Source organism: Streptomyces curacoi, assembly GCF_001513975.1.
In the GTDB taxonomy this organism is placed as follows: domain Bacteria; phylum Actinomycetota; class Actinomycetes; order Streptomycetales; family Streptomycetaceae; genus Streptomyces; species Streptomyces curacoi.
Genome location: NZ_KQ947999.1, coordinates 1 through 115,343, shown reverse-complemented (window position 1 = coordinate 115,343; position 115,343 = coordinate 1). Strand labels below are relative to the sequence as shown.

Here is a 115,343-nt window from a genome sequence, read left to right as displayed (position 1 = left end):
CCGGTGCCGCACCCGCCGCATGATCACCGAACCGTGCGCGACGAGCCGTCCGGCGTCGTCGTGGACGAGGGCGTGCATGCCGCCGAGTCCGTGCTCCCAGTCCTCGTCGGAGAAGTCCCCGTCGAAGGCGTCGTCCAACAGGGCGCGGATCGCGCGCAGTTCGGCGGGCGTGAGGTCGGCGGTGTGCACGGTGCGCGGCGTGACGGCGGAGGCGGTGGTGGTCATCCGACCAGTATCGGCAGGGCCGACGGCCGGATCGCCCACTCGGCTGATCCTCTCCGCCGCACGGGACACGGGGTCAGGGCGAGGGGAACGGTGAGGTCATGAACGACATGTCGAAAGTGTTCCTGGAGGGCGGCCCGGACGACCTGCCGGAACGGATCGTCCCGCCTCCGTCCCCCGGTCCCGATGTGAAGATCCAGCTCCGCGGGGGGTACGAGCACTTCAGGCCGACATCCCGCCGGGCGGACACAGCGGAGGGCACGCTTCCGGTGTACGAGTGGTGGGAGCGGACGGAGATCGCCGAGTAGCTCACCCCAGCGCCGAGGCCACCGCCTCCCGGAAGCCCTTCGGGTCCTCGGCCCACGGCAGGTGGCCGGCCCCCGGCAGGATCACCCGGCGGACCCGGGGCAGCGCCCGCTCCAGGGAGTCGACCGCCGAGCGGGGCCGGATGTCCCCCGCCCCGTCGACGATCAGCACCGGCACCTCCAGGCTCCGGCAGGCGGCGTACAGCTCGGGGGCGCCCATGGTGCGGCTCAGTTCGAGGTTGAGGACCTTGTTGCACTCGTCGTTGATCCCGAACCACGGCTCGGCCATGCGCTCGGCCTGCTCCTGAGCGCTCTCCCGGTCCATGAACTCGGCCGACCACTGGAGCACGGCGCGCTCCCGGTCCTCCTCGTCGGTCCGCTGCGGCCGGCGCGTCAAGTCCCGCCACCGCGCGAGCCGTTCGGGCACCTCGCCGATGCGGGCCCGCAGGTTCCCCGCGTAGGCGGGGTGCCAGTCGGCGACCGGCCCGATGCCCGTTCCCGCCACGTACACCAGCGCACTCACCCGCTCGGGGTGGGCCAGCGCATGGGCGAGCGCCAGCTGCGCGCCCCAGGAGTGGCCGAGCAGCGCCGTCCGCTCCAGCCCGAAGTGCCCTCGTACGGCTTCCAGATCGGCCACGAACCGGTCGGTCGTCCAGGGCCCCGCGCACCGCTCCGAGCGTCCGCAGCCGCGCTGGTCCCAGCGGACCGTGGTGGCCAGGTCGCCGAGCAGCGCGGCCACGTCCTCGAACATGTCCCACAGCCCCGGCCCGCCGTGGCACAGCACCAACGGCTCGCCCCGGCCGGACGCGCTCGCCCACAGTCGTACGCCGTCATCGGTCTGCACGGTCATGACCGCATTGTGCCCGCACGAAGAGGCCGGGCCCGCTCAAGGCCCGGCCTCCTGGCATGAGTTGGTGTGTCAGCCCATGTGCGGGTAGGTGTAGTCGGTCGGCGCGACCAGCGTCTCCTTGATGGCGCGGGTCAGCGTCCAGCGCATCAGGTTCTGCGGGGCGCCGGCCTTGTCGTTGGTGCCGGAGGCCCGGCCGCCGCCGAAGGGCTGCTGGCCGACGACGGCGCCGGTCGACTTGTCGTTGATGTAGAAGTTGCCGGCCGCGTAGCGCAGCTTCTCCATCGTGTACGCCGCCGCCGCGCGGTCGCCCGCGATGACCGAGCCGGTGAGCGCGTAGGCGGACCCCGACTCCATCTGGTCGAGCATCTCCTCGTACTTGTCGTCCTCGTAGACGTGCACGGCGAGGATCGGGCCGAAGTACTCGGTGGTGAAGACCTCGTTCTCCGGGTCGGTGCACTCGATGACGGTCGGACGGACGAAGTAGCCGACCGAGTCGTCGTAGGAGCCGCCCGCGACGATCGTGCAGGACGGGTCGGACTTCGCGCGGTCGATCGCGGCCTTGCTCTTGGCGAAGGCACGCTCGTCGATGACGGCGCCGATGAAGTTGGACAGGTCGGTGACGTCACCCATGGTGATGTAGTCGACCTCGGCGGCGAACTCCTCCTTGAAGCCGGAGTTCCAGATCGACGCCGGGATGTACGCCCGGGAGGTCGCCGAGCACTTCTGGCCCTGGTACTCGAAGGCGCCACGGGTCAGCGCGGTCTTCAGCACCGCCGCGTCGGCGCTCGGGTGGGCGACGACGAAGTCCTTGCCGCCGGTCTCACCGACGATGCGCGGGTAGGAGCGGTACTTCTCGATGTTGTTGCCGACCGTCTTCCACAGGTACTGGAAGGTCTTGGTCGAGCCGGTGAAGTGGATGCCGGCGAGGTCACGGTGCTCAAGAGCCACCTTGGAGACCTCGATGCCGTCGCCGGTGACGAGGTTGATGACGCCCTTGGGCAGCCCGGCCTCCTCAAGGAGCTGCATGAGCAGCACGGCGGCGTGGGTCTGGGTCGGGGACGGCTTCCAGACGACGACGTTGCCCATGAGAGCGGGGGCCGTCGGCAGGTTGCCCGCGATCGCCGTGAAGTTGAACGGCGTGATCGCGTAGACGAAGCCCTCCAGCGGGCGGTGGTCGAGACGGTTCCACACACCCGGGGAGTTGGCCGGCGGCTGCTCGGCGAGCAGGTCACGGGCGTACTTGACGTTGAACCGCCAGAAGTCGACGAGCTCGCAGGGCGTGTCGATCTCGGCCTGCTGGGCAGTCTTCGACTGGCCGAGCATGGTGGAGGCGGCCAGCGTCTCGCGCCACGGACCGGCCAGCAGCTCGGCGGCGCGCAGGATGATCGCCGCGCGGTCGTCGAAGGACATCGCACGCCAGGCCGGCGCGGCGGCGAGAGCCGCGTCGATGGCGTCCTGGGCGTCCTGCTGGGTGGCGTGGCGGAAGGTGCCGAGGACGGCCTTGTGGTTGTGCGGCTGCACGACCTGGAACTCCGCACCACCGCCCATCCGCTTCTCGCCGCCGATGGTGCACGGCAGGTCGATCGGGTTCTCGGCCAGCTCCTTGAGCTTGGCCTCCAGCCGGGCGCGCTCGGGCGAGCCGGGGGCGTAGCCGTGCACCGGCTCGTTGACGGGGGTGGGGACCTGGGTCACAGCGTCCATGGGTTCCGTAACTCCTTGACTTGAGCGGGTGTTTCGGGCTCAGCCCTTGCTGACCATCGAGCGCAGGAAGAAGCGCAGGTTCGCCGGCTTCTCCGCGAGGCGCCTCATGAAGTAGCCGTACCAGTCGGTCCCGTAGGCGGTGTAGACGCGCATACGGTGGCCCTCGGCGGCGAGCCGCAGGTGCTCGTCGCTGCGGATGCCGTACAGCATCTGGAACTCGTACTCGTCGTGCTTGCGCCCGGCGCGCCGCGCGAGTTCCTGCGCGATGGCGATCAGGCGCGGGTCGTGGGACCCGATCATCGGGTACCCCTCGCCCTCCATCAGCACCTTGAGGATGCGGACGTAGGCCTTGTCGATCTCGTGTTTCTGCTGGTACGCGACCTCGGCGGGCTCCTTGTACGCGCCCTTGACCAGGCGCACCCGGCTGCCGTTCGCGGCGAGCCGGCGGGCGTCGGCCTCGGTGCGGAAGAGGTAGGACTGGATCACACAGCCGGTCTGCGGGAAGTCCTTCCGCAGCTCCTCGTGGATGGCGAACATCGAGTCGAGGGTGGTGTGGTCCTCCGCGTCGAGCGTGACCGTCGTGCCGATCGCGGCGGCGGCCTCGACGACCGGGCGGACGTTCTTCAGCGCCAGCTCGTGCCCGTCCTCCAGCGCCTGCCCGAACATGGACAGCTTGACCGACATCTCGACCCGGTCGCCGAGTTCCAGCTCCTTGATCCGGTCGATCAGCCGCAGATAGGCGTCCCGGGCGGCCTCGGCCTGCTCCGGGCGGGTGATGTCCTCGCCGACGACGTCCATCGTCAGCTCCAGCCCCTTGGCCGTCAGGTCCTGGATGATCGGCACGATCTCGTCGACCGTCTCGCCCGGGATGAAGCGGTCGACGACCTGCTTGGTCACCGGGGCCGCCGAGATCAGGCGTCGCATCCGGTCGCTGCGCGACGCGGCAAGAATCACGGGACCCAGCACGGGGCACCTCCACAAACCAGCAGATAGAACCACCGTGAAACCTAAGGATCCCTCCGATCGTCGGCCATCGACAGCTGTCACGCATCCGTGCCGCAGATCTCAGACAGATGTATGACGGCCCTGCGGTTATGCGGGAGAATGCCCGGGTGACTGCCGATTACAAAGGCGACTACCAGGAGCTGGTCGACGAGATCTCGGAGCTCCTCGGCGCCCCCGCGACCCTGGAGAACCGGGACTTCGAGCTGATCGCCTTCGGCGCGTACGACAGCGAGGGCGAGCTCGACGCGTCGGCGCTGGACCCTGTCCGCACCCGCTCGATCCTGACGCGCCGCTCGACGGCGGCCGTCCGGCGCTGGTTCGAGGGGTTCGGCATCACCCAGGCGACGGGCCCCGTGCGCATTCCGCCGACTCCGGAGGCGGGGGTGTACCGCGGCCGGATCTGCCTCCCCGTACGCCACCGGGGTGTCGTCCTCGGTTACGTCTGGCTCCTCGACGACGATCCGGGTCCCACGGACCAGCAGCTGACGGCGGCGATGCAGGTGACCGCCCGCATCGGCGCCCTGCTCGCGGACGAGGCGCAGCACGGGGCGGATCTGAGCCGGGAGCTGCGGGCGGTGCTGACCGCCGAGCGCGGCTGGCAGGGGGACATGGCGGTCGCCGAACTGCGCACGGCCCTGGGCTCACGTGCGGACGGCGTCCATACGGTGGTCTGCGTGGCCCCCTGGCCCACGGCCGACCCCGACGACGCCCCGTCCGTGCGGGCGGTGCCGCACGCCACCGCTCTGTGCACTCTCCCGTGGGGCGCGACAGGGCAGAGCCTCGCGGTGCTCGTACGGCTGCGCTCCCCGGAGGTGCGTACGGCGGCGCTGGCAGCGGCGTCCCGGCTGCTGAAGGAAGTCCCGGCCCAGGCGCCGTCCCGGCAGCCCGCCCGGGACGGCGCACCGGTGGCGGCCGGCCTCGGCGAACCGCGCACCGGCCTCGCCGATCTGGGCACCGTCTGGCGGGAGGCGTCGGCCGCGGCCCGCGCGGCGCTGGCGGAACCGCGGCTGGGGCCGGTGGCCGAGTGGTCGCGCATCGGGCCGTACCGCCTGCTGACCTCGCTCTCCCCTCAGACGGCCCGCGACCCCGCGGTGGCCCCGCTCCTCTCCCCCGTCCACCGCGAACTCGCCCGCACCGCCGAGGTCTACCTGGACTGCGCCGGCCAGGCCGGCCGCACGGCCGCCGAGCTGGGCATCCACCGCCAGACCCTGTACTACCGCCTCTCCCGCGTCGAACAGCTCACGGGTCTGGACCTGGACGACGGCGAGGACCGGCTGCTGCTGCACATGGCGTTGAAGGGCGCGCGGCTGTAGCCCCTGTAGAACCACCCGGCTCCGCCGCCTGCCGCTCGGGGCCACCCCAATGCAATTGTTGGAAATGATTGTCATCATGCTACGGTCGGTGCAACCGCTCTCTTGACTGCCTCTTTACCCGGAGGGTCCCGTGCGCCTGCCCGCCCGCCGCCTGCTCCCCGCCACCGCCCTCACCGCGGCCTCCGCACTGCTCACCGGCTGCTTCGCCGGCGCGGAGTCGTCCGCGGACGCGGGGGCGGACGGCAAGCGCATCCGTGTCGCGATGATGCAGCCCCCGCGCTCCGGGCTGTCCCCGCTCTCGGACGACGCGTTCAAGCTGTCCCGCTGGTCGGCCGCCGAGACCCTGGTGAAGCTCGACAAGGAAGGCGACGCCCAGCCCGCGCTCGCCACGAAGTGGCGGCAGTCCGGGCGCAGCTGGACCTTCGAGATACGCCCCGGCGTCACCTTCCACGACGGCACCGAGCTCACCGCCGAGACGGTCGTCAACTCGCTCACCAGGGCGGCCACCGCCTCCCCCAAGCCCCGCATCCTCGACGGCGTGGAGCTGACCGCGAAGGCCGACGGCGACAAGGTCACCGTCACCACCGCCACCGAGGACCCCCTGGTCCCGCAGCGCCTCAGCTCGCCTCAGCTGTCGATCCTCGCGGCGAAGGCGTACCGGGGGAAGACGGTCGACCCCGTCGGCGCGGGCACCGGCCCCTTCGAGCTGACGAAGGTCAACGGCACCGCCTCCGCGAGCCTGGACCGCTACGAGGACTACTGGGGCGAGAAGGCCAAGGCCCCCGGCATCGATGTGAAGTTCGTGCCGGACGGCACGGCCCGCGCCGCCGCCCTGCGCAGCGGCGAGGCCGACATCGTGGAGTCGATACCGGTCTCCCAGGCCGCGGTCCTCGACCAGGACCTGATCACCGAGGTGCCGATGCCGCGCACCAACACCCTGTACCTGAACACCGGCAAGGGCGCCTTCAAGGACGCCTCGCTGCGGGCGGCGGCCCGCGAGGCGATCGACGCCGAGGCGATCGTGAAGGGCGTGTACGAGGGGCGGGCGGACGTCGCCGAGGGGCTGCTGGGCCCGGCGCTGCCGTGGGCGGCCGAGCTGCGGGGGCCCGTCACACGGGCCGCCGAGGCCGGCAAGCCGAACGGCGAGGCGATCACCATCGGTACGTACACCGACCGGTCCGAGATGCCCGAGGTCGCGGCCACGCTGCAGCAGCAGCTCCAGAAGGCCGGGTTCAAGGTGAAGCTCGACGTGCGCGAGTACACCAACATCGAGTCCGACGCCCTGTCGGGCAGGTTCGACGCGTTCGTCCTCTCCCGGGCCACCGTCCTCGACTCCGGCGACCCGGCCGCCTATCTCTACAGCGACTTCGCCACCGACGGCACCTTCAACCTGTCGCAGTTCGCCGACAAGGGTGTCGACAAGGCCCTGAAGAAGGCCTCCGAGACCAAGGTCGGCGACGCCCGCCGCAAGGCGATCATCGAGGCCGAGGCCGCCGTGCTCACCCAGGACGCGGCGGTGCCGATGCTCCACGAGCGGGTGATCCAGGGCGACGCCGCCGGAGTCGTGGACGCGGCCCACGACCCGCGTGAGCGTGAGCTCGTCACGGTGGACACGTACGTCAAGTGAAGGCCACGGTAAGGAAGCTGGTCGGCCCCGCCGGGCTGACCCGCTTCGTCTGTCTGGTCGCCGTCCTGGCCACCGTCGGCCTGCTGCCCTGGCTCTCGCACCGGGACCCGGCGCTCACCGTGCTGCGCGCCCGGTCGGCCGAGCAGGAGGCGACCGACGAGGCCCTCTCCGCGATCCGCGAGGACCTCGGTCTCCACGACGGTCCCCTCTCCCTGCTGGGCGGTTGGGCCGCGGACCTGCTGCGCGGCGATTTCGGCACCTCCTGGGTGTCGGGGTACGACGTCCTGCCGTCCGTCCTCGCCGGGCTCCAGGTGTCCTTGGGCCTGATGGGGGCGGCCCTCGGGGTGGCGGTCGTGCTGGCCGCCGCGCTGGTGGCGCCGGTGCTGGTGCGAGGACGCGGGTCGGCCGGGGCGTTCGCCGCCATGCTGGCCGCCGTACCCGAGTTCCTGCTGGCCACCGTCGCGCTGCTGGTGTGCGGGGTGTGGCTGGGGTGGCTGCCGACGGCGGGCTGGGCCGGTCCCGAGTATCTGGTGCTGCCCGCGATCGCCCTGGGCGTTCCGGCGGGCGGTCTGCTCGGCCGGCTGGTCGCGGACGCGCTGCCCGCCGTGCTCGACGAGCGGTGGGTGGAGCTGTGGCGGGGCGCCGGGGTGAGCCGGGCGCGGATCGCGGGGGCGGCTCTGCGGCGCGTGCTGCCGCCGCTGGTACCGCAGTTCGGGATGGCGGCCGTCGGCCTGACCGGTGGCGCGGTCGCGGTGGAGATGGTGTTCGCGGTGCCCGGCATCGGCCGTACGGCGCTCGGCGCGGCCAAGTCGCAGGACCTGCCGTTGCTCCAGGGCTCGGTCCTGGCGTTGCTGCTGCTCGGTCTGGTCGCCGGCGCGCTCGCGGCGCTCACCCGGCGACGGCTGCTGGGCCCCGCCCTGCGTGACGCCGGTCTGACGCTGCCGCCGGCACGCCCGGTGCGTACACACCCGGCGATCCCGTTGACCCTGTTCACAGTCCTCGCCGTGACCATCGGCTGGGGCCTGCTGCGCGACCCGTACACCTTGAACACGGCCGCCCGCCTCGCCGCCCCCTCCTGGGCGCACCCGCTCGGCACCGACGCCCTCGGCCGCGATGTGCTCGCCCGGCTCGGCCACGGCGCCGCCTCGACGGTCGGCACGGCCGCCGCGATCTGTGCGCTGAGCCTGCTGGTCGCGCTCGCGCTGGGCTTCCTGCCCGGCATCGCGGCGGGCGCGGCGGACATAGCCAACGCGCTGCCGCCGGTGATCGTCGGCATCCTGGTCGCGGCGGCGGCCGGTCCCGGCACCGGCGGTGCGGCCCTCGCCGTCGCGCTGATCTCCTGGCCGGCGCTGTCCGCACACGCGGCCGCGCTGGTACAGGAGGTGCGGGCGTCGGCCTTCCTGACCGCTCAACGGGCCATGGGCGCGACCCCGTGGTGGATCCTCACCCGGCACGTCCTGCCGTCCGTCGCCGCCCCGGTCGCCCGCCACGCGCTGCTGCGCCTGCCGGGCATCGCCCTCGCCCTGGCCTCCCTGGGCTTCCTGGGCCTGGGCGCCCAGCCGCCCGCCCCCGAGTGGGGCCTGCTGCTCGACGAGTCCCGCGCCTACGTCGAACGCGCGCCCTGGGCGGCCCTCGCCCCGGCGGTGGCGCTGGCCCTGCTGGCGGGTCTGGCGGTGTCGGGCGCGGCGGCCGTACAGGGCAGGCGCCCGCGCAGGACCACCGCCGGACCGCGGGGCACGCTCGGCGCGCGTGCCGTACGAAAGGAGACCCCCGTTGGAGCCTGAGAAGCGCTCCGAGGCGCTGCTGTCGGTGCGCGAGCTGCGGATCGCCTTCGACGGGGTCGAGACCGTACGCGGTCTGTCCTTCGACGTCCGACCGCGCGAAGTCCTCGCGATCGTCGGCGAGTCGGGCGCGGGCAAGTCCCTCACGGCCCGCGCGCTGCTGGGGATGCTGCCCCGGGACGCGACGACGAGCGGAACGATCCGGCCGGACCTGGCGGCCCACCGCGGCCGCCGTATCTCGCTCGTTCCGCAGGACGCCCTGTCCGCGCTCTCCCCCGTGCACCCCGTCGGCGACCAACTCGCCGCCGCCGTACGGTCGGTGTCCGGCGTCTCCCGCAAGGAAGCCAGGGCCCGGGCGGTCGCCGCGCTCGACCGGGTCGGCATCCCGGACGCCGCCCGCAAGGCACGGGCGTATCCGCACGAGTACTCCGGCGGCATGCGCCAGCGCGCCGTCATCGCCATGGCCACGATCAACGAGCCCGACGTGGTCGTGGCCGACGAGCCCACCACCGCCCTGGACGAGGAGCGCCGCGACCAGGTGCTGCGGGTGCTCGCCGAGCAGCGGGAGGCGGTCGGGGCCGCGCTCGTCCTCGTCACGCACGACATGGACGCCGTACGTGAGCACGCGGACCGCGTGCTGGTCATGTACGCCGGACACCTCACCGAACTCGGCCCGGCGGACGAGGTGCTGGGCCGCCCCCGAGCCCCCTACACGGCGGGCCTGCTGGCCTCCCTCCCCCAGCACGCGCCCCCGGGCCGCCGCCTGCCCGCCCTGCGCGGCACCCCGCCCGCCCCGGGCGCCCTCCCGCCGGGCTGCGCCTTCGCCCCGCGCTGCCCGCTCGCGGCGGACGTCTGCCGTGCGGCGGAGCCGGAACCGCAGCAGGTGGAAGGACGTCTGGTGGCCTGCCACCGCTGGGCCGAACTCCCTCACCCGGCGACGGAGTTGTTCCAGGAACAGACAGCGGAAGAGGGAGAGGAGCGGCAACCCGCATGAGTGACGCCCTGCTTGAGGTCCGCGACCTCGTGGTCCGCTACGGCGAGGTCACCGCCGTCGACCGTGTCTCGTTCAGCCTGGCCGCCGGTGAGACCCTCGCCCTCGACGGCCCGTCCGGCTGCGGCAAGTCCTCCACCGCCCTGGCGGTCCTCCAGCTGCGCCGCCCGAGCTCCGGCGAAGTCGTCTTCGAGGGCCGGGAGTTGACGGCCCTGCCCGAGCGCGAGCTGCGCCCGCTCCGCCCGCGCATGCAGCCCGTCTTCCAGGACCCGTACGGCTCCCTCAGCCCCCGCCACCGCATCCGCGACGCGGTGGCCGAACCACTGAAGGTGCAGGGCCGCTGGAGCAGCACCGAGGGCCCCGCCCGCGTCGCCGAACTCCTCGACCGGGTCGGCCTGGACCCGTCGTACGGCGACCGCCACCCGCACGAACTCTCCGGCGGCCAGTGCCAACGCGCCGGAATCGCCCGCGCGTTGGCCTCCGAGCCCCGCCTGCTGGTCCTCGACGAACCGGTCTCGTCCCTCGACCCCTCCGTCCGGGCCGGCGTACTGAACCTGCTCGCCGACCTCCAGGACGACCTCGGTCTCGGCTACCTGTTCATCTGCCATGACCGGGCGGTCGTACGGCATTTCGCGGACCGGGTGGTCGAGATGCGCGACGGGCGCGTCATTTCCGGGTAGCGGCCTCGATCACCTGGCGGAGGCCTTCGGTGAGCGCCTCGGCGTCGGGCGCGTGTTCGGGGTCGAAGTTCCACTGCGCGATGAGACCCGTCATGAGGGTCGTGTAGAACTTGCCGAGGGTGTCCAGGGTCCGGTCCGAGACGTCCTCCTCCGGTACGCCCATGAACAGCGCGACGAGAGCGCGCTCGGCGTCCCGCTGCTGCCGCGCCAGGTGATCACGCACCGCGGGCAGTTGGTCGCCCATGGCCACGATCTCGATGCTGAGGCGCCACATCGAGCCCGGCCCCCGCATGGTGCCGATGATGTTCGACCACACCTGCCGGAACCGCTCGACCGAGCCGGGCTCGGCGTCGGCGTGGCCCTCCTCGCCGTCGAAGGCCTCGGAGAGCTCCCCGACCAACGCCAGGTACGCCTCCGCCAGCAGCGCGTCCTTCGAGCCGTAGTGGTAGCCGATCGACGCGAGGTTGGTCCCCGACTCCTTGACGATGTCGCGCGCGGTCGTACGCACGAACCCCTTCGCCAGCAGGCAGCGCTTGGCGCCTTCGAGCAGATCCTCACGGTGTCCCATGCGCAGCCACCTTACCGCCCGTCCATACAACCGTCCCATACAGACGTCCTATACGCGCGTCCCATACGGCCGATCTATACAGCCGGATCTATACAGCCGTATAAGACGTGCGTACATTTGACCCGCATGACAACGAACCCAGCGAGCACCCCCACGCCCTCACCCGCCCGCGCCGGCCGCCGCGAATGGACCGCCCTCGGCGTGCTGATGCTGCCGCTGCTGCTGGTCTCGATGGACGTCTCGGTCCTCTACTTCGCGATTCCGGCGATCAGCGCGGACCTGGAGCCGAGCGGCACCCAGCAGCTGTGGATCTTCGACATCTACGCCTTCGTGCTGGCCGGCCTGCTGATGACGATGGGCTCGCTCGGGGACCGCATCGGCCACCGCCGCCTCCTGCTCATCGGCGCCGCCGCCTTCGGCACCGCCTCGCTGGCGGCGGCGTACGCGGACAGCGCCGAGACCCTGATCGCGGCCCGCGCGGTCCTCGGCATCGGCGGCGCGACGCTGATGCCGTCGACGATGGCCCTGACCCGCACGATGTTCACCGACCCCGCGCAACGCGCGAAGGCGATCGGCCTGTGGTCCGGCGTGATGACGGCCGGGATCGCGCTCGGCTCGGTGATGAGCGGCATGCTGGTCGAGTACTTCTGGTGGGGCTCGGTCTTCCTGGTCAACCTGCCCGCGATGGCTCTGCTGCTGGTCCTCGGCTCGCTGCTGCTCCCCGAGTCGAAGAACCCCGAGCCCGGCCGCTTCGACTGGCTGAGCGTGCCGCTGTCCATGGCCGCGGTGCTCCCCGTGATCTACGGCCTGAAGGAGATCCCGTCCGAGGGCTGGAACGTCCGCTACGTCGTCTCCATCACCGTCGGCCTGCTCTTCGCGGCCCTCTTCGTCCACCGCCAGCGCACGGCGGCGGCACCGATGATCCCCCCGGCCCTGTTCCGCGGACGGGGCTTCGCCCCCTCGGTCGCCCTGAACCTCGTCTCGGCGTTCGGCGTGATGGGTTCGGCCTACTTCACCACGCAGTACCTGCAGTCGGTGCTCGACAAGAGCGCCCTGGAGGCGGCCCTGTGGGCGCTGCTGCCGTCGGTGCCGATCGGAGTGGCGGCACCGATCGCCGCCCAGCTGGTGCAGCGGGGCGTCAACCGTGCCTACGTCGTCACGGCGGGCTTCGCGACCGCCGCGTCCGGCTTCGGGCTGCTGGCCCTCGCCGACACGGACTCGATGGTGCTGGTGCTGGTCGCGTGCGCGGTCCTCGCCGTCGGGAGCGTCGTCGTGATGTCCCAGATCACGGACCTCGCCTTGAGCACCGCCCCGGTGGAGCGCGCGGGCACCGCGTCCTCCCTGATGGAGACCGGCTCGGAGTTCGGCGGAGCGCTGGGCATGGCGGTCCTCGGCTCGATCGGCACGGCGGTCTACCGGCACGAGATCCCGGCGTCAGCACCGGAGACGGCCCAGGAGACGCTGGGCGGCGCGCTGGCGGTCGCCGACCGGGTGCCGGGCCTGGCCACTGTCGCGCGGGAGGCGTTCACCAGCGGGATGCAGGGGGCGGCGCTCGCGGGGGCGGTGACGCTGGCGGGGGCGGCGGCGCTGGCTGCGGTGACGCTGCGGCGGGTGCACGTACCGCAGTCGGCCGACGCCCCGGAACCGGACAAGGTGCCGGCATGAAAGAGCGCCGGGCGGGCCGAGGATCCTCGGTCCGCCCGGCGCTCTTCGTGAAGCGTCAGACCAGGTTCACCGCACGGGCCGACGTCGCCCCGATCTCCGAGGCGACCTCGGCCAGCACACCGGAGGGCACCGCGTCGTCGACCGTCAGCACGGCGAGCGCCTCGCCACCTGCCACCGACCGCGACACCTGCATACCGGCGATGTTGATGCCCGCCTCGCCGAGGATCCGGCCGACCGTGCCGACGACACCCGGACGGTCCTCGTACTTCAGGACGGCCATGTGGTCGGCGAGCGCCAGGTCCACGTCGTAGTCGCCGACGGCGACGATCTTCTGCAGGTGCTTCGGACCGGCCAGCGTGCCGGACACCGACACCTCCTCGCCGTTGCCGAGCGTGCCGCGCACGGTGACGACGTTGCGGTGGTCGGTCGCCTCCGAGCTGGTCGTCAGCCGCACCTCGACACCGCGCTCCTGGGCGAACAGCGGGGCGTTGACGTAGGACACCGTCTCGTCGACGACGTCCTCGAAGACACCCTTGAGGGCGGACAGCTCCAGCACCTTCACATCGTGCTGGGTGATCTCGCCGTACACCTCGACGTCGAGGCGGACCGCGACCTCACCGGCGAGCGCCGTGAAGATACGGCCGAGGCGCTCGGCGAGCGGCAGACCCGGCTTGACGTCCTCGGCGATGACACCGCCCTGGACGTTCACCGCGTCCGGCACCAGCTCACCGGCTAGGGCGAGGCGCACCGACCTGGCGACGGCGATACCGGCCTTCTCCTGCGCCTCGTCGGTGGAGGCACCGAGGTGCGGGGTGGCGACGACCTGGTCGAACTCGAACAGCGGGGAGTCCGTGCAGGGCTCCTTCGCGTACACGTCGAGACCGGCACCGGCGACCCGGCCCTCCTTGAGGGCGGAGTACAGCGCCTCCTCGTCGACGATCCCGCCGCGCGCGGCGTTGACGATGCGCACGCTCGGCTTCACCTTGCGCAGCGCCTCGTCGCCGATGAGGCCGAGCGTCTCGGGGGTCTTGGGCAGGTGGACGGTGATGAAGTCGGAGACCTCCAGCAGCTCGTCCAGCGACAGCACCTTGACGCCCATCTGCGCGGCCCGCGCGGGCTGCACGTAGGGGTCGTAGGCGACGACCTTCATGCCGAAGGCGGACATGCGCTGCGCGACGAGCGCACCGATGCGGCCGAGGCCGACGACACCGAGGGTCTTCTCGGCCAGCTCCACACCCGTGTACTTGCTCCGCTTCCACTCGCCGTTCTTCAGCGCGGCGTTGGCCTGCGGGATGTTGCGGGCGGTGGCGAGGAGGAGACCGCAGGCGAGCTCGGCGGCGGTCACGATGTTCGAGGTGGGGGCGTTGACGACCATCACGCCGGCCTTGGTGGCGGCGGAGACGTCGACGTTGTCCAGGCCGACGCCGGCACGGGCGACGACCTTGAGCTTGTTCGCGGCGGCGATCGCCTCGGCGTCGACCTTGGTGGCGGAGCGGATCAAAATCGCGTCCACGTCGGCGATGGCCGGGAGCAGTTCGGCTCGGTCTGCGCCGTTGCAGTGGCGGATCTCGAAGTCGGGGCCAAGCGCGTCGACGGTGGCGGGCGACAGCTCTTCAGCGATGAGTACGACGGGTTTCGAGCTCACGTGAGTCCTCACATGTCCAATGCGGACGGCCGTCCCGACGGCCGCAGGCGGTGGAGGGGTGCTAGCCGCGTGGAAGACGCACGACGCTGTGGGCCTGACGCGTATGTATTGCAGCAGTGTAGTGGCGCGGCGGGGGTCGTCTTGCGCCTCTGCGGAAGGATCACCCGTCCGTGGCTGGACGGGCTGGACAACACCCATTGTCCAGGTGTTACCCGCGGTTTGCCGAAGGGGCCGGAGCGTCTCGCTCCGACCCCTTGGCGCGAGGCTTACGCCTCCTCGTCGTTGACCCAGCTCATGAGCTTGCGCAGCTCCTTGCCCGTGGTCTCCAGCAGGTGCTCGGAGTCCTGGGTCTTGTACTCGTTGTACTTCTTCAGACCGCCGTGGTACTCGTCCATCCAGGCCTGGGCGAAGGTGCCGTCCTGGATCTCGGCGAGGACCTTCTTCATCTCGGCCTTGGTGGCGTCGGTGATGATCCGCGGACCGGTGACGTAGTCGCCCCACTCGGCGGTCTCGGAGATCGACCAGCGCATCTTCTCCAGGCCGCCCTCGTACATGAGGTCCACGATCAGCTTCAGCTCGTGCAGGCACTCGAAGTACGCGATCTCCGGCTGGTAGCCGGCCTCGGTCAGCGTCTCGAAACCGGCCTTCACCAGGGCGGCGGTGCCACCGCAGAGGACGGCCTGCTCACCGAACAGGTCGGTCTCGGTCTCCTCGGTGAAGGTCGTCTTGATGACGCCGGCGCGGGCGCCGCCGATGCCCGCGGCGTACGACAGGGCCAGCGCGAAGGCGTTGCCGGAGGCGTCCTGCTCGACGGCGGCGATGCACGGAACGCCGCGGCCCTCCTCGTACTGACGGCGCACCAGGTGGCCCGGGCCCTTCGGGGCGACCATGCAGACGTCCACGCCGGCCGGGGGCTTGATGAAGCCGAAGCGGATGTTGAAGCCGTGGCCGAAGAACAGGGCGTCGCCGTCGTTCAGGTTCGGGGCGATGTGCTCCTCGTAGACCTGCGCCTGGATCGGGTCCGGCACCAGGATCATGATGACGTCGGCCTCGGCGGCGGCCTCCGACGGCGTCACCACGCGCAGGCCCTGCTCCTCGGCCTTCGCCTTGGACTTGGAGCCCTCGTGCAGACCGACACGCACGTCGACACCCGAGTCACGGAGCGACAGCGCGTGGGCGTGGCCCTGGCTGCCGTAACCGATGACCGCGACCTTGCGGCCCTGGATGATGGACAGGTCGGCGTCGGCGTCGTAGAACAGCTCGGCCACTTTGGGTTCTCTCCTTGAGTGCAGGTGTTGCGTCCCACCGTATGACGGCGGGGGGAAGGGAAGTCTGGGGGTCTCGCTATACGGGCGGAATCCGGGCGGCCGGTATCACCCGACCGCCCGAACGCGTCCCTAGGCCGACCGGTCGAGGGCGCGCAGCGACCGGTCCGTGATCGAACGCGCACCGCGCCCGATCGCGATCGTGCCGGACTGGACGAGCTCCTTGATGCCGAACGGCTCCAGCATCTTCAGCATGGCCTCCAGCTTGTCGCTGGAGCCGGTGGCCTCGATGGTGACGGCCTCCGGGGAGACGTCGACGGTCTTGGCGCGGAACAGCTGGACGATCTCGACGATCTGGGAGCGGGTCTCGTTGTCGGCGCGCACCTTCACCAGGACGAGTTCGCGCTGAACGGCCGAACCCGGCTCCAGCTCGACGATCTTGAGCACATTGACGAGCTTGTTGAGCTGCTTGGTCACCTGCTCCAGCGGCAGGTCCTCGACGTTCACCACGATGGTGATGCGGGAGATGTCGGGGTGCTCGGTGACACCGACCGCGAGCGAGTCGATGTTGAAGCCGCGGCGGGAGAACAGGGCGGCGATCCGGGCGAGGATGCCCGGCGTGTTCTCCACCAGGACGGAGAGCGTGTGCTTGGACATGGTCTTTTTGCGTCTCTCTCGCTCAGTCGTCTTCGTTGTCGCCGAAGTCGGGGCGGACGTCCCGGGCGGCCATGATCTCGTCGTTGGAGGTGCCGGCGGCGACCATCGGCCACACCATCGCGTCCTCGTGGACGATGAAGTCGATGACGACCGGGCGGTCGTTGATGGAGTTCGCCTCTTCGATGACCTTGTCCAGGTCGGCCGGGTCCTCGCAGCGGATCGCGTAGCAGCCCATGGCCTCCGACAGCTTCACGAAGTCGGGGACGCGGGTGCCGGCGCTGGGCTGCTTGCCGTCCGCCTCCGGACCGCTGTGCAGCACGGTGTTGGAGTAGCGCTGGTTGTAGAAGAGGGTCTGCCACTGGCGGACCATCCCGAGGGCGCCGTTGTTGATGATGGCGACCTTGATCGGGATGTTGTTCAGGGCGCAGGTGGTGAGCTCCTGGTTGGTCATCTGGAAGCAGCCGTCGCCGTCGATCGCCCAGACGGTCTTGTCCGGGGCTCCGGCCTTGGCACCCATCGCGGCCGGGACCGCGTAGCCCATCGTTCCGGCGCCGCCGGAGTTCAGCCAGGTGGCGGGCTTGTCGTACTGGATGAAGTGCGCGGCCCACATCTGGTGCTGGCCGACGCCGGCCGCGAAGACCGTGCCCTCCGGGGCGAGTTGGCCGATGCGCTCGATGACCTGCTGCGGGGACAGGGAGCCGTCCTCGGGCTGGTCGTAGCCGAGCGGGTAGGTCTCGCGCCAGCGGTTGAGGTCGTTCCACCAGGCGGTGTAGTCGCCCTTGTGGCCCTCGGCGTGCTCCTTCTGGACGGCCTGGACCAGGTCGGCGATGACCTCGCGGGCGTCCCCGACGATCGGCACGTCGGCGGCGCGGTTCTTGCCGATCTCGGCCGGGTCGATGTCGGCGTGGACGATCTTGGCGAACGGGGCGAAGCTGTCCAGCTTGCCGGTGACGCGGTCGTCGAAGCGGGCTCCGAGGGCGACGATCAGGTCGGCCTTCTGCAGCGCGGTGACGGCGGTGACCGCACCGTGCATGCCCGGCATTCCCACGTGCAGCGGGTGGCTGTCGGGGAATGCGCCGAGCGCCATCAGGGTGGTGGTGACGGGCGCTCCGGTGAGTTCCGCGAGGACCTTCAGCTCGGTGGTGGCACCGGCCTTGATGACACCGCCGCCGACGTAGAGCACGGGGCGCTTCGCGGAGGTGATGAGCTTGGCGGCCTCACGGATCTGCTTGGCGTGCGGCTTGGTGACGGGCCGGTAGCCGGGCAGGTCCATGGTGGGCGGCCAGGAGAAGGTGGTCTTCGCCTGGAGGGCGTCCTTGGCGATGTCGACCAGGACCGGGCCGGGGCGGCCGGTGGCGGCGATGTGGAACGCCTGCGCGATGATCCGCGGGATGTCCTCGGCCTTGGTGACCAGGAAGTTGTGCTTGGTGATCGGCATGGTGATGCCGACGATGTCCGCCTCCTGGAAGGCGTCCGTGCCGATCGCCTTGGACGCCACCTGGCCGGTGATCGCCACGAGCGGCACCGAGTCCATGTGGGCGTCGGCGATCGGGGTCACCAGGTTGGTCGCGCCGGGTCCGGAGGTCGCCATGCAGACGCCGACCTTGCCGGTGGCCTGCGCGTAGCCGGTGGCGGCGTGGCCGGCACCCTGCTCGTGCCGGACCAGGACGTGGCGCACCTTGGTGGAGTCCATCAGCGGGTCGTACGCCGGAAGGATCGCACCGCCCGGAATGCCGAATACCGTGTCGGCGCCGACCTCCTCGAGCGAACGGATGAGGGACTGCGCACCCGTGACGTGCTCGGGGGCGGACTGCTGTCCTCCGGATCGGGGCCGCGGCTGCGGGTGATGGGCCCCGGTGGCCTGCTCGGTCATCGGCATTCTCTTCTCGATGCTGAGGGTTTTTTGCGAGGTTTGGGCGGAGTTTCGATGCTGCACGACGGGTGCCTGTGCAACAAAAAACCCCTCGTGCCAAAAGGCAAGCGAGGGGAGCGCGCCGGGTGTGGTCGCTGGGAGTTCCGGGTCCGTCCGGACGTCACCAGCTTCAGCCGACGCGCTTTCCAAGTACGAGAATTCGGGTGCGCATGGCACTGACCCTCCCCCCGGCGCACACTCACTGTCAAGTGGGTGGGACGGGAGTCTCATTATGTGAGCGAAGGGCACTGCCGCCTCCGAGAACAGCGGGCACACCACTGGTGTACACCCCCGCGCCGCCTCCCGCGAACGCGGGCTCGGCCGGTCCGTGCGGCACCGGATAGTGGCCGGAACTGAGCGCTCTGCGCAGCCGGTACTCGTCCAGCGGCCCGGAGAAGGCCATGCCCTGCCCGTGCGTGCACCCCATCGCGCGCAGCGCCACGACCTGCTCCGGCAGGTCCACGCCGTCGGCCACGGACTGCAGCCCGAGGTCACCGGCGATCCGCAGCAGCCCACTGGTGATCTTGTGCAGCCGTGCGGACTCGACGACTCCCTCGACCAGACCGCGGTCGAGTTTGAGCACGTCGACGGGAAGCCGGCGCAGGGCCGTGATCGCCGCGTATCCGCTGCCGAAGCCGTCCAGGGCGACCCGGACGCCGACTCGGCGCAGGCCGCTCAGACGGCGCTCCAGCTCGTCCAGCGAGACCCGGGGGTCGAGGTCGGACAGCTCGATGATCAGCGACCCGGACGGCAGGCCGTGCCGGGTCAGCAGCGCCTCGATCGAGCCGAGCGGCATCGACCGGTCCAGCAGCCGACGCGCGCCCATCCGCACGGCGACGGGTACGGCGAGCCCGGTCGCGGTCCGCTCGGCGGCCTGCTCCACGGCCTCCTCCAGCATCCAGCGGCACAGCTCGGCGGTCTTGTCGCTGTCCTCGGCCACCCGCAGGAACTCGGCGGGCGTGAACAGCACCCCTTGCGAGGACCGCCAGCGCGCCTGCGCGGCGACCGATGTGATCCGGCCGTCCTCCAGACACACCACCGGCTGGTGCAGCAGAGCGAACTCGCCGTCGTGCAGCGCGGCCCGCAGGCGCGTGGCCAGCTCCGCCTTGCGTACGACGTCCTGCTGCATCTGCGGCTTGTAGAGCTCGACGCGGCCCTTGCCGCCCGCCTTGGCCCGGTACATGGCCAGGTCGGCGTTGCGCAGCAGCTCTCCCGCGCCGAGGCCCGGCTCGGCGAAGGCGACGCCGATGGAGGCGTTGACACGGACATCGTTGCCGTCGATGAGGTAGGGCTGCGACAGCGTCACCCTGAGGCGGTCGGCGAGCTCCAGGATGTGCCCTTCGCGGGCGGTGCGGTCACGGGTGTTGTCCCCGGCGATCAGGGCCGCGAACTCGTCGCCGCCGAGCCGGGACGCGGTGTCCCCGCCCCGGACCGCCTCCTGGAGTCTGCGGGCCGCCTGGACGAGCAGTTCGTCCCCGGCCTGGTGTCCGATCGTGTCGTTGACGCCCTTGAAGCCGTCGAGGTCGATGAAGAGGACGGCCGTGTTGCGCAGGGCGAGGCCCCGGTCGGTGGCGCGGCGGCCGGACAGCGCCTGCTGCACGCGCTTGGTGAACAGCGCGCGGTTGGGCAGGTCGGTGAGCGGGTCGTGCTCGGCGTTGTGCTGGAGCTGCGCCTGCAGGCGCACTCTTTCGGTCACGTCCCGGCTGTTGAAGATGAGGCCGCCGTGGTGCCGGTTGACGGTCGACTCGACGTTGAGCCAGCCGCCGTCGCCGGACCGGAAGCGGCATTCGATACGCGTGGTGGGTTCCTCCAGTGGGCTCGCGGCGAGGAAGCGGCGCACCTCGTGCACCACGCAGCCCAGGTCCTCCGGGTGGATGAGATTGGCCAGTTCCGTCCCCACCAGCTCCTCGGCGGAGCGGCCGTAGACCCCGGCGGCGGCCGGGGAGACGTACCGGAGGATGCCGTTGGGCGCGGCGATCATGATGACGTCGCTGGAGCCCTGGACCAGGGAGCGGAAGTGGTTCTCCTTCTGCGCCAGTTCCTGGGTGAGGGTGATGTTGTCGAGCAGCATGATGCCCTGGCGCACCACGAGGGCGAGCACGACGGTGCCGCCGGTGATGAGCACCACGCGGTCGACGCTGCGGCCGTTGAGCACGTTGTAGAGGATGCCCAGCGTGCAGACGGCGGCGGCGAGGTAGGGCGTGAGCGCGGCCAGGGAGCCGGCGATGGGCCGGTTGGCCGGATAGCGGCTGTGATCACCTCCCGGCGAGGGCGTGTGGTGGTGGGGGCCGGTGCGCTGTCCGGGTACGTGCTCGTGCACCACGCGCGTGTGCCCAGCCCCGTTGTGCCTCTCGGCCTCCTCCTGCCCGTGCCGGGGCGCGGCCCACGGGGCGTAGGCCAGGAGCAGCGAGCCGGCGAACCAGCCCGCGTCGAGCAACTGGCCGGAGCGGTAGCTGTTGTGCAGCAGCGGCGAGGTGAACAGCGCGTCGCACATCACGGTCAGGGCGAGCGCGCCGATCGCGGTGTTGACCGCGGTGCGGTTCGCCGAGGAGCGGCGGAAGTGCAGCGCGAGGACCATGCTCACCAACGCGATGTCGAGGAGCGGGTAGGCGAGCGAGAGCGCGGTGTGCGCCACGCTCGACCCTTCGGACTTGGCCGCCTGGGCGAGGGCGAGACTCCACGCCAGCGTCAGCAGCGAGCCGCCGATCAGCCAGGCGTCCAGCCCCAGGCAGACCCAGCCGGCCTTGGTCACCGGACGCTTGGCGAGCACCAGGAGTCCCACGATGGCGGGCGGCGCGAAGCACAGGAAGAACCCGTCGGCGTAGGAGGGGCTGGGCACGGGCCGCTCCAGGACGACCTCGTACCACCCCCAGACCAGGTTGCCGAGGGCCGCCATCGCCGAGGAGAGGGCGAACAGCAGCCAGGCGGGTCGAAACCGGATACGGCGGCTACGGGCGTAGCGGAAGCAGGACACGGCGGCGGCGCCGGCCGCGGCGGCCAGCCCGAAGTCACCCATGATCAGCGCCAGTTGGTTCGAGCCCCAGCCGAGCGCGGCACCGATGGCGTATCCCGCGCAGACCAGGACGAGAACGAGCTGGGGGACCATTCCGGATCCGCCGAAGGACGACGGACGGGGCAGCATCACCGCCGACGAACGCTGTGCCCGCAGCGCTCCGTCGAGGGTGGTCGTGGGGCGCGGTGGCGAGCTCACCGGGCCCTCCCGGTCCGCGCCGCTCGCGGGTCCCGAGGGTCCCGGTGCGCTGGACGCGCATGCCTCTTGCGGCTGCTGTGCCGGCGGTGGTGATGAGTGTGACGGCAGCCGTGGGTGCCGTGGCGGCCGCGTCTGCGCGCGGCTGTGTGCCAGGGTCGCCGCCGACGGCCCCGCCGCGTCGGATCGCTCGTCCATTGGCCGTGCATCGCCCGTCGCCCCCCTCACAAATCTGAAATGTCCATCCCCGGCGCCGAACGGTCAGCGGCGCAGCCCCTGTCGGGACGATACACCAGTCTCGTCACTCAGGGACATAGCTTCTCTACGCTCCGTGACGACCAGCGCATATGCAAGTACGGACCGCTTCCGTGAGGTTGCGGAGGGTACTCGAAGCGGATGACGAACCGGTTCCACCGCGAGCGTGCGGCACCCGCGCCACGCTCAGGTCGTGAGCGTCACACGTGCGTCGCCCCCGTCGTAAGGATCACGTTGCGCAGGGGCTCCCGGTTCACGAAACGACTCAACTGGTCCACCAGCAACCGCTTGGCCCGCGGCAGGAACGCGGACGTCGGGCCGCCCACGTGCGGGCTGACCAGCACGCCCGGCGCACGCCACAGGGGGTGTTCGCGAGGCAGCGGTTCGGGGTCGGTGACGTCCAGGGCGGCGGTGACGCGCCCCGTCTCCAGCTCGGCGAGCAGCGCCTTGGTGTCGACGACCGGTCCGCGGGCGACGTTGACCAGCAGCGCGCCGTCCTTCATCCGGGCGAGGAAGTCGGCATTGACCAGGTGGCGGGTGGTTTCGGTCAGGGGCGTGGACAGGATGACGACGTCCGCCTCCGGGAGCAGGGCGGGCAGTTCGGTGAGCGGATGCACGGGTCCGCGCGCCGTGGTGCGCTCGGAGCGCGCGACGCGCGCCACCCGCGCCAGTTCAAAGGGTTCGAGCCGGTCCTCGATGGCGGCCCCGATGGAGCCGTATCCCACGATGAGGACGCTCTTGTCGGCCAGCGCGGGCCGGAATCCGCCGAGCCACTCCCCCCTGTCCTGGGCGCGCACGAAGTCGGGGATGCCGCGCAGCGAGGCGAGGATGAGCGTGAGCGTGAGCTCGGCGGTGCTCGCCTCGTGCACCCCGCGCGCGTTGCACAGCCGCACGCCCGGCCGCAGGTGCGCAAGGCCCGGTTCCACGTGGTCGACGCCGGCGGAGAGCGTCTGCACGACCTCCACGGAGCTCATCCGCGGCAGGGGACGCTGCCCGAGCGCGGGCGGCTTCATGTAGGGGACGACGTAGAAGGCGCAGTCGGCCGGGTCGGCCGGAAAGTCCTCGGCGCCGTCCCAGAAGCGGTAGTCGGGGCCCTTGGGGAGGCCTTCGATCTCGTCGGGCGGGATGGGGAGCCACACGTCACCAGTCATGGTCAGGAGGCTATGTCAGGCGAACAGGAGTGCAGAGGTTAGGTTGGGGTGCCGGAAGAGGGAGGGTTACGGCCAGGTGGAGCGCAGGACGATCGGGGCGGCGGCGCTAGCGGTGGGAGCCGTCGGTCTGGGGTGCATGCCGATGAGCTGGGCCTACAGCTCGTCGCGGCAGCGGGGCGAGGAGTCGCTCAGGGCGGTGCACCGGGCCCTCGATCTGGGCACGACGCTGCTGGACACGGCCGACATGTACGGCCCCTTCACCAACGAGCTTTTGCTGGGGCGGGTGTTGAAGGAGCGCCGCCAGGACGCGTTCGTGTCCACCAAGGTCGGCCTGCTGGTGGGCGAACAGCACATCGTGGCCAACGGCCGCCCCGGCTATGTGAAGCGGGCCTGCGACGCCTCTCTGCGCCGCCTGCAGACGGACGTGATCGACCTCTACCAGCTGCACCGCGCGGATCCCGAAGTCCCCGTCGAGGAGACGTGGGGGGCGATGGCGGAACTCGTCCAGGCCGGAAAAGTACGGGCGTTGGGGCTGTGCGCGGTCGGCGCGCGGGGTGGCCGCCGCTTGGGCACGCGCCTGCACGACGCGACGATCCGTCAACTGCGGCGGGTACAGCAGGTCTTCCCGGTGAGCGCCGTGCAGGCGGAGCTGTCGGTGTGGTCGCCGGAGGCGCTGGAGGCGCTGCTGCCGTGGTGCGAGGCGCGCGGCGTCGGGTTCCTGGCGGCGATGCCGCTGGGCAACGGCTTCCTGACCGGCACGCTCACCCCCGGCGAGGGTTTCGAACCGGACGACGTCCGCGCCCGGCACCCGCGCTTCACCGCCGAGATGATGGCGGCGAACCAGCCGATAGTGGCCGGCCTGCGCCGGATCGCGGCCCGGCACGGGGACGGGGTCACACCCGCGCAGGTGGCGCTGGCGTGGGTGCTGGCGCAGGGGCGGCACGTGGTCGCGGTGCCCGGGACCAAGCAGGAGCGCTGGGTCAGTGAGAACGCCGGGGCGGGTGCGTTGCGGCTGACGGCGGAGGACCTGGCGGAGGTGGCGGAGCTGCCGGGGGCGCAGGGGTCCTGGGACTGACCGGCGACCCGGCGAGGCCCCTGGGCCTGATGTCCGCCGGGATCCCGCGGAAACCGGCCGGGGACCGGGTGTCGTTGATTCAAGGTTCATGGATCGGGAACCTGTGAGGCGCGAGCGGTGTAAGAAAAGTAGAACCCGCCGCGTCGAAGGGACCATGATCGTGCAACGTCGAGTTGTGACGGCCGTGCTGGCCGCGGCCGCACTCCTGCTGACCGCCGGCTGCTCCTCCGACGACGGGGGATCACCGAGCGATGGCGGAGCCGCGGCTCCGGGCAGTACGACGGCTTCCGGGGCCTCGCCCACCGGGCAGACGGCCGAGGAGACCCCGCCTGCGAAGGGCTCGGTCAAGGTGGTGCGCACGGTCGCCGAGGGCCTGAACACCCCGTGGGGCCTGGCCCCGCTGCCCGACGGCGACCTGCTCGTCTCCTCCCGGGACGAGGCCACGATCACGCGGATCGACGGGGAGACGGGCAAGAAGACCGAGCTGGGCGAGGTACCGGGGGTCTCTCCGGCGGGCGAGGGCGGCCTGATGGGCCTGGCACTGTCGCCGGACCACGCCTCGGACCACATGATCTACGCGTACTTCACCTCGGCCTCGGACAACCGCATCGTCCGCATGCTCTACGACGAGCAGAAGCCGTCCGGCCGGCAGCTGGGCGCACCCGACACCATCTTCAGGGGTATCCCGAAGGGCTTCATCCACAACGGCGGCCGGATCGCCTTCGGCCCGGACAAGATGCTCTACGCGGGCACCGGCGAGAGCGGCGACACGGGCCTGTCGCAGGACAAGGAGTCCACGGGCGGCAAGATCCTGCGCATGACGCCGGAAGGCGAACCGGCCCCCGGCAACCCCTTCCCCGACTCCCCCGTGTACTCCTACGGCCACCGGAACGTCCAGGGCCTGGCCTGGGACTCCAAACAGCGCCTGTTCGCCGCGGAGTTCGGCCAGGACACCTGGGACGAGCTGAACGCGATCAAGCCGGGCGACAACTACGGCTGGCCGGAGGCCGAGGGCAAGTCCGACAACGCCGAGTACCACAATCCGCTGGCCCAGTGGGGCACCGACGATGCCTCCCCCAGCGGCATCGCCTACGCCGAGGGTTCCATCTGGATGGCCGGTCTGAAGGGCGAGCGCCTGTGGCGCATCCCGCTGAACGGCACGGAGGCCTCTGCCGACCCACAGGCCTTCCTGGAGGGCGAGTACGGCCGCCTGCGCACGGTCGTCCCGGCGGGCGGCGACAAGCTCTGGGTGGCGACGAGCAACACGGACGGGCGCGGCAGCCCGGAGGACGGGGACGACCGGATTCTGGAGGTGCGGGTGACCTGAGCTGCCCCGGCCTCACTCCTCGGTATCGCCCTCCTCCCCCGATGGTTCGGGGGCCCGCACGATGACCTTGCCGGACGCGAGATCTATCGGCCCGCGCCCGGGGTCGTTGTCCCCGACGTCCTCGCGGGTCAGTTCCAGGCGGTTCTGCTCGTCGCGGGTGTGCTTGCGGCCCGGGGCGAACAGTTCCTCGAAGGCGTTGAACACGCGACCTCCCTAGGCCGGATCCCTTACAGCGTAAACCTCAGCTTCCTCTCCCGGATGTGAGCGTTTCGGCCGGAAACAACCCCATCCGGTGCGCCACCGCGGCCGCTTCCCCCCTCCCTGAGACGCCGAGCTTGCCCAGAATGTTCGACACATGGACGCTCGCTGTCTTCGGCGAGATGAAGAGTTCCTCGGCGATCTGGCGGTTGGTGCGGCCGGCCGAGACCAGGCGGAGGACGTCGCGTTCCCGGGTGGTGAGGCCGAGGGAGTCGGCCGGGTCGGCCGGGGACTGGGGCGGGGCCGCCGTGAGGCTGAGGCGGGCCCGCTGGGCCAGGTGGGTCGTGGCGTCGGCCAGGGGGCGGGCGCGCAGGTGGGTGGCGGTGGCCCGGGTCAGGCGGAGCAGTTCCGTGGCGCGGGCGCGCTCGTCGTCGCCGCCGGTCGCGAGCAGCGCCTCGGCCAGGCGGTGGCGGACCTGGGCGAGATCGTAGGGGCGTTGCAGCGCCTCGAAGGCGGTGACCACGTCCGACCAGGTGTCGGGGGTGGCCCGGTTCTCGGCGCGGTCGAGTTCGGCCCGGGTCCACTTCTCGTACGCCAGCCAGACAGGCGCGCCCGTGGTGAGCTTGCGGACGGCCTCGAAGAGCCGTTCCAGGAAGGCGGCGCGGCCCTCCTGTGCGGCCGGCAGCGCATGGGCGCGGGCGTCGGACTCGGCGACGGCGGCGGCCAGCAGCAGCGGCCAGGCGTAGCGCTGGGTGCCGGGCGGGAAACCGGCGCTCATGGCCCGGTCGGCTTCCGCGCGGGCGTCGAGGAGGCGGCCCTCGGCGGCGGCTGTGCCGAGGGCGAGGTAGGACATCGGCAGATTGTTCTGCGGCATGGGGTCGTGGGTGCCGTAGGAGGCACGGGCTGCGGCCAGCTGCCGGGCGGCCTCGGGGACGTCGCCGCGGGCGAGCGCCAGGTGGGCGAGCGAGTTGGAGCCACCGCCGCGCGGCTTCGCGGACTGCCCGGCGCGCTGGGCGCTCATCGCGGCTTCGGCGGCCTCGTCCCAGCGGCCCAGGGAGAGCAGTGACTCGGCGAGGTTGGCCCAGACCCAGGCCTCGGAGTCGCGCAGGCCCATCTTCTGGGTCAGCCGCAGGCCCTCGTGCAGGATGCCGACGGCTTCCTCGGAGCGGCCGATGCCCTCCAGTATGGACGGCAGGTTCACATGGCTGCGGCCCACCACCGCGGTGAGGCCACGGGCCAGTACCTCGTCCCTGACCTCGTACATCTGGGCCAGTCCGGTCTCGATGTGGCCGGCGTCGACCATGAGTCCGCCGAGCGTGAGGCGGGCGTTGAGTTCGATGTCCTCGGCGCCGACCATGCGCGCGTACTCGACGGCCCGCTCGGCGGCAGACATGGCTTCGGGGCCGGGGCGGCGCAGCATCGACCAGTTGGCCGCGGTGGCCAGCACCTCGGCGTGCACCTCGGACGGGGGCAGGCCGCGCACCAGCTCCTGGGCGATGCCCAGCTCCTTCCAGCCGTCACCGCGGGCCTGGGCCTGGACCAGCCGGGAGCGCTGGACCCAGAACCAGGCGGCCCGCAACGGGTCGCCCTCCTCCTCCAGCAGGTGCAGCGCTCGCTTGGTGATCTTCAGGGCGCGTTCGCGCTCCCCGCACAGCCGCCCGGCGACCGCGGCCTCGGCCATCAGGTCGAGATAGCGCAGGGGTGTGCTCTCGGGGTCGCAGCCGCAGGGCGGATAGACCTCGGTGTAGTCGACGGGGCGCAGCGTGGCCCGGACCTCCTCGGGGGCGGTGTCCCACAGCTCCATGGCGCGTTCCAGCAGCCGCAGTTGCTCGGAGTGGGCGTGCCGGCGGCGGGCGGTGACGGAGGCGTCCAGGACGGCGGGCAGGGCCTTGGCGGGGTCGTGGGCGTGGTACCAGTAGCTGGCGAGCCGCATGACGCGCTCGTCGGCCGGGACGAGCGTCGGGTCGGCCTCCAGGGCTTCGGCGTAGCGGCGGTTGAGGCGGGAGCGCTCGCCGGGCAGCAGGTCGTCGCCGACGGCCTCGCGGACCAGGGAGTGGCGGAAGCGGTAGCCGTCGCCGCCGGGCGCGGCGATGAGGATGTTGGCGTTCACCGCGGCCCGCAGCGCCTCGATGAGGTCGTCCTCGGCGAGCCCGGCGACGGCGGCGAGCAGCCGGTACTCGACGGTGGAGCCGCCCTCGGCGACGATCCGGGCGACCCGCTGGGCGCTCTCGGGCAGTCCCTCGACGCGCACCAGGAGCAGATCGCGCAGGGAGTCGGTGAGGCCGGTGCAGGAGCCCTCGTGGGCGGCGACGGCGAGTTCCTCGACGAAGAAGGCGTTGCCGTCGGAGCGTTCGAAGATCTCGTCGACCTGGGCCGGGTCGGGTTCGGTGGCGAGGATGCCGGCGATCTGACGGCCGACCTCGGCGCGGTTGAAGCGGCCGAGTTCGATCCGGCGGACCGTGCGCAGCCGGTCGAGTTCGGCGAGGAGGGGGCGCAGCGGGTGGCGGCGGTGGATGTCGTCGGAGCGGTAGGTGGCCAGGACGACGAGGCGGCCGGTGCGCAGGGTGCGGAAGAGGTAGGCGAGGAGGTGACGGGTGGAGGCGTCGGCCCAGTGCAGGTCCTCCAGGGCGACGACGACCGTGCGGTCGGCGGCGACGCGCTCCAGCAGGCGGGCGGTGAGTTCGAAGAGGCGGGCCATGCCCTCCTCGTCCGACCGGTCGGCGGTCGCCTCGCCCAGCTCCGGCAGCAGCCGGGCCAGTTCCTCCTCCTGGCCGGTGGCAGCGGCGGCCAGTTCCTCGGGCAGTTCCCGGCGCAGGGCGCGCAGCGCGGTGGAGAACGGGGCGAACGGCAGCCCGTCGGCGCCGATCTCGACGCAGCCGCCGAGCACGACGACGGCGCCCGCACGGCCGGCGACGGCGGCGAACTCCTCGACGAGACGGGTCTTTCCGACGCCGGCCTCACCGCCGATCACCAGCGCCTGCGGGTCGCCTCCGGTGGCGCGGGCGAGGGCGTCGTTCAGCGTCTCCAACTCGGCTGCGCGGCCGATGAACACGGGGCTGACGGACTTGGTCTCCACGGGGCCGAGCATCGCACGGGCCGCTGACAGTACGGCACCGGTTTTCGCCGGGCCCGGCGCCGACGGCGCTGTGTTCCAGGGGCTGCCGCCCTGCGCTTTCACGCGGTGCGCGGGTGCCGGTGCCTACGGCGGCGCGAGGTATGCGCCTCCGTCTCCGCCCCGTCCTCGGCGGAGCGGTTCGCGGCCTCCCGGCGCGCCGCGCGGCGGACGCGTACGGCTTCGCGGACCAGGCGCTCGTGCTCGGCCTGGCGGATCAGTTCGGCGGTACGGATGTGGTGGAGCTCGTACTCGTACATGGCAGGTCCCTTGTCTTCCCAGGTGAGAGGTGGGTTCGGCGTCGCTTGCCGCGATGCCTCAACCTTCCTCTCCCAGGCGGGTCCGCCACATCGGGAGAGTTCCGCATCTTCGGCGACGGGGCGGGGCCTTAGATACGCATGAGGGGCCTCAGAGCGCCGCCCGAGGTGCTTACGGCGGCTCTGAGACCCCTTGGGACCTGCGGTGACTCAGCCCGCCGACGGCAGGCCGAGCAGAACGCCGGTGTACTTGAGTACGGCCAGCAGCAGTCCGATGACGCCGAGCGCGACGCCGCCCCAGGCGACCGACTTGATCCACGGGGCCTGCGGCTTGCCGGGCGCGCCGAACGCGGGCCGGGCGAGCACCACGACGCCGACGATCAGCGCGGCCAGCGCGAACAGACCCGCCCACAGCGCGGAGGTCTGCCAGGCGTCGCCGTAGACCTCCTTGATCTGCTTGGCGACACCGGCGTTCGAGGCGGTCTCCAGCTGGCCGATGAGGGTCTCGCGCGCGGCGGCGACCGTGCCGATCCAGCCACCCGTCAGCGAGACGACGCCGAGTGCCGCGGCGACGACCGCGCCCGCACCCTGGCCGACGCCGGACGGGCCCGCTTCGGGGGCCTCAGCGGTCACCTCGTCCCCGGCCACGGCCTCGTCGTTCTCCGTCACCTCGGCGGCGTCGGTGGTCTCGGCCGTCTTGACGGTGTCCACCTTCTCCTCGTCGGTCTTCACCGCGGTGCCGGTGTCGGCGCCGGTCTCGTCCACTGTCTTCGTTCCCATGCCTCGCACCGTACGGACGCTGTCTGAGAGCTCTCTTAATGATCGAAAGGGGTCTTGATGATCGAGAGGGCTCTTAATGATCGTTGTGAGCGGCACGCGCGCGTGCCTCACGCCACTCGGGGGCCAGGATCGACCACACCTCCAGGTCGTGCCGCACCCCACGATAGGGGTAGCTCTCCCGCCGCACGCCCTCGCGGGTCATGCCGAGGCGCCGGGCCACGTTCAGGCTGGGCGTGTTGCCGGCGGAGGCGATCCACTCGACGCGGTGGATGCCGCGCTGCTCGATCGCGAAGTCGATGAGCACACGCATCGCGCGCGTGACGAGCCCGCGCCCGGTGCCGGCGGGTTCCAGCCAGCAGCCGACCTCGCAGTTGCCGTTGTCCGCCTCGAAGTTGAGGAAGAGCACGCCGCCCACGAGCTTTCCGTCGAGCCAGAGGCCGTGCAGGGACCCGGTGTCGGCGGCGCGCATGTCGGCGTACCGCTGGAGTGCATCCCGCGCGGAGGCCACGTCGACGGCCTTGGCGCCGAAGGGGATGTACTGGTTGATGAACTCCCTGCCCCGCTCCAGGTGGGCCAGGAACTCCTCGGCGTGCCAGGGCTCCAGTGGGCGCAGTTCGGCTCCGTCGTCACCCAGCGATATCGCGTACATCCCGCTGTCGCTCCTCCTCCGCCAGCACGTCCGCCACCTCGGCGTCCGTCGCGGCGGCCAGCCTCTCATGGGCGGCACGGGATTCGGGCGGTTCGATGCTGATGCGGGGCATGCGCTTGTCGAGCCAGCGGGGAAGCCACCAGTTGGCGCCGCCGAGCATGTGCATGAGGGCGGGGACGAGGAGCGTGCGCAGGACGAAGGCGTCCAGGGCCACGGCGGCGGCGAGCGCGATGCCGAACATCGCGATCACGCGGTCGCCGCTGAGGACGAAGGCGAGGAAGACCGAGATCATGATGACCGCGGCGGAGTTGATCACCCGGCTGGTCTCGGCGAGCCCGACGCGGACGGCGCGGCGGTTGTCGCCGGTCTCCAGCCACTCCTCGTACATCCGGCTGACCAAGAAGACCTGGTAGTCCATGGAGAGGCCGAACAGCACCGACACCATGATGACCGGGAGGAAGGGCTCGATCGGGCCCGCGCGGCCGAGGCCGAGCAGCTCGCTCCCCCAGCCCCACTGGAAGATCGCGACGACGATGCCGAAGGCGGCGGCGACGGCTGCGACGTTCATCGCGGCGGCCTTCAGCGGGATGCCGACGGACCGGAAGGCGAGCAGGAGCAGCAGACAGCCGAGGCCGATGACGACACCGACGAACAGCGGCAGCTTGCCCACGATCACGTCGGCGAAGTCGTCGTAGCCGGCCGTCATGCCGCCGACGTGCACATCGAGGGAGGTGCCGGTCTCGGCGCGCGGCAGGACCTCGGAGCGCAGCCGGTCGACGAGGTCGCTGGTCTGCTGCGACTGCGGGGAGGACTCCGGTACGACGGTGAGGTACGCGGTGTCGCCGCCGGTGTTGTACGTCACCGGGGTCACCGAGGCGACGCCCTCGGTGGCGCGCAGGGTGCCGTCGAGGTTGTCGAGGGCGAGCTTGTCGTGGCCGCCGTCGACCTCGGTGACCAGGGTGAGGGGGCCGTTCACGCCGGGGCCGAAGCCGTCGGCGAGCAGGTCGTAGGCCTGGCGGGTGGTCGAGGTCTGCGGGTTGTTGCCCTGGTCGGAGGTGCCCAGGCGCAGGCCCAGGGTGGGCAGCGCCAGGACGGTGATGACGGCCAGGGCGATCGCGCCGAGCGCCTTGGGGTGGCGCTCCACGAACGCCGACCAGCGGGCGGCGAACCCGGTCGGCAGCTCCGGCTCGGGCCCGTGCTCCGCCAGTCGGCGCCGCTCGCGGCGGCTCAGGGCGCGCATGCCGATGAAGGACAGCAGGGCGGGCAGCAGGGTCACGGAGGCCGCGACCGTCAGGACCACGGTCAGCGAGGCGGCTATGGCGACGCCGTTGAGGAAGCTCAGCTGCAGGATCAGCATCCCGAGCAGGGCGATGCACACCGTGGCACCCGCGAAGACCACGGCCCGTCCGGTGGTCGCCACGGCGTTGGTGACCGACTCGGTGACGGACAGTCCCCGCTTCAGTCCGCGCCGGTGTCGGGTGACGATGAACAGCGCGTAGTCGATGCCGACGCCGAGCCCGATGAGCATGCCGAGCATGGGCGCGAAGTCGGCGACGGTCATGACGTGCCCGAGCAGCGCTGTCCCGGCGTACGCGGTGCCGACGCCGACCAGCGCGGTGGCGATGGGCAGCAGCGAGGCGGCGAGCGAGCCGAAGGCGAGGAACAGCACCACCGCGGCGACGGCCACGCCGACGACCTCGGCGAGGTGCCCCTCCGGCGACTCGGTCAGCCCTACGGCACTGCCGCCCAGCTCCACCTGGAGCCCGTCGGTCTCGGCGGCCTTGGCGGCGCTCACGACGGCCTGTGCCTCGCCCTTGTCGAGGTTCTCGGCGCTGTCGTCGAAGGTGACGGTGGCGTACGCCGTGTGCCCGTCCTCGCTGATCCCGGCGGCGCCCTGCTTGTCGTACGGGCTGTCCACGGCCGCGATGCCGGGCAGTTCGGCGATCTCGTCCAGGGTCCGCGTCATGGTCTGCTCGATGTCGGCGGCGCGGACGGTGCCGGACGTGGTGTGCCAGACGACGGTGTCGCTGTCGCCGCCGAGGCCGGGGAAGCCGTCCTCCAGCAGCTGGGTGGCGCGTCCCGACTCGGTGCCGGGTACCTGGTAGTCGTTCGAGTACGCGGAGCCCGCCACGGCCGCCGCCGCGGTCACCCCGCCGAAGGCCAGCAGCCACAGCAGAACGGCGAGGAGGCGGCGTTGGACACACCAGCGTGCGAGGGCTGCCACGAACGTGCTCCCAGGGATGGCGTTTTGTGGATCTTTGACCGGGAACAGTCGTTCATGAAGTGAACAGCCCGCAAAGAACGCATGAGCAATGTGAAGCAACTCTTGCAGGCAAGAATGATCGTTTGCCGAGTTCGTGGGGTTATTCACACCAGTGCGAGACAACTCACAGGACAGTTGACGGCACTTTGTCGCCCTGCGTGGCGCCTCTCACACGATTACGGCCACGCAACGGGAACTTCTCAGTCGAACTGGTCGCCCAGTGCCATCACCATCACCCCGGCGACGAGCAGCCACAGCGCCCGCCGGGTGCGCCCCCGGTTGCCGAGGAAGGCGGCGAGCGCGCAGACGGCGGCGCCGAAGGCGTAGGCGGCCGGGACGAGGGCCGGGGCGGAGCCGGTGGCGCGCAGCGTCGAGGCGGCCAGCCCGGCCAGGGTGAGCAGCGCCCCGGTCACGACCGCCGTCCAGCGGGCCCGCCGCGCCTCCCGCGCCGGGTCCTCGACGTCGTCCAAGGCCCGCGCGTCGCCCAGGTCGGACTGCTCCTCCCGTGTCTCGGCTATCTCGGAATCACCGCGTCCACTCATGGCGGGCGAGCGTAGCGCGTCGCGCTGGGAAACCGGATGCGGGGCGCGGGTGCGGGCTGCTAGCTTCCGAAGGTCAGCCATCCCGCGGCAGATATGCCGCCGACCTGGGCAGGTGCAGTGAATGAGTGTCCGGCCGAGCTCCTCCGTATCCCTTTCCGCTTTCCAGGACTCAAGGAGCCCGTTCACCGATGCCGGACACCACCCCGAGGACCTCGAGTGAGGACCTCACCAAGAGGCTGACCCACCCCCGCTACCCGCGCAGCAACCGCTACGACGCCCGCTGGGTCATCGACAACCAGATGGGCCCGAACGCGCTGTGGCTGCTGGAGTGGCTGGCCCCCGCCCTCGGCCTGGACGCCCTGCGCCCCGGCGCACGCGTCCTCGACCTGGGCTGCGGCCGGGCGATGACCTCGATCTTCCTGGCCAGGGAGTACGACGCCCAGGTCACCGCCGCCGACCTCTGGATCAAGCCCGACGAGAACGCCGAGCGCGTCACCGAGGCCGGTTTCGCCGACCGTGTGCTGCCCGTGCACACCGAGGCGCACGACCTGCCGTTCGCCGAGGGCAGCTTCGACACGATCGTGAGCATCGACGCGTACCAGTACTTCGGCACGAACGATCTCTATCTGCCCAGCCTGACGCGGCTGCTCAAGCCGGGCGGACGGATCGGTGTCGTGGTACCGGCACTGCGTGAGGAGCCGGAGGGCGTCGAACCGCCGGCCCACCTCGCGCAGTGGTGGCAGCCGGACTTCTGGTGCTTCCACACCGCCGACTGGTGGCGTCGGCACTGGACCCGCAGCGGGGCCGTCGAGGTCGAGGCGGCCGACTGGCTGGAGGACGGCTGGCGGGACTGGCTGCTGTGGTGCGATGTGATCGCCGAGGAGAGCCCGGAGGAGCTCCATCGCACGATGGCCCGAGAGGTCGGCGAGATGGTGCGGGCGGACGAGGGCCGCGCGCTGGGCTTCGTACGACTCGTAGGACGTCGTCTGTGAGGTGACATGACTCGGGGGGGATGCGCCGGTACGACGGCACATCCCCCCGAGTCGTGTGCTCAGCCCTCGCTGACGCCCAGCTTCTCCAGGATCAGCTCCTTGACGCGGGCCGCGTCGGCCTGGCCGCGCGTGGCCTTCATGACCGCGCCGACCAGGGCGCCGGCGGCGGCCACCTTGCCGCCGCGGATCTTGTCCGCGATGGCCGGGTTGCCGGCGATGGCCTCGTCCACGGCGGTGGTGAGCGCACCCTCGTCGGAGACGACCTTCAGACCACGCTTCTCGACGACCTCATCAGGGGTGCCCTCGCCCTTGAGCACGCCGTCGATGACCTGGCGGGCCAGCTTGTCGTTGAGGGAGCCCTCGGCGACCAGCGAGGTCACCCGGGCGACCTGCTCGGGCGTGATCGGCAGCAGCTCCAGGGACATGCTGGTCTCGTTGGCCGTACGGGCCAGCTCACCCATCCACCACTTGCGGGCGGAGGCGGCGTCGGCCCCGGCCTCGATGGTGGCGACGATCGGCTCCAGCGCACCGGCGTTGAGGATCGCCTGCATGTCGGTGGCGGAGATCCCCCACTCCTCACGGAGCCGGTTGCGGCGCACCAGCGGCAACTCCGGGAGCCCGGCGCGCAGTTCCTCGACCCACTCGCGGGTCGGGGCGACCGGGACGAGGTCGGGCTCCGGGAAGTACCGGTAGTCCTCGGCCTCTTCCTTCACCCGGCCCGAGGTCGTGGACCCCGTGTCCTCGTGGAAGTGACGGGTCTCCTGGACGATCGTCCCACCGCTGCTGAGCACGGCGGCGTGGCGCTGGATCTCGTAACGGCAGGCCCGCTCCACCGAACGCAGCGAGTTGACGTTCTTCGTCTCGGAGCGCGTGCCGAACTTGTCCGAGCCCTTCGGCATCAGCGACAGGTTCACGTCGCAGCGCATCTGGCCCATCTCCATACGGGCCTCGGAGACGCCGAGCGCCTTGATGAGCTCGCGCAGCTCACGGACGTACGCCTTCGCCACCTCGGGGGCGCGCTCGCCCGCGCCGACGATCGGCTTGGTGACGATCTCGATCAGCGGGATGCCGGCGCGGTTGTAGTCCAGCAGCGAGTGCGAGGCGCCGTGGATACGGCCCGTCGCGCCGCCGACGTGCGTCGACTTGCCGGTGTCCTCCTCCATGTGGGCGCGCTCGATCTCCACGCGGAAGGTCTCGCCGTCCTCCAGCTGTACGTCGAGGTAGCCGTTGAAGGCGATCGGCTCGTCGTACTGGGAGGTCTGGAAGTTCTTCGGCATGTCCGGATAGAAGTAGTTCTTCCGGGCGAAGCGGCACCACTCGGCGATCTCGCAGTTCAGCGCGAGACCGATCTTGATCGCGGACTCGACGCCGGTCGCGTTGACGACCGGGAGCGAGCCGGGCAGGCCGAGGCAGGTGGGACAGGTCTGGGTGTTCGGCTCGGCGCCCAGCGCGGTCGAACAGCCGCAGAACATCTTGGTCTTGGTGCCGAGTTCGACATGGACCTCAAGGCCCATGACGGGGTCGTACGACGCCAGCGCGTCCTCGTACGACACCAGGTCGGTCGTGGTGGTCACGGTGAAACTTCCCTCTCAGCCCAGCAGGACGTCGTCGTCGCCGAGACGCTTCAGCTCGCGGTACAGGATGGCGAGGTTGGTGACGACAGCGGCGCCCGTCACGACGGCGTCGATCAGCCGCAGCGTGTCGTTGTCGGTGCGGGCCTTCTTGATCTGCTTGACGACACCGATCACGCCGAAGGCCGACGTGGCCATCGACACATACAGACCGGACTTGGACTTCTTGAAGCCCTTGGCCTTGGACAGTGCCTTGCTCACAGCGACGGAGCCTCCTCGATCAGCGGGTGACCCCACTTTTCCACGAAGGCCGCCTCGACGGCCGCGCCGACCTTGTACAGGCGGTCGTCCTTCATCGCCGGGGCGATGATCTGCAGGCCGACCGGAAGGTTGTCCTCCGGGGCGAGACCGCACGGGAGCGACATGGCCGCGTTGCCCGCGAGGTTCGTGGGGATGGTGCACAGGTCGGCGAGGTACATCGCCATCGGGTCGTCGGCGCGCTCGCCGATCGGGAAGGCGGTGGTCGGAGTCGTGGGGGACACGATCACGTCGACCTGCTCGAAGGCCTTCTCGAAGTCGCGCGTGATGAGCGTGCGGACCTTCTGGGCGCTGCCGTAGTAGGCGTCGTAGTAGCCGGAGCTCAGCGCGTACGTGCCGAGCATGATGCGGCGCTTGACCTCGGGGCCGAAGCCGTCCGCGCGGGTGATCGAGGTGACCTCCTCGGCGGAGTGCGTGCCGTCGTCGCCGGTCCGCAGGCCGTAGCGCAGGCCGTCGAAGCGGGCGAGGTTGGAGGAGCACTCCGAGGGCGCGATCAGGTAGTACGCCGACAGCGCGAGGTCGAAGGACGGGCAGTCCAGCTCGACGATCTCGGCGCCCAGTTCCTTCAGCAGTTCGACGGACTCGTCGAAGCGCTGGATGACACCGGCCTGGTAGCCCTCGCCGCGGAACTGCTTGACGACACCGACGCGCATCCCGGCGACGCTGCCGTTGCGGGCCGCCTCGACGACCGGCGGGACCGGGGCGTCGATGGAGGTGGAGTCGAGCGGGTCGTGCCCGGCGATGACCTCGTGCAGGAGGGCCGCGTCCAGGACCGTACGGGCACAGGGGCCGCCCTGGTCGAGGGAGGACGAGAACGCCACCATGCCGTAGCGGGAGACCGCGCCGTACGTCGGCTTCACACCGACCGTGCCGGTGACGGCGGCCGGCTGGCGGATGGAGCCGCCGGTGTCGGTACCGATGGCGAGCGGGGCCTGGAAGGAGGCGAGCGCGGCGGAGGAGCCGCCGCCGGAGCCGCCGGGGATCTTGGTGAGATCCCAGGGGTTGCCGGTGGGGCCGAAGGCGCTGTTCTCCGTGGAGGACCCCATGGCGAACTCGTCCATGTTGGTCTTGCCGAGGATGACGACGTCGGCGGCCTTCAGCTTCTTGGTGAGGGTCGCGTCGTACGGCGGGATCCAGCCTTCGAGGAACTTCGAACCGACGGTCGTCGGGACGCCCTCGGTGGTGAAGATGTCCTTGAGCGCGAGGGGGACGCCGGCCAGCGGACCGAGCTTCTCCCCGTTGGCCCGCTTCTCGTCGACGGCACGGGCCTGGGCGAGGGCGCCCTCGCGGTCGACGTACAGGAAGGCGTGCACCTTCTCGTCGACGGCCTCGATGCGGGCCAGGTGGGCCTCGGTGACCTCGACCGCGGTGAGCTCGCCGGATGCGATCTTCGCGGCGGTCTCGGCGGCGGTGAGCTTGATGATGTCCGTCATGGCGATCAGTCCTCCCCCAGGATCTGCGGCACCTTGAAACGCTGCTGCTCCTGGGCCGGGGCGCCGGAGAGCGCCTGCTCGGGGTTGAGCGACGGACGGACCTCGTCCGCCCGCATGACGTTCGTCAGCGGGAGCGGGTGCGAGGTCGGCGGTACGTCTTGGTCGGCGACCTCACTGACGCGGGCCACCGCGCCGATGATGTCGTCCAGCTGGCCTGCGAAGTGGTCGAGCTCTTCGGGCTTCAGCTCCAGACGCGCCAGCCGGGCGAGGTGGGCGACCTCCTCGCGCGTGATGCCAGGCATGCAGCGATCCTCTGGGGTGAGTGTGTGTGGTTTGGGGCCAATCCTATGGGGCGGGGGCCTCCGGCCGTTAAACGGTTTCCCGGGGGCGTGGCCCGGCCGCGGCGGACGGGGGTGCCGGGCCAGGACTTCGTCGGTCTGCGGCGCCGTCGTGGCTGGTCGCGCCCACGCGGCGGAGCCGCATGGAGATCCAGCCCCGCGCCCCCTGAGGGGCGCGCTGTCGCGCAGGCAGGCCGAGACTGTTACTCCGCGGCCGGCAGAGCCGCCCTTGGCCGCTGCCACCCGCGCGACCCCCGTGCCCGCAGCCACGCCGTCGTCTCCTCGGGCGGCATCGCCGCCGCCACCAGCCAGCCCTGTACGGCGTCGCAGCCCAGATCCCGCAGCCGTTCCCATGTCTCGTCGTCCTCGACGCCCTCGGCGACCACGAGCAGGCCCAGCGAATGCGCCAGCTCCACCGTGCAGCGCACGATCGCCGCGTCCTCGGCGTCCACCGCGAGCCGGGCCACGAACGAGCGGTCGATCTTCAGCTCGCTCACGGGCAGCCGTCTCAGATGCACGAGGGAGGAGTACCCCGTGCCGAAGTCGTCCAGGGACATCTTCACGCCGTGCCCGGTCAGCCCGGCGAGGGTGTCCGCGGCCCGCTGCGGGTCCTCCAGCAGGACGTGTTCCGTTATCTCCAGTTGGAGCGCTCCCGCCGGGACCCCGTGCCGGGCGAGCCGCGCGGCGACGGAGCCCGCGAATCCGGGGGTGTGGACATCACGCGGAGAGACGTTGACCGCGACGGGCACGTACAGGCCCTGCGACCGCCACTGGGCCACCTGCCCGAGCGCCGTCTCCAGCACGTACTCCGTCAGATGCGGCATCAGCCCCGAGGACTCGGCGATCGCTATGAACTCGTCCGGCGGCACCTTCCCGCGCTCGGGATGCACCCAGCGGACCAGGGCCTCAAGGCCGGCGACCTGCCCGTCGAAGCGGACCTTCGGCTGGTAGTGCAGCTCGACCTCGTGCGCGTCGAGGGCCCGGCGCAGATCCCCCAGCAGGCCCAGCCGGTCCGGGGTGTTGGAGTCCCGCTTCGACTCGTAGACCTCCACGCCCGTACGGTCCCGTTTCGCCTGGTACATCGCCACGTCCGCGCGCCGCAGCATGCCCTCGGCGTCGAGGGCGTGGTCGGGGAAGACGGCGACGCCGGCGCTGGCCTCCAGGACCAGCGTGAGTCCGTCGAGATCGAGCGGGGAGCTCAGGGCGGCGACGAGGCCGCGGGCGACCCGGGTCGCGGACGTGGTGGAGTCGGCGACCGGCAGTAAGACGGCGAACTCGTCACCGCCGAGCCGTGCGGCCTCCGCTCCGCGCGGCAGGGCCAGGCGCAGCCGGTCCGCTATCTGCAGCAGCAACCGGTCGCCGGCGAGATGACCGAGGGTGTCGTTGACCGACCGGAAACGGTCGAGGTCGATCAGCATCAGGGCGGACCGGGCGCCGATGCGCTCGGCGTCGTCGAGCGCGGTCCAGATGCGTTCCAGCAGCCACTGCCGGTTGGGCAGCCCGGTCAGCGGATCGCGCAGCTGCTCCTCGGCCCGGGCCCGGGCGATCCACAGGGTGGAGTCGAGGGCGATGAGGGGGATGGAGAACAGCGGCAGCAGGAGGGGCTTGGCGATGGCGACCACGCACACCAGCGGTGCGATGCCGAGCAGTGCGACCGCGACCAGTCCCTGTCTGACCAGGGCGGTGCGGGCGACGGTGGGCAGGCCGCCGCGCGGGGCGTGCAGATACCAGAGCAGGACGCGGGTGACCGAGAGATAGGCGGCGGCGACGAGCGCCACGCCGGGGGCGGTGTAGAGCGTCCAGGTGTCGGGGTTCCAGGGGTTCTCGACGGTTGGTACGCGGCCGAAGGCGGCCAGCACGAGGGCCCCGGCGGCGATGCCGAGGATGTCCACCGCGCCGTGCAGCACGCCCTGCCGCCAGCGGCCCCGGCGGGCGATGCCGACCAGGACGACGACGGTGAGGCTGACCATGCCCGCGGGCACCCAGCCGTACAGCATCAGCACGGCGAGGGTGAGGGCGGCGCCGGAGCCGGTGCCGCCCCACCAGCGGGCCCGGCCGAGTGCGACGAGGTGGCCGACGATGATGCCGGTCAGCACGGCCAGGGACCAGCCGACGGTGCCGGACGGGAAGAGGGCGTGGCCGCCGGTGAACGCCCGGTAGAACCCGGCGCCGAGGACGAACCCGGCCACCGCGACGACCGCCGCGGGCAGCGCGGGCCAGGACAGGTGACGTTCAGGATCGGAGCCCGGCAGCCCGGCGGTGCGCTCGGCGCCGAACTGCACGGCGGGGCGGCCGTCCGCCGCGGTGGGCCGACCGGCGGCGCGCCCGGCGTCTCTTTCCGCGCGCGAACGCTCCACGGTCCGCGTCGCCCACCCCCGCCACGCGCCGGCCATCCGGCGCAGCCGTGAGTCCGGGGCGGCGCTCTCGGTCGGTTCCATTCCCGTCCCTCTCACAGCCGGCGGTGCCCACGCCACGCGGCCCGATGCCCGACAACAACCCTCAACGGCACCGCGTTGGAAAACCCTTCCCCTCGCCCTTCAAGGCTCTTCAAGAGCAAGGGGATGCCCCAACCGCAGCTGGGCACGGCAGGCGCACACCTCAACAGTAGGCCGCACAAGGCTCCCACGGGCAGCGGTCGTCGACGGTTGCCCGAATGCGCCCCAGCCACCCGTATGCATCTGGTATGCGCCGATCAGGGGGTCTTCAACCGCTACTCCGCTACGGGGAGGGCAACTTCGGCCGCCGCGTCGGGGCCCTGTTCCAGCAGGACGTTGAAGCCGTCCTCGTTCAGCACAGGCACCTTGAGCTGCATGGCCTTGTCGTACTTGGACCCAGGACTGTCGCCCACGACGACGAAAGACGTCTTCTTCGAGACAGAACCGGTCACCTTCGCTCCGCGGCTCTGCAGCGCCTCCTTGGCGCCGTCGCGGGTGAAGTGCTCCAGCGTGCCGGTGACGACGACGGTAAGCCCTTCCAGGGGGCGCGGTCCCTCGTCCTCGCCGGTCGACTCGTCCTCCAGCGGTACGCCGGCGGCCTTCCACTTGCGGACGATCTCGCGGTGCCAGTCCTCGGCGAACCACTCCTTGAGCGCGGCGGCGATGATGGGACCGACGCCGTCGGTGGTCGCCAACTCCTCCTCGGTCGCCTGCTCGATGCGGTCGATCGAGCGGAACTCGCGCGCGAGGGCCTGCGCCGCCACCGGTCCGACGTGCCGGATGGACAGCCCGTTGAGGAACCGGGCGAGCGGGCGCTGCTTGGCCGCCTCGATGTTCTCCAGCAGGGCCAGGGTGTTCTTCTTCGGCTCGCCCTTCTGGTTGGCGAACACCGTGACGACCTTCTCCTCGCCCGTCTTGGGGTCCCGCTTGGGCAGACCGCTGTCCGGATCGAGGACGTAGGCCTTGATGGGCAGCAGCTTCTCCACCGTCAGGTCGAAAAGGTCGCCCTCGTCGACCAACGGCGGGTCGGCCGGCTCGAGCGGGCGGGTGAGCGCGGCAGCGGCCACATCTCCGAAGTGCTCGATGTCCAGGCACTCGCGACCCGCGAGGTAGGAGACACGCTCGCGCAACTGGGCCGGGCAGGTGCGGGCGTTGGGGCAGCGGAGGTCGACGTCGCCCTCCTTCATGGGCCTGAGCGCCGTACCGCACTCGGGGCACTCGCTCGGCATCACGAACTCCCGCTCGCTGCCGTCACGCAGATCGACGACCGGGCCGAGGATCTCCGGGATGACGTCACCAGCCTTGCGCAGCACCACCGTGTCGCCGATGAGGACGCCCTTGGCCTTGACGATCTCCTGGTTGTGCAGGGTGGCGAACTCGACCTCGCTGCCCGCGACCGTGACGGGCTCGACCTGGGCGTACGGCGTCACCCGACCGGTGCGGCCGACGCCCACCTTGATGTCGATGAGCTTGGTGTTGACCTCTTCCGGCGCGTACTTGTAGGCGATCGCCCAACGCGGGGCGCGCGCTGTGGAGCCGAGCCGTCCCTGCAGACGGATCTCGTCCAGCTTGACCACGACTCCGTCGATCTCGTGCTCCACGGAGTGGCGGTTCTCACCGAAGTACGCGATGAACTCGCGTACGCCGTCAAGGTCGTCGACCACCTTGTTGTGGCGGGCGGTGGGCAGGCCCCAGGACTTCAGCAGGTCGTAGGCCTCGGAGAGACGGGTCATGCCGTCGAAGCCCTCCAGGGCGCCGATGCCGTGGACGACCATGTGCAGCGGGCGCGTGGCGGTGACGCGCGGGTCCTTTTGCCGCAGCGAACCGGCGGCGGCGTTGCGGGGGTTGGCGAAGGGCTTGTCACCGGCGGCGACCAAGCGCTCGTTGAGGTCGAGGAACTTCTCCATCGGGAAGTAGACCTCCCCCCGGATCTCCACCAGTTCGGGGACCTGCTCGCCCTTCAGGCGGTCCGGGATCTCCGCGATCGTACGGACATTCGGGGTGATGTCCTCGCCGGTGCGGCCGTCGCCGCGGGTGGCCGCGCGCGTGAGGCGGCCCTTTTCGTAGGTGAGGTTGACGGCTAGTCCGTCGACCTTCAGCTCACACAGGAAGTGGTACTCCTGGTCGCCCAGCTCCCTGGCGATGCGGTCGGCCCAGGCGGCGAGGTCGTCGTCGTTGAAGGTGTTGTCGAGCGAGAGCATGCGCTGGCGGTGCTCGACCGCCGTGAAATCCGTCTCGTACGACCCCGCGACCTTCTGGGTCGGCGAGTCCGGCGTACGCAGCTCCGGATACTCCCCCTCCAGTGCCTCCAGGGAACGCAGGAGCTTGTCGAACTCCGCGTCGCTGATGACGGGAGCGTCCTTCACGTAGTACCGGAAGCGGTGCTCCTCGATCTGCTCCGCCAGCTGCGCGTGCTTCTCGCGGGCCTCGGCGGGCACCGCCGTCGTCTCCGCTTGCTTGTCGCCGGCCACCGTGTTGTCCTCCCGTTACTCTGGGTTGTCAGCGAGGGATCTCGCCGCCCGGACGCAGTGGGCGAGGGCCCCACGCGCGTACTCCGGGGAGGCCCCCGCGAGTCCGCACGACGGCGTGAGGGTGACCGCCTCCGCGAGAAGCCCCGGTGACAGCCCCAGCCTGCGCCACAGCGTCCTGACACCCATGACGCTACCGGCAGGGTCTGACAACGGGCCGTCCGTGCCCGGGACGACACCTGCGAAGAGCCGGGTGCCCGCTTCCACCGCCTCGCCGATCGCGTCGTCGTCACGCTCGGTGAGGAGCGAGAAGTCGAAGGAGATCGCCGCCGCGCCCGCCCGGCGCAGCAGGGCGAACGGGACGTCCGGTGCGCACGAGTGGACCACGACCGGGCCGTCGCCGTTAACCCCGACGACGTCGCGGAGGGTGGCCTCGACGACCTGCCGGTCGACGGCACGGTGGGCCCGGTAACCGCTGGCGGTCTTCACCTGTCCGCGCAGTACCGCCACGAGGGAGGGCTCGTCGAGCTGGAGGACGAGCTGGGCTCCGGGTACGCGCCGCCCGACCTCCTCCAGATGCAGCCGCAGCCCCTCGGCAAGCGAGGCGGCGAGGTCGCGGCAGGCGCCGGCGTCGGAGAGGGCGGCCTCGCCGTTCTTCAGCTCCAGCGCGGCGGCCAACGTCCACGGCCCCACGGCCTGGACCTTCAGCGGACCCTCGTACCCCTGGGTGAACTCCTCCAGCGCGTCGAGGTCCTCCCCCAGCCACGACCGGGCCCGCTTGGTGTCCCGCCCCGGCCGGTCGCCGATCCGCCATCCGCTGGGCTCCACGCGCGCGTACAGCTCGACGAGCATCCCGGCGGTCCGCCCGATCATGTCCGCGCCGGGGCCGCGGGCGGGGAGCTCGGCGAGGAACGGGAAGTCCTCGAAGGAGCCGGTGACGGTCTTGGCGGTCTCGCGGGGGTCGCCGCCGGGCATGGAGCCGATGCCGGTGGCTGGGCCGAAACGAATGTCTGCGTTCACATGTGCAGCCTATGTTTTCGCCCCCGCCGCCCCTACCCTTCCCGTCCCTGGGGGCCTGCGGCCCCCAGACCCCCGCTTCGGCCCTGAACGGGCCTCGTCCTCAAACGCCGGACGGGCTGGCAAGTCAGCCCCTCCGGCGTTTGAGGAGCGGGGGTCCAGGGGGCGGAGGGGCGGCAGCCCCTGGAGGATGGGACGGGTAGGGGCGGCGGGGGCGAAAAACCTCTCCGGGCCGCCCGTCTCAGCGCCCCGGTCGCACCGTCAGATCGTTGACCTCCGCGTCCCTGGGCAGGTCGATCGCCATCAGGATCGTCGTCGCCACCGACTCGGGGTCGATCCACTTCGCGGGGTCGTACTCCTTGCCCTCCTGCTGGTGGACCTTCGCCTGCATGGGGCTGGCCGTGCGGCCGGGGTAGACCGAGGTGACGCGGATGCCGTTGGCGTGCTCCTCGTGGCGGAGCGAGTCCGCCAGGGCCTTCAGACCGTGCTTGGACGCCGCGTAGGCGGACCAGTCGGCATGGGCGTTGAGGCCCGCGCCGGAGTTCACGAAGACCACGTGGCCGCGGGTGGCGCGGAGTTGGGGCAGGAAGTGGCGGGTCAGTTCGGCCGGGGAGATCAGGTTGACGTTGAGCTGGTGGCGCCAGGACTTCGGGGTCAGGTCGCCCACCGGGCCCAGGTCGACGACGCCGGCGATGTGGAGCAGGGAGTCCACCCGGTCCGGGAGCGTCTGGTGGGAGAAGGCCCAGGACAGCTTGTCCGGGTCCGCCAGGTCGCCGACCAGCGTCTGCGCGCCGGGGAACTCCGCCGCCAGTTCCTTGGCGCGGCCCGCGTCGCGCGCGTGGAGGACGAGATCGTCCCCGCGCGCGTGCAGACGGCGGGCGACGGCCGCACCGATGCCGGAACCCGCTCCGGTGATCACATGAGTAGCCATGCCCGCCATGCTCGCATCAGTGGGAGGTCACTCCACTCCGCGGCTCTCCTCCAGGTACGCCAGCGCGCCCACCGGCTCCTCCGCGAAGAACACCAGGTCGCTCAGCGGTCGGGGCAGGAAGCCCTCGTCCTCCATACGGCGGAACTGCTCCTTCAGGCCGTCGTAGAAGCCGGCGGTGTTGAGCAGGACCACCGGCTTGTCCGTGCGGCCGTGCTTCTTCAGTTCCAGGATCTCCGTCGCCTCGTCGAGCGTGCCCGTGCCGCCGACCATGATCACCACCGCGTCGGCCTTCTCCAAGAGCAGCCTCTTGCGCTCGGCGAGGTCCTTCGCGATGACCATCTCGTCGACGCCTGGGCGGACCTTGGCCGACAGGAACTCGACGGAGACCCCGACGAGCCGGCCGCCCGCCTCCTGCACCCCGTCGGCGACCACCTTCATCAGCCCGACGTCGGAGCCGCCCCACACGAGCGTGTGGCCTCCCTTGCCCAGCAGTTTCGCGAACTCGCGCGCGGGGCGCGTGTAACAGTCGTCGAGGTCGGCGGCGGAGAGGAAGACGCAGATTCGCATGGAGCCACCGTACGCGGGAAGAACCCGGGGCCCGCGAGCGCTTTTCGGGTATGGCTGACGGACACACGATCACGATCGAGCACGGCACACAGCGCGTACGGGTCGTCCACGGCGACCAGGTCCTGGCGGAGAGCGACCGGCCGCTCGTCCTGCGAGAGACGGGCTGTCCCGTGCGGTACTACATCCCGGCCGAGGACGTACGGCTTGACCTGCTGACGCCCTCCGACACGCACACCTACTGCCCGTTCAAGGGGACGGCCTCCTACTGGTCGCTGCCGGACGCGGCCGACCTCGTCTGGGCGTACCCGGACCCGAAGCCGGACGTGGCCGAGATCAAGGACCACCTCTGCTTCTACGAAGTCGAAGTGTCGTGAGCGATTAGTTCCGTGCCGTGCGGCAGTCTCCACAGGCATGGACAAGAAGACCATTTCACGCGACGGCACGTCCCTCGCGTACGAGAGCACCGGGCAGGGTCCGGCGTTGATCCTCGTCAGCGGCGCGATGTCCACCGGGCGCACCGTGGCGCCGCTCGCCGTGCCCCTCTCGGACCGCTTCAGAGTCGTCGTGTACGACCGCCGGGGGCGCGGCGAGAGCGGTGACACGCCGCCGTACGCGGTGAAGAGCGAGGTCGAGGACCTCGCCGCGCTGATCGAGGCGGTGGGCGGCGAGGCGGCGCTGTGCGGCATCTCGTCGGGCGGTGCGCTGGCGCTTCAGGCGGCGGCGAGCGGGCTGCCGGTGCGTCAGGTGGCGGTGTACGAGGTGCCGTTCGCCGTCTACGAGGGCGGCGCGAAGGAGCGCGCGGAGTACACCGAGCGGCTGACCGAGGCCCTGGAGCAGGGCCGTCGCGGGGACGCCGTCGAGCTGTTCCTGCGGCTGACCGGGATGGCCGAGGAGATGATCCAGGGCGCCCGCCAGTCCCCCATGTGGCCCGGCATGGAGACGATCGCGCCGAGCCTCGCCTACGACGACGCCGTGATGGGCGACGGTCTGGTGCCCCGCGAGCGGCTGGCCTCGATCACCGTCCCGGTGCTGGCTGTCGCGGGCGACGCCAGTCCCTCCTGGATGGGCGAGGCGGCGCGGGCGATCGCCGACGCCGTGCCGCGGGGGACGTACCGGAGCCTGGAGGGGCAGACCCACATGGTGGAGCCGGACGTCCTCGGGCCGGTGCTGGCGGAGTTCTTCGGGGGGTGACCGAAAACCGGCCCGCGCGCGTGTGCCACGGGGGAGCACGCGCGCGTGGGCTTCGGCCGGGCTCAGGCCACGCCGGCCGTCGCCCGCACCGTGGACGCGATCGTCGCCGAGCCCACCACGCGCGTGCCGTCGTACAGGACGATCGCCTGGCCGGGGGCCACGCCGCGGACCGGCTCGGTGAAGGTGACCTCCAGGGAGCCGTCGACCAGTTCGGCGGTCACCTCGGTCTCGCCGCCGTGGGCGCGGAGCTGGGCGGTGTAGGTGCCGGGGCCGGTCGGGGCGGCGCCGCACCAGCGGGGCTTGATGGCGGTGAGGGCGCCGACGTCCAGGGCGGACGCGGGGCCGACCGTCACGGTGTTGTTCACCGGCGAGATGTCGAGGACGTAGCGGGGCTTGCCGTCGGGGGCCGGAGTGCCGATGCGCAGGCCCTTGCGCTGGCCGATGGTGAAGCCGTACGCGCCCTCGTGCGTGCCGAGCTTGGCGCCCGACTCGTCGACGATGTCGCCCTCCGCCTTGCCGAGGCGGGAGGCGAGGAAGCCCTGGGTGTCGCCGTCGGCGATGAAGCAGATGTCGTGCGAGTCGGGCTTCTTCGCGACCGCCAGGCCCCGGCGCTCGGCCTCCGCGCGGATCTCTTCCTTCGTCGTCACGGTGTCGCCGAGCGGGAACAGCGCGTGTGCCAGCTGCTTCTCGTCCAGGACGCCGAGGACGTACGACTGGTCCTTGGCCATGTCGGAGGCGCGGTGCAGCTCGCGGGTGCCGTCCTCGTTCAGCACGACCTTGGCGTAGTGGCCGGTGCAGACCGCGTCGAAGCCGAGGGCCAGCGCCTTGTCGAGCAGGGCCGCGAACTTGATCTTCTCGTTGCAGCGCAGGCACGGGTTCGGGGTGCGGCCGGCCTCGTACTCGGCGATGAAGTCCTCGACCACGTCCTCGCGGAAGCGGTCGGCGAGGTCCCAGACGTAGAACGGGATGCCGATGACGTCCGCGGCGCGGCGGGCGTCCCGGGAGTCCTCGATGGTGCAGCACCCCCGGGCGCCCGTGCGGAAGGACTGCGGGTTCGCGGAGAGCGCGAGGTGGACGCCGGTCACGTCGTGCCCCGCCTCGGCCGCGCGGGCGGCGGCGACGGCGGAGTCGACACCGCCGGACATGGCGGCGAGGACGCGGAGCGGGCGGGAGCGCTGCGGGGTGTCAGTCATAGCCCTTCCAGGGTACGGGTCGCGGGAACCAGGGCCCGCGGGTATGCGTTGACGATCACATGGGACAGCGGAAGGCTCCGAAGGACGGCGACCGGAAGGTCGGGCGTCGCGCGTTGCTGATCGGTGGGACGGTGGCCGCGGCGGGCTCGGCCGTGCTGGCCCGCGACGAGCTGGCGCGCCTGTGGTGGCGGGTGCCCGGCGTGGAGAAGCCGCGCAAGGAGGGCGAGGTCGACTATGCGGGCGCGCGCTGGGTTGCGGCGTCGGACGCGAACTGGAGACGGGCGGACCGGCCCGACGACTACGGCATCGACATGGTGATCATCCATGTCACCCAGGGCAGCTTCGACAGCGCGGTGAAGGTGTTCCAGGACCCGGAGCACGGTGCGGCGGCGCACTACATCGTCCGCAAGGACGGCCACGTCACGCAGATGATCCGCGAGCTGGACGTCGCGTACCACGCGGGCAACCGCGACTACAACGAGCGCAGTGTCGGCATCGAGCACGAGGGCTTCGTGGACCGGCCTGAGGACCTCACGGACGAGATGTACGAGGCCTCGGCCCGGCTCACGGCCCGGATATGCGCGCGGTACGACATCCCCGTCGACCGCGAGCACATCATCGGGCATGTGGAGGTGCCGGGGACCGATCACACGGATCCCGGGGAGCACTGGGACTGGGACCGGTACATGAAGCTGGTGCGGGAGGCTCGTACGGCGCCGGCCTGAGCGGCCGGCCGGGGTGGCTTACATGAGCCCCGCCGCCCGTGCCCGCTCCACCGCCGGGCCGATCGCCTTGGCGACCGCCTCGACATCGGCCTCCGTGGAGGTGTGGCCGAGGGAGAAGCGGAGGGTGCCGCGGGCCAGGTCGGGGTCGGTGCCGGTGGCCAGCAGGACATGGCTGGGCTGGGCGACGCCCGCAGTGCAGGCGGAACCGGTGGAGCACTCGATGCCCTGGGCGTCCAGGAGCAGGAGCAGGGAGTCGCCCTCGCAGCCCGGGAAGGTGAAGTGCGCGTTGGCCGGGAGACGGCCGCCGGGTGCCGGGTCGCCGCCGAGGATCGCGTCCGGGACCGCCGTACGGACGGCCTCGACCAGGGCGTCGCGCAGGGCGCCGATCTCCCGGGCGAACCACTCGCGCTGTTCGGCGGCGAGGCGGCCGGCGACCGCGAAGGAGGCGATCGCGGGGACGTCGAGGGTGCCGGAGCGCACGTGCCGCTCCTGACCGCCGCCGTGCAGGACGGGTACGGGGGCGTACTCGCGGCCGAGGATCAGGGCGCCGATGCCGTAGGGGCCGCCGATCTTGTGGCCGGAGACCGTCATCGCGGCGAGGCCGGAGGCGGCGAAGTCGACGGGGACCTGGCCGAAGGCCTGGACGGCGTCGGCGTGCAGGGGGACGTCGAACTCCCTTGCCGCCTCGGCCAGTTCACGGACCGGCATGAGGGTGCCGATCTCGTTGTTGGCCCACATCACGGTGGCCAGGGCGACGTCGTGGGGGTTGCGGGCGATGGCTTCGCGCAGGGCGTCCGGGTGGACCCGGCCGTAGGAGTCGACCGGGAGGTACTCGATCGTGGCGCCCTCGTGCTCGCCGAGCCAGTGCACCGCGTCGAGCACCGCGTGGTGTTCGACGGGGCTGGCGAGGACGCGGGTGCGGGGCCTTGCCGGGTCGGCGTCGCGGCGGGACCAGTACAGGCCCTTGACCGCGAGGTTGTCCGCCTCGGTACCGCCGGAGGTGAAGACGACCTCGCTGGGGCGGGCGCCGAGCGCTTCCGCGAGGGTTTCGCGGGCCTCCTCGACAGCGCGCCTCGCGCGGCGGCCGGACGCGTGGAGGGAGGAGGCGTTGCCGGTGACGCTCAGCTGGGCGGTCAGCGCCTCCGCCGCCTCCGGGAGCATCGGGGTCGTCGCGGCGTGGTCGAGGTAAGCCATGGTGGCCACGATTCTAAGGGGCGCCGGTCAGGGGCCTCGTGTCAAGGTTCGCCCGGACTGCGGCCGGGTTTCACGGCCCCGCCCGCGTCACCCTCGCTGCCGCCGGTGACATCACCCGCGCCGCAGGCCATGGCCTCCAGAAGCCCCGGAGGCTAGAAGCTCCACGACAGCGTGTTGTCCAGCTGCATGAACGTCAGCAGGACCAGCAGGTCGGCGACGCCCAGGCCCAGGCCCAGATACGCCCGGCCCCTGCGGTTCGTGCCCCGCCAGAGGGACACCGCCGCCAGGACGACGGCGAGCGGGCCGAGGAAGATGTTGAAGACCAGGAGGCCGATGAGGCCGAGGACGAAGGACGCCACGGCCATGCCGTCGGCGTCGCGGGTGCGAGTGCCGGGGCGGCCGGTGGCCGGTGCGGTCAGGTGCATGAGGTGTCAGCTCTCCAGAGGTCGGTTCTGGCCGGTGGACGGTGTCAGTGGCGGCGGGCGTGGCGCTCGCGGGCGGCGAAGACGGCCAGCCAGGCGGCGATCACGGTGGCTGCGACCGCGGTGAAGGCGAGCGGCGCATGGGCCACGGTGCCCAGCAGCACGCCCAGCAGCAGGAGCGCGGCGACGAGGAACAGCATGGGATCGGATCCCCCTCCGAGATCTCTCTCGTTACGTTTCGGTGAACAGTTGTGGTAACAGTTGTTCACTGACTCCAAGTCTAGCGTGCCCCACGGCTTTTCAATTCCAGAGAACAGTTGTTAACTGCATGGCATGAGTCACACCCTCGGCATCCGGCAGGCCCAGAAACTGAAGACCCGACAGGCGCTCCTGGACGCGGCGCTGGGACTGCTGGAGGAGCAGAGCCTGAGCAGCCTGGGTCTGCGCGAGGTCACCCGCGAGGTCGGCGTCGCCCCGACGGCCTTCTACCGGCACTTCCGGTCCACCGCCGACCTCGGCGTCGCCCTCGTCGAGGAGGCACTGGGCAGCCTGCACCCGATGATCCGCACGATCGTCTCCTCGTCCGGTGACAGCGACCAACGCATAGAGCGCGCCGTCGGGTTGATCGCCCAGCACGTGGCGACGCACCCGGCCCATGTCCGGTTCATCGCCCGCGAGCGGCACGGCGGGGTGCAGTCGGTGCGGGAGGCGATCCAGGACCAACTGGCCCGTTTCGCCGACGAGGTGAAGGTCGCGCTCACCAAGGACCCGGTCTCCGCGGGCTGGACCGACGACGACCTCCTCATGCTCGCCAACCTCTACGTCGACCAGATGCTGATGACGGCCTCGCTGTTCCTGGACGTGCTGGAGGCGCCGGAGGAGGAGCGTCGGCGCGTGACCCAGGTGGCGACCCGCCAGATGCGGCTGATCAGCATCGGCCGCGACCACTGGCTGGACTGAGCACCGGAACAGCACGGGGGCGGCACCGCCCGTGCCCCGGGAGTGCCGCCCCTGTCGTACGACGTCCCGCGTCAGCTCTTGGTCGCCGTGGCCGCCGCGCTCGGGGCACCGCTCGGGACACCGCTGGGAGCCGCCCCGCCGCCCTGGCCACCACCGCCGCCCTGGCCGCCACCGCCGGGACCGCCGCAGCCGCCCCTCTGACCCCCGCCCGGACCACCCTGACCGCCGCTCTGGCCACCGCCCTGAGCACCACCCTGACCGTTACCGGGCCCACCACTGGGCGCCCCGCTCGGCGCCCCCGACGGAGCACCGCTCGGCGGCCGGCACGACGACGATGACTGCTGCCCGGAGTTGCCGCTGTCCGAGGTCGACGACGAGTCGCCGGACCCGCAGGCCACCAGGGCCAGGGGGGAGAGCGCCAACAGGGCCACGGCGGGCAGGAGACGGGCACGCTTCATGAGAAACAGCTCCAGGGAAGATGAGGAAGTCCTGGGCGGGAACTCAAGCAACGCAGTGTGGGACTTCCTTGGGGCCCTGCTGTCCGCCCCCGGTGCGCCGGGCAAAGCCCACCTCAAGGAACCTCGCTGACCTGCGAGTTCCCTCGTGGCCTCACCCTACTGGCTGGTACAAGGCCGTGACAGAAGCGGCAGCCCGCGCCAGTTCGTCCCGCACCTGGGGCGGTGAGACGACTTCCACCTGGTCCGAGAACTGCAGGAGTTGACGGGCCTCGCCGACAACTCCCAGCGAGAGACGGACCGTGGCCCAGTCGCCCGCCACCTCCGGGTGGGAGACCAGCGACGAGGCCATGAGCCGCAGGAACAGGTCGAGCCGGTCGCGTCGTACCCGCACCGTGACGTCGATCCCGCCCGGCCGCTCCTCCACCTGACGGCGCAGCACCTCCCAGACGTCGGCGAGTTCGACACCCGGCCGACGCCGCACCACCTCGGCCAGCACGGTCGCCGACCGCACCCGGTCGGCGCGGAACAGCTGCGGCTTGCCGCGCCGGTCGGCGACCAGGTACCAGACGCCGGCCTTGGAGACCAGGCCGTACGGGTCGACGGTGTATGTCCGGGCCTCCTGCTCCCCGCTGTGCCGGTAGCGCAGTCGCAGGCGGCGGTCGGCGAAGACGGCGTCCTGCAACACGTCCAGGTCCACGTCGGGTCGGGGGCCGCTCTTCCAGCGCGTGGCGTCGACGAGGATGCGGCGGGACGTCACCTCGGCGGCCGGGCGGTGCGGGGCCGGCAGGGCCGCCATCACCTTGCGCAGCGCCGAGCCGAGCGCCGCGTCCAGGCCGAGCGCGGCGTGCGCGCCCTGGGCGGCCAGGATGAACAGCGCGCGGGACTCGTCGGCGGTCAGGCCGGTGACGTCGGTGCGGAAGCCGGCGAGCAGTTCGATGCCGCCGTGGCGCCCGCGCTCGGCGTAGACCGGGACGCCTGAGGCGGAGAGGGCTTCGACGTCCCGGTAGATGGTGCGGACCGACACCTCCAGCCGCTCGGCGAGTTCACGGGCCGGGATTCGACCGCGCGTTTGGAGGAGCAGCAGGATCGACAGGAGGCGGTCGGACTTCACGTGGTCAGGCTATGAGGGATTCCGCGCCTACTGACCAGCCGCATCGGTTCATTGGCGACTGCGGCTCGTCTTCGGTTGATCGCGCAGTCCCCCGCACCCCTCAAGGGCGCTTCAGCTCAGCCTTACCCTTGCCAGCTGCCTCGACTGTGCCACCAGCCGGTCCGCGCTGTCCCAGACCTCGGCGTCCTCCTCCAGGAAGCCGCCGGCCAGGTTGCGCGTGGTGATCGACACCCGCAGCGGCCCCGGCGCCGGGCGGCACCGCACATGCACGGTCAGTTCGACCGTCGGGACCCAGCCGGAGATGCCGATCTCGAAAGCGGTCGGGGGAAGCGCGTCCACCGCCAGCAGCAGCGACAGGGGGTCGGCGTCGCGGCCGTCCGCGAGGCCGAACCACGCCCGCATCTCGCCCTTGCCCGAGGGCTGCCCGAGCGCCCAGCCCAGGGTGGCGGGGTCGAGCTTGAGCATCAGGCGGTCGGCGATCGCCGAGCTGCCGGACACCGGGGCCGGTCCGTCCTCGGGTCCGAAGCACTGGTCCATCGGCGGCAACGCGGGCGGCTTCGCCGTCGTGCGGACGTCGTCGGGGAGGGAGTCCAGGTCGCCGTAGGAGGCGAGGACGCGGATCCGCTCGACCTCGCGGCCCTGCTCGTCGTACTGGAAGAGCGAGGCCTGGCCGGTCGACAGCGTCCGGCCGGTGCGCACCACGTCCGTGCGGACGACCGCCGGGCCCGGCTGGGACGCGGTCAGGTAGTGCGCGGAGATCGTGAACGGGTCGCTGTGCGGCAGGGCGTCCGCGAGGGCGCGGCCGAGGACGGCCAGCAGGTAGCCGCCGTTGACGGCGCTGATGATCGTCCAGCCGGCCGAGAGGTCGATGTCGTAGACGCCGGGTTCGCGCGGGGTGAGAGCGGTGTCGCGGTCGAACTCGCTGTCGCCGATGGTGGCCCGTGTGGCCGTCGGGGCGGAGGCTGCTTCTGGCATGGATGAACGGTACAACAGGAAACTACTAAGCGGTAGCTTTGGGGCTGGCCGTGACGGCCGGACCCGGGTCGTGTTCTGGGCAACTTTTCGGTAAGTGTCGTCACCCGTCCGAAACCTGAGACGCCGATAAGCCCTCTATCGGGACATGAGTCTCACCGGGACCCCGTTCCTCTACACGCTCGTCGCGCTGTGCCTCGTCGCCGTCGTGCTGCCGCTGGTCCTCTGGTCGCGGATGCGCGGACCCCGGCTCGTACGGGCCGCCGGCCGGGTGCTGATGCTGCTGTTCGCCCAGACCACGGCGGTCGCCCTGGTCTTCACGCTGGTCAACAACGCCAACCAGCTCTACGACAACTGGGGCGACCTGCTCGGCACCAGCGACCATGTGCACGAGGCCGCCGACCTCGGGGCGAGCGGCACCGGCGGGATGGCGCTGGAAAAGCTGCCCAAGGTCCGGCAGGTCTTCAAGCCGGGCAAGGGCCCGGGCATGCGCGAGGAGGGCGGGGTGCTGGTCACCCAGCTCAGGGGCCGGGTCTCCGGAGTGCAGGCCGAGGTCAACGTCTGGCTGCCGCCGCAGTACCGCGACCCCGCCTACCGCGATCACAGGTTCCCGGTCGTCGAGGTGCTGCCGGGCTATCCGGGCTCCTCGAAGGCGTGGTTCGGGACGATGGACGCGCCCCAGCAGCTGGCGCCGCTGATGCGCAGCGGGCAGATCGAGCCGTTCATCATCGTCTCGCCGCGCACCACGCTGCTGCCGGGCGTGGACACCGGCTGTGCGAACATCCCGGGCAAGGTGAACGCCGACAGCTGGCTCAGCATCGACGTGCCGAAGATGGTCATGGACAACTTCCGGGCCCAGGCCGCGCCGGACGGCTGGGCGGTCGCCGGGTACTCGGCGGGCGCGCACTGCGCGGCGAAGCTGGCCGTCGCCCACCCCGACCGCTACCGGGCCGCGGTCAGCATGTCCGGCTACAACGACCCCGTCGCCGTACCCAACTCGCTGGCCGCGAAGACCCCGGCGCTGCGGGCCGCGAACAACCCGTACCTGCTCCTCAAAGAGGCCGGCGTCCCGCCGCGCGTCGCGCTCTACTTCTCGGGGCAGCCGCGCGACGGCTACGAGGCGGCCATGGCCATCGACCGGGCCGCGAAGCCGCCGACGACCGTGGACGTGGTGTTCATCCCGCGCAGCGCGGGCGGCCACACCATGGCCCTGTGGAAGCCGCAGGTCGTCCCGGCGTTCCGCTGGCTGACCGAGGTGATGGGGACGCGGCACCAGGTGGGCACGGGGCCCGGGACTACTCCTCCCGTACCGTCGACCGCCGGTTCCAGGCCCGCGGAGCTCGCCAGTGGAACCGCATCGCGAGCAACCGCAGCACGAAGGCCGTGACGGCGGCGAGCGCGCTGGTGAGCGGGGTGAGGGCGTCGTACCGGATGCACAGCACGACCATCGTGGCGCCGACCATCGCCGGGACCGCGTAGAGGTCGCGGTCCCAGCGCAGCAGGGACGGCACCTCGTTGGCCAGGACGTCGCGCAGCACACCGCCGCCCACGGCGGTCGCGAGGCCGAGGCAGGCGGAGGCGGTCAGGCCCAGGCCGTAGTCGTACGCCTTCGTCGTGCCGGCCACGCAGAACAGGCCGAGGCCCGCCGCGTCGAAGACGTTCACGCCGGTCTGGATGCGCTCCACGTGCGGGTGGAGGAAGAAGACGAGGAGCGCGGCGAGCAGCGGGGTGAGGAAGTACCCCAGGTCTGTGAAGGCGGCCGGGGGTACCGCGCCGATGACCAGGTCCCGGAACAGCCCGCCGCCCAGGGCGGTGACCTCGGCGAGGACGGCGATGCCGAAGACGTCGAAGTTCTTGCGGACGGCCAGCAGGGCGCCGGAGATGGCGAAGACGAAGATGCCGATCAGGTCGAGCGTGTGCTGGACGGACGGGCTGAACAGTTGCTGGAGCACCCGGACATTCTTGCGCAGCACAAGGCCCCCGCCTTGCAAAGGAAGGCGGGGGCCCGGGCTGGGTTACTTGTTGTCGTCCGTGGCTGCCGCGGACGACTCCGCGGAAGCCACGGTCCCGGGGGCCTCCCCGGCAGCCGCGGGGGCTTCCTCGGCACGCTCGGCCTCAGACTCAGGGACTTCCTCGGAACCCCCGGCCTCAGCCTCAGGCGCTTCCTCGGAACCCCCGGCCTCGGCCTCAGCCGCTTCCTCCGTCGGCACCAGCTCCGCGGCCTCCTTGGCCACCGACAGCAGGACCGTGTCCTGCGGCTGCTGGTCCTCGAAGTTCTCCGGGTGGTGGCAGGCCACCCGCTGGCCGGGCCTCAGCTCCGCCAGCGGCGGCTCCGTCGTCCGGCAGATCTCCGTCGCCTTCCAGCACCGGGTGTGGAAACGGCAGCCGCTCGGCGGGGAGATCGGCGAGGGCACGTCACCGCGGAGCAGGATGCGCTCGCTCTTGGCGCCTCGGCGCTTGGGGTCCGGGATCGGCACCGCCGACAGCAGGGCCTTGGTGTACGGGTGCATCGGCGCCTTGTACAGCGACTCGCGGTCGGCGAGCTCGACGATCTTGCCGAGGTACATCACCGCGATACGGTCCGAGACATGCCGTACGACGGACAGGTCGTGGGCGATGATCACGTAGGTGAGGCCGAGCTCCTCCTGGAGGTCGTCCAGCAGGTTCACGACCTGCGCCTGGATCGACACGTCGAGGGCGGAGACGGGCTCGTCGGCCACGACCAGCTTGGGGTTGAGCGCGAGGGCGCGGGCGATGCCGATGCGCTGGCGCTGGCCGCCGGAGAACTCGTGCGGATAGCGGTTGTAGTGCTCGGGGTTGAGGCCGACCACCGACAGCAGCCGCTGGACCTCCTTCTTGATGCCGCCCTCGGGCTGGACACCCTGGAGCTTGAAGGGGGCGCCGACGATCGTGCCGATGGTGTGCCGGGGGTTCAGCGAGGAGTACGGGTCCTGGAAGATCATCTGCACGTCACGGCGCATCGGGCGCATCTGCCCGACGCTGAGGTGCGTGATGTCCCGGCCCTCGAACTCCACCTGGCCGCCGGTCGGTTCGAGCAGCCGCGTGATCAGCCGGCCCATCGTCGACTTGCCGCAGCCCGACTCGCCCACGACGCCCAGCGTCTCGCCCTTGCGCACCTCGAAGTCGATGCCGTCCACGGCACGCACCGCGCCGGTCTGCCGCTGGAGCAGGCCCTTGCGGATCGGGAAGTGCTTCTGCAGACCGGTCACCTTCAGCAGGATCTCGCCGTCGGCGGCGGAGTCCTTGGTGAGGGTGGTGCCGCTCTGCTCCGGGTTGCTCACCGCTTTTTCGTCGCTCACAGCTTCGGCGCAATCTCTTCGGTCCAGATACGCTCCCGCTGCTCCTGGCTCATGTGGCAGGCGGCCCAGTGCCGCTCGCCGACCTCGGTCAGCTCGGGGCGGACCGTGCGGGTGACGTTGTCCTTCGGGATGTCGGCGTACGGGCAGCGCGGGTTGAAGGCGCAGCCGGACGGGACGTTGATCAGGGAGGGCGGCGCGCCCTTGATCGGGATGAGGCGGTCGGTCTGGTCGCGGTCCAGGCGCGGCATCGAGCCGAGCAGACCCCAGGTGTAGGGGTGGCGGGGCTCGGAGAAGACCTCGTCGGCGGGGCCGCGCTCCACGCACCGGCCGCCGTACATGACCAGCAGGTCGTCGGCCATCTCGGCGACCACGCCCAGGTCGTGCGTGATCATGATGACCGCGGAGCCGAACTCCTTCTGCAGATCCCGGATCAGGTCGAGGATCTGCGCCTGCACGGTGACGTCCAGGGCGGTGGTGGGCTCGTCGGCGATGAGCAGCTCGGGGTTGTTCACCAGCGCCATGGCGATCATGGCGCGCTGGCGCATACCGCCGGAGAACTCGTGCGGGTAGCCGTCGACGCGCTTGGCGGGCTCGGGGATGCCCACCCGGTCCAGCATCTCGACCGCCCGCTGTTTGGCGACCTTCTTGCTGACGCTGTGATGGACGCGGTACGCCTCGACGATCTGCTGGCCCACCGTGTAGTACGGGTGCATCGCGGACAGCGGGTCCTGGAAGATCATCGCCATCTTGCGGCCGCGCAGCCGGCGTACGTCGTCGGGGTCGGCGGCGATCAACTCCTGGCCGTCCAGCCAGACTTCGCCGGAGACCTTGGCGCGCGCCGAGCGGTGCAGGCCCATCACGCCGAGCGAGGTGACGGACTTGCCGGAGCCGGACTCGCCGACGATGCCCAGGGTCCTGCCCCGCTTCACGTCGAAGCTGACGCCGTCCACCGACTTGACCAGGCCGTCGTCCGTCTCGAAGTGGATGCGCAGATCGCGTACGGACAGGAAGGCGTCGTCCGTGTCGGACGGGGCGGCGACGGCGGGTTCGCCGAGCGCCGCTTTCTCGAGCTTGCTCACGAGTACCTCACCCGGGGGTCGATGGCGGCGTACACCAGGTCGACGATGAGATTGCAGAAGACGATGAAGAAGGCGGCGACCAGGGTGACACCCATGACGATGGGCAGGTCGTTGTCCTTGATGGACTGGACCGCGTAGGCGCCGATGCCCTGCAGGGAGAAGACGGTCTCGGTGAGCACGGCGGTGCCGACGAGGGTGCCGAAGTCCATGCCGAAGATGGTGACGATGGGGGTCAGCGCGGCCCGCAGACCGTGCTTGGTGACGACCGTCGTCTCCTTCAGGCCCTTGGCTCTGGCCGTGCGGATGTAGTCCTCGCCCATCGTCTCCAGCATGCCCGCCCGGGTGAGTCGGGCGTAGAGCGCGGAGAAGAGGAAGGCGAGGCTGATCCACGGCAGCAGCAGATGCCAGGCCCAGTCGGCGGGGTTCTCGGTGAACGGGACGTACTCGATGCTGTCCCAGATCGGGACCTCGTACACGAACAGGGCGTTCAGCACCTGGCCGGTGAAGAAGATCGGGAGGGAGACGCCGGCCAGCGCGATGAACATGGAGATGCGGTCGACCGGACGGCCCTTGCGCAGCGCCGAGATGACCCCGATGGTGACACCGGAGATCACCCAGATCACCGCCGCGCCGACGGCCAGCGAGAAGGAGACCGGAATCCGTTCCGTGAGCTGGGGCCACACCTCGACGTGACTCTTGAAGGAGTAGCCGAAGCAGGGGGCTTCGCAACGAGTGGCGTCGGGACCGAACTTGTATTCGGCGCCCACCACGAGGCCCTTGATGTAGTCCCAGTACTGGACGGCGATGGGCTGGTCCAGCCCGAGGTTCTGCTTGACGGCGGCGATCGACTCGGGGTTGGCGTCCTTGCCGACGTACTGCGTGGCCAGCTGGTCGGCGGTCTGGCCACCGAGGCGTGGCACCAGGAAGAAGATCGCGAAGGTGACTGCGCTGACCACCAGCAGCAACAGCACCGCGCCGAAGACGCGTCGGATGATGTACGCAGCCACAGCTGTACGGCTCCGGGTGGCCGCGGCGGTTTGTGGCCGCCGCGGCCACCCGGTGCCTTCACCTGCCTTTCAGGGGATCCGGCCTGCGGGTTACTACTTGGTGGAGCTCATCAGCACGTAGTCGTACATGCCGAGGTAGGCCTGCGTGACCGTGACGTTGGCCGCGGACTCCGACCGCAGCAGCAGGTTCTTGCGGTAGACGACCGGGACGACCGAGGCGTTGTCGAGCACCATCTTGTCGATGTCGCCCCAGGCCTTGGTGCGGGCCGCGTCGTCGGTGTTGCCGATCGCGTCCTTCAGGGCCTTGTTGATCGCCGGGTCGTTCAGCTCGCTCAGGTTCGTGCCGCCCGAGGGCTTGATGGCGGAACCGTTGACCACCTGGTCGAGGAAGCCGAAGCCGGTCGGCCAGTCGGCGCCCCAGGCCATCGAGAGCATGCCGAGCTTGTGCTCGTGGACGTAGCTCGGGACACCGGCGAAGTTGGAGAAGTACTTGCCGGAGGGGAACTGCTTGATCTCGATGTTGATGCCGATCTTCTTCAGCGACGCCTGAACGGCGGTCGCCTGCGCCACCTCGGCGGGGCGGTCGGAGCGAGCGGTCAGGATCGTGTTGAAGCCGTTCGGCTTGCCGCACGCCTTCAGCTCTTCCTTGGCCTTGGCCACGTTGCCCTTGTGGCCCTCGGTCGCGTAGGTGTCGAACTTGGTGTAGCCGTTCACCGACGGCGGCAGCAGCGTGGTCGCCACGTCACCCTTGGGCGAGCCGCCCATGGCGTCGAGCACCGACTGCTTGTCGAGACCCCACTGGACCGCCTTGCGGCAGTGGATGTTGTCGAACGGCGCCACGTTCACGTTCAGCGCGATGTACTGCGTCGCACCGGCGTAGGAGCTGTCCGTCTGGCTGGCGTACTTGCCCTGCAGGACCTTCGGCTGGGTCTGCGGCTGGACACCGGTACCCGCCAGGTCACCCGTGATCTTGTCGGAGAGCAGGTCGTTGTCGACCGTCACCGGGTTGACCTTGAACTTGACCGAGATCTTGTCCGGCAGCGCCTTGCGGATCGGGTCCGTCTTCGGGTCCCAGTTCTTGTTGCGCACGAGGGTGGCGCCGCGGCCCTCCTCGTACGACTGGAACTGGTACGGGCCGGAGGACACGATGTTCTGCACGTACTTCGCGCCGGTGTCCTTGGACTGCGGCACCGGAGCCGTCTGCGAGAACGTCGCCAGGTAGTCGAAGTCGGCGAAGGGCTGCTTCAACTTGAAGACGATCGTGTTGTCGTCCGGCGTCTCGATGGACTTCAGACCGTCGGCGGACTTGTCCTTGTACGGGCCCTTGTACTTGTCGCCGCCCTCAAGGTACGCCTTGAAGTACGTCGGGCCGTTGGACAGGGCCTCGGGCGCGAAGTTGGAGCGCAGGATGGCGTACTTGACGTCCTTGGACGTGATCGGCGTGCCGTCCTGGTACTTCAGGCCCTTGCGCAGCTTGTACGTCCAGGTCTTGGCGTCGTCACTGGGGGTGCCCAGGGACTCCGCCAGGTCGGGGACGACCTCCAGGCCTTCCTTGCCCGCCGCCGGCTTGAACGTGGTGAGCGCACGCGCGTAGAGCCGGGAGAAGTTCTGCACCCAGCCGTAGTACGTGTTGCCCGGGTCCAGGGAGTCCGGCACGTCGGAGTGCTCGTACGTGACCGTTCCCCCCTTCTTGCTCGACGGGTTGACGATGGAGGTCAGCGCGGCGTCCTTCTTGCCGCTGCCTCCGCCGTTGCCGCCGTTGTCATCCCCGCCACCACATGCGGCAGCGCCCAGCGAGAGCGCCAGGACCGACGCGATGGCGGCGGTCACCCTTCTCGTCTTCACCTGAGGAAAGCCCCCTCTATCGATGGATCACTTGCTGCGAGGGTCGAGGGCGTCACGCAGCCCGTCACCCAGCAGGTTGAAGGCCAGGACGGTGATGAAGATCGCCAATCCGGGCACGAACATGTACTGAGGATCCGCTGTGTACAGATCGACAGCGTTGCTGAGCATGCCGCCCCAGGAGGCCTGCGGCGGGGCGATGCCGACTCCGAGGAAGCTCAGCGCGGCCTCGAAGAGGATGTTCGTCGGGATGATCAGCGTCGAGTAGACGAGGATCGGCGCGACGAGATTGGGCAGCAACTCGCGGAACAGGACGTACGGTCCGCGTGCGCCCAGGCTCGTGGCGGCCTCGATGAACTCCCGCTTCCTGAGGGTCATGGTCTGCGCGCGCACGATGCGGCCGATGTACGGCCAGCTGAAGAAGCCGATCACGAAGATCAGCACGCAGATGCGCAGCGGAAGACCGTCGAGCCCGAAGAAGCCGTCCTGCACGGAGGCGGAGATCGAGATCGCGAACAGCAGCAGCGGGAACGCCAGGAAGGTGTCCATCAGCCTGCTGATCACGCTGTCGATCCAGCCGCCGTAGTACCCGGCGATCACGCCGAGCACGGTGCCGATGACCACGGAGAGGAGCGTGGCGCCACCGGCGACCAGCAGCGACACCCAGGAGCCGTCGATGATGCGGGCGAGCATGTCGCGGCCGTACTGGGGGTCGACACCCAGCGGGTGGTCCCAACTCATCCCGCCCCAGCCGCCCTTGGGGGCGAGCAGGGCTGGGTCGATCAGGTCCTGGTTGAACTTGTTGGGGTCGAGGCCGAAGACCCACTGGATCGGCTTGGAGAGCACCGCCATGAGCACGAGACAGATGACGACGACGCCTCCGGCCATCGCCACCTTGTCCCGCTTGAAGCGCATCCAGGCGATCTGGGTGAGCGAACGCCCCTCGATCTGGCTCTTCTTGACCCCGGAGAGCACGGCCTCGGGCTGCGCTCCAGCCTCCGCTCCGGTTGTCTCGATCGGTGCGGTCACAGTGAGATTGACCCCTCTCGGCCGACGGTTGCCGACCCCCTGGCTGCCGCTGTAGCGGTTGCTTCAACTCGTACACAGGACCGACCGGCCCGTGTCTTGCGGGGAGTCTTCAACGCTTTGGCGATCAGTCGCCAGAGTTGGCGGGGAAAGGATGCGCAACCGTGATGCTGTCTGGCGGGTTCCGTTATCCGGACAACGGGTAACGGCGGCCGGACGGGTGCCAGTTGGGGCACATGAGGGCGGACCGGGACCTTCCGATCGCATCTACGCGCGGAGATCCGCCTACGAAACCGAAGTGTGCGACCGGCGCAGCCTACGACAGGCGGCCTGCGAACTGATCAGCAGGTCAGCGGGTGAGTGATCAGTAACGGCCCTGGGCCGGCGGGTAGCCGTAACCGGCCGCCGGGGCCTGCGCGGGGGCGGCGGCGTGTGCCTCGCGGTCGTAGAAGGGGCGGGCGTTCGCGCGCATCCACATGGCGACCGGGTCGTACTCGTCGGACATCGCCACGGTCGACACCGGCAGGCCGTCCGGTACGGCGCCGATGGACTGCTGCATCATCGCGCGCACCGAGTCGACGGCGGCCGGGGAGGCGTCGTACACGTCCAGCCCGATCGCGAGGTACGGCGCGCCGAGCGCCGGCTGCACCCAGGCGCGGCGCAGGGAGCGGACGGCCGGGGTGCGGTGGGCGTTCTGCGCGAGCAGGGCGTAGAACTGCGGGATCTCGATGCCGGGCTCCGACAGGCGCAGCGGCCCGGCCGGCTGGCGGTCCAGGCCCGTGGCGATGCGGCGCAGGTCGAGCCAGGGGATGCCGACGCCGCCGCCCGGGGCGTGGGGGTTGAGCCAGAGGCCGTAGTGGTCCGGGTAGAGGGTGCGGGCCACGTCGACCGCGTCGACCACCTCGTAGGAGCGGTTCCAGCCGCTGGCCGAGAGCTCCTGGGCGGAGGTGACGCACGGGGCGTAGCCGTGGCCGTCGACCTCCATGTTTCCGTACTGGGCGTCCGGGGAGCCGGCCTGGCCGTGCCACAGCAGCATCCAGACCTGGCCGGCGGTCGGGGTCGCGAGGGCGCGCAGGAGGGCCTCGTAGGCGTCGTAGCGCCCGGGGGTCACCTGGCGCAGCATGTGCTCGACCTGTCCGGTCGAGGTTGTGCCGCTCGCGCTCACCTTTACCGCCCCTTCGGGAAACGTCGTGACTCCGTCGGCGTGGGCCGACCGAGCTATGAGCCCAGCTTAGGCGCTCCGCGGGGAGAGCCGTTGAGAGCTCGGGACTTGATGTGGTCTGCGGTCCGCGGGGCGTGGGGGCTGGTCGCGCCCACGCGGCGGAGCCGCATGTCGATACCGCCCCGCGCCCCCGAAGGGGCGCTGCCCCTGGAGGACGTTACGAGTCCCGCTGGTAGAAGGGGCGTACCTTCTGCCGCATCCAGTCGATCACCGGGTCCTGGGCCACGTCCAGCAGCACCAGGTTGACCGGCCACTGGACCGGGACCCGGCCCAGGGTGCGGGCCAGGGCGTCCATCGGGGCGGCGCGCAGGTCGCCCTCCCACTGGGAGAGTTCGACGCCTATGAACATCACCGGGGCGGCCGTCTCGATCGCCGCCAGACAGCGGCGGGCGGTCAGGACCACGCCGGTCTCCGCGAACTCGGCCGAGGCGGCCGCGAGGAAGTCGACCGGGTCGTCCTGCCAGTCCGGCTCGTAGAGCTTGACGCGGCCGCCGGAGGTGAGGCCGTCCAGGGGCGTGCGGCCCACGCGGCAGAGTTCGGCCACCGCCGACGGGGGCAGCGGGACGCCGACCACGCCGTCCGGGTTGACGGCGATGCCCACCTGCGGGGGCAGGCCGCGGGCGAACTCCACCGCCGGGGCGATCGTGTACGACATGTGGGAGCCGACGACCTGGCGGAACTGTTCCTCCGAGCTGAAGACCGGGACGTAGGCCTGGCCCTCGATCTCCAGCGTGGGCAGGTCCAGCGGGCCGCTGTGCGGGCCACCGCCGCCCGGCAGGGGGACCCAGACGAAGCTGCGGCCCAGGACCTCGATGATCCGCCCGCCGGCCGACGGCATGCCGAGGGAGGCGGAGAGCACCTCCTCCAGTTCGTTGCCGGGCCAGCCGCCGTGCGCCGGGAGGTGTGTCTGTGCCGGGAAGTCCGCGGGAAGGTCCGCCGAGAAGTCCATCTGCCTGAAACCGCCTGCTTGAACCGCTGCTGTGGCTGAAAAGGCTAGCGGGTGGCCGCCCGCTGCGGCTCCCGCCCGGTCACCCGCACAGTTCTGCGGCCGTTCAGCCCGCGAAGCCGATCCGGCGCAGTACGTCCGCCGCCGGGCGGTCCAACAGCACCGCCGAGCCGCAGCCCTGGGGCAGGTCGCCCGTCTCCACCGAGCTCAGCAGCCGGGCGGCGGCTCTGCGGTGGCGCAGGAAGGCGTAGCGGGAGACGCCCCGGCCGCGCTCGCGCTGCCCCTCCAGGGCGGTGTCCGCGCTGACGTCGAGCAGCAGCAGGTGCAGGCTGCCGTCACGGCGGCGGGCCTCGCGGGCCAGCCAGCCGCGCACCCAGGCCTGGGTGCCGCAGTCGTGCACGACGACGCCCTCCCCGGTGCGCAGGGCGCGGCGCAGTCCGACGTAGTGGGCGAGGCGGACCAGGGGGCGGTAGACGGCGTAGGGGAGGAAGCGCGGCATACGGGCGTCCCAGCGGTCCCGGGTGTCCTGGGAGTCGATGCGGATGGCCTTGACGGTCCGCCTCATCAGCGTGGACTTGCCGCTGCCGGGCAGGCCGGTGATCACGACGAGGTCCTTCGGGCCGAAGAGCAGTGCGTGCGGGCTGCGGCCCGAGCGGTCGCGGAGGTCGCGGACCACGGGTGCGGGGCGGGCGTCGCACGCCTCCCGGACGGGGGTCGTGGGCTGCTTGGGCAGCGCGAGGCCCGAGGTCGTGGCGTAGGCCGTGGTCCTGTTCACCGTGATCGTCCTCCCCTGGGGTGGGTCACGAGTCCCCTCCCCGTCGAGTGTAAAGAGAAGGTAATGCCCGGTGTCTCTCGTTTCAGTCCTCTTACCGCAACAAGCCTGCTACAGGGTGCTGTGCCTGCCTATGGGAACTGTGTGGCCCCTGTGAACCACCCCCCTGCCGTAGCAGGGGGATGCGTGCAATGATGGCCGCGCCAACTGCATACCGGCCGTTTGAATCCGCGCGGGAGAGTTCCCAGCAGTGCATCGCTGGGGCGCCGAAGGAGCAAGTCCCTCCCTTGAATCTCTCAGGCCCCGTTACCGCGCGGGCGAGGCACATCTGAAAAGCGGGCCGCTGCCCACCGGCGTGGCTCCACCCAAGGTGCAAGCCGTTGATCGTCCCCGTGGCGGTCGTGGCGAACCTCTCAGGTTCCGATGACAGATGGGGAGGACCGACCTCGCCTGTCATGCCTTGGGAGACGACCGACCGATGAGCAGTACCGAATCCACTGGATTGCGTCACACCGCGCTCGATGCCCTGCATCGCTCGCTGGGCGCGACGATGACCGACTTCGCGGGCTGGGACATGCCCCTGCGCTACGGCTCCGAGCGCGACGAGCACAACGCCGTACGCACCAAGGCGGGCCTGTTCGACCTCTCCCACATGGGCGAGATCACCGTCACCGGCCCCGCGGCGGCCGCCTTCCTGAACTTCGCCCTGGTCGGCAACATCGCCTCCGTCGGCGTCGGCCGCGCCCGGTACACCATGATCTGCCAGGCCGACGGCGGCATCCTCGACGACCTGATCGTCTACCGGCTCGCCGAGACCGAGTACATGATCGTGGCCAACGCCTCCAACGCCCAGGTCGTCCTGGACGCCCTCACCGAGCGGGTGGCCGGCTTCGACGCCGAGGTGCGCGACGACCGGGACGCGTACGCGCTGATCGCCGTCCAGGGACCGGAGTCCCCCGGCATCCTGAAGTCCCTCTCCCCCAAGGTCTCGACTTCGCTCGACCAGGGAGGTGCCCCCATCGCCGACCTCGACGGCCTGAAGTACTACGCCGGCCTGCCCGGCACCGTCGCCGGCGTGCCCGCCCTCATCGCGCGCACCGGCTACACCGGCGAGGACGGCTTCGAGCTGTTCGTGAAGCCGGAGCACGCCGTCGAGCTGTGGCAGGCCCTGACCAAGGCAGGCGAGGGTGTCGGCCTGGTCCCCTGCGGGCTGTCCTGCCGGGACACGCTGCGCCTTGAGGCGGGCATGCCGCTGTACGGCCAAGAGCTCACGACGTCCCTCACGCCCTTCGACGCCGGGCTCGGCCGGGTGGTGAAGTTCGAGAAGGAGGGCGACTTCGTCGGGCGCGCGGCGCTGGAGGAGGCCGCCGCCCGCGCGGAGACCAACCCGCCCCGCGTCCTGGTCGGCCTGGTCGCCGAGGGCCGCCGGGTCCCGCGCGCCGGGTACCCGGTCGTCGCCGGTGGCGAGGTCATCGGCGAGGTCACCTCCGGTGCCCCCTCCCCCACGCTGGGCAAGCCGATCGCGATGGCGTACGTCGACGCGGCGCACTCGGCGCCGGGCACGGCCGGGATCGCCGTGGACATCCGGGGCAGCCACGAGCCGTACGAGGTCGTGGCGCTGCCGTTCTACAAGCGGCAGAAGTAACCCAACAAGCACAGCGGTCCTCCGTGCGTGACCCTGCGCACATTTCCGCTGCTCACGCCCGTTTCCAGCAGTCCCCCATTCATCACCACTCCCGCGCGTACAGGAGAATTCAGGCCATGAGCAACCCCCAGCAGCTGCGCTACAGCAAGGAGCACGAGTGGCTGTCGACCGCCGAGGACGGCGTCGCGACGGTCGGCATCACGGAGTTCGCGGCCAACGCGCTCGGTGACGTCGTCTACGCCCAGCTCCCCGAGGTCGGCTCGACCGTGACCGCGGGTGACACCTGCGGCGAGCTGGAGTCGACGAAGTCGGTCTCCGACCTGTACTCCCCGGTCACCGGCGAGGTCACCGAGATCAACGAGGACGTGGTGAACGACCCGTCGCTGGTGAACTCCGCCCCCTTCGAGGGCGGCTGGCTGTTCAAGGTACGCGTCACGGAGGAGCCGGCCGACCTGCTCTCCGCCGACGAGTACGACGCCCACACCGCCGGCTGAGGAGTCGTAACCCTTCATGTCTGACATGTCACTTCTGAACACGCCCCTGCACGAGCTCGACCCGGCCGTGGCCGCCGCGGTCGACGCCGAGCTGGAGCGTCAGCAGTCCACCCTGGAGATGATCGCCTCCGAGAACTTCGCCCCGGTCGCGGTCATGGAGGCGCAGGGTTCGGTCCTGACGAACAAGTACGCCGAGGGCTACCCGGGACGCCGCTACTACGGCGGCTGCGAGCACGTCGACGTCGCCGAGCAGATCGCCATCGACCGGCTCAAGGAGCTGTTCGGCGCCGAGTACGCCAACGTCCAGCCGCACTCGGGCGCCTCCGCCAACCAGGCCGCCCTGTTCGCCCTGGCCCAGCCCGGCGACACCATCCTCGGCCTGGACCTGGCCCACGGCGGCCACCTCACCCACGGCATGCGGCTGAACTTCTCCGGCAAGCAGTTCAAGGTCGTCCCCTACCACGTGGAGGCCGAGACCGGCCTGGTCGACATGGCCGAGGTCGAACGGCTCGCCAAGGAGCACCGGCCGAAGGTGATCATCGCCGGCTGGTCGGCGTACCCGCGGCAGCTGGACTTCGCCGAGTTCCGGCGGATCGCCGACGAGGTCGAGGCGTATCTGTGGGTCGACATGGCGCACTTCGCGGGCCTGGTCGCGGCGGGGCTGCACCCGAACCCGGTGGAGCACGCGGACGTGGTGACGTCCACGACGCACAAGACGCTGGGCGGGCCGCGCGGCGGCATCATCCTCGCGAAGAAGGACTTCGCGAAGAAGCTGAACTCGTCCGTCTTCCCGGGCTTCCAGGGCGGCCCCCTGGAGCATGTGATCGCGGCCAAGGCGGTGTCCTTCAAGGTCGCCGCTTCGGAGGAGTTCAAGGAGCGCCAGCGCCGTACGGTCGAGGGCGCGAAGATCCTCGCCGAGCGCCTGACGGCGGCCGACGCCCGTGAGGCCGGTGTGAACGTCCTGTCCGGCGGCACCGACGTCCACCTGATCCTGGTCGACCTGCGCGAGTCCGAGCTGGACGGCCAGCAGGCCGAGGACCGCCTCCACGAGGTCGGCATCACGGTCAACCGCAACGCCGTCCCGAACGACCCGCGCCCGCCGATGGTCACGTCGGGCCTGCGCATCGGCACGCCCGCCCTGGCCACCCGGGGCTTCCAGGCCGAGGACTTCGCCGAGGTCGCGGACGTCATCGCCGAGGCGCTGAAGCCGTCGTACGACGTGGACGCACTGAAGGCCCGGGTCAAGGCGCTGGCGGACAAGCACCCGCTGTACCCCGGTCTGAACAAGTAGTCCCTTTTTGTGGGGTGTCCCGCACACTGGTCAGTGAGCGGCGGGGCACCCCGCGGAAACCTTTCGCACCACCCCCGTATTGAGGAGTCCCCCCGTGGCCATCTCGGTCTTCGACCTGTTCTCGATCGGCATCGGCCCGTCAAGCTCCCACACGGTCGGCCCGATGCGCGCGGCACGCATGTTCGCCCGCCGCCTGCGCAACGAGGGCGTGCTGCCCGCTGTCGCGTCGATACGTTCCGAGCTGTACGGCTCGCTCGGCGCGACCGGCCACGGCCACGGCACCCCGAAGGCGGTGCTGCTCGGCCTGGAGGGCGCCTCCCCCCGCACGGTGGACGTGGAGACCGCCGACGAGCGGGTGGAGAGGATCAAGTCGGAGGGCCGGCTGAGGCTCCTCGACGACCGCGAGATCCCCTTCGACTTCGACAAGGACCTCGTGCTGCACCGCCGTAAGGCACTGCCGTACCACGCGAACGGCATGACGCTGTGGGCGTACGACGAGTCCGGCGCCGAGCTGCTGTCCAAGACGTACTACTCGGTGGGCGGCGGCTTCGTCGTCGACGAGGACGCGGTCGGCGCGGACCGCATCAAGCTCGACGACACGGTCCTGAAGTACCCCTTCCGCACGGGCGACGAGCTGCTGCGCCTGACGAAGGAGACGGGCCTGTCGATCTCGGCGCTGATGCTGGAGAACGAGCGGGCCTGGCGCACCGAGGAGGAGATCCGCGCGGGCCTGCTGGAGATCTGGCGGGTGATGCGGGAGTGCGTGGCGCGGGGCATGTCGCGCGAGGGCATCCTGCCGGGCGGCCTCAAGGTCCGCCGCCGGGCGGCGAACACGGCCCGCAAGCTGCGCTCCGAGGGCGACGCGAAGGCGCTCGCCATGGAATGGATCACGCTCTACGCGATGGCTGTGAACGAGGAGAACGCGGCGGGCGGCCGGGTCGTGACGGCCCCGACGAACGGCGCGGCGGGCATCATCCCGGCGGTGCTGCACTACTACATCAACTTCGCGGCGGGGGCGGCCTCCGAAGCAGAGAAGGAAGACGACGTAGTCCGCTTCCTGCTGGCCGCCGGCGCGATCGGCATGCTCTTCAAGGAGAACGCGTCCATCTCCGGCGCCGAGGTCGGCTGCCAGGGCGAGGTCGGCTCGGCCTGCTCGATGGCGGCGGGCGCGCTCGCGGAGGTGCTCGGCGGCTCTCCCGAACAGGTCGAGAACGCCGCCGAGATCGGCATGGAGCACAACCTCGGCCTCACCTGCGACCCGGTCGGCGGCCTGGTCCAGATCCCGTGCATCGAGCGCAACGGCATGGCCGCGGTGAAGGCGGTCACGGCCGCGCGGATGGCGCTGCGCGGCGACGGCTCGCACAAGGTGTCCCTGGACAAGGTCATCAAGACGATGAAGGACACCGGTGCCGACATGTCCGTGAAGTACAAGGAGACGGCTCGGGGCGGGCTGGCGGTCAACATCATCGAGTGCTGACGAGGCGCGCCCCGATCCGCTCCGTTCAGGCGGACGCCTCGTCCGCTCCTGGTCCGCGTTTACCGGTTCTGCCGCTGGGCTGCGGAGGCTCCCCACTTTCACCGCCGGCGCCACCTTCACGGCGGGCACCGGCGTCGCCGTCGGCACCTTCGGCGACCGGAGGTGCCGGGGAACGGCGGCTCGGCAGGCAGAGCTGGGCGGATATCAGGCCGGCGATGCCGATCGCCGCCCACAGTGCCCACTCGTTGTAGGCGTAGATCGCGGCGCCGATGAGGGGGCCGACGCCGGTACCCAAGGTGAACGCGGCGCTGTACAGGCCCTGGTAGCGGCCGACCATGCCGGCCGGGGACAGTCCCCCGAGGTAGGCGTTGGCCACGGAGGAGTACATCATCTCGCCGATCGACCAGAGGACGACGGTGGCCGCGAGCCAGATCATGTCGGTCGCGAAGCCGGTCAGCGCGAGACCGACGCCGGTCGCGAGGTTCCCCCAGGCCAGGACGTGCGTGGCCCGGCGCTTCACCACGAGGCCGGCGATGGGCAGCTCACACACCAGGACGAGCACGCCGTTGAGGCCGATGAGCAGCCCGAAGTCGGCCTCCGTCAGGCCGCTGGAGGTGACGTGCAGGGGCAGGCCGACGGTCGACTGGATGTAGACGAGCTCGGCGATCACCGTCATGAGCAGGAACCGGCGCAGGCGACGGTCGGCGAGCGCCAGCCGGTAACTGCCCTGCTCCGTCGGTCCGGAAGTGCCCTCGCGTTCATCGGAGGCGCCGTGTGGCACGTCGCGCAGCAGCAGCACCGCGATCACGCCGAAGAGCAGACAGGCGGCGGCGTTGCCGAGGAACAGCTCCGTGTACGAGTTGGCCGCCAGCCAGCCACCGAGGAAGCCTCCGGCGGCGGCACCGAGGTTCATGGCGAAGCGGAAGACCGCGAAGGCCGCCACCCGCTGCTGGTTGGTCGTCACACAGTCCGTCAGCAGTGCCGCCGCTGCGGGCCGGTAGAGCTGTGACGCCGTCCCGACCAGGCCGACCACGATGATGTTCATGGCCAAGGTGTCCAGCACCGGGATGACCGCCGTGAGAGCCGCGGTGGTGACACCGGACAGGGCGATGGTCCAGCGCCTGCCGAGCCGGTCGGCGAGATATCCGCCGAGGGCGCTGCCGAGTACGTTGCCCAGCCCGGCAGAGCCGAGCACCAACCCGGCGGCTCCTGGCGAATAGCCCTGGCTGGTCAGGTAAAGGACGATGAACACCGGCAGGAAATTGCCGCATCGGTTGACGAGGATGCCGAGGCTGACGATCCACACCCGGGCCGGCAGCTCTCGCAGGGTCTCGCGGAACGGCGGGTCGCTCGCGCCCGACTGCTCGGTGCTCACGTGATCGGCTCCGTGTGGATGCGCACCGCGGCGAGCAGCCGCTCGGCGTTGGCGATCGCCTCATCGGCGGTCGCGCCCCTGGCGATGACGTGGCCGACCCGGTCCTCGCTCCAGGTGAGCGGTCGTACCTCGTCTCCCGGCTCCACCGAGATGACCAGGTCGAACAGTGCGGGGTCGTCGGCTATGGCCTCGGCGCCGGTCACCTCCGTCACCCGCCCCGGCGGTGGTGTGAAGAAGCGGATCGCCGCGCCCGCAACCGGCCGGGGAGAGCGCTGGAGTGGCTCGATCAGTCCGAACCGCGAGCCGAGCGCATACCGGTCAAGGTCGACGCCGTAGGCGATCTCGGTCAGCTCGTGAATACGGTCGCCACCGACCCGGTTGTGCGACTCGATGATCACCGGGCCACGAGAGGTCAGTTTGATCTCCGTGTGCGCCGGGCCATGGCGAAGCCCGACCGCGTCCAGGAACTTCATCACCAGCTCTTCGACCTCGCGCAGCAGCGGACCCGGGTGACGGCTCGGCTGGGAATGGCCGGTCTCGACGAAACCCGAGTCGACGCAGACCTTGTCGGTCACCCCCACGAGAACGTGGCGGCCGTCGAAGCTCAGCGTCTCCACGCTGATTTCCGGGCCGTCCAGGTACTCCTCCATCAGGAACCGGTCGAGATCTCCTGCCAGGTCCTTCTTGTCGATCTGCTTGCCGAGCGCGTGAAAGCGTTCCACGACCGACGTGATGTCCGATTCCTCGCGCACCATGAAGATGCCGATGCTGCCGGCCTCGTCGATGGGTTTCACCACGATCGGCAGTCCGTTGGCCCGAGCGAACTCCCGCAGGTCCTGCTCGGTCCGGCCGACCTCGGCGGCGACCGGGCTGATTCCCGACGCATTCAGATGCCTGCGCATCCTCGACTTGTCCAGCAGCATCTCCACCGTGTCCAGCGAGTTGCCGCCGAGCCCGAGGGCCTGGTCGATCTTCGCCGCCGGCAGCAGCCCGAGTTCCCACGGCGAGATGACCATCTGAAACGGAAAGGTCCGGCTCAACGACCGCACCACGGGCAGCACCCGCTCGGTGTCCGCGTAGTCGACGAGCAGAGCCTGGTCGACATACGGCCAGTGAGCGCTGTCGTACTCGTCCGGGTGCTGGATGTACACCACGCCCAGCCCGAGGTCACGAGCCTTCCGGAGGAACTTCACCTTCCCTCCGACCACTGCGATCACCGGCCGAGGTCCAGCGATGACGGACTCAGGTAACAAGGTGGATCCTCTCTCACAGTCCGGTGAATTGCGTTCGACCGTAGTGGCACACCGCGCCGTCGAACCGATGGGAACAAGCCCCCTGACGCCCGCTATGGCGACGCCGACCGCACCGACAACTGGCCATCCCCCGCGCCGGATCCTCACCCCGGCCACAAGATACTCCGGACCGCGCGGCCGGCGCACCACTCCACGAGAGGGTGGCCGGAAAGGACCATTGCGGGGCAGTTCCGCGATGATCTCGGAATCTCGTAACCCGCGGCATTGAATCGATTGAACAGGAATATGCTGTTCCGGCGACGAGAACGCGCCATTCACTCGCGACCACTCCATTTCACTTTCATGTCGTGACGGCAAGGGGGTAGCGTCGACGCAGCGCCAGGTACGGACATAGATCATCAATGCGTCCGACCTGACCCAGGAGCGAGGATCGCGATCTGCGTACGGGGGTGCCAGCGAAGATCAACGCTTAACCGCGTCCAGTGGCCGCTTCGGGTATGTCAATTCGTCCGCGCTGTTTCAGCATGCCCGGAAAAGCTCGCGCTCATCTTTCTGTGGCCCGGCACGAGATTGCCGGAAAGCCATGCCTCCCAGTGCTTTTGTTGGGCTACCACCCGGAATAAGGGGGAGTTCCGAACGTGACGGAATATGCAATAACCGAAAGGCCCGCGCAAGCCGATGTAGTGATCGTCGGCAACGGCGCACTTGGCCTGTTCCTGGCCGACGAGCTGATGGAGCGCGGAATGGGCTCCGTCGTCGTGGTCGGGCCCGGTCACCGCGAGACGGGGGCCAGCCAGGCCGCCGGCGCGATGCTCGGCTGCTTCGGCGAGACGACCACGGAGTCGTTACGGACCGACGCTTCACGCACCAGGTTCGAACTCGGCGTCGCCGCGCACGACCGGTGGCCCGCCGTGCTGACCAAGCTGGAGGAGTTCTCGCGGACGGGGCGCCCGCTGCAGAGCGCGCCCGACACGCACGTCGTGCTCAACTCGATCGGCGCCGAGCTGGACACCGTCAACTTCAAGGCGATGCTGGACGCGCTCGACCAGTACGGCAAGCCCTGGGAGGAGGTGGATCCGCACGAGATTCCCGGCTTCAACCCCCGCCTGGACACCAGGTCGCTGCGCGCCGTCCACCTGCCGACGGAAGGTGCCGTGGACGCACGTGGTGTGCTGGCCGCGCTGGAGGCGCGACTGCACGACGCGGGCGCGGTCCTTGTGGACCAGTCGGTGCGCCGGCTGGTGAGCAGCGACGACGTCGTGACCGGGGTCGAACTCGACGACGGCCACCTCATCGAGGCGGGAACGGTCGTCGTGGCAGCCGGCGTCCACAGCGAGTCGCTGGTCAGGACCGTGTCCGAGGACATCGACCTGATCCCCATGTTCCCCGGTCTCGGCTTCGCGATGATGGCCCGGCGCACCGGAGGGGACCCGTTCCGCAGCGTGGTCCGCACCCCGAACCGCGGGTTCGCCTGTGGGCTGCACGTCGTGCCCCAGGGCGGTGGGCTGGAGTACTACGGCGCCACCAACCGTCTGGTGGACTCCATCTCCGGTGTCACCTGGATGGCCGACGTCAGGTTCCTCGCCCAGTACTCGATGCAGCAGCTCGACGAACGGGCCGCGGGCCACGAGGTCGTGCAGTGGCTCGCCGGTAACCGCCCGGTGACCCTGGACGGCTTCCCGATGATCGGCTGGCTGCCGCCCTCGGGTCTCTACCTCATGACCGGTACCTACCGCGACGGCTTCCACTGCGCGCCACTGCTGGCCGAGCACGTCGCGAACGAGCTCCAGGGCAAGCCGGGGACCATCGACCCGATGTTCACACCGACCCGGGAACCGGTCGTCACCCGGACGATCGAGTGGTCGATCAGCGAGTACGTCGAGCACAACCTCGCCGCCTGGTTCGAGACCGGCGCCGAGGCCGCACCGCAGATGACGACGACGCAGATCGCGGAGTACTACCGGACGCGGTGTGTGCAGGCATACGACCAGCTGGGCATCGACTACGCGCTCGGCCCGGACATCCTCTGGTACGCGCAAGGCAGCCTGCTCGGCGCCCGCCGCATCAGGCGCTACCTGCGCAGTCACCGGGGCGGCAGCGAGACCCGGGCCCGGTCGGTCGACACCGGAAGCGGGGACGCGCAGTGACCACCTCCCACACCTCCACGGTGGACATCGTCAGGAAGCTGATCGACCAGCAACTCAACCTCACCAGCCACGGCTTCGAGCTGAAGCACGACGGCAACCTGTGGGACCTGGGCATGACGTCGCTGACGGCCCTGGGACTCATGCTGAGCATCGAGGACACCTTCGGTATCGAGCTGCCGGAGAGCGCGCTCAAGGAATCGACGTTCCGCAGCGTCGACGCGATCACCGCGGCCGTCGACGCGGTGCTGGGTTCCGCACAGGCGCCGCCGACGGGAGAGGGCGTCTCGGCGCAGAGCTGAGACGCGAGTCCCGAACCACCCCTCCGTTTGAAGGGATGCGCAGGTCCACATGGTGAAGTTCGAGCCACGTCCGACGAACCCCTTCCCGCTGGTGCGCGGTTCCACCACGGAATCCCCGCTGTCGGCGGGACAGGAACGCCTGTGGTGGCTGCACCAGTGGGACGCCTCGTACGAGTACCACATCACCGGCGGATGGCGGTTCCCGGACGGAGTGGACCGGACGGCGCTGGCCACCGCGGTGGCCGGACTGGTCCGCAGGCACCAGATCCTGCGGACCAGGTTCGTCCTGCGCCCCGACGGCACGGTCGCGCAGGAGGTGGCCGACGAGATCGACGTCCCCGTCGTCTGGGCGGGGAGCGACTGGCGGGCCGCGGTGGACCGGGCGGTTCGCGAACCCTTCGATCTCGCCCGGCCGCCCCTGCTCCGGGTCGTCGTCGCGGAGTTGGACGACGGGTACGGCGTACTGACGTCGTTGCACCACATCATCACGGACCGCTGGTCCATGGACGTACTGGCCAGGGACCTCTTCGAGTTTTACGAAGCCGCACTGGAGCACCGCGAGCCGCGGCTTCCGCAACTCGCCGTCCAGTACGGCGACTACGCGGACTGGCAGCGCCGCTTCCTCGACAGCAGCCTGCTCCGGTCGCGGCTGGACCACTGGGTGCGGGCGCTGGAGGGAAGCGAACGGCTGGAGCTTCCGCTGGACCGCCCCCGGTCCGCGGCGAACGACGCGGCGGGCGGCACCGTCGTCGTCGAGCTGTCGGAAGAGGCCACCGCGGCGATGACCGCGATGGCCTGGCGCGCCCGGGCGACCCCGGTCGTGGTGGTGACGGCGGCCCTGGTCGCGGGTTTGAGCGCGTTCAGCGGTCAGACCGACGTCGTCATCGGCGCGATCGTCTCCGACCGGCCGCGCCCGGAGCTGCAGGACCTGATCGGTTTCTTCATCAACACCGTGGCACTCAGAGTCGACCTGTCCGGCGAGCCGCTGACCTTCCGCTCCCTGGTGACCCGCACACGGGACGCCTGGATGGCGGCGGACGCGCACCAGGACGTGCCCTTCGAGAGAATCGTCGGCGCGCTCCACGCCGGCTCCGAACCTCAGCGCAACCCGGTCTTCGACATCGCGGTGAACCACGCCGGTGACCGGGTGAGCCTCGCCGAGGCTCCGGGCGCGCCGACGTGGTGGCATCCCGAGCTGCCGGTGACGGCCCGCTTCGACCTGTCGCTCACCACGCAGGTCGTCGACGGACGGCTGCGCGCCACGTTCGTGTACCGGTCGGCGCTGTTCGACGAAGCGCCGATCGCCGCACTCGCGGCCGGCTACATCCGGCTGCTCGAACAGGGCGTGACCAGCCCCGACCTGCCCTTGCACCAGGTGGGCCTGGTCGAGGAGGCGGAACGCAAACGGCTGCACGGCGGCAACGACGCGACTCCCGCTCCCGAGGCGACCATCGTCGAACGCGTCCAGGCGCAGGCTGAGCGCAGCCCCGCGGCTCCCGCCGTGGTCGGCGCGACCGGCGTGCTGACGTACCAGCAGCTCAACGAGCGCGCCAACCGACTGGCCCGGCACCTGCTCACGCGCGGCGCGGGCCCCGAGCGGGTGGTCGCCGTCTGCCTGGACAAGACGGTCGAGCGTTTCGTCGTGCTGCTCGCCATCGCCAAGGCCGGCGCGGCCTACCTCCCGCTCGACCCTGACCATCCGGCCGACCGGCTGCGCTTCCTGGTCTCGGACGCGGGCGCGGTCCTCACCGTCGTCAGCCCCGGACTGCGCGAGCGCCTCCCCGCGGGCGCCGCGCCGACGCTCGTGTTCGGCGACGGGTCGCTCGACCTGAGCGGTTACGACGCCGGGAACCTGCCGCCGGCCGCCTTCCCCGACAACCTGGCGTACCTCATCTCGACGTCGGGCTCGACCGGCGCGCCCAAGTCGGTGGCGGTCTCGCACCGGGCGCTGAGCAGGCTGGTGGCGGGGGCACCGCGCCACCTCGACATCGGACCCGGGGCGACCTTCCTGCAGTGCGGGCCGTTGACGTTCGACGTCGCGGTGCTGGAGTGGGCCCCCTTGGCGCACGGCGGCCGGGTGGTGGTGACCGACACCGGAACCCTCCTCGACGGCCTGGACGAGGTCGTCCGCGCCTACGGCGTGACCACGCTCAAGCTGGTCTCCCCGCAGCTGGACCTGCTGGTGGAACGGGACATCCGGACGCTCGCGGGGCTGCGCCAACTCGTCGTCGGGGGCGACGTGGTCAACCCGCAGAGCTTCGCCGCCGCTCGTACGGGCCTGCCCGGCTGCCGCGTCACGGCATCCTACGGACCGACCGAGTGCACGGTGCTGGCCACTGTGTTCGACGGCGGGGAACAGTCCGTGCGGGTGCCGATCGGGCACCCCCTCCCCCATACCCGCGTGTACCTCCTCGACCGGGAGCTGCGGCCCGTGGCGGTCGGCATGCGGGGCGAGATCCACCTGGCCGGCGACGGACTGGCCCGCGGCTACCACGGCCGCCCGGGACTGACCGCCCAGGCGTTCGTCCCCGATCCGTACGGCCCGCCGGGCGCCCGCATGTACCGCACCGGTGACATCGGGCGGTACCTGCCGAGCGGTGCGATCGACTTCCTCGGCCGCGCCGACAAGCAGGTGAAGATCCGCGGCTTCCGGATCGAGATGAGCGAGATCGAGCACGCCCTGCTGCGCGAACCCGGCATCACCTCAGCCGTCGTACTGCGGGTCGAACAGGCCACCGGACCGGCGCTGGCCGCCTATGTGGTGGCGACCGACCCGGTGGACGTGCCCGCGCTGCGCCGCAGGCTGGGCACGACGTTGCCCGCCTACATGCTCCCCGACCATGTCATCGAGGTGCCCCGCATCCCGTTGACCGCCAACAACAAGGTGGACCGCGCCGCGCTGCCTCCTGTCGCCGCCGACGAGCCGGCCGCGCCGCCGACGACCGGGTTGGAGGCGCGCGTCGTCGAGGCGTGGTCCGAGGTACTGGGCCGGACGGTGCCCGCCACCGCGGACTTCTTCGCTCACGGCGGTCACTCCCTGCTCGTGCCGAGGGCGACCGCGGCGATCCGGCGGCTGCTCGGCCGCGAGGTCCCGCTGCGGCTGATGATGACGCACCGGACGCCCGCCGCCTACGCGGCCGCCATCCTGGCGGAGAGCGCCCCGGACCTCGGCGCCGCCTCGCGCGAGCACCGCCTCGAACAGCAGGCGTGGCACAGCCGGACGTACCCCGGCGAACGCCGGCTCGACCTGTTCCTCCCGGCCGGGGAGCCGGGCCCGCAGCTGCGGACCCTGATCGTGCTCGACGGCTCCGAGTTCGTCGACATCATGCGGATGCCCGCCATCCTGGACCGGCTGGCCTTGCAGGGCCGGATCCCGGCGACGGCGGCGCTGTTCGTGAGCCCCGCCGAGTGGGCGGTCCGCAACCGCGAACTGCTCGACGAAGACTTCGTCGACGTGCTCGCCGATGAGCTGGTCCCGCACCTGCGGGACTGGCTGGGCGAGCGGTGGCAGGGCGGACGGACCACGGCCGTCGGCGCGAGCCTGGGCGCGGTCACCGCGGTGCGGGCCGCGCTGCGGCGCCCCGACTGCTTCGACGGAGCCGTCGGCCTGTCCGGCCCGCTGACCGACCACCGTCTCCTGCCGGCGACGGCCACCGAGCCGAGCCCCGCCCGGTTCTTCCTGTCCGCGAGCCGCGAGGAGGCGGACGTGATGCTCGACCACGGCATCAGCCAGCTGGACGCCACCAAGCGCACAGGGGAGGACCTGGCACTGCGCGGCCACGACGTGCGGTGCGCCTACGGAGACGGCGGCCACACCTACGCCGCCTGGGAGGCGATGCTCCCGCAGGCGATCAGCTGGGCGCTGGGCGCCGAGCGGCGGACCAACCCGTGAGACCGGGCAGCCAGCCCGTACGACCGGGAAACCAGCCCGTACGAACGAGAGACCAGCCCGTACGACCGAGAAACCAGGAGGACGACGTACGCCATGTTCGACGACGAACGCCGTGAGTTCAGCGTGGTGGTCAACCACGAGGGGCAGCACTCGATCTGGCCGGCCGACCGTGACATTCCGTCCGGCTGGCGCGCCGAGGGATTCAGCGGCGACAAGGCGGCGTGCCTCGCCCACATCGATCGCGTGTGGACCGACCTGCGGCCACTGAGCCTGCGCAGCCAGATGCAAGCCGACTGAGGCCGTTTCGAGCCACACGAGGAGAAGCCATGGTGGAATCCAGGCCGCGTACGGTGCTCGACCTGTTCGCGCACCAGGTTCGCGTGCGGCCGCACGCCCCCGCCGTCCGAACGCGGGCGCGGTCATGGACCTACGCCGAGTTCGACCGCGCGACGGCCCGGCTGGCCCACCGCCTGCGACGCGCGGGCGCGGGCCCGGGAACGGTGGTGGGGCTGCTGGCCCCCCGCAGCGCGGCGGCACTGACCGGCCTCGTCGCCGTGCTGCGCTGCGGCGCGGCGTGCCTGCCGCTCGATCCGGGCGATCCGCCCCGGCGCAACCGGGAGGTGCTGGACGACGCCGGATGCGAGCAGGTCCTCGCCGCCGCCCCCACCGAGTGGTGCCCCGAGGCGCTGCTCATAGACGACCCGGGCCCACTGGACGAGGACACCTCCGCGCTGCCCCGACCACGCCCGCTGGACCTGGCGTACGCGATCACGACGTCGGGTTCCACCGGACGTCCCAAGATCGTCGGCGTGCCGCACGAGGGGATCCTCAATCTGATCGTCGCCTCGATCGAGGACCTCGACCTGGTCAGGGAAGACGACGTCATGCTGTGGACGACCGCGCCGGCTGTCGACAGCACGATGCACGATGTGCTGATGCCGCTGTGCGCGGGCGCCTGCGTCGCGATCGGCGACGACGACGATCTGCCCGCGAGCCGGATCCTGGTCACCGTGCGCACGCTCGGCGTGACCGCGCTGGAGATCCCGGCCGCCGTGCTCGGGCCCTACGGCCGGGCGCTCCTGCCCCGGCTGGCGCAGGCGGGCGTCCGTCTCGTCATCACCGGCGGCTCCCAGCTCGACGGCGTCGGGCTCGCGGACTCTCCGCCCCTGGTCGTGGCCAACGGCTACGGCCCGACCGAGGCATCGGTCGCCGCCACCTGGTACCGGTGCAACCCGTCGACACCGAGCTGGGTGCCCATCGGCCGTCCGGTCCGAGGGGTACGCACCTACGTGCTCGACGACGACCTGCGGCCCGTCCCGGCCGGCGCCGAGGGCCAGTTGTTCATCGCGGGGGTCGGCCTGGCCAGGGGCTACCTCGGACTTCCCGGCCGCACGGCGGCGGTGTTCCTGCCGGACCCGTTCGCGCCGACACCCGGCACCCGCATGTACGCCACGGGCGACCGCGTACGGCTACAGCCCGACGGCGACTACGTCTACCTCGGCCGGATCGACGACCAGGTCAAGATCAGGGGCTTCCGCGTCGAGATCGGCGAGGTCGAGCACGCCCTGCGCGAGTGCGCCGGAGCCGTCGACGCCGCGGTGCTGCTCCGCGAGGACACACCCGGGGGCGCCGCCATCGTCGCCTTCCTGGTCGGCGAACGGTCGTCCGACGAGGTGATCACCGGCCGGCTGCGCGACCGGTTGCCGAGCCATATGATTCCCCGCTTCTTCATGTGGCTGGACGAGATGCCCCTCAACCGGGCGGGCAAGGTCGACCGCAAGGCGCTGGCCGCTATGCCGGTCGGAGACCCGGCCCGTCGTGCGTGAAGGAGGAGTCAGAGGTGCCACGTGAAGCGACCGGCGTGCACGGTGTGTGCGACGCCTATGTGGACGACTACGCCCGGTTGAACCCCCTCGCAGCCACCGAGTTCGGCATACTCGGCCACGACGACAGGCTGCCCGACCTCTCTCCCGACGGCCACGCCGTACGTGCCGGACTCGCCAGGGCCGCGCTGGCCGACATGGCGGCCGCACAACCGGTGGACGAGGGCGAGCGCATCGCCAAGGCCGTCTTCTCCGAGCGGCTCCAAGTCGACGTCGACATGCACGAGGCCGGACTGCCCGCGGCATCACTGAACATGACGGCGAGCCCGGCCCAGGACATCCGGTACGCCTTCGACCTGATGCCGACCGAAACCGCCGACGACTGGGCGGTGATCGCGAAACGGCTGGCCCGGGTGCCGGAGGCGCTCGCGGGATACCGGGCATCGCTGTCCGCATCGGCGGACAAGGGCGTCATGTCGGCCGCACGTCAGGTGCGGCGGACGGCCCAGCAGTGCGAGACCTGGTCCGGCGCGGGCTCCTTCTTCGCCACGCTCGCCGCGTCCGCCGAGGGCGTGCCGGGCGTCGACGGTGCGCTGCGGGCCGACCTCGACGCCGGCGTGCGCGCGGCCAGGCAGGCGTACGCCGAACTGGCGGCCTTCCTCCGTGACGCTCTCGCTCCCAAGGCCGGGGACGAGGACGCGGTCGGCGAGGACCTCTACAAGCTGTGGTCGCGCAAGTTCATCGGGGCGGACATGGACCTGCGCGACGCCTACGCGTGGGGCTGGGCCGAGTTCGGCCGCATCGAGGCGGAACTGACCGAGGTCGCGGGACGGATCAGGCCAGGGGCGGGTCCGGCCGAGGCGGCCGGGACACTCGACGGCGACCCTCGGTACCGCGTCACAGGCCGGGCCGCGTTCCAGGCGTGGATGCAGGAGCTGTCCGAGCGGGCACTGGCCGACCTGCACGGGACGCACTTCGACATCCCGGCCGAGCTGATGCGGCTGGACTGCAGGATCGCTCCGCCGGGCGGCGGGCTGGGCGCCTACTACACCAACCCCGCCGACGACTTCAGCCGACCGGGCACGATGTGGTGGTCACTGCCCGAGGGCGAGCGGGAGTTCCCGACGTGGCGCGAGGCCAGCACCGTCTACCACGAAGGTGTGCCGGGCCATCACCTGCAGATCGGCACGGCGGTGGTGACGAAGACGCTCAACCGGTTTCAGCGGCTGCTGTGCTTCATCGACGGACACGGTGAGGGTTGGGCGCTCTACGCCGAGCGGCTGATGCGGGAGTTCGGGTATCTCGACGACGGATACCTGCTCGGCATGCTCAACAAGCACCTTTTCCGCGCGGCCCGGGTGATCGTCGACATCGGCATGCACCTGAAGCTGGAGATTCCGGCGGGCACCGGGTTCCACGAAGGCCGGCGCTGGACTCCCGAACTGGGCCGGGAATTCCTGCGGACCAGAACACTCACCGACGAAGCGCGCGCGATCGACGAGATAGACCGCTATCTCGGCTGGCCGGGCCAGGCGCCCGCCTACAAGCTCGGTGAGCGGCTGTGGCTGTCCATACGCGATGAGATCAAGGCCGGCCGCGGCAGCGAGTTCGACCTCAAGGACTTCCACATGCGTGCTCTGCGGAGCGGTCCCGCCGGCCTGGACACCTTGCGGGACGTCCTCGTCCGCTCCGAAGGAATTCGCTGACATTCCCCCCTCGGTGACGGATCAGCCGCAGCATGGTGGGGCATACAACAAGTCCAACTCCTCTCCCCCCGCCAGCACTTCAGGGAGTCCTACGATGATCCGCGGCATCGATGTCAGCGCCTACCAGTCCTCGTCCTACGACACGGACGGCCTCTCCTTCGTCTTCATCAAGGCGACGGAGGGCCGCTCCTACGTCAATCCCAAACTCGCCGCCCAGACGAAACGCGCCCGTGACGCCGGCCTGGTCGTCGGCTTCTACCACTTCCTCTGGCCCGGCAACCTCTCGGCCCAGGCGGAGTACTTCGTCAGCAAGGCCCCCGAAAGAGCGGGCGACATCCTCGCCGTGGACTGGGAGACGACGAGCGAGGGCACGCATGCGAGCAACGCCCAGAAGGACCTCTTCATTCGGAAGGTGAAGGAGAAGCGGCCGAATAATCCGGTCATCCTCTATGCAAATAGGCACTACTGGCTGAACGTGGACACCACGTCCTACGCCGGCGACGGCCTCTGGATCGCCGACTACGTGACCCCGGGCAAGCCCCGCATCCAGGCCAAGTGGCGCTTCCACCAGTACACCGACGACCCCCTGGACAAGAACGTCGCGAACTTCCCCAGCAAGGCCGCGCTGCGTGAGTGGGCCCAGAACGCATAGGCTCCGGCCTGCGGCGAAGCACTCGTCGCCGGGAACAGGGGAGCTTCTTGCCATGGGTGGGACTGTCGCCGCCGTCAGCAGTAACGGGACGTACTCGTTCACCAAGCCCAACCGCGACAGCATCACGCTGATCGCCGGGCTCGGAGTGGAGGGTGATGTGCACGCGGGGGCGACCGTGAAGCATCGGTTCCGGATGCGGAGGGATCCCTCGCAGCCGAATCTGCGGCAGGTGCACCTCATCCACGCGGAGTTGTTCGACGAGGTGCGCGAGGCCGGATTCGAGGTGGCGGCCGGGGAGCTCGGGGAGAACGTCACCACTCGGGGCATCGATCTGCTGGGGCTGCCGACCGGGACGCGGCTGAGGCTCGGGGACGAGGCCGTCATCGAGGTGACCGGGCTGCGGAATCCCTGTGCGCAGATCGACGACTTCCAGAAGGGGCTGATGAAGCAGGTCGTCGGACGGGACGACGAGGGCGGGGTGCGTTTCAGGTCCGGGATCATGAGCGTCGTCGTCAGCGGGGGCGTGGTGCGGGCCGGGGACCCGATCGCCGTCGAGCTGCCGGACGGGCCGCACCGGCCCCTGGAGATCGTGTGACGTCAGGAGCGCCGGGCGCGACGAAGGGACGCCCCTCGCCGCACTGGCAGGCCGGGCGCCCCTTCCCCGGACGTCACTTGTTCAGGTAGGCCCAGAACTCCTCGAACGACACGACCTTGTCGCCGTTCAGGTCACGGCTGTTGAGGATCGCCTCGGCGACCGACTCGGTCACGTTCCAGTCGCCGCCCTGAGCCAGGGCCTTCTTGAACTCGGCGGCGGTGATGGTGCCGTCACCGTCCGCATCGATGCGCTCGAACTGCTTGCGTGCTTCCTCGATGTCGATGTGCGCCACCGGTCCGCCCCTTTACTCGCGTTTGCTCGCGTCTGTCGTGTTGTGCTGGCTTGCTGCCGCAGGTCAGATTAACTGCCCGCCCGCGCCGCCGGTGCGGCGACCACCCGGGCGGGGCGATGACTCGAAAGAGCACGAGGGAGCGGCCGTGGCACAGACCCTGCGGGACATTCTGGACGCGGCGGCGCGGGGTGTGTTCCCGCCCGCGGACGGCCGTACGACGGTCGTGCCCCAGCCCTCCCACCGGAACGCCGGCGTCCTCGCCTTCACCGCGCACTCCGTCGTCTTCACCGACGAGGATCCCGCCTGGGTGTACGACACTCTGCGCGCCATGGAGTGCGACGCGCTGGCGGCCCCCATGAACCCGCGCTTCCTGGCGGCCTTGACCGAGCGGACGGGCCGTATGTGCGAGACCGTCGACGCCGTCCTGGTCGGCTCCCCGCTGCCGGGTGAGCCGCCGCTCGCGCTGAAGGAGATCAAGGACGCCGGTCACCCGCGGATCCGCTATGCCCGCGGGCGGCGCGACGAGGTGCGCGCCTGGACCGCTCAGGGCGGGGTGCTGGTGATGGGGCGCGGGGTCGCCGGGCGGCTGGAGGTCTCGGTGGAGGTCGACGAGGACGTACGGCACCGGGGGCTGGGGCGGCTGCTGGTGACCGCCGCCCGGCATCTCGTCGGGGAGCCCCTGTGGGCGCAGGTCGCGCCGGGGAACGCCCGCAGCGTACGGGCGTTCCAGGCGGCCGGGTATCGGCCGGTGGGCGCGGAACTGCTGCTGCTCGCCCGGTAGGGGCGTCAGCGCCGGGCCGTCAGTGCCAGGCCTCGTAGTGCGGGTTGCTCTGGCAGCCGCTCATGATCTCGACCTTGGTCGTCTTGTTCACCGGGCAGACGCCGATGATGTACTTGCGGTGGATGCCGCCGGGGAAAGCCACCTCGACCTGGTCGGCCCAGTGGTGGGTGTCGCCGATGGTCTCGTTGACGTCGATGCCGCCGGGGGCGTCGATGTAGTAGTTCCAGCCCGACTTCCACCACTTCTTGTACAGGTCGTGGTCGTACGTCGTGGAGACGAACGGCGATGGCTGGTTGACCAGGACGTACTGCTCCAGGTCGTACTGGCCGTTCTCCACGTCCTTGGGCTTGAAGCCCTCCTGGAAGACGATCTCCGGGCCGCGGCCGTCGGCCCGGTAGAGCGTGCCGCAGCTGGTGCGCCACGCCGGGTCGGGGGTGATGCGGTCGACGTCGACACGGCGGTCGGCGGCGGCCTTGATCTTGTCGGCGTACTGGACGGGACAGGCGGCCGGGGCGGGGGCGGCGGTCTTGACGACGGTCGTGCGAGCCGAGGTGGGAGCGGTCTCGGGTGCCGTGGCGGCCGTCGTGGCGAGGACGGCCGAGAGGGACAGGACGGCGGCAGTGGCTCGCCGCCGCAGGCGAGTTGTGATCATGGGAGCACGATTCCCGGCCCGCGGCGGCGCGTCGTGGATCTTCACTCGTACGGCGGCGTGTCACTGACCGCCGGTCAACCCGTCCTCGGCTAGCGGAAGATGCCGGTGTGGCCGAGGGAGTAGCGGCCCGGCTGCGGGTAGACGGCGAGGCCGTGTGGGCCGCTGCCGACGGGGATGCGGGCGAGTTGTTCACCGGTGCGGGTGTCGATGGCGTACACCTCGGCGTCGTAACGCCCCGACAGCCACAGCACCTTGCCGTCCGCGGAGACGCCGCCCATGTCGGGGCTGCCGCCCTGGGGAAGGTGCCACTTCTTGGTGAGCCTGTTCTTGGTGAAGTCGAAAACGGAGACGCTGCCCTCGCCGCGGTTGGAGACGTACATCTCGCGTGAGTCGCGGCTGACGTAGAGGCCGTGGCAGCCCTTGCCGGTGTGCAGGAGCTTCGGCTCGTCGAACTTGTCGCCGTCCAGCACCCACATGCCGTGGGCCATCATGTCGGCGATGTAGAACCGCTTGCCGTCGGGCGAGACCTTGACGTCCTGTGGCATGGCCCCCTCGAAGGGCAGTTTCTGCTGGCCGATGACCTTCATCTTCTCCGTGTCGACCTTGAGGAGTTCCCCGCTGAACTCGCAGGAGACGATGAAGTACCGGCCGTCGAGGGAGAAGTCGGCGTGGTTGACGCCGTAGCAGGTGACCGGCTCGGTCTTGATCCGCTTCATGGTGTGGGGGTCGCGGAAGACGAGTTCGCGGTCGAGGGAGGCCATGACGACGGCGTACCTGCCGTTGGGCGTGAAGTAGAGGTTGTACGGGTCGTGGACCTTCACCTCCTTGCCCGCCCTGCCGGTCTTCGGGTCGATGGGGGTGAGGGTGTGGCCGCGGTTGTTGTTGACCCAGAGGGTCTTCAGGTCCCAGGAGGGCACGACGTGCTGGGGCTGGCGGCCCACGGGGATGGTCTCGATGATCTTGTACGTCTTCGGGTCGATGACGGAGACGGTGTCCGACTCGGTGTTGGGGACGTAGACGCGGGACGGGAAGTCCTTGACGACCGGGGACAGCTTGTTGGGGCGGTCGGCGGCGTACACGTCCTTGGGGTCGAGGACGGGGGGCATGCCGGGCAGTCCCTGGACGGGCTTCTTCTTCACCGGGGCGGGGATGGCGGCCTGGGTGCCGGGGGACTCGTCGGCCCGGTTCCTGTCCTTGGCGGACTCGGTGCCGCAGGCGGCGAGCGCGAGGAGGCCGACGCCGGCGAGGAGGGTGCGGTGCATGAGGTTCATCGGCAGGTCTTCCGTGCGGCGCGGCTGTCGGTGGTGGTCACCGGACTATTTAATGAGGATTGCGCCGGAAAACGTGTGATTTACCCGATAAGCGGCTTGTACGGGTCGCGCCGCGCAGTTGTCTTCGCCCCCGCCGCCCCTACCCGTCCCATCCCCCAGGGGCTCCGCCCCTTCGACCCCGCGTACCTGGGGGCCTGCGGCCCCCAGACCCCCGCTATCGGCCCTGAACGGGCCTCGTCCTCAAACGCCGGACGGGCTGAGAGTGCCGGACCGGCGCCGAGAAGTGACCGTTGCCGGGCATGGGCAAGTGACCCCCGTCCGGCGCGTCCCCAGCGGGTGGGTGGGGGCTGGGGATGGCGCGCCCTCGTCCCCAAACGTCAGACGGACCGAAAGGCGCGCCCGGCGCCGAGGAGTGACCACGGCGCCGTCAGCGGTCCGCCACTCTCATCTCGAACCAGGTCGTCTTGCCGCGCGGCAGCAGGTCCACGCCCCAGCGGTCGGCGAGTTTGTCGACCAGGAACAGGCCCCGGCCGCTGATGTCCATCTCCTGGACCGGCATCAGACAGGGCAGGCCGCGGGACGGATCGCGGACCTCGATGCGGATCCAGCCGCGGCGGCGGCGCATACGGAGGCCGAAGACGCGGGCGCCGGTGTGGCGGACGGCGTTGCCGACCAGTTCCGAGACGAGCAGGACCGCGTCCTCCGTCATCTTCGGGCTGAGGCCCCACTGGCGCAGGACGACCACCTGGGCCAGCCGGCGCGCCGTGGCGGCGGACTCGGGCCGGGACGGGAGCGGAACCTCCGCCTCCGTGGGATTGCCGAACAGCTCCAGCGCCTTGGAGGCGGCTTCGTCCTCCGCCGCCGGTGACCAGCGCGCCGCAGTCGCACGACCGTGCCCCCGCGGCTGTTCGACACCCTCCAGCCCCGCCATGCCCCCATCATGGCCGCCCAAAGGGTCCTCCGGGGCCGTTCCTACGGAATACGCCCCCCGGAATCCCCCATTCCGCAAGGCTCCTCCGGCATATGACAGAGGCAGCTCCGAGTCCCCTACAGCCCGTCCGACCTGCGACGAAGGGTCTGTTGGAGGCAATCGACGGGCTCCCTCGACAAGGCACGCTTAAGGTTGCCTTAAGGCTGCCATAAACCGTCCCATCGAGGGACCCGAATCAGACAGCCCGTCAATTGCAAGTGATGCGACGGAGTTTCAGACCCCGACTTCGCCGAGGCCGCCCGAAGGGCCTTGCCCGGCGCCTCAGAGGAACTTCGCCTTGCCCGGCCCCTCCTCCACGAAGCTCCGCATCCCCCGCTCCCGGTCCTCCGTCGCGAACAGGCCCGCGAACCAGCCCCGTTCCACCGCCAGGCCGGTCTCGATGTCCGTCTCCAGGCCCGTGTCGATCGACTCCTTCGCCGCGCGCAGCGCGATCGCCGGCCCCTGCGCGAGCTTCGCCGCCCAGGCGTGTGCCTCGGCGTAGACCTGGTCCGCCGCCACGACGCGGTCCACCAGGCCCAGCTCGCGGGCCTCGTCCGCCTTCACCATACGGCCCGTGAAGATCAGGTCCTTCGCCTTCGACGGACCGATCAGGCGGGCCAGCCGCTGCGTGCCGCCCGCGCCCGGGATCAGCCCGAGCAGGATCTCCGGCTGGCCCAGCTTGGCGTTGTCCGCGGCGATCCGGTAGTCCGCGCACAGCGCCAACTCGCAGCCGCCGCCGAGCGCGTAGCCCGTCACCGCCGCCACCACCGGCTTCGGGATCCGGGCCACCGCCGTGAACGACTCCTGCAGGGCCCGTGCGCGCAGGACCATCGCCGTGTGGTCCATGGCCTGCATCTCCTTGATGTCCGCGCCCGCCGCGAACACCTTCTCCCCGCCGTAGATCACCACGGCCCGTACGTCGTCACGACGGCCCGCCTCCTCGGCGAGCTCCTTGAGCCGGTCCTGGGTGGCGACGTCCAGCGCGTTCATGGGCGGGCGGTCGAGGCGGAGCGTGCCGACGCCCTCGGCGACTTCGAGATTCACGGTCATGCGAGCAGGTTAACGGGGACTAACGGAGAGCGGCCCGGTGCGGTCCGTCACACTCGGCCGGGGGTGTGGGGACGGCCCGCCGGGCAGGGCCGGACACGCGAACGGCCCCGGTTCCGTGCCTCGCAGAGGCCGGGTGCCGGGGCCGGGCAGTAAGGCGTCAGTCGGTGCGCCTCACGCCTTCCACTTCTCCCAGGACATGTTCCAGCCGTTGAGCCCGTTGTCGGGGGCCACCGTCGCGTCGTTGGAGTTCTTCACGACCACCACGTCACCGATCATCGAGTGGTTGTAGAACCACGCGGCCGGCGTACCGCCGTCGTACGCGCCCTGGACGTCGCGCAGGCCGATGCAGCCGTGGCTGGCGTTGTAGTTGCCGAAGGCGCCGCCGCCCCAGTAGTTGCCGTGGATGAAGGTGCCGGAGTTGGTCAGACGCATGGCGTGCGGGACGTCCTCGATGTCGTACTCGCCCTCGTAGCCGACCGTGTCGCCGTTCATCCGGGTCTCGACGAACTTCTCGGTGATGACCATCTGGCCGTTCCAGGTGTCGTAACCCGGCTTGCCGGTGGTGACGGGGATGGTCTTGACGACCTTGCCGTCCTGCATGACCTTCATCTTCTTGGTCTTCACGTCGACGACCGAGACCTGGTCGCGGCCGATGGTGAAGGAGACCTTCTTGTCCTGCTCGCCGTAGACGCCGGGGCGGCCCTCGACGCCGTCGAGGTTGAGGTCGACGGTGACCTTGGTGCCTTCCTTCCAGTACTTCTCGGGACGGAAGTCGAGGCGGTCGTTGCCGAACCAGTGGCCCGCGACCTCGACGGCCGGCTCGGTCCTGATGGTGATCGCCTTCTCGACGTCCTCGGGCTGCGTGATGCCCCGGGTGAAGCGGATCGAGAACGGCATTCCGACGCCGACCTTGGAGCCGTCCTCGGGCGTGAAGGTGCCGATGAAGGTGTTCTTCGGGGTCAGGGTGGTGAAGTCGGCCTCCTTGGTGGCCTCCAGGCCCTCGGAGTCCTTGGCGACCGCGTGCACCGTGTACTTGGTGGAGGCGGCCAGGTGCGTGGACGGCGTCCAGGTGGCGCCGTCGCCGGATATCTTCCCGGCTATCGCGTTGCCCTTGCTGTCCTCGACCTCGACGGCCGTCAGCCTGCCCTTGGCCGCGGTCACCTTCAGCGCGCCGCTGGTCTCGACGGACTTCGCGCCGTCCCCCGGCGCTATGGTCACCAGCGCCTGCGACTTCCTGGTCTCCGCCGTACCGGAGTCCTTGCCCTTGCCGTCACCGGTCCCCGAGTCCGATCCCCCGCCCCCGCCGCACGCGGTGACGGCGAGCAGCAGCACACCGGCAAGTGCCGACAGCCCCTTGCGCCCACGTCCCCCGCGCGCGTCAACCGACGCCCCCGATATCGGCCGCACGTTCAAGTCTTCTCCCCTCCCCGGGACCCAGGCCCCGCCTGGCGAACCCGCTCCCCCGCGCGTCTGCCGCGCGCACCGGCGCATATTAACCACAAGGTCAGGTGCGTCGGCGCCGCGCGATTGTCACCATTCCGTTCCAACATCGGCAGATAGCCGGTTGGTCGAGCAACTCACCCCCCTGTCCGGTTACTTCACCGCACTCCCCGCCTTCCACTCCTTCCAGCCCATATTCCAGCCTCCGAGGCCATTGTCCGGAGCGACCTTTTTGTCATTGCTGTGGACGACCTCGACGACGTCCCCGATCAGGCTGCGGTCGAAGAACCAGCCCGCGGGCGTCTGCGAGCCGCCGCCCTTCACGTCCCTCAGCCCCACGCACCCGTGGCTGACATTGCTCCGTCCGAAGACCGAGGCGTGCGCCCAGTAGTTGCCGTGCAGGAAGGTGCCGGAGTCGGTGAGCCGCATGGCGTGCGGGACGTCGGGGATGTCGTACTCGCCCTTGCCGTTCTTCTTCTTGAAGCCGACCGTGGCGCCGTTCATCCGGGTCAGCTCCAGCATCTCGGTGACCACCATCTTCCCGTTGTAGGTGGTGGTCTTCGGGGCGCCCGCCGTGACCGGCACGGTGGCGAGGAGTTCGCCGGCCCGCCGGACCTGCATGGTGTGCCTGGCCGCGTCGACGACGGAGATCTGGTGGCGGCCGACGGTGAAGGAGAACGTCTTGTACTGCAGCCCGTAGACCCCGGGCGCCCCCTCGACGTCCCGCAGCCGCAGCGCGACGGTGACCCGGGTGCCGGGCTTCCAGTACTGCTCGGGGCGGAAGTCGAGGCGGGCCTTGCCGAACCAGTGCGGGCGGATCTCCACGGCCGGCTCGGCGGTGACCCGGACGGCGCGTTCGACGGCGGCCCGGTTCTCGATCTCTCGGTTGAACCTCAGGGAGACGATCATCCCGGTGCCGACGGTGGAGCGGTTCTCCGGGGTGACGTATCCGATGAACCGCTCTTCGGGGACGTACGTGGTGAAGGTCGTGTGCCGTGCGCTGCGCCGCCCGTGGCCGTCGAGGGCCACCGCGTCGATCGTGTACTCGGCGGCCAGCGCGAGCCCCGATTCGTGGGGCTCCCAGCGCCGGCCGTCCTCGGAGATCCGCCCGGCCACCGGGGTCTCCTGCGCGTCCTGGGACTTGACGACCTTCACCGACTCCAGGCGCCCGCTGAGCACCCGGACGAGCAGCCTGTCGTCGGGGAGTGCGCCCTTGGTGCCGTCGTCGGGCAGGACCCGGATGACGTCCTCGGGCGCGGGCGGTTTGCCCAGCATGCGGTCGACACCGCCGCCGTCCGAAGTGCAGCCGGCCGCGCCGGCCAGCAGTCCCGCCCATGTCAGTACGGCGGCCAACACGGCCCCCGCGCGCCGCGCGCGCCCTTGTACGTGCCTCACGAAGACCCCAACGATCAGGGCGGCCGTGGGGAAACGTGAGTGCGAGCCACGCGGTGGGCAGAACATCTGGGAGGACGACGCGACGGGGAGCCGCGGTTCGGGACGCCGTGTGGCTCTTTCTCACATCGTGTGGTCCATGAGCCGTGGGAGGCCGACAGGTGTCGAGCGCAGCCGAGCAGGAGGCGGTGGCCGGGACGGTCGCCGCTGAGGAGGGGCGCCCGGCCGCCGTCGTGAACGGCGCGCGGCGCAAGGCCCCCGGTGTGCCCGTGTGGCCGGGCGCGCCCATGCCGCTCGGCGCCCGCTTCCGGGTCGGCCCCGACGGGGTGGCGGGCACCAACTTCGCCCTGTGGGCGGGCGGCGCCGAGGCGGTCGAGCTGTGCCTGTTCGACGAGCAGGGCAAGGAGACCCGGGCCAAGCTGACCGAACTGACGCACGAGATCTGGCACGGTTTCGTGCCGGGCGTCATGCCGGGCCAGCGCTACGGCTACCGGGTGCACGGCCGCTGGGACCCGTGGACCGGCGCCCGCTGGAACCCGGCGAAGCTGCTCCTCGACCCGTACGCGCGCGCGGTGGACGGCGACTTCAGCCTGCCGCCCGAGGTGTACGGCCATGTCCGCGACTGGCCCCAGCAGCATGTCGCGGACACCGTGCGCGACGACCGCGACTCGGCGCCCTACGTCCCGAAGGGGGTCGTCGTGCACGACGACGCCCCCGACGACGAGTGGATGGAGGACCGCCGGCCGAAGACGCCGTGGGCGGACTCGGTGATCTACGAGGTGCATGTCCGGGGCTTCACCAAGCTGCACCCGGGGATACCGGAGGAGCTGCGGGGGACGTACGCCGGTCTGGCGCATCCCGCGGCGATCGAGCACCTGGTCAGGCTGGGCGTGACGGCCGTGGAGCTGCTGCCGGTGCACCAGTTCGCGCACGAGGACCATCTGCTGCGCAAGGGCCTGCGCAACTACTGGGGCTACAACTCCATCGGCTACTTCGCCCCGCACGCCGCCTACGCGGCCTCCGGGACGACCGGTCAGCAGGTCGGCGAGTTCAGGCGCATGGTGCGTGCCCTGCACGCGGCGGGCATCGAGGTCATCCTCGACGTCGTCTACAACCACACGGCGGAGGCGGGCGAGCTGGGCCCGACACTGTCGCTGAAGGGCATCGACAACCGGGGGTACTACCGGTTGCAGTCGGACGCCCGCCGGTACGCCGACTACACGGGCTGCGGCAACACCCTGCACGTCGTCCAGCCGCACGTCCTGCGGCTCATCACCGACTCGCTGCGCTACTGGGTGACGGAGATGGGCGTGGACGGCTTCAGGTTCGACCTGGCGGCGGCGCTCGCCCGGTCCATGCACGACGTCGACATGCTGTCGCCGTTCCTCGCGGTGATCGCGCAGGATCCGGTGCTGCGGCGGGTGAAGCTGATCGCCGAGCCGTGGGACGTGGGATCGGGCGGCTACCAGGTGGGCGCCTTCCCGCCGCTGTGGACGGAGTGGAACGACCGCTACCGCAACGCCGTACGGGACTACTGGCGGGGCGCCCTGCCGGACGTACGGGATCTGGGCTACCGGCTGTCGGGGTCCAGCGACCTGTACGCATGGGGCGGGCGCAGGCCCTACGCCTCCGTCAACTTCGTGACCGCGCACGACGGTTTCACCCTGCGGGACCTGGTGTCCTACGAGCGCAAGCACAACGAGGCGAACGGCGAGGGCAACCGGGACGGCTCGAACGACAACCGGTCCTGGAACTGCGGCGCCGAGGGCGAGACGGACGACGAGCGGGTACGGGCGCTCCGGCGCCGGCAGCTGCGGAACCTGCTGACCACCCTGCTGCTGTCGACGGGCGTGCCGATGCTGGTCGCGGGCGACGAGCTGGGGCGGACCCAGCGCGGCAACAACAACGCGTACTGCCAGGACAACGAGATCAGCTGGCTGGACTGGGGGCTGCTGGAGGACCCGGGCTGGAAGGCCCTGTTCGACCTGACCTCGCGGCTGATCGAGCTGCGGCACCGGCACCCGGTGCTGCGCCGCAGGGCCTTCTTCTCCGGGCGGGCGCACTCCGCGGACGGGCTGCGGGACCTGGCCTGGTTCACCGCGCGGGGCACGGAGATGACGGAACGGGACTGGTACGCGCCCGCCGCCACGCTGGGCATGTATCTGTCCGGGCGGGACATCCCGGGCCGGGACGAGCGGGGCGCGCCGATCCTCGACGACAGCTTCCTGGCCGTGCTGCACGCGGGGCACCGGCCGGTGAGCTTCGTGCTGCCGGGGCCGCCGTGGGCGGAGCGGTACGAGGTGGTCGTCGACACCTCGCGGGAGGAGCAGGGGGAGGCTCCGGGCGTGGTGCACCGGGCGGGGGAGGCGATCACGGTGCCGGCGCGGGCGGTGCTGTTGCTGAAGGTGGAGGGTGGTTGAGGGTGGCCGGCGGCCGGACGCCCCGCTGCCGTACCCGGGCTAGCCGAGGATCCCTCGCTCGTACGCCGTCGCCACCGCCGCCGCGCGGTCGTTGACGCCCAACTTGGCGTACAGATGGGTGAGGTGGGTCTTCACGGTCGCCTCGCTGATGAACAGTTCGCGGGCGATCTCACGGTTGGAGGTGCCCTTGGCGACCAGCGCCAGGACCTCGCGCTCGCGGGCGGAGAGGGGCTCGTTGCCGGGGCGCGGACCGCCGACACCAGCCGGGAGGCGACCGCCGGGGAGAGGACCGTGCGGCCCTCGGCCGCCGCGCGGACAGCCGTGAAAAGCTCGTCGCGCGGGGCGTCCTTGAGGAGATAGCCGGTCGCGCCCGCCTCGATGGCGGGGAGGGTGTCCGAGTCGGTGTCGTACGTGGTCAGGACCAGGACCTTCGCTCGGGCGGCCCGGCGCACCAGTTCCCGCTCAGCAGCGTCGCTGACGCGCAGCGTGATCACCGTGACTCCGGCGGAGCGGCGGATCAGCCCGGCCGGGGTGTCCAGGGCGGCGATCCGGCCCTTGTCCATGACCGTGGCATCAGCTTCGCGGCGCGGCGGGGGCCGCCACATCGGCCGTCACGCTCGAAAGGGCATCGGCCGATCGGGGGATGCCGTCCTACGACCCCGCCGCCTCGCACTGTACGACCCCTCGAACATGCAGGTCGTAGGACCAGCGGCCGATCGCGGACCGGCCAAAACTCGGTGGGCAGTGTCAGTGCCGATCCGTAGGCTCGCTGCTGATGGTGACGACACGTGCAACCACCGAGGACAGGACCGACCGATCCGACCGATCCGCCGTACGCACGCTGCTGCGTCTGTGGCCGTATGTGCGGCCCGTGCGTTCGCGGTTGTTCACGGCCGCGTCCGTGGCGATCGTCGCCTCCTGTCTGTCACTGGTCATTCCGCTGGTCCTGAAGTGGATGGTGGACGGGCCCGTGGCCGACCGCGATCCAGCGGGGGTGTGGCTCGGGGCGCTGTATCTGCTCCTGCTCGGGTTCGGTGAGGCGCTGCTGTTCGGGCTGCGGCGGTGGCTGGTGGCCCGGCCGCTGGCGGGGGTCGAGGCGGCGATGCGGGCGGATCTGTACCGGCATCTGCAGCGGCTGCCGGTGGCGTTCCACGACCGCTGGGCGTCGGGGCAGTTGCTGTCGCGGGGCACGACCGATCTGATGCTGCTGCGCATGTTCCTCGCGTTCCCGTTGACGTTCCTGGTGGTCAACGGCGTGACGGTGTTCGTCGGCGTGATCATCATGCTGCTGCAGGACTGGACGCTGGGACTGGTGATCCTGGCTCCGGCCGTGCCGGTGATGGTGACCTGTTTCCTCTTCGAGAAGCGGTACGCCGCTGTGGCGCGGCTCGCTCAGGACCAGGTCGGCGACCTGACGACGGTCGTCGAGGAGAGCGTGCTCGGGATCCGGATCATCAAGGGGTTCGGGCGGCATCGCAGTCAGGCGCGCGTCTTCCGGGAGCTGTCCCGGACGTTGCGGGGCACGGAGCTGCGCAAGGCCCGGCTGCTGGCGGGGATCTGGGCGGTCATCGTGACGCTGCCGGAGGTCGCCATCGGGGCGGCGCTGGTGGTGGGGGTGGTGCAGGTGGCCGACGGGGTGCTGTCGGCCGGCACGTTGGTGGCCTTTCTGTCGACCGCTCTCGCGCTGCGGTGGCCCGTGGAGTCGATCGGGTTCCTGCTGGCGATGAGCCAGGAGGCGGCGACCGCGACCGAGCGGTACTTCGAGGTGATGGACGAGAAGCCCGAGGACCCGGGGGTCCGGGCGGCGGCGGACGGCACCGCTGGCCTCGGACTGCGGTTCCACGACGTGCGGTTCCGGTACCCCGACGCCCCCAGCGACGCGCCTGCCGTCCTCGACCGCATCGACCTGCACATCCGCCCCGGCGAGTCCATGGCCCTGGTGGGTGCCACCGGCAGCGGCAAGACGACCCTCACGGCCCTCGTCCCCCGGCTGCACGAGGTGACGTCCGGCCGGATCACCCTGGACGGCCAGGACATCCGCGCCATGTCCCGCGAAGAGCTCCGCTCCCTCGTCGCGGTGGCCTTCGAGGAGCCCACCCTGTTCTCGGCCAGCGTCGCGGACAACGTTCTCATGGGGGCCTCGGACGGTGCCGGGAAGCCGGAGTTGGAGCGGGCGCTCGCGGTCGCGCAGGCCGACTTCGCGCATGCCCTGCCGCACGGCACCGAGACCCAGGTCGGCGAGCAGGGGCTCAGTCTCTCCGGCGGGCAGCGGCAGCGGCTGGCGCTCGCGCGGGCCGTGGTCGGGCAGCCGAGGTTCCTGGTGCTGGACGACCCGCTGTCCGCCCTGGACGTCCACACCGAGGCCGCCGTCGAGGCCGCCCTGCGGGAGGTGCTCGCGCAGACCACGGCCCTCATCGTCGCCCACCGCCCGTCCACCGTGCTGCTCGCGGACCGCGTCGCCCTGCTCTCCGGCGGCCGTATCGCCGCCGTCGGCACGCATCACGAACTGCTGCACTCGAACGCCGAGTACGCCCACCTCATGGCCGGAACCGAGGAGGCCGACCGATGACGGCGACCACCGCCACCGCACCGGGCAAGGAACAGCCGGCCGAGGAACCCCCCAAGCCGGACGACCCCTTCGACCGGGACGTCCTGCCCACTCCCCCGGGCGCCACCGCCGCGCTCCTGCGCTCCCTGCTCGCCCCGATGAAGGCCCGCGTCGCCCTCACCACGCTTCTGCTGCTGCTCCAGCAGGCGGCCGTGCAGGCGGGCCCGCTACTGGTGGCGTACGCCATCGACACGGCCGTACCGGCGTTCCGGCGCGACGACTTCGGGCCGCTGACCGCCGTCGCCGTCGGCTATCTGCTGTGCTCGGTGGCCTCCGGCGGCCTGCAGTACGGGTTCATCCTGGCCTCCGCCCGCGTCAACCAGGACGTGCTGCTCGACCTGCGCGGCCGTATCTTCCGCCATGCCCAGGCCCTGAGCGTCGACTTCCACGAGCGCTACACCTCGGGGCGGCTCATCTCCCGTTCCACCACGGACGTGGAGTCGCTGCGCGAGCTGCTCGACGAGGGCCTCCAGGAACTCGTCACCGTCATCCTGTCCTTCGTCTACATCTCGGCGATGCTGCTGTGGCTGGACCTCGGCCTGGGCGGGGTCGCCGTGGCCTCCTTCGTGCCGCTGTACCTGCTGGTACGGCTCTACCGGCGGCGGGCGGCGCGGGTCTACACCCTGCGGTCCACCGCGATCGCCTCCGTGATCGTCAAGTTCGTCGAGACGATGAACGGCATCCGCCCGGTGCGCGCCTTCCGCCGCGAGGCCGCGAACGACGCCGAGTTCGGCGTCCTCAACACCCGGCACGAGCGGACCAACGGCGACGCCCTGCTGGAGATGGCCCGTTACGTCGTCGGCTCCCGGCTCGTCGCCAACACCGCCGTCGCGGGGATCGTGCTGTGGGGTGCCTACCGGGTCGCGGGCGGCACGCTCGCCCTCGGTGTGCTGGCGGCGGCCGTGCTGTACCTGCGGCGGCTGTACGACCCGATCGACCGGCTCGGCATGTTCCTCAACTCCTACCAGTCGGCGGCGGCCTCCCTGGAGAAGATCGCCGGGCTGCTGGCCCAGACGCCGTCCGTCCCCGAGCCGTCGGCGCCCCGGCAGCTCCCGGCCCTGGAGAGCGACCATCCCGGCCGTGAGGTCGTCTTTGACGGCGTCCGGTTCGCCTACCGCACCGGCGGCGAGGTGCTGCCCCGCTTCGACCTCACGCTCCCGGCCGGCCAGACGGTCGCGGTCGTCGGCTCCACGGGCGCGGGCAAGTCGACACTGGCCAAGCTGCTCGCCCGGTTCTACGACCCCTCCGACGGCCGGGTCCTGCTGGACGGCGTCGACCTGCGCGAGCTGGCCGTGCCCGAACTGCGGCGCGGCGTGGTGATGGTGACACAGGAGGCGTTCCTGTTCTCCGGCACGGTCGCCGAGAACATCGCCATCGGGCGGCCGGACGCGACCCGGGAGGAGATCGAGCAGGCCGCGAAGGCCATCGGCGCGCACGACTTCATCAGCGGCCTGCCCGACGGCTACGACACCGACGTACGCAAGCGGGGCGGCCGTATCTCCGCGGGGCAGCGGCAGCTTGTCGCGTTCGCCCGCGCGCTGCTCGCCGACCCGGCGGTGCTGATCCTCGACGAGGCGACCAGTTCGCTGGACATCCCCGGGGAGCGGGCCGTGCAGCGCGCGATGGCGACGGTCCTGCACGGGCGTACGGCCGTCGTCATCGCCCACCGGCTGTCCACGGTGGAGATCGCGGACCGCGTCCTGGTCATGGAGCACGGCCGGATCGTCGAGGACGGCACACCGGCCGAACTGATCGCGGGCACGGGCCGGTTCGCCGATCTGCACCGGGCGTGGCGGGACAGTCTGGCGTAGGCGGGCGGCGGGAGAGCGGGACGGGGCACGGGAGAACGGACGGGGCACGGGAGAGCGATGATCGACGCGTACGAGGATCCGGGCGAGCCCGACTGCCGCGGCGGCACCCGATATCTGTGGTGGCTGGTCACCCAGCAGGCGGGGCGGTCGGCCCTCGGGTCGCTGATCTCCGCCGTCTGGATGGTGCTGTTGGCGGCGGCACCGTATCTGCTCTCGCGCGCGGTGGACGAGGGGCTGGCCGCCGGTGACTACGCGGCGCTGGCCGCCTGGACCGGCGCGCTGGCCGGCGTGCACGTGTTCAACGCCTGGCTGAGCATCATGCGGCACCGCACGATGACCCGGGTACGGATGGACGCCCTCTTCCGCACCACCAAGGTCCTGATCGGGCAGTCGGTCCGGCTGGGCGCCGCGCTGCCGCGCCGGATCGGCGCCGGAGAGGTCGTCACCATCGGCGTGGGCGACGTCCAGACGATCAGCCACTCCCTGACGGTCATCGGCCCCGGGTTCGGCGCGATCGTCGCCTATCTGACGGTGGCCGTACTGCTGGTGTCGGTCTCGGTGCCGATCGCGGTGGTGGTGCTGCTCGGGATGCCGGCGATCGCCGTACTCGTCGGTCCGCTGCTGGGCCGGCTGCAGGGCACCGAGACGGAGTACCGGGAGCGGCAGAGCGTACTGACCGCGCGCATCGCCGACCTCGCGAGCGGCCTGCGCGTCCTCAACGGCCTCGGCGGCAAGGAGCTGGTCGCCGACGCCTTCCGCCGCGACTCGCAGCGGCTGCGCGCGCAGGGGTACCGGGTGGGGGCGGTGACCAGCTGGGTGCAGGCGCTCGGGATGGGCCTGCCGACGCTGTTCCTGGCCGTGGTCACCTGGCTGGCGGCCCGGCTCGCCGCCCAAGGGGCCATCACGGTGGGTGAGTTGGTGTCGGTCTACGGCTATGTGGCGGTCCTGGTCCGACCGGTGGCGTTCGTGGTCGAGTTCATCTACCAGGTGTCCCGCGGCGTGGTGGCCGCGCGGCGGGTCGTACGGTTCCTGCGGCTTGAGCCGATGACCGACACCGGCACGCATGACGCACCCGCGGAGCCGGCGGCACTGCACGACCCCGAGTCCGGGGTGCGGGTGCTGCCGGGCCGCCTGACCGCGCTCGCCGCCTCGCTGCCGGCGGACGCGGTGGCCGTCGTCGACCGCCTGGGCCGGTACGTCCCCTCGGCGGCGACCTGGGGCGGCATCCCGCTCGACGAGATCGCGTTGCCGCAGCTCCGGGCCCGCATCCTGGTCGCCGACCACGAGGCCGACCTGTTCGCGGGCACGCTGCGCGAGCTGGTCGCCGGCCACGCGGGCTCGGACGGCCCCGACGAGGCGGCGATCGCACGGGCGCTGCACACCGCAGTCGCCGAGGACATCGTCCAAGGCCTCCCGGACGGCCTGGACAGCCCGATCGACGCCCAGGGCCGCAACCTCTCCGGCGGCCAGCGCCAACGCGTCCGTCTGGTCCGCGCGTTGCTGGCGGACCCGGAGGTGCTGCTGGCGGTGGAGCCGACCTCGGCCCTGGACGCCCACACCGAGGCCAGGGTCGCCGAACGCCTGCACACGACCCGGCAGGGCCGCACGACGGTGGTCACCTCCACGTCCCCCCTGCTCCTGGACCGAGCGGACACGGTCCACTACTTGGTCGACGGCAAGGTGGCGGCCACGGGCACCCACCGAGAACTCATCAACAGCGAACCGGGATACCGGGCCCTGGTGGCACGGGACGAGAACGCCGAGGAGCTTGCCAGGTGACGTCCCGCGACCCAGGCCGCAAAACCCTCCCCATCGCCGAACCCGGAGACGTCCGACGAGCCACGGTCCGCCTCGTCCGAGCCGACGCCAAGGCCTTCACCGCGGCCCTCGTCCTGAATTCCCTCGCCGCGATCGCCGGTCTGGCCAGCCCCTGGCTGGTGGGCCGCATCATCGACGAGGTCCGCGCCGGCCACGGCACGACCGCCGTGGACAGACTGGCTCTGGCCATCCTGGTGGCCGCGGCAGCCGAACTGCTGCTGGCCCGCTGGGCCCGCTACGTCGGCCACCGCTTCGGCGAACGCACCCTCGCCCGGGTCCGCGAGGAGTTCGTCGACCGCACCCTCGCCCTCCCGGCGAACGTCGTGGAACGCGCCGGCACCGGCGACCTCACCGCCCGCGGCACCGCCGACGTCGCCCTCGTCGGCACCACCCTGCGCGACGCCGGCCCCGAACTGCTCATCAACTCCGTACAGGCAGTGTTCCTGCTCGGCGCGGTGATCACCCTGGACCCCCTCCTCGGCCTGTGCGGAGTGCTCGGCTTCGGCGGCATCTGGTGGGCCCTGCGCTGGTATCTGCGCCGCGCCCGCGCCGGCTACCTCGCCGAGGGCGCGGCCACCTCGGACGTCGCGGAGATCCTCGCGGCGACCGCGTCCGGCGCCCGCACGGTGGAGGCGCTGCGCCTGGAGAAGCGCCGGGTGATGGCCGGCCGCGACGCGCTGGAGACATCGCGGCGGACCCGCTTCCACACGCTGTTCCTGCGCACGGTGTTCTTCCCGGCCGTGGACGTGTCGTACCTGGTCCCCGTGGCGACGGTCCTGCTGGTCGGCGGGGTGCTGCTGGAGCGGGGCGCGCTGAGCCTGGGCTCGGTGGTGGCGGCAGCCCTGTATGTGCAACGGCTGAGCGAGCCGCTGGACGAGATCCTGATGCGGGTCGAGCAGCTGCAGAGCAGCGGCGCCTCCTTCGCCCGTGTGGAGGGGCTGGCGAGGGCCCCGCGGGCGACGGAGACCGACGCTCCGGCACCGGCGGACGACCTGATCGAGGTGACCGGCGTGCGCTACGCCTACGACCGCGGGCGCGAGGTCCTCAGCGATGTCGACCTGACCGTGCGGCCGGGCGAGCGGCTCGCCGTCGTCGGCCCCTCCGGCGCCGGGAAGACGACCCTGAGCCGGCTCCTGGCCGGCGTCGACGCGCCGACGGCCGGCTCGGTCACGGTCGGCGGCGTACCGGTCGTCGCCCTCGGCCCGGAGCAGCTGCGCCGCCAGGTCGTCCTGGTCACCCAGGAGCACCACGTCTTCCTCGGCACGGTCCGCGACAACCTCAAGATCGCCGAGCCGTCCGCCACCGACGAGGAGCTGTGGGCCGCCCTCGCCGCGGTCGGCGCCGACACCTGGGTACGAGACCTGCCCGACGGCCTGGACACACCGCTGGGCGACGGAGGCGGCCGTACGGACGGCTCACAGGCCCAGCAGCTCGCCCTCGCCCGTGTGGTGCTGGCCGACCCGCACACCCTGATCCTCGACGAGGCGACGGCCCTGCTCGACCCGACCACCGCCCGCCACACCGAGCGCGCCCTGGCCGCCGTACTCCAGGGCCGCACGGTCATCGCCATCGCCCACCGCCTGCACACCGCGCACGACGCGGACCGGGTGGCCGTGATGGAGAACGGCCGCCTCACCGAGCTCGGCACTCACGACGACCTGGTGGCGGCGGACGGGGCGTACGCGGCGCTGTGGCGTTCCTGGCACGGAGAGCGGCCCGTCTGAGCAGGCGATCTATGCTCGGTGCTGTAGGAGGTCCGCCCGGCCCCGCACGCTGAAGCAGAGCCACCGTCTGAAGATGAGCCACCGTCCATGTCGCTTGGGGAAGTCCCGTTGAACTTCTGGTCGATCTACCAGCACGGCTTCGCGCGGGTCGCCGCGTGCACCGGCCACACCGTCATCGCCGACCCGCACGCCAACGCCGAGGCGGTCCTGCGGCAAGCGCGCCGGTGCGCGCGGGAGGGGGTGGCCGTCGCCGTCTTCCCCGAGCTGGGCCTGACCGGCTACTCGATCGAGGACCTGCTGCTGCAGGACGCGGTGCTCGACGACGTCGAGGAGGCGCTCGGCACGGTGGTGGCCGGGTCGGCGGACCTGCTTCCGGTGCTGGTCGTCGGCGCCCCGCTGCGCCACCGCCACCGGATCTACAACTGCGCGGTGATCGTGCACCGCGGCCGGATCCTCGGCGTCGCGCCCAAGTCGTACCCGCCGAACTACCGGGAGTTCTACGAGCGGCGCCAGATCGCCTCCGGCGAGGACGAGCGCGGCGGGAGCATCCGGGTCGGCGGCGAGGAAGTGCCGTTCGGGGTGGACCTGCTGTTCGAGGCGGCGGACGTCCCCGGTCTCGTGCTGCACGCGGAGATCTGCGAGGACATGTGGGTGCCGGTGCCGCCGAGCGCGGAGGCGGCCCTGGCCGGGGCGACCGTGCTGGCGAACCTCTCGGGCAGCCCGATCACGGTCGGCCGGGCCGAGGACCGGCGGCTGCTGTGCCGGGCGGCGTCCGCGCGCTGTCTGGCGGCGTACGTCTACTCGGCGGCCGGTCTCGGTGAGTCGACCACCGACCTGTCGTGGGACGGCCAGACCATGATCTACGAGAACGGCGTGCTGCTGGCCGAGACGGACCGCTTCCCGCTCGACGACCAGTACGCGGTGGCCGACGTCGACCTCGATCTGCTGCGGCAGGAGCGGCAGCGGACGGGCACGTTCGACGACAACCGCCGCGCCCACGCCACGCGGACCGGGGACTTCCGGAGGGTGCGGTTCCAGCTGGACCCGCCGACGACGGACCTGGGGCTGAAGCGCCGGGTGGAGCGCCTTCCGTTCGTGCCCGCCGACCCCGAGCGCCTCGCCCTGGACTGCTACGAGGCGTACAACATCCAGGTCGCGGGCCTCCAGCAGCGGCTGGCGGCGATCGGCGGCCCGAAGGTGGTCATCGGCGTGTCCGGCGGCCTGGACTCCACGCACGCGCTGATCGTCGCCGCCCGGGCGATGGACCGCGCGGGCCGTCCGCGCAGCGACATCCTCGCCTTCACCCTGCCCGGCTTCGCCACCAGCGACCACACCAAGGACAACGCCCACAAGCTGATGAACTCGCTCGGCGTCACCGCGGCCGAGCTGGACATCACGCCGACCGCACGGCTGATGCTGAAGGAGATGGGCCACCCGTTCGCGTCCGGCGAGCCGGTGTACGACGTCACCTTCGAGAACGTGCAGGCCGGGCTGCGCACCGACTACCTGTTCCGGCTCGCCAACCAGCGCGGCGGCATCGTGCTCGGCACCGGCGACCTGTCGGAGCTGGCGCTCGGCTGGTCCACGTACGGCGTGGGCGACCAGATGAGCCACTACAACGTCAACTCCGGTGTGCCGAAGACGCTGATCCAGCATCTGATCCGCTGGGTCATCGGCAGCGGCCAGTTCGACGACGAGACCGGCAGGACGCTGGCCGCGATCCTCGACACGGAGATCAGCCCCGAGCTGGTGCCCGGCGAGGAGATGCAGTCCACCGAGTCCAAGATCGGCCCGTACAACCTGCACGACTTCACGCTCTTCCACGTGCTGCGCTACGGGTTCCGGCCGTCGAAGATCGCCTTCCTGGCCTGGCACGCCTGGCACGACCCGGAGGCCGGCGCCTGGCCGCCGGGGTTCCCCGAGGCCAAGCGGGTGGCGTACGACCTGGCCGAGATCCGGCGCTGGCTGGAGGTCTTCTGCCGTCGCTTCTTCGCGTTCGCACAGTTCAAGCGCTCGGCGATGCCGAACGGGCCGAAGGTCTCGGCGGGCGGTTCCCTCTCCCCGCGCGGCGACTGGCGCGCGCCGTCCGACGGCAACGCCGCCGCCTGGCTGCGGGACCTGGCCCGGTTCGACATGCCGGGCACCGAGAAGTAGACGGCGGGTGGGCCCCACCAGATGGGGCCCACCAGAGGGGGATCCCCACCGTTCCGGTCCGTATACCGAACATGAACTCCCGGACAACGAACGATTTCCGGCCAAGTTTCTGACGCGCCCCTGACAGAAACCGCGGTCACCTGGCACTCTTCCCACGGCCGCGTCACAGCAACCCCACAGCGCCGTCACACGGCGGTGCCCGCGGCCGAACTCCCGCACGCGCACGTCCGTTTCCGCACGCGCACGTCGTTCTGCGTACCACCTGCTCTGCCCGGACGGCCCACCCGCCGGCCGGTCTCCCCTGGCCGCGTGATCCGCGGCCGCGCAGAAGGAGTCAGTGTTGAGAGACAGTTCCTCCCACAGACGCACCCCCCACGCAGCACAGCGCTCCACGGCGACCCGCCGGGCCGCCGCCGTCGCCCTCGTCGGCGTGTCCGCCCTGATCGCCGCGGCCGTCCAGTCGGGCGCCGCCACCGCAGCACCGGAGAAGGCACCGTCGGCTGCGGGCAAGGTCATACCGGGCGCCGAGTCCGTCAAGCTGTCCCCCGCCCAGCGCGCCGAGCTGATACGCGAGGCCGACGCCACCAAGGCGGCCACCGCCAAGGACCTGAGCCTGGGCGCCAAGGAGAAGCTGGTCGTCCGTGACGTCCTCAAGGACGGCAACGGCACGGTCCACACCCGCTACGAGCGGACGTACGACGGCCTGCCCGTCCTCGGCGGCGACCTGGTCGTGGAGACCGCGAAGTCCGGCGAGACCGAGGCCGTCGTCAAGGCCACCCGCGCCGCCATCAAGCCGGCCACCACCAAGGCCGCCGTATCCGCCGCGAAGGCGCAGAAGCAGGCGCTGGCCGCCGCGAAGGCCGAGGACGCCAAGAGCCCCGACGTCAACCGGGCGCCCCGCAAGGTGATCTGGGCCGCGGACGGCAAGCCGACCGTGGCGTACGAGACGGTCGTCGGCGGCTTCCAGCACGACGGCACCCCGCAGGAGCTGCACGTCATCACCGACGCCACCACCGGCGAGAAGCTGTACGAGTGGGAGGCGATCGAGACCGGCACCGGCAACACGGTGTACAGCGGCACGGTCAACCTGACCACCACGCAGTCCGGTTCGACGTACAACCTCACCGACGGCGCGCGCGGCAACCACAAGACGTACAACCTGAACCGCGGCACCTCCGGCACCGGCACCCTCTTCTCCGGCGCCGACGACGTCTGGGGCAACGGCAGCCCGTCCAACCTGGAGTCCGCGGCCGCCGACGCGCACTACGGTGCCGCGCTGACCTGGGACTACTACAAGAACGTGCACGGGCGCTCGGGTATCCGCGGCGACGGCGTCGGCGCCTACTCCCGGGTCCACTACGGCAACAACTACGTCAACGCGTTCTGGTCCGACAGCTGCTTCTGCATGACGTACGGCGACGGCTCGGGCAACGCCAACCCGCTCGTGTCGATCGACGTGGCCGCGCACGAGATGACCCACGGGCTCACCTCGAACACCGCGGGCCTCAACTACAGCGGCGAGTCCGGCGGTCTGAACGAGGCCACCTCCGACATCTTCGGCTCGACGGTCGAGTTCTACGCCAACAACTCCTCCGACGTCGGTGACTACCTCATCGGCGAGGAGATCAACATCAACGGCGACGGCACGCCGCTGCGCTACATGGACAAGCCCAGCAAGGACGGGGCGTCGAAGGACGCCTGGTACTCCGGCATCGGCTCCATCGACGTGCACTACTCGTCCGGCCCCGCGAACCACTTCTTCTACCTGCTGAGCGAGGGCAGCGGCACCAAGACCATCAACGGTGTCACCTACAACTCGCCCACCTCGGACGGCCTTCCGGTCACCGGCATCGGCCGCGCCAAGGCGGAGAAGATCTGGTTCCGCGCGCTGACCACCAAGTTCACCTCGACGACGAACTACTCGGGCGCCCGCACCGGCACCCTCGCGGCGGCCGGTGAGCTGTACGGCACCACGAGCGCCGAGTACAAGGCGGTGCAGGACGCCTGGGCGGGCGTCAACGTGGGCGCGCGCTCCGACGGGGGCGGCGGTGGCGGTACGTCCTTCGAGAACACCACCGACGTGTCGATTCCGGACCGGGGCGCGGCGGTCACGTCGTCGATCACCGTCTCCGGTCGGACGGGCAACGCGCCGTCCAACCTCCAGGTCGCCGTGAACATCGTCCACACCTACATCGGTGACCTCCAAGTGCAGCTGGTCGCGCCCGACGGCACGGCGTACACGCTGAAGGGGTACGGCACCGGCGGAAGCGCGGACAACATCGACACCACGTACACGGTGAACGCGTCCTCCGAGGTCGCCAACGGCGTCTGGCAGCTGCGGGTCCAGGACAACGCGGCCGTCGACACCGGTTACATCAACAGCTGGAAGCTCACCTTCCCGTAGGCCCGTTCGCGGTCGCCCAGGACAGGGCGTCGTCTCGGTGGGTTCAACTCCCGCCGGGACGGCGCCCGTTCACATTTCTGAAACATTTACCGGACAGTCAGCTTTCGGCCAACATCACCACACCCTCCTGACATGTACGCGCCTCAGGTGTCACTCTTCGTGCACCCGCCGCACAAGCACCACTGCACCTCCCCCACAAAAGGAGCTCGTGTGACCCCCCTCTACGCGCGTCGCAAGCGCACCACTCTGGCCATCGCCACCGCGGTGGCGGCCGGAGCCCTCCTCACCACCGGTCTGACCGCCGGAAGTTCGGCCGCCGAGACCCCGGCGCCCAGCGACAGAAAGGCGACCCCGCTCGCCGTCCCGGTCGCGCTGGCCCCCGCGGCCCGCACCGCCCTCATCAAGGACCAGCAGGCCGAGGCCGCCGAGACCGCCGACGAGATAGGCCTCGGCGCCCGGGAGAAGCTGGTCGTCAAGGACGTCGTCAAGGACGCCGACGGCACGGTCCACACCCGCTACGAGCGCACCTACGCCGGCCTGCCCGTCCTCGGCGGCGACCTGGTCGTCCACGAGTCGGCGTCCGGCGCGACGAAGGGCGTCACCAGGGCGACGAAGGCCACCGTCAAGGTCGCCTCGCTGAAGCCGGAGATCACCGCGGCCAAGGCCGAGGGCCAGGCCGTGAAGCTGGCCAAGGCGGCCGGATCGAAGAAGACCGAGGCGGACAACGCGCCCCGCAAGGTGATCTGGGCCGCGAGCGGCAAGCCGGCCCTCGCCTACGAGACGGTCGTCGGCGGCCTCCAGGAGGACGGCACCCCAAACGAGCTGCACGTCATCACCGACGCGGCCACCGGCAAGAAGCTCTACGAGTACCAGGGAATCGAGACCGGCAGCGGCAAGAGCCTCTACTCGGGCACGGTCACCCTCGGCACGACCCTGTCGGGTTCGACGTACCAGCTGTACGACCCCTCGCGCGGCGGCCACAAGACGTACAACAAGGCCCGCAGCACCAGCTCCTCCGCCGGCACGCTGTTCACCGACGCGGACGACACCTGGGGCACCGGCGCGGCCTCCAACGACCAGACCGCCGCCGTCGACGCCGCCTACGGCGCACAGACGACCTGGGACTACTACAAGAACACCTTCGGCCGCAGCGGCATCAAGAACGACGGCAAGGCCGCCTACTCCCGCGTCCACTACGGCAACGCCTACGTCAACGCGTTCTGGTCCGACAGCTGCTTCTGCATGACGTATGGCGACGGCGAGGGCAACGCGAAGCCCCTGACGTCGCTCGACGTGGCCGCCCACGAGATGACGCACGGCGTCACGTCGAACACGGCGGGCCTGAACTACAGCGGCGAGTCGGGCGGCCTGAACGAGGCGACGTCCGACATCTTCGGCGCGGCGGTGGAGTTCTACGCGGCGAACTCCTCCGACCCCGGCGACTACCTCATCGGCGAGAAGATCGACATCAACGGCGACGGCACCCCGCTGCGCTACATGGACAAGCCCAGCAGGGACGGCTCGTCGGCCGACTACTGGTCGTCGTCGCTCGGCGGTATGGACGTCCACTACTCCTCGGGCCCCGCGAACCACTTCTTCTACCTCCTCGCGGAGGGCAGCGGCGCGAAGACGATCAACGGGGTCAGCTACAACTCCCCGACCGCCAACGGCTCGACGGTCACCGGGATCGGCCGCGCCAAGGCCGCCGCGATCTGGTACAAGGCCCTGACCGAGTACATGACGTCGACGACGAACTACAAGGGCGCCCGTACGGCGACCCTGAGCGCGGCGTCCGCCCTGTACGGCGGCTCCGGCAGCACGGAGTACAAGGCGGTCGCGGCGGCGTGGTCGGCGGTCAACGTCAGCTGAACACCGGCCCGTTGACGCAGGACTGAGGAGCGGCACCCGGGACGAAGGCATCCCCGGGTGCCGCTCTACGCTTGTACCCCATGTCCTTCACCTACGAAGACGTCGGCGCCACCCGGGAGAGCGACTTCTGCCCGCCCGGCTTCCACGCCCTGCATGTACGCACCCGCATCGGCGAGGGCGAGGAGCTCTTCCGCCACGCGGCCGAGGCGGTCATGACCTGGGAGATGCACCGCGCGATGGGCGTCGGCATCGAGGCGTCGGCCGACCGCGCGGCCCCCGACGTCGATGTCACGGTCACCCTCGCCGGCATGATCAAGGCGCCGTGCCGGGTGGTGTGGACGGTGGCGGAGCCGCGGCGGGTCGGCTGGGCGTACGGCACGCTTTCCGGCCATCCGGAGTGCGGCGAGGAGTCGTTCGTCGTGGACCGCACGGGGGACGGCACGGTGTGGCTGACGGTGCACGCGTTCAGCCGCGGGGCGAAGTGGTACGCCCGGGCGGGCGGACCGGCTACGCGGGGGTTGCAGCACGCGTATGCGCGGCGGTGCGGGGTGGTGTTGCGGCGGTTGTGCGCGCAGAAGGGCGAGTAGCCGTGCGGTCCCGCACGATGGTCTTTCCGGTGTTCCGGCCGCGCAGCATGCCCAGGAAGGCGTCCACGATGTGCTCGAAGCCGTCGACCACCGTCTCGTCCAGCGCGATCCGGCCGCTCTGCAGATGCGGTACCGCGAACTCGTACAGCTCCTCCTGCACATCGCGGTAGTTGCTGACCAGGAAGCCCTCCATGCGGATGCTCTTCTCCACGAAGTCGGCGTGGTCGAAGCGCGGCGGCGGCGCGTCGGGGGTGTTGTACTGGCTGATCGTGCCGATGCGGACGATGCGCCCGAACTCGCGCAGCGCCCCCACCGCGGCGGCCAGCTGCTCGCCGCCGACGTTGTCGACGAACACGTCGATGCCGCCCGGTGCGGCCCTGCCGAGCAGGTCGGCGGCGGGCCCGTCGTGGTAGTCGAAGACGGCGTCATAGCCGACCTCCCGGATCAGACGGTCGGCCTTCGCCGCTGAGCCCGCGCTGCCGACGAGCCGTCCGGCGCCCAGCAGCCGGGCGAGCCGCCCGGTCGCCGTGCCGACCCCGCCCGCCGCGGCCGACACGAACAGGTCCTCGCCCTCCAGGAACCGGGCGATCCGGGTCAGGCCCACATAGGCGGTCAGACCGGTGCCCCCGAGAACGCTCAGGTACGCGGTCAGGGGTACGCCGTCGAAGCGGGGCAGCGGCCGGACGTCCTCCGGCGTGACCACCGCGTGGGTGCGCCAGCCCTGCCGGTGGAGGACGATGTCGCCCTCGGCCGGCCGGGGCGTGCGGGAGGCGACGACCCGCCCGATGGTACGGCCCTCCAGCGGTGCGCGCGGTCTCGTTCATGACCGGACCGTAGGGCGGGAATGCGCCTGGTGGGCAGCCGGTTGGGCTCATGCGACACCCCGTTCCATGAGCAGTTCTCATACCTTGAGGTGAGCGCCCCGTGGCCCGCACGACCGACTCCGAGCTCGCGCCCCACGAACTGCGCGTGCTGGTGGCGGTGGCGGACACCGGCGGCTTCTCGGCCGCGGCCCGGGCACTCGGCCTGACCCAGTCCGCGGTCTCCCACTCGGTGCGCGGCAGCGAGCGCAAGATCGGTGCCGTGCTCTTCGCACGCGGCCGCACCGGCGCCGGCCTCACCCCTGCCGGAGAGAAGGCCGTGGTGCACGCTCGCCGGATCCTGCGCCTGCTGGAGGTGCTGACCGCCGAGGCGCGTGGTGCGGCCCGGTCCGACGCGGCGGAGGGGCGGCTGCGGATCGCGGCCTTCCGCCGCGCGGCTCTGCAGCTGTTGCCGCCCGTCCTGCAGCGCCCTGCGCGCCCGGCATCCGGGAATCGAGCCGCGGGTGCGGATCGTGCGCGAGGTGGGGTCCGGCACCGCGGGCGAAGTGGCCGACGGCAGAGCGGACACAGCCATCGCCACGCTGGGCGGTTCCGTGCCGCTCGCCCCGAATCTGGTCGCGAGCGGGCTCTTCGAGGAGCCGTTCGCCCTGGCGCACTCGGCGGGACACACCGCCCCGCGGTCGCTGCCGCTGATCGACTGGGCCGAGAACTGCGGCTCGTACACCCGCGACTGGTGGGCTGCCCAGGACTGGATCCCGACGGCGACCGTGGAGGCGGAGGACGACGGAGCGGTGCTCTCCCTGGTGAGCGGAGGACACGGAATGGCGATCATGCCCGCGCTCTCCCTGGTCGGAGCACCGCACTCGGTCGGCATCACCGATCTCGGTCCCAGCCGGCCGACCCGCCGGGTCGGCTATGTCACCACCGCCGAACTGGCCGGATCCGCCGTCGTGCGCGCCCTGGTGCGGGAACTGCGGGCGACGGACCCCCGGAGTGTGAGCGTTGCCGGTCGCGAGGGGCGCCGAAGCTACCGCATCAACACCCCCGCCCCCTCTGCCGCCCCCTCCGAAGGCACCGCCACCAGCCCCAGCTCCGCACTCGACGCCAGCAGCCGATGAGCCGGAAGGATCCGCACCGTATAGCCGTACGGCCCCGTGCGGTCCAGGGAGAGGGGCCCCTCGTACACCCACCGCCCCTCCGCGTCCGGCCCGCTCACCGGCTTGAGCGGCACCGTCGACGCGTCCGCGATGCGGTCCTCCGGGTCGACGCGCCCCGAGACCGCCTGGACCTCCACGTCGTCCGGGCCCAGGTCGCCCAGGCCCACCCGCACCCGGAGGCTGAGCGTAGAGCCCAGCACCGCGGTGGAGGTCGCCGCGGATGTCTCCACGTGGTCGACCGTGACGCCCGGCCACGCCGAGCGCACCCGCGCCTTCCAGCCCGCGAGTTCACGCGCCGCGTCCGGTGTCATCGCGCGGTGCGCGAGCGCGGCCGGGGTGTACAGGCGCTCGACGTACTCGCGGACCATCCTGCCCGCCAGGACCTTCGGGCCCAGCAGGGTCAGGATCTGGCGGACCATCTCGATCCAGCGGTCGGGCAGGCCGTCCGGGCCGCGCTCGTAGAAGCGAGGGGTGATGCGCTGTTCCAGCAGGTCGTACAGTGCCGCCGCCTCGATGGCGTCGCGGTGGTCCGGGTCGGTGCCGGTGCCGTCCGCCGTGGGGATCGCCCAGCCGAAGTCCGGCTGGAACCACTCGTCCCACCAGCCGTCCAGGACGGAGAGATTGAGGCAGCCGTTCAGGGCCGCCTTCATGCCGGAGGTGCCGCAGGCCTCCAGGGGGCGCAGCGGGTTGTTCAGCCAGATGTCGCAGCCGGGATACAGCTTCTGCGCCATCGCCATGCCGTAGTCCGGCAGGAACACGATCCGATGCCGTACACGCGGGTCGTCCGCGAACCTCACCAGTTCCTGGATCAGACGCTTTCCGCCGTCGTCCGCCGGGTGCGCCTTGCCCGCGACGACGATCTGGACGGGACGCTCGGGGTGCAGCAGCAGGTCCATCAGGCGGTCGCGGTCGCGGAGCATCAGCGTGAGGCGTTTGTACGACGGGACCCGGCGGGCGAATCCGATCGTCAGGACGTCGGGGTCCAGCACCCCGTCGATCCAGCCAAGTTCGGCCGTGCCGGCGCCGCGTTGCCGCCAGGAGGTGCGCAGGCGCTGCCGCACCTCCATCACCAGCTGCTCGCGCAGGACCCGGCGCAGCTCCCAGATGTCCTGGTCGGGGATGTTCCCTACCGAGTCCCAGCGGTCCGAGCCGCCGACGGTCATCGCGTCCTCGGTGCGCCGGCCGCCGATCTGGCGGGCACCGAGGCGGAAGACCTCCGGGGCGACCCAGGTCGGGGCGTGGACGCCGTTGGTGACCGAGGTGATCGGGACCTCGTCGGGGTCGAATCCCGGCCACAGGCCCGAGAACATCTCCCGGCTGACGTTGCCGTGCAGCAGCGAGACGCCGTTGGCCCGCTGGCCCAGGCGCAGGCCCATCACGGCCATGTTGAAGAGGTTCGGTTCGCCGCCGGGGTAGGTCTCCATGCCCAGCTGGAGGATGCGTTCGACCTCGATGGTCGGGAGTTCGGCGGCGGGGCCGAAGTGGTGGGCGACCAGTTCGCGGTCGAAGCGGTCGATGCCGGCCGGGACGGGAGTGTGGGTGGTGAAGACCGTGCCGGCGCGGACGGCTTCCAGCGCCGAGTCGAAGTCCAGGCCCTCGGCGCAGAGTTCGGCGATGCGCTCCAGGCCGAGGAAGCCGGCGTGGCCCTCGTTGGTGTGGAACACCTCGGGTGCGGGGTGACCGGACAGCCTGCAGTACGTCCGGACCGCCCGCACGCCCCCTATGCCCAGCAGCATCTCCTGCAGCAGGCGGTGCTCGCTGCCGCCGCCGTAGAGCCGGTCGGTCACCCCGCGTTCGCCGAGGTCGTTCTCCTCGACGTCCGAGTCGAGCATCAGCAGCGGTACCCGGCCGACCTGGGCCAGCCAGATCCGGGCGTGCAGCGACCTGCCGCCGGGCAGGGCGAGCAGGACCTGGGCGGGGGTGCCGTCGGGCTCCTTCAGGAGCGCGAGGGGCAGCTCGTTGGGGTCCAGGACCGGGTAGTGCTCCTGTTGCCAGCCGTCCCGGGACAGGGTCTGCCGGAAGTAGCCGTGCCGGTACAGCAGCCCGACCCCGATCAGGGGGACGCCGAGGTCGCTGGCGGCCTTGAGGTGGTCGCCGGCGAGGATGCCGAGGCCGCCGGAGTACTGGGGCAGGGCGGCCGTGATACCGAACTCCGGTGAGAAGTAGGCGATGGCGGCGGGGAGTTCGTCGGGCTGGTCCTGGTACCAGCGGTCGCCGCCGACGTAGTCGTCGAGGTCACCGGCGACGGCGGTCAGCCGCCTCAGGAACCGGCTGTCCTCGGCCAGCTCCGCGAGCCGCGCGGGCGACACGCTCCCCAGCAGCCGTACGGGATCGTTGCCCGAGGCGGCCCAGCACTCGGGGTCCACGGACTGGAAGAGGTCGCGGGTCTCCGCGTGCCAGGACCAGCGCAGGTTGCGCGCCAGATCGCTGAGGGGCCGGAGCGGTTCGGGGAGGACAGGACGGACGGTGAATCGACGGATCGCCTTCACAGTTCCACCTCGGGCAGCGCGTGGCAGGGGACGCACGGCGCTGTGCGTCCCGTCATCGCCCTCGACGGTATCGGTATGCGGGGCTTCGTAACCACAGTGCGTTTTTGTGACTGCCAGTGGCTGTCCATCGGGGGAAAGGAGCACGCCCGTCCGAAAAGCAGCGCAACCTTTACACATCCCCCATGGCCGATATGGCCGATTCCGCCCCCGTGGGCCTCCTTGTGGCGACTTCTCACCTCGCGAGAGGCTGACTCGTGGCGCACCGGCCCCGGCCGGGTGCACCCGGCGAACCAGGGCCGCGGTGCGCCGAGTTGAGGAGGGGAACTCACACCATGGCACGGACGCTTCCGCGGCGTCTGCGCTGGGCCGGTGGCCTGACCGCGGTGACCTGTGTCGCCGCGCTTTCGGCCACCACCCTGCCCGCGCACGCCGCACTGGAGGGGCAGATACGAGGCGCCGGTGAACCCGGCTCCGTCAGCGGAAGTTACCTGGTGACACTCAAGGGGGGAACGAAGGCTCCGTCGGCGGCCGGAAAGAGCCTCGCCGAGAAGTACGGGGCGAAAATAAGCCACACCTACGGCACGGTCCTCAACGGCTACGCCGTCCGGGCCGACGAGAGACAGGCCAAGCGGCTCGCGGCGGACTCCCGCGTCGCCTCGGTCGTCCAGGACACCCGCGTGACCCTGGACCACACGCAGAAGAACCCGCCGTCCTGGGGGCTCGACCGCGTCGACCAGCTGAACCTGCCCCTGGACAGGAGCTACACCTGGCCGGAGTCCGCGGGCGCCGGGGTGACGGTGTACGTCATCGACACCGGCATCCGCGTCTCGCACAAGGACTTCGGCGGCCGGGCGAGCCACGGCTGGGACTTCGTCGGCAACGACCGGACCGCGAGCGACGGAAACGGCCACGGCACCCATGTCGCCGGCACCATCGCGGGCCGGCAGTACGGCGTCGCCAAGAAGGCCGAGGTCGTCGCCGTACGCGTCCTCGACGACGCCGGCGGCGGCACCACCGCCGACGTCATCGCGGGCATCGACTGGGTGACCAGGCACGCGAAGAAGCCGGCGGTCGCCAACGTCAGCCTCGGCGGCTACCGCAACGCGCAACTGGACGCCGCCGTACGCAACTCCATCGCGTCCGGCGTCACCTACACGGTCGCGGCGGGCAACGACGGGCTGCCGGCCGGCCTGTACTCCCCCGCTGCGGTGCGGGAGGCCATCACCGTGGGCGCCACCGACCGGAAGGACGCGAGGGCGGGCTTCTCCAACTTCGGTCCGGCCCTCGACCTGTTCGCCCCGGGCGTCGCGATCACGTCCGCGTCGCACGCGAGCAACACCGGCAAGGCGACCTTCTCCGGTACGTCGATGGCGTCGCCGCACGCGGCGGGCGTGGCCGCGCTCCATCTGGCCGACCATCCCAAGGCCACACCCGCACAGGTGTCCAAGGCCCTGGTGGCCAAGGCCGTGTCCGGCAAGGTCTCCGGCCGTGGGCTCGGCTCACCGAACAAACTCCTGCAGGTGCCGGGCTCTTAGCGGCCTGTTCACGCCGAAAGGCAGGCACCGGCCCCGTTCCCGAGGAACGGGGCCGGTCTTGTGCGTAGACATACGCGTGAGTAGTTAACAAAGTGCCGGATTGCGTACCCGAATAGGGTGGGAAGGCTCCTCCGGTACACCCCACCTGTGCGCCCCCGGGCGCACCACCGGAAGCACCACGCAGGACCCACCTCCCCACAGCCATCCGCCCATCAACGTTGACGCGGACAGGAGCGGTCATGCCCGCCATGCACCCCCAGTCGTCCTCACCCCCGACGGCCGGCGCCGATGCGCCCCCCGTACCCCGCCCGGCCACCGCCGACCCCGGACCGCCGGCTCCGGAGCGCCCCAGTGCGAGCGACACGGCCGGCGGCGTCGGACGCATACCCGTCCTCGACGTCCGCCCGGTCGTCCAGCACGGGCGCAGGCCCGCGAAGGCGGTGACCGGCGAGTCCTTCGAGGTCTCGGCGACCGTGTTCCGCGAGGGCCATGACGCCGTCGCCGCCAATGTCGTCCTGACCGGCCCGGACGGCCGCCCCGGTCCATGGACGCCGATGCGTGAACTGGCCCCGGGCACCGACCGCTGGGGCGCCACCGTCACCGCCGGCGAACCCGGCCACTGGACCTACCGGGTCGAGGCCTGGGGCGATCCGGTCAGCACCTGGCGGCACCACGCCCAGATCAAGATCCCGGCCGGGATGGACACGGACCTGGTCCTGGAGGAGGGCGCGCGGCTGTACGAGCGGGCCGCCGCCGGGGTGCCCGAGCAGGAGGGCCGCCAGGTGGTCCTCGCCGCCGCCGAGGCACTGCGGGACGAGGACCGCCCGGCCGCCTGGCGGTTGGCGGCCGCGTCGACGCCCGAGGTGGACGCGGTGCTGGGGCGGTATCCGCTGCGGGATCTGGTCACCGCGTCGGATCCCCTGCCGCTGCTGGTC

The 115,343-nt window shown here is 70.9% G+C and carries 91 protein-coding genes, 3 pseudogenes and 2 riboswitches (1 of these 96 running past the window's edge); of the genes and pseudogenes, 40 read left to right on the top strand and 54 right to left on the bottom strand.

Annotated features, from left to right (window positions below; genetic code table 11):
• Nucleotides 1-225: the 5' end (the start) of a GNAT family N-acetyltransferase gene (locus AQI70_RS36035; RefSeq protein ID WP_062156661.1), read on the bottom strand. 333 nt of this gene lie to the left of the window's left edge; the window shows 225 of its 558 coding nt (coding positions 1-225); its start codon is at nucleotides 223-225; its stop codon lies beyond the left edge, outside the window.
• Between the two features lie 98 nt (nucleotides 226-323).
• On the opposite strand from AQI70_RS36035, the gene AQI70_RS36030 reads away from it, so the two are divergent.
• Nucleotides 324-530 carry a DUF5988 family protein gene (locus AQI70_RS36030; protein WP_062156660.1) on the top strand — a complete coding sequence of 69 codons (207 nt, stop codon included), beginning with the start codon at nucleotides 324-326 and terminating at the stop codon, nucleotides 528-530.
• 1 nt (nucleotide 531) lies between these two features.
• Here AQI70_RS36030 and AQI70_RS36025 read toward each other — a convergent pair whose 3' ends face one another.
• From AQI70_RS36025 to AQI70_RS36015, 3 genes are all read right to left on the bottom strand, one after another.
• The gene (locus AQI70_RS36025) at nucleotides 532-1,377 is read right to left on the bottom strand and encodes an alpha/beta fold hydrolase (protein ID WP_062156659.1); all 846 of its coding nucleotides are present in this window, start codon (nucleotides 1,375-1,377) and stop codon (nucleotides 532-534) included.
• A gap of 69 nt (nucleotides 1,378-1,446) precedes the next feature.
• The gene (pruA, locus tag AQI70_RS36020) at nucleotides 1,447-3,078 is read right to left on the bottom strand and encodes an L-glutamate gamma-semialdehyde dehydrogenase (protein ID WP_062156658.1); all 1,632 of its coding nucleotides are present in this window, start codon (nucleotides 3,076-3,078) and stop codon (nucleotides 1,447-1,449) included.
• Between the two features lie 39 nt (nucleotides 3,079-3,117).
• A complete protein-coding gene (locus tag AQI70_RS36015; RefSeq protein ID WP_062156657.1) occupies nucleotides 3,118-4,044 on the bottom strand; it encodes a proline dehydrogenase family protein in 927 nt (308 codons plus the stop codon).
• Between the two features lie 128 nt (nucleotides 4,045-4,172).
• Between AQI70_RS36015 and AQI70_RS36010 the strand changes: the two genes are divergently transcribed.
• From AQI70_RS36010 to AQI70_RS35990, 5 genes are all read left to right on the top strand, one after another.
• Nucleotides 4,173-5,396, top strand: a complete 1,224-nt coding sequence (locus tag AQI70_RS36010) for a PucR family transcriptional regulator (RefSeq protein WP_079051621.1) — start codon at nucleotides 4,173-4,175, stop codon at nucleotides 5,394-5,396.
• 130 nt (nucleotides 5,397-5,526) lie between these two features.
• Complete coding sequence (locus AQI70_RS36005; RefSeq protein WP_062156655.1) at nucleotides 5,527-7,023, top strand: ABC transporter substrate-binding protein; 1,497 nt, start codon at nucleotides 5,527-5,529, stop codon at nucleotides 7,021-7,023.
• Entirely contained in the window at nucleotides 7,020-8,807 is a 1,788-nt protein-coding gene (locus AQI70_RS36000) for an ABC transporter permease subunit (RefSeq protein ID WP_062156654.1), read from the top strand. Before AQI70_RS36005 ends, AQI70_RS36000 begins: the two co-directional genes overlap by 4 nt.
• Nucleotides 8,797-9,798 (top strand): ABC transporter ATP-binding protein, encoded by a 1,002-nt coding sequence (locus AQI70_RS35995; protein ID WP_062156653.1) that lies wholly within the window; start codon nucleotides 8,797-8,799, stop codon nucleotides 9,796-9,798. The genes AQI70_RS36000 and AQI70_RS35995 overlap by 11 nt, the downstream gene beginning before the upstream one ends.
• Complete coding sequence (locus tag AQI70_RS35990; RefSeq protein ID WP_062156652.1) at nucleotides 9,795-10,475, top strand: ATP-binding cassette domain-containing protein; 681 nt, start codon at nucleotides 9,795-9,797, stop codon at nucleotides 10,473-10,475. The genes AQI70_RS35995 and AQI70_RS35990 overlap by 4 nt, the downstream gene beginning before the upstream one ends.
• Here the strand turns inward: AQI70_RS35990 and AQI70_RS35985 are convergent.
• Nucleotides 10,462-11,043, bottom strand: a complete 582-nt coding sequence (locus tag AQI70_RS35985; RefSeq protein ID WP_062156651.1) for a TetR/AcrR family transcriptional regulator — start codon at nucleotides 11,041-11,043, stop codon at nucleotides 10,462-10,464. The two genes, AQI70_RS35990 and AQI70_RS35985, sit on opposite strands and share 14 nt — an antisense overlap.
• 126 nt (nucleotides 11,044-11,169) lie before the next feature.
• Here AQI70_RS35985 and AQI70_RS35980 point away from each other — a divergent pair, with 126 nt between their 5' ends.
• Nucleotides 11,170-12,708 carry an MFS transporter gene (locus AQI70_RS35980; RefSeq protein WP_062156650.1) on the top strand — a complete coding sequence of 513 codons (1,539 nt, stop codon included), beginning with the start codon at nucleotides 11,170-11,172 and terminating at the stop codon, nucleotides 12,706-12,708.
• A gap of 55 nt (nucleotides 12,709-12,763) precedes the next feature.
• Here AQI70_RS35980 and serA read toward each other — a convergent pair whose 3' ends face one another.
• The 6 genes from serA to AQI70_RS35950 all read right to left on the bottom strand — a co-directional run bounded on the left by serA (nucleotide 12,764) and on the right by AQI70_RS35950 (nucleotide 22,801).
• Entirely contained in the window at nucleotides 12,764-14,353 is a 1,590-nt protein-coding gene (gene serA, locus AQI70_RS35975) for a phosphoglycerate dehydrogenase (RefSeq protein ID WP_062156649.1), read from the bottom strand.
• Between the two features lie 266 nt (nucleotides 14,354-14,619).
• Complete coding sequence (gene ilvC / locus AQI70_RS35970; RefSeq protein ID WP_003997671.1) at nucleotides 14,620-15,621, bottom strand: ketol-acid reductoisomerase; 1,002 nt, start codon at nucleotides 15,619-15,621, stop codon at nucleotides 14,620-14,622.
• Nucleotides 15,622-15,750: 129 nt separating this feature from the next.
• A complete protein-coding gene (gene ilvN / locus AQI70_RS35965) occupies nucleotides 15,751-16,275 on the bottom strand; it encodes an acetolactate synthase small subunit (RefSeq protein WP_003997672.1) in 525 nt (174 codons plus the stop codon).
• Between the two features lie 22 nt (nucleotides 16,276-16,297).
• On the bottom strand, nucleotides 16,298-18,154 hold the full coding sequence (locus tag AQI70_RS35960; RefSeq protein ID WP_062156648.1) for an acetolactate synthase large subunit: 1,857 nt from the start codon (nucleotides 18,152-18,154) through the stop codon (nucleotides 16,298-16,300).
• 238 nt (nucleotides 18,155-18,392) lie between these two features.
• On the bottom strand, nucleotides 18,393-21,398 hold the full coding sequence (locus AQI70_RS35955) for a putative bifunctional diguanylate cyclase/phosphodiesterase (RefSeq protein ID WP_062156647.1): 3,006 nt from the start codon (nucleotides 21,396-21,398) through the stop codon (nucleotides 18,393-18,395).
• A 452-nt stretch (nucleotides 21,399-21,850) separates the two neighbouring features.
• Entirely contained in the window at nucleotides 21,851-22,801 is a 951-nt protein-coding gene (locus tag AQI70_RS35950) for a 2-hydroxyacid dehydrogenase (protein WP_062156646.1), read from the bottom strand.
• Nucleotides 22,802-22,877: 76 nt separating this feature from the next.
• Here AQI70_RS35950 and AQI70_RS35945 point away from each other — a divergent pair, with 76 nt between their 5' ends.
• On the top strand, nucleotides 22,878-23,876 hold the full coding sequence (locus AQI70_RS35945; protein ID WP_079051620.1) for an aldo/keto reductase: 999 nt from the start codon (nucleotides 22,878-22,880) through the stop codon (nucleotides 23,874-23,876).
• Between the two features lie 154 nt (nucleotides 23,877-24,030).
• On the top strand, nucleotides 24,031-25,203 hold the full coding sequence (locus AQI70_RS35940; RefSeq protein ID WP_208607509.1) for a PQQ-dependent sugar dehydrogenase: 1,173 nt from the start codon (nucleotides 24,031-24,033) through the stop codon (nucleotides 25,201-25,203).
• 12 nt (nucleotides 25,204-25,215) lie between these two features.
• Here the strand turns inward: AQI70_RS35940 and AQI70_RS35935 are convergent, their stop codons facing one another.
• From AQI70_RS35935 to AQI70_RS35905, 7 genes are all read right to left on the bottom strand, one after another.
• A complete protein-coding gene (locus AQI70_RS35935) occupies nucleotides 25,216-25,407 on the bottom strand; it encodes a DUF6191 domain-containing protein (protein WP_062156643.1) in 192 nt (63 codons plus the stop codon).
• Between the two features lie 37 nt (nucleotides 25,408-25,444).
• Complete coding sequence (locus AQI70_RS35930) at nucleotides 25,445-28,489, bottom strand: helix-turn-helix transcriptional regulator (RefSeq protein ID WP_062156642.1); 3,045 nt, start codon at nucleotides 28,487-28,489, stop codon at nucleotides 25,445-25,447.
• An 86-nt stretch (nucleotides 28,490-28,575) separates the two neighbouring features.
• Nucleotides 28,576-28,773 carry a hypothetical protein gene (locus AQI70_RS35925; RefSeq protein ID WP_062156641.1) on the bottom strand — a complete coding sequence of 66 codons (198 nt, stop codon included), beginning with the start codon at nucleotides 28,771-28,773 and terminating at the stop codon, nucleotides 28,576-28,578.
• Nucleotides 28,774-28,980: 207 nt separating this feature from the next.
• On the bottom strand, nucleotides 28,981-29,550 hold the full coding sequence (locus tag AQI70_RS35920; RefSeq protein WP_062156640.1) for a hypothetical protein: 570 nt from the start codon (nucleotides 29,548-29,550) through the stop codon (nucleotides 28,981-28,983).
• 73 nt (nucleotides 29,551-29,623) lie between these two features.
• Complete coding sequence (locus tag AQI70_RS35915; RefSeq protein WP_062156639.1) at nucleotides 29,624-30,199, bottom strand: GNAT family N-acetyltransferase; 576 nt, start codon at nucleotides 30,197-30,199, stop codon at nucleotides 29,624-29,626.
• Entirely contained in the window at nucleotides 30,177-32,423 is a 2,247-nt protein-coding gene (locus tag AQI70_RS35910) for an MMPL family transporter (RefSeq protein WP_062156638.1), read from the bottom strand. The genes AQI70_RS35915 and AQI70_RS35910 overlap by 23 nt, the downstream gene beginning before the upstream one ends.
• Nucleotides 32,424-32,662: 239 nt before the next feature.
• A complete protein-coding gene (locus AQI70_RS35905) occupies nucleotides 32,663-33,004 on the bottom strand; it encodes a hypothetical protein (protein ID WP_062156637.1) in 342 nt (113 codons plus the stop codon).
• 188 nt (nucleotides 33,005-33,192) lie between these two features.
• Between AQI70_RS35905 and AQI70_RS35900 the strand changes: the two genes are divergently transcribed.
• Nucleotides 33,193-33,996, top strand: a complete 804-nt coding sequence (locus tag AQI70_RS35900; protein WP_062156636.1) for an SAM-dependent methyltransferase — start codon at nucleotides 33,193-33,195, stop codon at nucleotides 33,994-33,996.
• A gap of 59 nt (nucleotides 33,997-34,055) precedes the next feature.
• On the opposite strand, the gene gatB is transcribed toward AQI70_RS35900, so the two are convergent.
• From gatB to AQI70_RS35855, 9 genes are all read right to left on the bottom strand, one after another.
• On the bottom strand, nucleotides 34,056-35,570 hold the full coding sequence (gatB, locus tag AQI70_RS35895) for an Asp-tRNA(Asn)/Glu-tRNA(Gln) amidotransferase subunit GatB (protein ID WP_062156635.1): 1,515 nt from the start codon (nucleotides 35,568-35,570) through the stop codon (nucleotides 34,056-34,058).
• Between the two features lie 15 nt (nucleotides 35,571-35,585).
• On the bottom strand, nucleotides 35,586-35,828 hold the full coding sequence (locus tag AQI70_RS35890) for a hypothetical protein (protein ID WP_062156634.1): 243 nt from the start codon (nucleotides 35,826-35,828) through the stop codon (nucleotides 35,586-35,588).
• The gene (gene gatA / locus AQI70_RS35885) at nucleotides 35,825-37,318 is read right to left on the bottom strand and encodes an Asp-tRNA(Asn)/Glu-tRNA(Gln) amidotransferase subunit GatA (protein ID WP_062156633.1); all 1,494 of its coding nucleotides are present in this window, start codon (nucleotides 37,316-37,318) and stop codon (nucleotides 35,825-35,827) included. Before gatA ends, AQI70_RS35890 begins: the two co-directional genes overlap by 4 nt.
• Before the next feature lie 5 nt (nucleotides 37,319-37,323).
• Entirely contained in the window at nucleotides 37,324-37,620 is a 297-nt protein-coding gene (gatC, locus tag AQI70_RS35880) for an Asp-tRNA(Asn)/Glu-tRNA(Gln) amidotransferase subunit GatC (protein WP_003997691.1), read from the bottom strand.
• 239 nt (nucleotides 37,621-37,859) lie between these two features.
• The gene (locus tag AQI70_RS35875) at nucleotides 37,860-40,094 is read right to left on the bottom strand and encodes a putative bifunctional diguanylate cyclase/phosphodiesterase (protein ID WP_062156632.1); all 2,235 of its coding nucleotides are present in this window, start codon (nucleotides 40,092-40,094) and stop codon (nucleotides 37,860-37,862) included.
• Between the two features lie 272 nt (nucleotides 40,095-40,366).
• A complete protein-coding gene (gene ligA / locus AQI70_RS35870) occupies nucleotides 40,367-42,562 on the bottom strand; it encodes an NAD-dependent DNA ligase LigA (protein ID WP_062156631.1) in 2,196 nt (731 codons plus the stop codon).
• A 15-nt stretch (nucleotides 42,563-42,577) separates the two neighbouring features.
• Nucleotides 42,578-43,579 (bottom strand): methionine synthase, encoded by a 1,002-nt coding sequence (locus AQI70_RS35865; RefSeq protein ID WP_079051619.1) that lies wholly within the window; start codon nucleotides 43,577-43,579, stop codon nucleotides 42,578-42,580.
• A gap of 238 nt (nucleotides 43,580-43,817) precedes the next feature.
• Nucleotides 43,818-44,507, bottom strand: coding sequence for an SDR family oxidoreductase (locus AQI70_RS35860; RefSeq protein ID WP_208607508.1), 690 nt, complete (start codon nucleotides 44,505-44,507; stop codon nucleotides 43,818-43,820).
• Between the two features lie 27 nt (nucleotides 44,508-44,534).
• Nucleotides 44,535-45,074: an LOG family protein gene (locus AQI70_RS35855; protein ID WP_062156629.1), complete on the bottom strand. Its 540-nt coding sequence runs from the start codon at nucleotides 45,072-45,074 to the stop codon at nucleotides 44,535-44,537.
• Between the two features lie 50 nt (nucleotides 45,075-45,124).
• On the opposite strand from AQI70_RS35855, the gene AQI70_RS35850 reads away from it, so the two are divergent.
• On the top strand, nucleotides 45,125-45,448 hold the full coding sequence (locus AQI70_RS35850; RefSeq protein WP_062156628.1) for a DUF427 domain-containing protein: 324 nt from the start codon (nucleotides 45,125-45,127) through the stop codon (nucleotides 45,446-45,448).
• A gap of 37 nt (nucleotides 45,449-45,485) precedes the next feature.
• On the top strand, nucleotides 45,486-46,265 hold the full coding sequence (locus AQI70_RS35845) for an alpha/beta fold hydrolase (RefSeq protein WP_062156627.1): 780 nt from the start codon (nucleotides 45,486-45,488) through the stop codon (nucleotides 46,263-46,265).
• A 62-nt stretch (nucleotides 46,266-46,327) separates the two neighbouring features.
• Here AQI70_RS35845 and mnmA read toward each other — a convergent pair whose 3' ends face one another.
• Nucleotides 46,328-47,458 (bottom strand): tRNA 2-thiouridine(34) synthase MnmA, encoded by a 1,131-nt coding sequence (gene mnmA, locus AQI70_RS35840; RefSeq protein WP_062156626.1) that lies wholly within the window; start codon nucleotides 47,456-47,458, stop codon nucleotides 46,328-46,330.
• A gap of 59 nt (nucleotides 47,459-47,517) precedes the next feature.
• Here mnmA and AQI70_RS35835 point away from each other — a divergent pair, with 59 nt between their 5' ends.
• Complete coding sequence (locus AQI70_RS35835) at nucleotides 47,518-48,183, top strand: N-acetylmuramoyl-L-alanine amidase (RefSeq protein ID WP_062156625.1); 666 nt, start codon at nucleotides 47,518-47,520, stop codon at nucleotides 48,181-48,183.
• Nucleotides 48,184-48,201: 18 nt separating this feature from the next.
• Here AQI70_RS35835 and AQI70_RS35830 read toward each other — a convergent pair whose 3' ends face one another.
• The 3 genes from AQI70_RS35830 to AQI70_RS39720 form a co-directional block, all read right to left on the bottom strand.
• Nucleotides 48,202-49,377, bottom strand: a complete 1,176-nt coding sequence (locus AQI70_RS35830; protein WP_062156666.1) for a cysteine desulfurase family protein — start codon at nucleotides 49,375-49,377, stop codon at nucleotides 48,202-48,204.
• A 152-nt stretch (nucleotides 49,378-49,529) separates the two neighbouring features.
• Nucleotides 49,530-49,802 (bottom strand): hypothetical protein, encoded by a 273-nt coding sequence (locus tag AQI70_RS35825; protein ID WP_062156624.1) that lies wholly within the window; start codon nucleotides 49,800-49,802, stop codon nucleotides 49,530-49,532.
• Between the two features lie 44 nt (nucleotides 49,803-49,846).
• A complete protein-coding gene (locus AQI70_RS39720) occupies nucleotides 49,847-49,999 on the bottom strand; it encodes a hypothetical protein (protein WP_003997703.1) in 153 nt (50 codons plus the stop codon).
• Nucleotides 50,000-50,132: 133 nt separating this feature from the next.
• On the opposite strand from AQI70_RS39720, the gene AQI70_RS35820 reads away from it, so the two are divergent.
• Complete coding sequence (locus AQI70_RS35820) at nucleotides 50,133-50,759, top strand: TetR family transcriptional regulator (RefSeq protein ID WP_062156623.1); 627 nt, start codon at nucleotides 50,133-50,135, stop codon at nucleotides 50,757-50,759.
• Nucleotides 50,760-51,368: 609 nt separating this feature from the next.
• On the opposite strand, the gene AQI70_RS35815 is transcribed toward AQI70_RS35820, so the two are convergent.
• Together AQI70_RS35815 and AQI70_RS35810 are read right to left on the bottom strand one after the other, a co-directional pair.
• Nucleotides 51,369-52,328 (bottom strand): helix-turn-helix transcriptional regulator, encoded by a 960-nt coding sequence (locus tag AQI70_RS35815; protein ID WP_062156622.1) that lies wholly within the window; start codon nucleotides 52,326-52,328, stop codon nucleotides 51,369-51,371.
• Between the two features lie 111 nt (nucleotides 52,329-52,439).
• Nucleotides 52,440-53,303: a thioesterase family protein gene (locus tag AQI70_RS35810; RefSeq protein ID WP_062156621.1), complete on the bottom strand. Its 864-nt coding sequence runs from the start codon at nucleotides 53,301-53,303 to the stop codon at nucleotides 52,440-52,442.
• Between the two features lie 145 nt (nucleotides 53,304-53,448).
• Between AQI70_RS35810 and AQI70_RS35805 the strand changes: the two genes are divergently transcribed.
• Nucleotides 53,449-54,687, top strand: a complete 1,239-nt coding sequence (locus tag AQI70_RS35805) for an alpha/beta hydrolase (protein WP_062156620.1) — start codon at nucleotides 53,449-53,451, stop codon at nucleotides 54,685-54,687.
• On the opposite strand, the gene AQI70_RS35800 is transcribed toward AQI70_RS35805, so the two are convergent.
• The 9 genes from AQI70_RS35800 to AQI70_RS35760 form a co-directional block, all read right to left on the bottom strand.
• The gene (locus AQI70_RS35800) at nucleotides 54,596-55,252 is read right to left on the bottom strand and encodes a trimeric intracellular cation channel family protein (RefSeq protein ID WP_062156665.1); all 657 of its coding nucleotides are present in this window, start codon (nucleotides 55,250-55,252) and stop codon (nucleotides 54,596-54,598) included. The two genes, AQI70_RS35805 and AQI70_RS35800, sit on opposite strands and share 92 nt — an antisense overlap.
• Nucleotides 55,253-55,315: 63 nt before the next feature.
• Nucleotides 55,316-56,602: an ABC transporter ATP-binding protein gene (locus AQI70_RS35795; RefSeq protein ID WP_079051616.1), complete on the bottom strand. Its 1,287-nt coding sequence runs from the start codon at nucleotides 56,600-56,602 to the stop codon at nucleotides 55,316-55,318.
• 14 nt (nucleotides 56,603-56,616) lie between these two features.
• The gene (locus AQI70_RS35790) at nucleotides 56,617-57,699 is read right to left on the bottom strand and encodes an ABC transporter ATP-binding protein (RefSeq protein WP_062156618.1); all 1,083 of its coding nucleotides are present in this window, start codon (nucleotides 57,697-57,699) and stop codon (nucleotides 56,617-56,619) included.
• Nucleotides 57,696-58,706, bottom strand: a complete 1,011-nt coding sequence (locus AQI70_RS35785) for an ABC transporter permease (RefSeq protein ID WP_062156617.1) — start codon at nucleotides 58,704-58,706, stop codon at nucleotides 57,696-57,698. Before AQI70_RS35785 ends, AQI70_RS35790 begins: the two co-directional genes overlap by 4 nt.
• 93 nt (nucleotides 58,707-58,799) lie before the next feature.
• Nucleotides 58,800-60,551, bottom strand: a complete 1,752-nt coding sequence (locus AQI70_RS35780) for an ABC transporter substrate-binding protein (RefSeq protein WP_062156616.1) — start codon at nucleotides 60,549-60,551, stop codon at nucleotides 58,800-58,802.
• Nucleotides 60,552-60,578: 27 nt separating this feature from the next.
• On the bottom strand, nucleotides 60,579-61,577 hold the full coding sequence (locus tag AQI70_RS35775) for an ABC transporter permease (RefSeq protein WP_062156615.1): 999 nt from the start codon (nucleotides 61,575-61,577) through the stop codon (nucleotides 60,579-60,581).
• Nucleotides 61,578-61,938: 361 nt separating this feature from the next.
• Entirely contained in the window at nucleotides 61,939-62,739 is an 801-nt protein-coding gene (locus AQI70_RS35770) for an enhanced serine sensitivity protein SseB C-terminal domain-containing protein (protein ID WP_062156614.1), read from the bottom strand.
• Nucleotides 62,740-62,953: 214 nt separating this feature from the next.
• The gene (locus AQI70_RS35765) at nucleotides 62,954-63,745 is read right to left on the bottom strand and encodes an enhanced serine sensitivity protein SseB (protein ID WP_062156613.1); all 792 of its coding nucleotides are present in this window, start codon (nucleotides 63,743-63,745) and stop codon (nucleotides 62,954-62,956) included.
• A gap of 103 nt (nucleotides 63,746-63,848) precedes the next feature.
• Entirely contained in the window at nucleotides 63,849-64,517 is a 669-nt protein-coding gene (locus tag AQI70_RS35760; protein ID WP_062156612.1) for an AAA family ATPase, read from the bottom strand.
• A gap of 220 nt (nucleotides 64,518-64,737) precedes the next feature.
• Nucleotides 64,738-64,836, top strand: a riboswitch (glycine riboswitch).
• Nucleotides 64,837-64,954: riboswitch (glycine riboswitch) on the top strand.
• 38 nt (nucleotides 64,955-64,992) lie between these two features.
• Here AQI70_RS35760 and gcvT point away from each other — a divergent pair.
• From gcvT to AQI70_RS35740, 4 genes are all read left to right on the top strand, one after another.
• Entirely contained in the window at nucleotides 64,993-66,159 is a 1,167-nt protein-coding gene (gcvT, locus tag AQI70_RS35755) for a glycine cleavage system aminomethyltransferase GcvT (protein WP_062156611.1), read from the top strand.
• Between the two features lie 116 nt (nucleotides 66,160-66,275).
• Entirely contained in the window at nucleotides 66,276-66,653 is a 378-nt protein-coding gene (gcvH, locus tag AQI70_RS35750; protein WP_003997719.1) for a glycine cleavage system protein GcvH, read from the top strand.
• 25 nt (nucleotides 66,654-66,678) lie between these two features.
• Complete coding sequence (gene glyA / locus AQI70_RS35745) at nucleotides 66,679-67,944, top strand: serine hydroxymethyltransferase (RefSeq protein ID WP_062156610.1); 1,266 nt, start codon at nucleotides 66,679-66,681, stop codon at nucleotides 67,942-67,944.
• Nucleotides 67,945-68,038: 94 nt separating this feature from the next.
• Entirely contained in the window at nucleotides 68,039-69,421 is a 1,383-nt protein-coding gene (locus AQI70_RS35740; protein ID WP_062156609.1) for an L-serine ammonia-lyase, read from the top strand.
• A 25-nt stretch (nucleotides 69,422-69,446) separates the two neighbouring features.
• Here the strand turns inward: AQI70_RS35740 and AQI70_RS35735 are convergent, their stop codons facing one another.
• Both AQI70_RS35735 and AQI70_RS35730 read right to left on the bottom strand, forming a co-directional pair.
• A complete protein-coding gene (locus AQI70_RS35735; RefSeq protein WP_062156608.1) occupies nucleotides 69,447-70,796 on the bottom strand; it encodes an MFS transporter in 1,350 nt (449 codons plus the stop codon).
• Nucleotides 70,793-71,989 carry an ATP-grasp domain-containing protein gene (locus AQI70_RS35730; protein ID WP_244181978.1) on the bottom strand — a complete coding sequence of 399 codons (1,197 nt, stop codon included), beginning with the start codon at nucleotides 71,987-71,989 and terminating at the stop codon, nucleotides 70,793-70,795. The genes AQI70_RS35735 and AQI70_RS35730 overlap by 4 nt, the downstream gene beginning before the upstream one ends.
• Nucleotides 71,990-72,687: 698 nt before the next feature.
• Here AQI70_RS35730 and AQI70_RS35725 point away from each other — a divergent pair.
• The 8 genes from AQI70_RS35725 (at nucleotide 72,688) to AQI70_RS35690 (ending at nucleotide 83,163) form a co-directional block, all read left to right on the top strand.
• Nucleotides 72,688-74,196 carry an NAD(P)/FAD-dependent oxidoreductase gene (locus AQI70_RS35725; protein WP_079051615.1) on the top strand — a complete coding sequence of 503 codons (1,509 nt, stop codon included), beginning with the start codon at nucleotides 72,688-72,690 and terminating at the stop codon, nucleotides 74,194-74,196.
• On the top strand, nucleotides 74,193-74,495 hold the full coding sequence (locus AQI70_RS39350) for a phosphopantetheine-binding protein (protein WP_062156605.1): 303 nt from the start codon (nucleotides 74,193-74,195) through the stop codon (nucleotides 74,493-74,495). The genes AQI70_RS35725 and AQI70_RS39350 overlap by 4 nt, the downstream gene beginning before the upstream one ends.
• Before the next feature lie 49 nt (nucleotides 74,496-74,544).
• Entirely contained in the window at nucleotides 74,545-78,387 is a 3,843-nt protein-coding gene (locus tag AQI70_RS35715; RefSeq protein ID WP_062156604.1) for a non-ribosomal peptide synthetase, read from the top strand.
• 93 nt (nucleotides 78,388-78,480) lie between these two features.
• Nucleotides 78,481-78,684 (top strand): MbtH family protein, encoded by a 204-nt coding sequence (locus AQI70_RS35710; protein WP_062156603.1) that lies wholly within the window; start codon nucleotides 78,481-78,483, stop codon nucleotides 78,682-78,684.
• 29 nt (nucleotides 78,685-78,713) lie between these two features.
• Complete coding sequence (locus AQI70_RS35705; protein WP_062156602.1) at nucleotides 78,714-80,213, top strand: amino acid adenylation domain-containing protein; 1,500 nt, start codon at nucleotides 78,714-78,716, stop codon at nucleotides 80,211-80,213.
• Between the two features lie 14 nt (nucleotides 80,214-80,227).
• Nucleotides 80,228-81,916: a DUF885 domain-containing protein gene (locus tag AQI70_RS35700; protein WP_062156601.1), complete on the top strand. Its 1,689-nt coding sequence runs from the start codon at nucleotides 80,228-80,230 to the stop codon at nucleotides 81,914-81,916.
• A gap of 94 nt (nucleotides 81,917-82,010) precedes the next feature.
• Nucleotides 82,011-82,568 carry a GH25 family lysozyme gene (locus AQI70_RS35695; protein ID WP_062156600.1) on the top strand — a complete coding sequence of 186 codons (558 nt, stop codon included), beginning with the start codon at nucleotides 82,011-82,013 and terminating at the stop codon, nucleotides 82,566-82,568.
• Nucleotides 82,569-82,620: 52 nt separating this feature from the next.
• Nucleotides 82,621-83,163 carry an MOSC domain-containing protein gene (locus AQI70_RS35690; RefSeq protein WP_062156599.1) on the top strand — a complete coding sequence of 181 codons (543 nt, stop codon included), beginning with the start codon at nucleotides 82,621-82,623 and terminating at the stop codon, nucleotides 83,161-83,163.
• Nucleotides 83,164-83,236: 73 nt separating this feature from the next.
• Here AQI70_RS35690 and AQI70_RS35685 read toward each other — a convergent pair whose 3' ends face one another.
• The gene (locus AQI70_RS35685; RefSeq protein WP_003997746.1) at nucleotides 83,237-83,455 is read right to left on the bottom strand and encodes an EF-hand domain-containing protein; all 219 of its coding nucleotides are present in this window, start codon (nucleotides 83,453-83,455) and stop codon (nucleotides 83,237-83,239) included.
• Between the two features lie 145 nt (nucleotides 83,456-83,600).
• Here AQI70_RS35685 and AQI70_RS35680 point away from each other — a divergent pair, with 145 nt between their 5' ends.
• On the top strand, nucleotides 83,601-84,236 hold the full coding sequence (locus tag AQI70_RS35680; RefSeq protein ID WP_062156598.1) for a GNAT family N-acetyltransferase: 636 nt from the start codon (nucleotides 83,601-83,603) through the stop codon (nucleotides 84,234-84,236).
• 19 nt (nucleotides 84,237-84,255) lie between these two features.
• Here the strand turns inward: AQI70_RS35680 and AQI70_RS35675 are convergent, their stop codons facing one another.
• From AQI70_RS35675 to AQI70_RS35650, 6 genes are all read right to left on the bottom strand, one after another.
• Nucleotides 84,256-84,888: an ADP-ribosyltransferase gene (locus AQI70_RS35675; RefSeq protein WP_062156597.1), complete on the bottom strand. Its 633-nt coding sequence runs from the start codon at nucleotides 84,886-84,888 to the stop codon at nucleotides 84,256-84,258.
• 89 nt (nucleotides 84,889-84,977) lie between these two features.
• Complete coding sequence (locus AQI70_RS35670; protein WP_062156596.1) at nucleotides 84,978-86,159, bottom strand: YncE family protein; 1,182 nt, start codon at nucleotides 86,157-86,159, stop codon at nucleotides 84,978-84,980.
• A 427-nt stretch (nucleotides 86,160-86,586) separates the two neighbouring features.
• A complete protein-coding gene (locus AQI70_RS35665; RefSeq protein ID WP_062156595.1) occupies nucleotides 86,587-87,090 on the bottom strand; it encodes an ATP-binding protein in 504 nt (167 codons plus the stop codon).
• Between the two features lie 321 nt (nucleotides 87,091-87,411).
• Nucleotides 87,412-88,179 carry an enoyl-CoA hydratase/isomerase family protein gene (locus tag AQI70_RS35660; RefSeq protein ID WP_062156594.1) on the bottom strand — a complete coding sequence of 256 codons (768 nt, stop codon included), beginning with the start codon at nucleotides 88,177-88,179 and terminating at the stop codon, nucleotides 87,412-87,414.
• Nucleotides 88,180-88,350: 171 nt separating this feature from the next.
• A complete protein-coding gene (locus AQI70_RS35655; protein WP_062156593.1) occupies nucleotides 88,351-89,592 on the bottom strand; it encodes a L,D-transpeptidase in 1,242 nt (413 codons plus the stop codon).
• Nucleotides 89,593-89,772: 180 nt separating this feature from the next.
• Nucleotides 89,773-91,014 carry a L,D-transpeptidase gene (locus AQI70_RS35650; RefSeq protein WP_062156592.1) on the bottom strand — a complete coding sequence of 414 codons (1,242 nt, stop codon included), beginning with the start codon at nucleotides 91,012-91,014 and terminating at the stop codon, nucleotides 89,773-89,775.
• Nucleotides 91,015-91,172: 158 nt separating this feature from the next.
• Here AQI70_RS35650 and glgX point away from each other — a divergent pair, with 158 nt between their 5' ends.
• A complete protein-coding gene (gene glgX / locus AQI70_RS35645) occupies nucleotides 91,173-93,431 on the top strand; it encodes a glycogen debranching protein GlgX (RefSeq protein ID WP_062156591.1) in 2,259 nt (752 codons plus the stop codon).
• A gap of 39 nt (nucleotides 93,432-93,470) precedes the next feature.
• Here glgX and AQI70_RS35640 read toward each other — a convergent pair.
• A pseudogene (locus AQI70_RS35640) lies at nucleotides 93,471-94,036 on the bottom strand (LuxR C-terminal-related transcriptional regulator).
• Nucleotides 94,037-94,206: 170 nt separating this feature from the next.
• Between AQI70_RS35640 and AQI70_RS35635 the strand changes: the two are divergent.
• From AQI70_RS35635 to AQI70_RS35600, 8 genes are all read left to right on the top strand, one after another.
• A complete protein-coding gene (locus AQI70_RS35635) occupies nucleotides 94,207-96,000 on the top strand; it encodes an ABC transporter ATP-binding protein (protein ID WP_062156590.1) in 1,794 nt (597 codons plus the stop codon).
• Nucleotides 95,997-97,850, top strand: coding sequence for an ABC transporter ATP-binding protein (locus AQI70_RS35630; protein WP_062156589.1), 1,854 nt, complete (start codon nucleotides 95,997-95,999; stop codon nucleotides 97,848-97,850). The genes AQI70_RS35635 and AQI70_RS35630 overlap by 4 nt, the downstream gene beginning before the upstream one ends.
• Nucleotides 97,851-97,907: 57 nt before the next feature.
• On the top strand, nucleotides 97,908-99,629 hold the full coding sequence (locus tag AQI70_RS35625; protein ID WP_062156588.1) for an ABC transporter transmembrane domain-containing protein: 1,722 nt from the start codon (nucleotides 97,908-97,910) through the stop codon (nucleotides 99,627-99,629).
• Nucleotides 99,626-101,392: an ABC transporter ATP-binding protein gene (locus tag AQI70_RS35620; RefSeq protein ID WP_062156587.1), complete on the top strand. Its 1,767-nt coding sequence runs from the start codon at nucleotides 99,626-99,628 to the stop codon at nucleotides 101,390-101,392. Before AQI70_RS35625 ends, AQI70_RS35620 begins: the two co-directional genes overlap by 4 nt.
• An 87-nt stretch (nucleotides 101,393-101,479) precedes the next feature.
• Nucleotides 101,480-103,546, top strand: a complete 2,067-nt coding sequence (locus AQI70_RS35615; protein ID WP_208607507.1) for an NAD(+) synthase — start codon at nucleotides 101,480-101,482, stop codon at nucleotides 103,544-103,546.
• 340 nt (nucleotides 103,547-103,886) lie between these two features.
• Nucleotides 103,887-105,950, top strand: a complete 2,064-nt coding sequence (locus AQI70_RS35610) for a M4 family metallopeptidase (RefSeq protein WP_079051613.1) — start codon at nucleotides 103,887-103,889, stop codon at nucleotides 105,948-105,950.
• 210 nt (nucleotides 105,951-106,160) lie between these two features.
• Entirely contained in the window at nucleotides 106,161-107,819 is a 1,659-nt protein-coding gene (locus AQI70_RS35605; protein WP_062156584.1) for a M4 family metallopeptidase, read from the top strand.
• 80 nt (nucleotides 107,820-107,899) lie between these two features.
• Nucleotides 107,900-108,406, top strand: a complete 507-nt coding sequence (locus AQI70_RS35600; RefSeq protein ID WP_062156583.1) for a DUF1990 domain-containing protein — start codon at nucleotides 107,900-107,902, stop codon at nucleotides 108,404-108,406.
• A gap of 10 nt (nucleotides 108,407-108,416) precedes the next feature.
• On the opposite strand, the pseudogene AQI70_RS35595 reads toward AQI70_RS35600, so the two are convergent.
• Nucleotides 108,417-109,214: pseudogene (locus AQI70_RS35595) on the bottom strand (zinc-binding dehydrogenase); the annotation flags it as partial.
• 116 nt (nucleotides 109,215-109,330) lie between these two features.
• Between AQI70_RS35595 and AQI70_RS35590 the strand changes: the two are divergent.
• Nucleotides 109,331-110,345: pseudogene (locus tag AQI70_RS35590) on the top strand (LysR family transcriptional regulator).
• On the opposite strand, the gene AQI70_RS35585 reads toward AQI70_RS35590, so the two are convergent.
• Nucleotides 110,255-112,873, bottom strand: a complete 2,619-nt coding sequence (locus tag AQI70_RS35585) for a glycosyltransferase family 1 protein (protein WP_062156582.1) — start codon at nucleotides 112,871-112,873, stop codon at nucleotides 110,255-110,257. The pseudogene AQI70_RS35590 and the gene AQI70_RS35585 overlap by 91 nt on opposite strands.
• A 332-nt stretch (nucleotides 112,874-113,205) precedes the next feature.
• Here AQI70_RS35585 and AQI70_RS35580 point away from each other — a divergent pair, with 332 nt between their 5' ends.
• Nucleotides 113,206-114,408: a S8 family peptidase gene (locus tag AQI70_RS35580; protein WP_062156581.1), complete on the top strand. Its 1,203-nt coding sequence runs from the start codon at nucleotides 113,206-113,208 to the stop codon at nucleotides 114,406-114,408.
• A 239-nt stretch (nucleotides 114,409-114,647) separates the two neighbouring features.
• Nucleotides 114,648-115,343 (top strand): maltotransferase domain-containing protein (locus tag AQI70_RS35575; RefSeq protein WP_159042748.1); only part of this gene is annotated, 696 nt, incomplete at its 3' end.

Bases quoted from the DNA above. Each gene is read 5' to 3' on its own strand.
- AQI70_RS36030 (WP_062156660.1), top strand. From the start codon at position 324: ATGAACGACATGTCGAAAGTGTTCCTGGAGGGCGGCCCGGACGACCTG.
- AQI70_RS36025 (WP_062156659.1), bottom strand. From the start codon at position 1,377: ATGACCGTGCAGACCGATGACGGCGTACGACTGTGGGCGAGCGCGTCC.
- pruA (WP_062156658.1), bottom strand. From the start codon at position 3,078: ATGGACGCTGTGACCCAGGTCCCCACCCCCGTCAACGAGCCGGTGCAC.
- AQI70_RS36010 (WP_079051621.1), top strand. From the start codon at position 4,173: ATGCGGGAGAATGCCCGGGTGACTGCCGATTACAAAGGCGACTACCAG.
- AQI70_RS35990 (WP_062156652.1), top strand. From the start codon at position 9,795: ATGAGTGACGCCCTGCTTGAGGTCCGCGACCTCGTGGTCCGCTACGGC.
- AQI70_RS35985 (WP_062156651.1), bottom strand. From the start codon at position 11,043: ATGGGACACCGTGAGGATCTGCTCGAAGGCGCCAAGCGCTGCCTGCTG.
- AQI70_RS35980 (WP_062156650.1), top strand. From the start codon at position 11,170: ATGACAACGAACCCAGCGAGCACCCCCACGCCCTCACCCGCCCGCGCC.
- ilvN (WP_003997672.1), bottom strand. From the start codon at position 16,275: ATGTCCAAGCACACGCTCTCCGTCCTGGTGGAGAACACGCCGGGCATC.
- AQI70_RS35960 (WP_062156648.1), bottom strand. From the start codon at position 18,154: ATGCCGATGACCGAGCAGGCCACCGGGGCCCATCACCCGCAGCCGCGG.
- AQI70_RS35950 (WP_062156646.1), bottom strand. From the start codon at position 22,801: ATGACTGGTGACGTGTGGCTCCCCATCCCGCCCGACGAGATCGAAGGC.
- AQI70_RS35940 (WP_208607509.1), top strand. From the start codon at position 24,031: ATGATCGTGCAACGTCGAGTTGTGACGGCCGTGCTGGCCGCGGCCGCA.
- AQI70_RS35930 (WP_062156642.1), bottom strand. From the start codon at position 28,489: ATGCTCGGCCCCGTGGAGACCAAGTCCGTCAGCCCCGTGTTCATCGGC.
- AQI70_RS35925 (WP_062156641.1), bottom strand. From the start codon at position 28,773: ATGTACGAGTACGAGCTCCACCACATCCGTACCGCCGAACTGATCCGC.
- AQI70_RS35920 (WP_062156640.1), bottom strand. From the start codon at position 29,550: ATGGGAACGAAGACAGTGGACGAGACCGGCGCCGACACCGGCACCGCG.
- AQI70_RS35915 (WP_062156639.1), bottom strand. From the start codon at position 30,199: ATGTACGCGATATCGCTGGGTGACGACGGAGCCGAACTGCGCCCACTG.
- AQI70_RS35905 (WP_062156637.1), bottom strand. From the start codon at position 33,004: ATGAGTGGACGCGGTGATTCCGAGATAGCCGAGACACGGGAGGAGCAG.
- AQI70_RS35900 (WP_062156636.1), top strand. From the start codon at position 33,193: ATGCCGGACACCACCCCGAGGACCTCGAGTGAGGACCTCACCAAGAGG.
- gatA (WP_062156633.1), bottom strand. From the start codon at position 37,318: ATGACGGACATCATCAAGCTCACCGCCGCCGAGACCGCCGCGAAGATC.
- gatC (WP_003997691.1), bottom strand. From the start codon at position 37,620: ATGCCTGGCATCACGCGCGAGGAGGTCGCCCACCTCGCCCGGCTGGCG.
- AQI70_RS35875 (WP_062156632.1), bottom strand. From the start codon at position 40,094: ATGGAACCGACCGAGAGCGCCGCCCCGGACTCACGGCTGCGCCGGATG.
- AQI70_RS35860 (WP_208607508.1), bottom strand. From the start codon at position 44,507: ATGGCTACTCATGTGATCACCGGAGCGGGTTCCGGCATCGGTGCGGCC.
- AQI70_RS35855 (WP_062156629.1), bottom strand. From the start codon at position 45,074: ATGCGAATCTGCGTCTTCCTCTCCGCCGCCGACCTCGACGACTGTTAC.
- AQI70_RS35850 (WP_062156628.1), top strand. From the start codon at position 45,125: ATGGCTGACGGACACACGATCACGATCGAGCACGGCACACAGCGCGTA.
- AQI70_RS35845 (WP_062156627.1), top strand. From the start codon at position 45,486: ATGGACAAGAAGACCATTTCACGCGACGGCACGTCCCTCGCGTACGAG.
- mnmA (WP_062156626.1), bottom strand. From the start codon at position 47,458: ATGACTGACACCCCGCAGCGCTCCCGCCCGCTCCGCGTCCTCGCCGCC.
- AQI70_RS35835 (WP_062156625.1), top strand. From the start codon at position 47,518: ATGGGACAGCGGAAGGCTCCGAAGGACGGCGACCGGAAGGTCGGGCGT.
- AQI70_RS35830 (WP_062156666.1), bottom strand. From the start codon at position 49,377: ATGGCTTACCTCGACCACGCCGCGACGACCCCGATGCTCCCGGAGGCG.
- AQI70_RS35825 (WP_062156624.1), bottom strand. From the start codon at position 49,802: ATGCACCTGACCGCACCGGCCACCGGCCGCCCCGGCACTCGCACCCGC.
- AQI70_RS39720 (WP_003997703.1), bottom strand. From the start codon at position 49,999: ATGCTGTTCCTCGTCGCCGCGCTCCTGCTGCTGGGCGTGCTGCTGGGC.
- AQI70_RS35820 (WP_062156623.1), top strand. From the start codon at position 50,133: ATGAGTCACACCCTCGGCATCCGGCAGGCCCAGAAACTGAAGACCCGA.
- AQI70_RS35810 (WP_062156621.1), bottom strand. From the start codon at position 53,303: ATGCCAGAAGCAGCCTCCGCCCCGACGGCCACACGGGCCACCATCGGC.
- AQI70_RS35805 (WP_062156620.1), top strand. From the start codon at position 53,449: ATGAGTCTCACCGGGACCCCGTTCCTCTACACGCTCGTCGCGCTGTGC.
- AQI70_RS35765 (WP_062156613.1), bottom strand. From the start codon at position 63,745: ATGGACTTCTCGGCGGACCTTCCCGCGGACTTCCCGGCACAGACACAC.
- gcvT (WP_062156611.1), top strand. From the start codon at position 64,993: ATGAGCAGTACCGAATCCACTGGATTGCGTCACACCGCGCTCGATGCC.
- gcvH (WP_003997719.1), top strand. From the start codon at position 66,276: ATGAGCAACCCCCAGCAGCTGCGCTACAGCAAGGAGCACGAGTGGCTG.
- glyA (WP_062156610.1), top strand. From the start codon at position 66,679: ATGTCACTTCTGAACACGCCCCTGCACGAGCTCGACCCGGCCGTGGCC.
- AQI70_RS35715 (WP_062156604.1), top strand. From the start codon at position 74,545: ATGGTGAAGTTCGAGCCACGTCCGACGAACCCCTTCCCGCTGGTGCGC.
- AQI70_RS35710 (WP_062156603.1), top strand. From the start codon at position 78,481: ATGTTCGACGACGAACGCCGTGAGTTCAGCGTGGTGGTCAACCACGAG.
- AQI70_RS35705 (WP_062156602.1), top strand. From the start codon at position 78,714: ATGGTGGAATCCAGGCCGCGTACGGTGCTCGACCTGTTCGCGCACCAG.
- AQI70_RS35695 (WP_062156600.1), top strand. From the start codon at position 82,011: ATGATCCGCGGCATCGATGTCAGCGCCTACCAGTCCTCGTCCTACGAC.
- AQI70_RS35690 (WP_062156599.1), top strand. From the start codon at position 82,621: ATGGGTGGGACTGTCGCCGCCGTCAGCAGTAACGGGACGTACTCGTTC.
- AQI70_RS35675 (WP_062156597.1), bottom strand. From the start codon at position 84,888: ATGATCACAACTCGCCTGCGGCGGCGAGCCACTGCCGCCGTCCTGTCC.
- AQI70_RS35670 (WP_062156596.1), bottom strand. From the start codon at position 86,159: ATGAACCTCATGCACCGCACCCTCCTCGCCGGCGTCGGCCTCCTCGCG.
- AQI70_RS35665 (WP_062156595.1), bottom strand. From the start codon at position 87,090: ATGGCGGGGCTGGAGGGTGTCGAACAGCCGCGGGGGCACGGTCGTGCG.
- AQI70_RS35660 (WP_062156594.1), bottom strand. From the start codon at position 88,179: ATGACCGTGAATCTCGAAGTCGCCGAGGGCGTCGGCACGCTCCGCCTC.
- AQI70_RS35635 (WP_062156590.1), top strand. From the start codon at position 94,207: ATGGTGACGACACGTGCAACCACCGAGGACAGGACCGACCGATCCGAC.
- AQI70_RS35630 (WP_062156589.1), top strand. From the start codon at position 95,997: ATGACGGCGACCACCGCCACCGCACCGGGCAAGGAACAGCCGGCCGAG.
- AQI70_RS35625 (WP_062156588.1), top strand. From the start codon at position 97,908: ATGATCGACGCGTACGAGGATCCGGGCGAGCCCGACTGCCGCGGCGGC.
- AQI70_RS35615 (WP_208607507.1), top strand. From the start codon at position 101,480: ATGTCGCTTGGGGAAGTCCCGTTGAACTTCTGGTCGATCTACCAGCAC.
- AQI70_RS35600 (WP_062156583.1), top strand. From the start codon at position 107,900: ATGTCCTTCACCTACGAAGACGTCGGCGCCACCCGGGAGAGCGACTTC.
- AQI70_RS35580 (WP_062156581.1), top strand. From the start codon at position 113,206: ATGGCACGGACGCTTCCGCGGCGTCTGCGCTGGGCCGGTGGCCTGACC.